The 110,496-nt window shown below is 69.7% G+C and carries 101 protein-coding genes, 2 tRNA genes, 3 pseudogenes and 1 riboswitch (1 of these 107 only partly in view); of the genes and pseudogenes, 50 read left to right on the top strand and 56 right to left on the bottom strand.

Features of this window, described 5'->3' with window-relative positions; genetic code table 11:
• The 3 genes from ACTJKJ_RS17455 to ACTJKJ_RS17445 all read right to left on the bottom strand — a co-directional run.
• Positions 1 to 1,073, bottom strand: partial view of a TonB-dependent receptor gene (locus ACTJKJ_RS17455; protein WP_297388964.1) — the 5' portion only. It extends 1,150 nt beyond the left edge of the window; the window shows 1,073 of its 2,223 coding nt (coding positions 1-1,073); its start codon is at positions 1,071 to 1,073; its stop codon lies off the left edge, out of view.
• Positions 1,074 to 1,153: 80 nt separating this feature from the next.
• Positions 1,154 to 1,336, bottom strand: coding sequence for a hypothetical protein (locus ACTJKJ_RS17450; RefSeq protein ID WP_440821215.1), 183 nt, complete (start codon positions 1,334 to 1,336; stop codon positions 1,154 to 1,156).
• Positions 1,337 to 1,522: 186 nt separating this feature from the next.
• Positions 1,523 to 3,247, bottom strand: a complete 1,725-nt coding sequence (locus tag ACTJKJ_RS17445; RefSeq protein ID WP_440821214.1) for an FAD-dependent oxidoreductase — start codon at positions 3,245 to 3,247, stop codon at positions 1,523 to 1,525.
• Between the two features lie 185 nt (positions 3,248 to 3,432).
• On the opposite strand from ACTJKJ_RS17445, the gene ACTJKJ_RS17440 reads away from it, so the two are divergent.
• Positions 3,433 to 3,924 carry an acyl-CoA thioesterase gene (locus tag ACTJKJ_RS17440; protein WP_091721154.1) on the top strand — a complete coding sequence of 164 codons (492 nt, stop codon included), beginning with the start codon at positions 3,433 to 3,435 and terminating at the stop codon, positions 3,922 to 3,924.
• Between the two features lie 10 nt (positions 3,925 to 3,934).
• On the opposite strand, the gene gshA is transcribed toward ACTJKJ_RS17440, so the two are convergent.
• The 6 genes from gshA to ACTJKJ_RS17410 all read right to left on the bottom strand — a co-directional run bounded on the left by gshA (position 3,935) and on the right by ACTJKJ_RS17410 (position 10,925).
• Positions 3,935 to 5,401 (bottom strand): glutamate--cysteine ligase, encoded by a 1,467-nt coding sequence (gshA, locus tag ACTJKJ_RS17435; protein ID WP_440821254.1) that lies wholly within the window; start codon positions 5,399 to 5,401, stop codon positions 3,935 to 3,937.
• A gap of 232 nt (positions 5,402 to 5,633) precedes the next feature.
• Positions 5,634 to 6,650, bottom strand: coding sequence for a GlxA family transcriptional regulator (locus ACTJKJ_RS17430; RefSeq protein WP_440821213.1), 1,017 nt, complete (start codon positions 6,648 to 6,650; stop codon positions 5,634 to 5,636).
• Positions 6,651 to 6,746: 96 nt separating this feature from the next.
• Complete coding sequence (locus tag ACTJKJ_RS17425; protein ID WP_440821212.1) at positions 6,747 to 7,355, bottom strand: cysteine hydrolase family protein; 609 nt, start codon at positions 7,353 to 7,355, stop codon at positions 6,747 to 6,749.
• A gap of 382 nt (positions 7,356 to 7,737) precedes the next feature.
• The gene (locus ACTJKJ_RS17420) at positions 7,738 to 8,337 is read right to left on the bottom strand and encodes a DUF1415 domain-containing protein (RefSeq protein ID WP_091721170.1); all 600 of its coding nucleotides are present in this window, start codon (positions 8,335 to 8,337) and stop codon (positions 7,738 to 7,740) included.
• Between the two features lie 56 nt (positions 8,338 to 8,393).
• A complete protein-coding gene (locus ACTJKJ_RS17415) occupies positions 8,394 to 9,608 on the bottom strand; it encodes a M20 aminoacylase family protein (protein ID WP_183485060.1) in 1,215 nt (404 codons plus the stop codon).
• Between the two features lie 183 nt (positions 9,609 to 9,791).
• Positions 9,792 to 10,925: an ABC transporter substrate-binding protein gene (locus tag ACTJKJ_RS17410; protein ID WP_091721178.1), complete on the bottom strand. Its 1,134-nt coding sequence runs from the start codon at positions 10,923 to 10,925 to the stop codon at positions 9,792 to 9,794.
• A gap of 206 nt (positions 10,926 to 11,131) precedes the next feature.
• Between ACTJKJ_RS17410 and ACTJKJ_RS17405 the strand changes: the two genes are divergently transcribed.
• Both ACTJKJ_RS17405 and ACTJKJ_RS17400 read left to right on the top strand, forming a co-directional pair.
• The gene (locus tag ACTJKJ_RS17405; RefSeq protein ID WP_440821211.1) at positions 11,132 to 13,210 is read left to right on the top strand and encodes a molybdopterin-containing oxidoreductase family protein; all 2,079 of its coding nucleotides are present in this window, start codon (positions 11,132 to 11,134) and stop codon (positions 13,208 to 13,210) included.
• A 48-nt stretch (positions 13,211 to 13,258) separates the two neighbouring features.
• Positions 13,259 to 14,341 carry an aminopeptidase gene (locus tag ACTJKJ_RS17400; RefSeq protein ID WP_440821210.1) on the top strand — a complete coding sequence of 361 codons (1,083 nt, stop codon included), beginning with the start codon at positions 13,259 to 13,261 and terminating at the stop codon, positions 14,339 to 14,341.
• Between the two features lie 13 nt (positions 14,342 to 14,354).
• On the opposite strand, the gene ACTJKJ_RS17395 is transcribed toward ACTJKJ_RS17400, so the two are convergent.
• Both ACTJKJ_RS17395 and ACTJKJ_RS17390 read right to left on the bottom strand, forming a co-directional pair.
• A complete protein-coding gene (locus ACTJKJ_RS17395; RefSeq protein WP_091721188.1) occupies positions 14,355 to 14,606 on the bottom strand; it encodes an acyl-CoA-binding protein in 252 nt (83 codons plus the stop codon).
• Positions 14,607 to 14,723: 117 nt separating this feature from the next.
• Positions 14,724 to 14,927: a hypothetical protein gene (locus ACTJKJ_RS17390; RefSeq protein WP_440821209.1), complete on the bottom strand. Its 204-nt coding sequence runs from the start codon at positions 14,925 to 14,927 to the stop codon at positions 14,724 to 14,726.
• Here ACTJKJ_RS17390 and ACTJKJ_RS17385 point away from each other — a divergent pair.
• On the top strand, positions 14,920 to 16,362 hold the full coding sequence (locus ACTJKJ_RS17385) for a wax ester/triacylglycerol synthase family O-acyltransferase (protein WP_440821208.1): 1,443 nt from the start codon (positions 14,920 to 14,922) through the stop codon (positions 16,360 to 16,362). The two genes, ACTJKJ_RS17390 and ACTJKJ_RS17385, sit on opposite strands and share 8 nt — an antisense overlap.
• A gap of 70 nt (positions 16,363 to 16,432) precedes the next feature.
• Here ACTJKJ_RS17385 and ACTJKJ_RS17380 read toward each other — a convergent pair whose 3' ends face one another.
• Both ACTJKJ_RS17380 and ACTJKJ_RS17375 read right to left on the bottom strand, forming a co-directional pair.
• A complete protein-coding gene (locus tag ACTJKJ_RS17380; RefSeq protein ID WP_440821207.1) occupies positions 16,433 to 16,765 on the bottom strand; it encodes a hypothetical protein in 333 nt (110 codons plus the stop codon).
• A gap of 171 nt (positions 16,766 to 16,936) precedes the next feature.
• Positions 16,937 to 17,608, bottom strand: coding sequence for a TetR/AcrR family transcriptional regulator (locus tag ACTJKJ_RS17375; RefSeq protein WP_091721202.1), 672 nt, complete (start codon positions 17,606 to 17,608; stop codon positions 16,937 to 16,939).
• Between the two features lie 90 nt (positions 17,609 to 17,698).
• On the opposite strand from ACTJKJ_RS17375, the gene ACTJKJ_RS17370 reads away from it, so the two are divergent.
• From ACTJKJ_RS17370 to ACTJKJ_RS17295, 16 genes are all read left to right on the top strand, one after another.
• Positions 17,699 to 18,655 (top strand): ABC transporter ATP-binding protein, encoded by a 957-nt coding sequence (locus ACTJKJ_RS17370; protein ID WP_255489936.1) that lies wholly within the window; start codon positions 17,699 to 17,701, stop codon positions 18,653 to 18,655.
• Positions 18,652 to 19,434: an ABC transporter permease gene (locus ACTJKJ_RS17365; protein WP_091721209.1), complete on the top strand. Its 783-nt coding sequence runs from the start codon at positions 18,652 to 18,654 to the stop codon at positions 19,432 to 19,434. Before ACTJKJ_RS17370 ends, ACTJKJ_RS17365 begins: the two co-directional genes overlap by 4 nt.
• A gap of 98 nt (positions 19,435 to 19,532) precedes the next feature.
• On the top strand, positions 19,533 to 19,796 hold the full coding sequence (locus ACTJKJ_RS17360; protein ID WP_091721214.1) for a BolA family protein: 264 nt from the start codon (positions 19,533 to 19,535) through the stop codon (positions 19,794 to 19,796).
• A gap of 115 nt (positions 19,797 to 19,911) precedes the next feature.
• Positions 19,912 to 20,553, top strand: coding sequence for an ATP phosphoribosyltransferase (gene hisG, locus ACTJKJ_RS17355; RefSeq protein WP_147240828.1), 642 nt, complete (start codon positions 19,912 to 19,914; stop codon positions 20,551 to 20,553).
• A 58-nt stretch (positions 20,554 to 20,611) separates the two neighbouring features.
• Complete coding sequence (gene hisD, locus ACTJKJ_RS17350; RefSeq protein WP_440821206.1) at positions 20,612 to 21,931, top strand: histidinol dehydrogenase; 1,320 nt, start codon at positions 20,612 to 20,614, stop codon at positions 21,929 to 21,931.
• A gap of 147 nt (positions 21,932 to 22,078) precedes the next feature.
• On the top strand, positions 22,079 to 23,629 hold the full coding sequence (locus ACTJKJ_RS17345; RefSeq protein WP_440821205.1) for a methyl-accepting chemotaxis protein: 1,551 nt from the start codon (positions 22,079 to 22,081) through the stop codon (positions 23,627 to 23,629).
• Between the two features lie 98 nt (positions 23,630 to 23,727).
• Positions 23,728 to 23,946 (top strand): CopG family transcriptional regulator, encoded by a 219-nt coding sequence (locus ACTJKJ_RS17340; protein WP_088408424.1) that lies wholly within the window; start codon positions 23,728 to 23,730, stop codon positions 23,944 to 23,946.
• Positions 23,943 to 24,452: a PIN domain-containing protein gene (locus tag ACTJKJ_RS17335; protein WP_440821204.1), complete on the top strand. Its 510-nt coding sequence runs from the start codon at positions 23,943 to 23,945 to the stop codon at positions 24,450 to 24,452. The genes ACTJKJ_RS17340 and ACTJKJ_RS17335 overlap by 4 nt, the downstream gene beginning before the upstream one ends.
• On the top strand, positions 24,449 to 25,549 hold the full coding sequence (hisC, locus tag ACTJKJ_RS17330) for a histidinol-phosphate transaminase (RefSeq protein ID WP_440821203.1): 1,101 nt from the start codon (positions 24,449 to 24,451) through the stop codon (positions 25,547 to 25,549). Before ACTJKJ_RS17335 ends, hisC begins: the two co-directional genes overlap by 4 nt.
• A 57-nt stretch (positions 25,550 to 25,606) precedes the next feature.
• The gene (gene hisB, locus ACTJKJ_RS17325; RefSeq protein ID WP_091721233.1) at positions 25,607 to 26,203 is read left to right on the top strand and encodes an imidazoleglycerol-phosphate dehydratase HisB; all 597 of its coding nucleotides are present in this window, start codon (positions 25,607 to 25,609) and stop codon (positions 26,201 to 26,203) included.
• Between the two features lie 5 nt (positions 26,204 to 26,208).
• A complete protein-coding gene (hisH, locus tag ACTJKJ_RS17320; protein WP_175538296.1) occupies positions 26,209 to 26,856 on the top strand; it encodes an imidazole glycerol phosphate synthase subunit HisH in 648 nt (215 codons plus the stop codon).
• Positions 26,857 to 26,943: 87 nt separating this feature from the next.
• The gene (hisA, locus tag ACTJKJ_RS17315) at positions 26,944 to 27,687 is read left to right on the top strand and encodes a 1-(5-phosphoribosyl)-5-[(5-phosphoribosylamino)methylideneamino]imidazole-4-carboxamide isomerase (RefSeq protein WP_147241572.1); all 744 of its coding nucleotides are present in this window, start codon (positions 26,944 to 26,946) and stop codon (positions 27,685 to 27,687) included.
• 3 nt (positions 27,688 to 27,690) lie between these two features.
• Complete coding sequence (hisF, locus tag ACTJKJ_RS17310) at positions 27,691 to 28,461, top strand: imidazole glycerol phosphate synthase subunit HisF (protein ID WP_440821202.1); 771 nt, start codon at positions 27,691 to 27,693, stop codon at positions 28,459 to 28,461.
• Positions 28,458 to 29,126 carry a 16S rRNA (guanine(966)-N(2))-methyltransferase RsmD gene (rsmD, locus tag ACTJKJ_RS17305; RefSeq protein ID WP_440821201.1) on the top strand — a complete coding sequence of 223 codons (669 nt, stop codon included), beginning with the start codon at positions 28,458 to 28,460 and terminating at the stop codon, positions 29,124 to 29,126. Before hisF ends, rsmD begins: the two co-directional genes overlap by 4 nt.
• Before the next feature lie 9 nt (positions 29,127 to 29,135).
• Positions 29,136 to 29,645 (top strand): pantetheine-phosphate adenylyltransferase, encoded by a 510-nt coding sequence (gene coaD / locus ACTJKJ_RS17300; protein ID WP_175538158.1) that lies wholly within the window; start codon positions 29,136 to 29,138, stop codon positions 29,643 to 29,645.
• Positions 29,646 to 29,649: 4 nt separating this feature from the next.
• Positions 29,650 to 29,904: a YfhL family 4Fe-4S dicluster ferredoxin gene (locus tag ACTJKJ_RS17295; protein WP_091721249.1), complete on the top strand. Its 255-nt coding sequence runs from the start codon at positions 29,650 to 29,652 to the stop codon at positions 29,902 to 29,904.
• A gap of 25 nt (positions 29,905 to 29,929) precedes the next feature.
• Here ACTJKJ_RS17295 and ACTJKJ_RS17290 read toward each other — a convergent pair whose 3' ends face one another.
• From ACTJKJ_RS17290 to ACTJKJ_RS17275, 4 genes are all read right to left on the bottom strand, one after another.
• The gene (locus ACTJKJ_RS17290) at positions 29,930 to 30,559 is read right to left on the bottom strand and encodes a histidine phosphatase family protein (RefSeq protein ID WP_440821200.1); all 630 of its coding nucleotides are present in this window, start codon (positions 30,557 to 30,559) and stop codon (positions 29,930 to 29,932) included.
• A gap of 2 nt (positions 30,560 to 30,561) precedes the next feature.
• A complete protein-coding gene (locus ACTJKJ_RS17285) occupies positions 30,562 to 31,356 on the bottom strand; it encodes an adenosylcobinamide-GDP ribazoletransferase (protein WP_183489506.1) in 795 nt (264 codons plus the stop codon).
• 58 nt (positions 31,357 to 31,414) lie between these two features.
• Entirely contained in the window at positions 31,415 to 32,365 is a 951-nt protein-coding gene (locus tag ACTJKJ_RS17280) for a DUF3369 domain-containing protein (RefSeq protein ID WP_440821199.1), read from the bottom strand.
• Between the two features lie 147 nt (positions 32,366 to 32,512).
• Positions 32,513 to 33,535, bottom strand: coding sequence for a sensor domain-containing diguanylate cyclase (locus ACTJKJ_RS17275; RefSeq protein WP_091721260.1), 1,023 nt, complete (start codon positions 33,533 to 33,535; stop codon positions 32,513 to 32,515).
• Positions 33,536 to 33,782: 247 nt separating this feature from the next.
• Here ACTJKJ_RS17275 and ACTJKJ_RS17270 point away from each other — a divergent pair, with 247 nt between their 5' ends.
• From ACTJKJ_RS17270 to ACTJKJ_RS17260, 3 genes are all read left to right on the top strand, one after another.
• Positions 33,783 to 35,123, top strand: coding sequence for an MFS transporter (locus ACTJKJ_RS17270; protein WP_343607557.1), 1,341 nt, complete (start codon positions 33,783 to 33,785; stop codon positions 35,121 to 35,123).
• Positions 35,124 to 35,273: 150 nt separating this feature from the next.
• A complete protein-coding gene (locus ACTJKJ_RS17265; RefSeq protein ID WP_147241510.1) occupies positions 35,274 to 36,191 on the top strand; it encodes an amino acid ABC transporter substrate-binding protein in 918 nt (305 codons plus the stop codon).
• 245 nt (positions 36,192 to 36,436) lie between these two features.
• Positions 36,437 to 37,678 carry a hypothetical protein gene (locus ACTJKJ_RS17260; protein WP_440821198.1) on the top strand — a complete coding sequence of 414 codons (1,242 nt, stop codon included), beginning with the start codon at positions 36,437 to 36,439 and terminating at the stop codon, positions 37,676 to 37,678.
• A 90-nt stretch (positions 37,679 to 37,768) separates the two neighbouring features.
• Here the strand turns inward: ACTJKJ_RS17260 and ACTJKJ_RS17255 are convergent, their stop codons facing one another.
• The 27 genes and pseudogenes from ACTJKJ_RS17255 to ACTJKJ_RS17125 all read right to left on the bottom strand — a co-directional run bounded on the left by ACTJKJ_RS17255 (position 37,769) and on the right by ACTJKJ_RS17125 (position 68,086).
• Positions 37,769 to 39,307 carry a PepSY-associated TM helix domain-containing protein gene (locus tag ACTJKJ_RS17255; RefSeq protein WP_440821197.1) on the bottom strand — a complete coding sequence of 513 codons (1,539 nt, stop codon included), beginning with the start codon at positions 39,305 to 39,307 and terminating at the stop codon, positions 37,769 to 37,771.
• Positions 39,304 to 39,573, bottom strand: a complete 270-nt coding sequence (locus tag ACTJKJ_RS17250) for a hypothetical protein (protein ID WP_440821196.1) — start codon at positions 39,571 to 39,573, stop codon at positions 39,304 to 39,306. Before ACTJKJ_RS17250 ends, ACTJKJ_RS17255 begins: the two co-directional genes overlap by 4 nt.
• Entirely contained in the window at positions 39,563 to 39,979 is a 417-nt protein-coding gene (locus tag ACTJKJ_RS17245; RefSeq protein WP_440821195.1) for a hypothetical protein, read from the bottom strand. The genes ACTJKJ_RS17250 and ACTJKJ_RS17245 overlap by 11 nt, the downstream gene beginning before the upstream one ends.
• A 193-nt stretch (positions 39,980 to 40,172) precedes the next feature.
• Positions 40,173 to 40,559, bottom strand: coding sequence for a nuclear transport factor 2 family protein (locus tag ACTJKJ_RS17240; protein ID WP_091721282.1), 387 nt, complete (start codon positions 40,557 to 40,559; stop codon positions 40,173 to 40,175).
• Between the two features lie 60 nt (positions 40,560 to 40,619).
• Complete coding sequence (gene cobT / locus ACTJKJ_RS17235; protein WP_440821194.1) at positions 40,620 to 41,663, bottom strand: nicotinate-nucleotide--dimethylbenzimidazole phosphoribosyltransferase; 1,044 nt, start codon at positions 41,661 to 41,663, stop codon at positions 40,620 to 40,622.
• A gap of 174 nt (positions 41,664 to 41,837) precedes the next feature.
• A pseudogene (locus ACTJKJ_RS17230) lies at positions 41,838 to 43,340 on the bottom strand (cobyric acid synthase); the annotation flags it as partial.
• Entirely contained in the window at positions 43,337 to 44,452 is a 1,116-nt protein-coding gene (locus ACTJKJ_RS17225; protein ID WP_440821193.1) for a pyridoxal phosphate-dependent aminotransferase, read from the bottom strand. The gene ACTJKJ_RS17225 and the pseudogene ACTJKJ_RS17230, both read right to left, overlap by 4 nt.
• Complete coding sequence (gene cbiB, locus ACTJKJ_RS17220) at positions 44,449 to 45,441, bottom strand: adenosylcobinamide-phosphate synthase CbiB (RefSeq protein WP_440821192.1); 993 nt, start codon at positions 45,439 to 45,441, stop codon at positions 44,449 to 44,451. Before cbiB ends, ACTJKJ_RS17225 begins: the two co-directional genes overlap by 4 nt.
• A 40-nt stretch (positions 45,442 to 45,481) precedes the next feature.
• Positions 45,482 to 46,051, bottom strand: coding sequence for a cob(I)yrinic acid a,c-diamide adenosyltransferase (gene cobO, locus ACTJKJ_RS17215; protein ID WP_147242047.1), 570 nt, complete (start codon positions 46,049 to 46,051; stop codon positions 45,482 to 45,484).
• 152 nt (positions 46,052 to 46,203) lie between these two features.
• Entirely contained in the window at positions 46,204 to 48,420 is a 2,217-nt protein-coding gene (locus ACTJKJ_RS17210) for a TonB-dependent receptor (protein ID WP_440821191.1), read from the bottom strand.
• Positions 48,417 to 52,637: a cobaltochelatase subunit CobN gene (gene cobN / locus ACTJKJ_RS17205; protein ID WP_440821190.1), complete on the bottom strand. Its 4,221-nt coding sequence runs from the start codon at positions 52,635 to 52,637 to the stop codon at positions 48,417 to 48,419. Before cobN ends, ACTJKJ_RS17210 begins: the two co-directional genes overlap by 4 nt.
• A complete protein-coding gene (locus ACTJKJ_RS17200) occupies positions 52,634 to 53,083 on the bottom strand; it encodes a DUF2149 domain-containing protein (RefSeq protein ID WP_440821189.1) in 450 nt (149 codons plus the stop codon). Before ACTJKJ_RS17200 ends, cobN begins: the two co-directional genes overlap by 4 nt.
• Entirely contained in the window at positions 53,080 to 53,541 is a 462-nt protein-coding gene (locus ACTJKJ_RS17195; protein WP_091721312.1) for a hypothetical protein, read from the bottom strand. Before ACTJKJ_RS17195 ends, ACTJKJ_RS17200 begins: the two co-directional genes overlap by 4 nt.
• A gap of 139 nt (positions 53,542 to 53,680) precedes the next feature.
• A pseudogene (locus tag ACTJKJ_RS17190) lies at positions 53,681 to 55,147 on the bottom strand (cobyrinate a,c-diamide synthase); the annotation flags it as partial.
• Positions 55,148 to 55,178: 31 nt separating this feature from the next.
• A complete protein-coding gene (locus tag ACTJKJ_RS17185; protein WP_440821188.1) occupies positions 55,179 to 56,132 on the bottom strand; it encodes an ABC transporter ATP-binding protein in 954 nt (317 codons plus the stop codon).
• Positions 56,129 to 57,169: a FecCD family ABC transporter permease gene (locus ACTJKJ_RS17180; RefSeq protein WP_440821187.1), complete on the bottom strand. Its 1,041-nt coding sequence runs from the start codon at positions 57,167 to 57,169 to the stop codon at positions 56,129 to 56,131. Before ACTJKJ_RS17180 ends, ACTJKJ_RS17185 begins: the two co-directional genes overlap by 4 nt.
• On the bottom strand, positions 57,169 to 58,155 hold the full coding sequence (locus ACTJKJ_RS17175; RefSeq protein ID WP_440821253.1) for an ABC transporter substrate-binding protein: 987 nt from the start codon (positions 58,153 to 58,155) through the stop codon (positions 57,169 to 57,171). The genes ACTJKJ_RS17180 and ACTJKJ_RS17175 overlap by 1 nt, the downstream gene beginning before the upstream one ends.
• Before the next feature lie 5 nt (positions 58,156 to 58,160).
• Positions 58,161 to 58,787 (bottom strand): bifunctional adenosylcobinamide kinase/adenosylcobinamide-phosphate guanylyltransferase, encoded by a 627-nt coding sequence (gene cobU / locus ACTJKJ_RS17170; RefSeq protein ID WP_440821186.1) that lies wholly within the window; start codon positions 58,785 to 58,787, stop codon positions 58,161 to 58,163.
• A gap of 83 nt (positions 58,788 to 58,870) precedes the next feature.
• Entirely contained in the window at positions 58,871 to 60,790 is a 1,920-nt protein-coding gene (locus ACTJKJ_RS17165; protein ID WP_440821185.1) for a TonB-dependent receptor plug domain-containing protein, read from the bottom strand.
• Between the two features lie 108 nt (positions 60,791 to 60,898).
• Positions 60,899 to 61,165, bottom strand: a riboswitch (cobalamin riboswitch).
• Entirely contained in the window at positions 61,161 to 61,739 is a 579-nt protein-coding gene (locus ACTJKJ_RS17160) for a hypothetical protein (RefSeq protein ID WP_440821184.1), read from the bottom strand. It overlaps the preceding riboswitch by 5 nt.
• 1 nt (position 61,740) lies before the next feature.
• Complete coding sequence (pth, locus tag ACTJKJ_RS17155; RefSeq protein ID WP_440821183.1) at positions 61,741 to 62,481, bottom strand: aminoacyl-tRNA hydrolase; 741 nt, start codon at positions 62,479 to 62,481, stop codon at positions 61,741 to 61,743.
• Positions 62,482 to 62,593: 112 nt separating this feature from the next.
• The gene (locus ACTJKJ_RS17150; protein WP_297389012.1) at positions 62,594 to 63,211 is read right to left on the bottom strand and encodes a 50S ribosomal protein L25/general stress protein Ctc; all 618 of its coding nucleotides are present in this window, start codon (positions 63,209 to 63,211) and stop codon (positions 62,594 to 62,596) included.
• A gap of 117 nt (positions 63,212 to 63,328) precedes the next feature.
• Complete coding sequence (locus tag ACTJKJ_RS17145) at positions 63,329 to 64,291, bottom strand: ribose-phosphate pyrophosphokinase (RefSeq protein ID WP_091721334.1); 963 nt, start codon at positions 64,289 to 64,291, stop codon at positions 63,329 to 63,331.
• A 67-nt stretch (positions 64,292 to 64,358) separates the two neighbouring features.
• Positions 64,359 to 64,435, bottom strand: a tRNA-Gln gene (locus tag ACTJKJ_RS17140).
• 38 nt (positions 64,436 to 64,473) lie between these two features.
• Complete coding sequence (gene ispE / locus ACTJKJ_RS17135; protein ID WP_440821182.1) at positions 64,474 to 65,577, bottom strand: 4-(cytidine 5'-diphospho)-2-C-methyl-D-erythritol kinase; 1,104 nt, start codon at positions 65,575 to 65,577, stop codon at positions 64,474 to 64,476.
• 110 nt (positions 65,578 to 65,687) lie between these two features.
• Complete coding sequence (locus ACTJKJ_RS17130; RefSeq protein ID WP_440821181.1) at positions 65,688 to 66,272, bottom strand: outer membrane lipoprotein LolB; 585 nt, start codon at positions 66,270 to 66,272, stop codon at positions 65,688 to 65,690.
• Complete coding sequence (locus ACTJKJ_RS17125) at positions 66,272 to 68,086, bottom strand: tetratricopeptide repeat protein (protein ID WP_440821180.1); 1,815 nt, start codon at positions 68,084 to 68,086, stop codon at positions 66,272 to 66,274. Before ACTJKJ_RS17125 ends, ACTJKJ_RS17130 begins: the two co-directional genes overlap by 1 nt.
• A gap of 91 nt (positions 68,087 to 68,177) precedes the next feature.
• On the opposite strand from ACTJKJ_RS17125, the pseudogene mutM reads away from it, so the two are divergent.
• From mutM to ACTJKJ_RS17110, 3 genes and pseudogenes are all read left to right on the top strand, one after another.
• Positions 68,178 to 69,021: pseudogene (gene mutM / locus ACTJKJ_RS17120) on the top strand (bifunctional DNA-formamidopyrimidine glycosylase/DNA-(apurinic or apyrimidinic site) lyase).
• An 11-nt stretch (positions 69,022 to 69,032) separates the two neighbouring features.
• Positions 69,033 to 70,145, top strand: coding sequence for an A/G-specific adenine glycosylase (gene mutY / locus ACTJKJ_RS17115; RefSeq protein WP_440821179.1), 1,113 nt, complete (start codon positions 69,033 to 69,035; stop codon positions 70,143 to 70,145).
• A 148-nt stretch (positions 70,146 to 70,293) separates the two neighbouring features.
• Entirely contained in the window at positions 70,294 to 70,653 is a 360-nt protein-coding gene (locus ACTJKJ_RS17110) for a hypothetical protein (RefSeq protein WP_440821178.1), read from the top strand.
• A gap of 9 nt (positions 70,654 to 70,662) precedes the next feature.
• Here ACTJKJ_RS17110 and rapZ read toward each other — a convergent pair whose 3' ends face one another.
• The 3 genes from rapZ to ACTJKJ_RS17095 are packed head-to-tail and all read right to left on the bottom strand — an operon-like array spanning position 70,663 to position 74,188.
• The gene (rapZ, locus tag ACTJKJ_RS17105) at positions 70,663 to 71,589 is read right to left on the bottom strand and encodes an RNase adapter RapZ (protein WP_091721353.1); all 927 of its coding nucleotides are present in this window, start codon (positions 71,587 to 71,589) and stop codon (positions 70,663 to 70,665) included.
• Entirely contained in the window at positions 71,586 to 73,313 is a 1,728-nt protein-coding gene (gene recN, locus ACTJKJ_RS17100; RefSeq protein WP_440821177.1) for a DNA repair protein RecN, read from the bottom strand. The genes rapZ and recN overlap by 4 nt, the downstream gene beginning before the upstream one ends.
• Complete coding sequence (locus tag ACTJKJ_RS17095; RefSeq protein WP_091721359.1) at positions 73,313 to 74,188, bottom strand: NAD kinase; 876 nt, start codon at positions 74,186 to 74,188, stop codon at positions 73,313 to 73,315. The genes recN and ACTJKJ_RS17095 overlap by 1 nt, the downstream gene beginning before the upstream one ends.
• Positions 74,189 to 74,270: 82 nt before the next feature.
• Here ACTJKJ_RS17095 and hrcA point away from each other — a divergent pair, with 82 nt between their 5' ends.
• The 14 genes from hrcA to ACTJKJ_RS17025 all read left to right on the top strand — a co-directional run bounded on the left by hrcA (position 74,271) and on the right by ACTJKJ_RS17025 (position 89,737).
• On the top strand, positions 74,271 to 75,284 hold the full coding sequence (hrcA, locus tag ACTJKJ_RS17090) for a heat-inducible transcriptional repressor HrcA (protein ID WP_091721362.1): 1,014 nt from the start codon (positions 74,271 to 74,273) through the stop codon (positions 75,282 to 75,284).
• A 110-nt stretch (positions 75,285 to 75,394) separates the two neighbouring features.
• Positions 75,395 to 75,471 (top strand) — tRNA-Ile (locus ACTJKJ_RS17085).
• Between the two features lie 139 nt (positions 75,472 to 75,610).
• Positions 75,611 to 76,390 (top strand): tyrosine-type recombinase/integrase, encoded by a 780-nt coding sequence (locus tag ACTJKJ_RS17080; RefSeq protein ID WP_440821176.1) that lies wholly within the window; start codon positions 75,611 to 75,613, stop codon positions 76,388 to 76,390.
• Positions 76,360 to 76,593 (top strand): helix-turn-helix transcriptional regulator, encoded by a 234-nt coding sequence (locus ACTJKJ_RS17075; RefSeq protein WP_440821175.1) that lies wholly within the window; start codon positions 76,360 to 76,362, stop codon positions 76,591 to 76,593. Before ACTJKJ_RS17080 ends, ACTJKJ_RS17075 begins: the two co-directional genes overlap by 31 nt.
• A 124-nt stretch (positions 76,594 to 76,717) precedes the next feature.
• Entirely contained in the window at positions 76,718 to 78,568 is a 1,851-nt protein-coding gene (locus ACTJKJ_RS17070) for an N-6 DNA methylase (protein WP_440821174.1), read from the top strand.
• The gene (locus ACTJKJ_RS17065) at positions 78,565 to 79,785 is read left to right on the top strand and encodes a restriction endonuclease subunit S (protein WP_440821173.1); all 1,221 of its coding nucleotides are present in this window, start codon (positions 78,565 to 78,567) and stop codon (positions 79,783 to 79,785) included. Before ACTJKJ_RS17070 ends, ACTJKJ_RS17065 begins: the two co-directional genes overlap by 4 nt.
• Before the next feature lie 27 nt (positions 79,786 to 79,812).
• Complete coding sequence (gene dinD, locus ACTJKJ_RS17060; protein ID WP_440821172.1) at positions 79,813 to 80,664, top strand: DNA damage-inducible protein D; 852 nt, start codon at positions 79,813 to 79,815, stop codon at positions 80,662 to 80,664.
• Positions 80,665 to 80,692: 28 nt separating this feature from the next.
• On the top strand, positions 80,693 to 83,635 hold the full coding sequence (locus ACTJKJ_RS17055) for a type I restriction endonuclease subunit R (protein WP_440821171.1): 2,943 nt from the start codon (positions 80,693 to 80,695) through the stop codon (positions 83,633 to 83,635).
• Position 83,636: 1 nt separating this feature from the next.
• On the top strand, positions 83,637 to 84,005 hold the full coding sequence (locus ACTJKJ_RS17050; protein ID WP_341411855.1) for a M48 metallopeptidase family protein: 369 nt from the start codon (positions 83,637 to 83,639) through the stop codon (positions 84,003 to 84,005).
• Between the two features lie 34 nt (positions 84,006 to 84,039).
• Positions 84,040 to 84,570, top strand: coding sequence for an SLATT domain-containing protein (locus ACTJKJ_RS17045; protein ID WP_440821170.1), 531 nt, complete (start codon positions 84,040 to 84,042; stop codon positions 84,568 to 84,570).
• Between the two features lie 3 nt (positions 84,571 to 84,573).
• Complete coding sequence (locus ACTJKJ_RS17040; RefSeq protein WP_440821169.1) at positions 84,574 to 85,350, top strand: SMODS domain-containing nucleotidyltransferase; 777 nt, start codon at positions 84,574 to 84,576, stop codon at positions 85,348 to 85,350.
• Positions 85,351 to 85,354: 4 nt separating this feature from the next.
• Positions 85,355 to 86,059 (top strand): hypothetical protein, encoded by a 705-nt coding sequence (locus ACTJKJ_RS17035; protein WP_440821168.1) that lies wholly within the window; start codon positions 85,355 to 85,357, stop codon positions 86,057 to 86,059.
• A gap of 94 nt (positions 86,060 to 86,153) precedes the next feature.
• On the top strand, positions 86,154 to 88,682 hold the full coding sequence (locus ACTJKJ_RS17030; RefSeq protein ID WP_440821167.1) for a hypothetical protein: 2,529 nt from the start codon (positions 86,154 to 86,156) through the stop codon (positions 88,680 to 88,682).
• 35 nt (positions 88,683 to 88,717) lie between these two features.
• A complete protein-coding gene (locus ACTJKJ_RS17025; protein ID WP_440821166.1) occupies positions 88,718 to 89,737 on the top strand; it encodes a ComEC/Rec2 family competence protein in 1,020 nt (339 codons plus the stop codon).
• Between the two features lie 650 nt (positions 89,738 to 90,387).
• Here the strand turns inward: ACTJKJ_RS17025 and ACTJKJ_RS17020 are convergent.
• From ACTJKJ_RS17020 to ACTJKJ_RS17005, 4 genes are all read right to left on the bottom strand, one after another.
• A complete protein-coding gene (locus ACTJKJ_RS17020) occupies positions 90,388 to 91,341 on the bottom strand; it encodes an HNH endonuclease (RefSeq protein WP_440821165.1) in 954 nt (317 codons plus the stop codon).
• 113 nt (positions 91,342 to 91,454) lie between these two features.
• Positions 91,455 to 92,387, bottom strand: coding sequence for a hypothetical protein (locus tag ACTJKJ_RS17015; protein WP_440821164.1), 933 nt, complete (start codon positions 92,385 to 92,387; stop codon positions 91,455 to 91,457).
• Complete coding sequence (locus tag ACTJKJ_RS17010; RefSeq protein ID WP_440821163.1) at positions 92,384 to 92,746, bottom strand: hypothetical protein; 363 nt, start codon at positions 92,744 to 92,746, stop codon at positions 92,384 to 92,386. The genes ACTJKJ_RS17015 and ACTJKJ_RS17010 overlap by 4 nt, the downstream gene beginning before the upstream one ends.
• A gap of 82 nt (positions 92,747 to 92,828) precedes the next feature.
• On the bottom strand, positions 92,829 to 93,698 hold the full coding sequence (locus tag ACTJKJ_RS17005; protein ID WP_440821162.1) for a restriction endonuclease: 870 nt from the start codon (positions 93,696 to 93,698) through the stop codon (positions 92,829 to 92,831).
• Between the two features lie 190 nt (positions 93,699 to 93,888).
• On the opposite strand from ACTJKJ_RS17005, the gene ACTJKJ_RS17000 reads away from it, so the two are divergent.
• The 4 genes from ACTJKJ_RS17000 to ACTJKJ_RS16985 all read left to right on the top strand — a co-directional run bounded on the left by ACTJKJ_RS17000 (position 93,889) and on the right by ACTJKJ_RS16985 (position 97,270).
• Complete coding sequence (locus tag ACTJKJ_RS17000; protein WP_440821161.1) at positions 93,889 to 94,329, top strand: SH3 domain-containing protein; 441 nt, start codon at positions 93,889 to 93,891, stop codon at positions 94,327 to 94,329.
• Between the two features lie 19 nt (positions 94,330 to 94,348).
• The gene (locus ACTJKJ_RS16995; protein ID WP_440821160.1) at positions 94,349 to 95,443 is read left to right on the top strand and encodes a porin; all 1,095 of its coding nucleotides are present in this window, start codon (positions 94,349 to 94,351) and stop codon (positions 95,441 to 95,443) included.
• A 179-nt stretch (positions 95,444 to 95,622) separates the two neighbouring features.
• Positions 95,623 to 96,369 carry a hypothetical protein gene (locus ACTJKJ_RS16990; protein WP_440821159.1) on the top strand — a complete coding sequence of 249 codons (747 nt, stop codon included), beginning with the start codon at positions 95,623 to 95,625 and terminating at the stop codon, positions 96,367 to 96,369.
• 109 nt (positions 96,370 to 96,478) lie between these two features.
• Complete coding sequence (locus ACTJKJ_RS16985) at positions 96,479 to 97,270, top strand: transporter substrate-binding domain-containing protein (protein ID WP_091721396.1); 792 nt, start codon at positions 96,479 to 96,481, stop codon at positions 97,268 to 97,270.
• A gap of 112 nt (positions 97,271 to 97,382) precedes the next feature.
• On the opposite strand, the gene ACTJKJ_RS16980 is transcribed toward ACTJKJ_RS16985, so the two are convergent.
• The 4 genes from ACTJKJ_RS16980 to ACTJKJ_RS16965 all read right to left on the bottom strand — a co-directional run bounded on the left by ACTJKJ_RS16980 (position 97,383) and on the right by ACTJKJ_RS16965 (position 101,859).
• Positions 97,383 to 99,500: a peptidase domain-containing ABC transporter gene (locus tag ACTJKJ_RS16980; RefSeq protein WP_440821158.1), complete on the bottom strand. Its 2,118-nt coding sequence runs from the start codon at positions 99,498 to 99,500 to the stop codon at positions 97,383 to 97,385.
• Positions 99,497 to 100,240, bottom strand: coding sequence for a hypothetical protein (locus ACTJKJ_RS16975; RefSeq protein ID WP_297386245.1), 744 nt, complete (start codon positions 100,238 to 100,240; stop codon positions 99,497 to 99,499). The genes ACTJKJ_RS16980 and ACTJKJ_RS16975 overlap by 4 nt, the downstream gene beginning before the upstream one ends.
• 107 nt (positions 100,241 to 100,347) lie before the next feature.
• A complete protein-coding gene (locus ACTJKJ_RS16970; protein ID WP_440821157.1) occupies positions 100,348 to 100,497 on the bottom strand; it encodes a hypothetical protein in 150 nt (49 codons plus the stop codon).
• Between the two features lie 87 nt (positions 100,498 to 100,584).
• Positions 100,585 to 101,859, bottom strand: coding sequence for an HlyD family secretion protein (locus tag ACTJKJ_RS16965; RefSeq protein WP_440821156.1), 1,275 nt, complete (start codon positions 101,857 to 101,859; stop codon positions 100,585 to 100,587).
• A 380-nt stretch (positions 101,860 to 102,239) separates the two neighbouring features.
• Here ACTJKJ_RS16965 and ACTJKJ_RS16960 point away from each other — a divergent pair, with 380 nt between their 5' ends.
• Positions 102,240 to 103,163: a class I SAM-dependent methyltransferase gene (locus tag ACTJKJ_RS16960; RefSeq protein WP_440821155.1), complete on the top strand. Its 924-nt coding sequence runs from the start codon at positions 102,240 to 102,242 to the stop codon at positions 103,161 to 103,163.
• 18 nt (positions 103,164 to 103,181) lie between these two features.
• Here ACTJKJ_RS16960 and ACTJKJ_RS16955 read toward each other — a convergent pair whose 3' ends face one another.
• The gene (locus ACTJKJ_RS16955; RefSeq protein ID WP_440821154.1) at positions 103,182 to 104,516 is read right to left on the bottom strand and encodes a PLP-dependent aminotransferase family protein; all 1,335 of its coding nucleotides are present in this window, start codon (positions 104,514 to 104,516) and stop codon (positions 103,182 to 103,184) included.
• 89 nt (positions 104,517 to 104,605) lie between these two features.
• On the opposite strand from ACTJKJ_RS16955, the gene ACTJKJ_RS16950 reads away from it, so the two are divergent.
• The 5 genes from ACTJKJ_RS16950 (at position 104,606) to ACTJKJ_RS16930 (ending at position 110,463) form a co-directional block, all read left to right on the top strand.
• Positions 104,606 to 105,475: a DMT family transporter gene (locus ACTJKJ_RS16950; protein ID WP_440821252.1), complete on the top strand. Its 870-nt coding sequence runs from the start codon at positions 104,606 to 104,608 to the stop codon at positions 105,473 to 105,475.
• A gap of 116 nt (positions 105,476 to 105,591) precedes the next feature.
• Positions 105,592 to 106,416 carry a hypothetical protein gene (locus tag ACTJKJ_RS16945; RefSeq protein WP_440821153.1) on the top strand — a complete coding sequence of 275 codons (825 nt, stop codon included), beginning with the start codon at positions 105,592 to 105,594 and terminating at the stop codon, positions 106,414 to 106,416.
• A complete protein-coding gene (locus ACTJKJ_RS16940) occupies positions 106,413 to 106,871 on the top strand; it encodes a (2Fe-2S)-binding protein (protein WP_091721422.1) in 459 nt (152 codons plus the stop codon). Before ACTJKJ_RS16945 ends, ACTJKJ_RS16940 begins: the two co-directional genes overlap by 4 nt.
• Before the next feature lie 11 nt (positions 106,872 to 106,882).
• A complete protein-coding gene (locus tag ACTJKJ_RS16935) occupies positions 106,883 to 109,144 on the top strand; it encodes a xanthine dehydrogenase family protein molybdopterin-binding subunit (protein WP_297386224.1) in 2,262 nt (753 codons plus the stop codon).
• A 338-nt stretch (positions 109,145 to 109,482) separates the two neighbouring features.
• Complete coding sequence (locus ACTJKJ_RS16930) at positions 109,483 to 110,463, top strand: IS110 family transposase (protein ID WP_440819474.1); 981 nt, start codon at positions 109,483 to 109,485, stop codon at positions 110,461 to 110,463.
• Positions 110,464 to 110,496: the final 33 nt, after the last annotated feature.

Below are 110,496 nucleotides of genomic sequence, written 5' to 3'. Positions count from 1 at the left end.
AAGGTGCCGTCGCCGGTCGCGGCGTCGGTGACCGTGAGGTTGCCCAGCCGGTTCGCTTCCTTGCTGCGGCGCGCGCCGTAGGCGGCCCAGGCGGTGACGGCGTCGTTGAGGTCCCATTCGCCGCGCAGCGTGCCGAAGGTGTCGCGCTCGTTGGAATAGGTCCAGGGCTGGGCGTAGTTGGCCTTGTTGTCCGGCAGCGCCGGCATCGCGCTCAGGCCGTTGACGGTGACGCTGGGGCGCGTGCGGGTGAGCTGGTTGTCCTGCCAGCCCAGGTCGGCGCTCAGGCGGACGTCGCGGCTGCGCCAGTCCACGCCCAGCGCGACGACGCTGGTCCGCGCCTTCTCGTCGTTGACCGCGGTGCCGCCGTCGCGGTAGGCGGCGTTGAAGCGCACGCCGGTGGCCTTGTCCGGGCCGAAGCGCCGCGCCACGTCCAGCGCCGCGCCGCCGGCGCCGCCGCTGCCGGCGTTCACCGTGAGGCGCGTCAGCGGCTCGACCGGCGCGCGCTTGGGCAGCAGGCTGATGTTGCCGCCGATGCCGCTGCCGTTGGGGCTCGCGCCCATCAGGAAGGCGGAGGCGCCGCGCAGCACCTCGACGCGCTCGAACAGCTCCGAGGCGATGTACTGGCGCGGCAGCAGGCTGTAGAGGCCGTTGTAGGCGACGTCGTCCGAATTCAGGATGAAGCCGCGGATGAAGTAGGCCTCCTGGAAGTTGCCGAAGCCGCGCGCGGCACGGATGCCGGGATCGTTCTGCAGCACCTCGGCGACGCTCTTGGCCTGGCGGTCCTGGATCAGCTCGTTGGTGTAGGCGGTGATGGAGAACGGGGTCTCGAGGTTGTCCTTGGTGCCGAGGATCCCGGCGCGCCCGCCGCGTGCCACCTGGCCGCCGGCATAGGCCTTGGACAGGCCTTGCTTGTCCGCGGTGGCGCTGACGGTCACCACCGGCAACTGGGACGGCGCGTCGCCGTCCTTGTCCTTGTCCTTGGGAGCGTCCTGCGCGAAGGCGGCAGGGGCGGCGAGGGCGCACAGGCCCAGGGCGATGGCGAGCGCCAGCGGGCGCTTCGGGAAGTGATTCATGGGACGGGGACCTGGAGGGAGTTCTTCTTCGGGGAGGGACAGCGGCCGGCGCCGGGCCGGCACGGTATGGGTGACGGGCGTCAGGCCGCCTTGCGGGGCCGCCAGGCAAACCAGGCGATCACCGCCACCGGCACGCCCAGGCCGATCCACGACCAGACGTCGCCCCAGGCGTCCGACACCAGCGCCGACAGCAGGCCGGAGGTGCTCAGCACGCCCAGCGCGATCGGCCAGGTCCAGAGACGGCGGGATTCGGGAGACCACATCGGCGGACGCTAAGCTTGCAAATAACAATTATTCGCATTCTAGAGCGAAGCGAGGCCCGGCTGGATGGCGGGATCGCCTGTCTGGGCGCAGGGAAAGCGGAGGCTGAAAGCGCTGCCGCCCCTGTTGGGGGCGGCAAGGGGAGGCGGAGGTCGGGGCGGGCGCCGCCGGCCAGGGACGGGCGGGCGCTAGACGGTCGCGCGGGCCACCGCCGCCGGGCTGGTGCGTTCGGCGCGCTCGGCGTCCTGGCGGGCGAGGTACTGGTGGATGCTGGCCACCACCTGCGCGCCTTCGCCGATCGCGCCGCCGACCCGCTTGACCGAGCCCGAGCGCACGTCGCCGACCGCGAAGACGCCCGGGATGCTCGATTCGAGCAGCTCCGGCTTGTACTGCGACAGCGGGCAGGCGCAGGCGCGGCCGGTGATGATGAAGCCGGCCTGGTCCAGTTCGAGGCCGCACTGCGAGATCAGGCCGGTCTCGGGTTCCGCGCCGATGAACATGAACAGGTGCTGCAGCGCCAGCCGGCGCTGCTGGCCGTTGCGGCGGTCGCGCCAGCAGACGGCCTCCAGCGCGTCGCCGCCTTCGAGCTCGCACAGCTCCTGGTGCGCCAGCAGCTCGATGTTGGCGGTGCCCTGGATGCGGTCGATCAGGTAGCGCGACATCGTTGCCGCCAGCCCCGGGCCGCGGACCAGCATGATCACCTTGGCCGCGTGGTTGGCCAGGAACACCGCCGCCTGGCCCGCCGAGTTGCCGCCGCCGACGATCACGACCGTCTGCCGGCTGCAGATGCGGGCCTCGATCGGCGAGGCCCAGTACCAGACGCCCCGGCCCTCGAAGCGCGCCAGCGCGTCGAGGTCGGGACGGCGGTAGCGCGCGCCGGTGGCGATCACCGCGGTGCGGGCCCGCACCGTGCGGCCGTCCTCCAGCGCCAGGCGCAGCTCGTCGTCCTCGCCGTGGCGCTCGCAGCTCATCTCGGTGACCTTGGCCGGGATCAGCATGTCGGCGCCGAACTTCTGGGCCTGGACGAAGGCCCGGCCCGCCAGCGCCTGGCCCGAGATGCCGGTCGGGAAGCCGAGGTAGTTCTCGATGCGCGAGCTCGCACCGGCCTGGCCGCCGAACGAGCGGCAGTCCATCACCAGCACCGACAGCCCCTCCGACGCCGCGTACACCGCGGCCGACAGGCCCGCCGGGCCGGCGCCGACGATGGCCACGTCGTAGAGCTCGGGGCGCTCGCGCATGTCGACGATGCCCATGCAGCGGGCGACCTCCTCGTCGGTCGGGTCGATCAGCACGTCGCCGCCGGGGCAGATGACCAGCATCTGCACGCCCTCGGTCATGTACTGGTCGGCGAGCGCCTTGGCGTCGTCGTTCTGGTCGGGCTCGAGCTGTTGGTGCGGATAACCGTTGCGGCCCAGGAAGCTGCGCAGCCGCATCACCGGCGCGGCCTTGGCCCGCCCGATCAGCGTCGCGCCGCTGGCGCCGGCCTCGATCAGGCCGACGCGGCGCAGGATGAAGGCGCGGGTGAGACGTTCGCCCAGGTCGGCCTCGGCGATCAGCAGCGCGCGCAGCTGCGGCGGGCTGACCTCGACCGCCTCGACCTCGGTTTCCGCGATCGCGTCGATGAACGAGGGCCGGCCGCTGAGCTGGCCAACCTCGCCCAGGAAACCGCCCGGGCCGTGCCGGTGGATCGGCGTCACGTGGCCGAGGCTGTCACGCTGGGAGACGGTGATCTCGCCGCTGAGGATCAGGGTCATGCCCATGCCGGCATCGCCGGCACGCACGACCCACTCGCCTTGGGAATAGCGCCGGAACCGGCCGAAGCGCGCGACGCGCGCGATGTCGGCGACGCCGAGCGTGGGAAACATCTGGGCACCGCGCGTGTCGGCGATGCTGGGCTGCTGGACCTGGGCCATGGGACCTCCTGGCGCGCACCCTAACCGACGGGCGAGCCAGCGGCAAGCGCCGGACGGGAGAGCGCGGCGCGCGGCGCCGGGCGGGGGACGGACGGCCGCTGCGCCTCCGGGGGAGGGGGGTCGCCGCCGACTCTGGCACCATGGCGGCCGCCCCTTCCTTCACGATCCGTTCCGGAGCCTTCGCCATGGACCTGCCTTCCCACCAACTGACGATGACCGTGCTGATGACGCCGGACATGGCCAACTTCTCCGGCAACGTGCACGGCGGGACCATCCTGAAGCTGCTCGACCAGGTCGCCTACGCCTGCGCCAGCCGCTTTGCCGGTCGCTACACGGTGACGCTGTCGGTGGACCAGGTGATGTTCCGACAGCCGATCCATGTCGGCGAGCTGGTCAGCTTCCTGGCCTCGGTGAACTACACCGGCACCTCGTCGATGGAGATCGGCATCAAGGTCGTCACCGAGAACATCCGCGACCAGGTGGTGCGGCATGCCAACAGCTGCTTCTTCACGATGGTGGCCGTCGGCGAGGACGGCCGGCCGGTGCCGGTGCCGCCGCTGTCGCCGAGTTCCCCCGACGAGAAGCGCCGCTGGGAAGCCGCGATCGAGCGCAAGAAGCTGCGCCAGGAACTGCAGCGCCGGCACGACGAGTTGCGCAGCTCCACCCTGCCGGGCTGAGCCGGCGGCCTCAGCCGCGCAGCTGCGCCGGATCGAGGTACTGCTGGCGGAAGGTCTCGAAGTCGACCGTGTCGGCCGCCTCGATCGCCGCCTGCGTCTCCAGCGAGGCCCGCGCCGACTGCTCGAAGCGGGCCATCAGGCCCTCGGGCATCGGCTGCGCCAGCACATGGGCGCGGGCGGCCTCGGAGCGGGCCGCGACGAAGTCCAGGTGCGAGCACCGGTGTCCGGCGCTCATCGCCGCCAGCACCCGCGCCGACGGCAGCTCGTCCGGCCGGTCCCAGCGCTCGACGGCCTGGGCGAGCGCCTCGCGGTAGAGCGAGCCGCCCAGCGCCTCGTCGATCTTGCGGGCGATCGGCGCGAAGTCGGTCAGCAGCTCGCGGCCCCAGTCGCGCAGCGCGATCTCGCCGCCGCGGCGCTCCAGCTTCAGGCCGGGTTCGCGTCCGGCCGAGGCGGTGCGGTGCTGGTTGCGGGCCAGCGCGCCGAGTTCGTCCGGCGTGTCGTTGGGGCTGTCGGTCAGCCAGCAGTGCAGCAGGAAGATGTCCAGGAAACGCATCGTGCTGGCGGCGATGCCGACCGGCTCGAACGGATCCAGGTCCATGCAGCGGACCTCGATGTATTCGACGCCGCGCTCGCGCAGCGCATGCAGCGGACGCTCGCCCGAGCGAATGGTGCGCTTGGGGCGGATCGTGCCGTAGAACTCGTTCTCGATCTGCAGCAGCGTGGTCGACAGCTGGTTGTATTCGCCGCCCGGATTGACCACGCCGACCTTCTCGTAGGCGGGGTAGGGGCGGGTCAGCGCGTCCTGCAGCGAGGCGGCGTAGCCGTCCAGGCTGTTGTAGCTGACGGCCAGCGAGGCCTGCGCGTCGCTCTGGTAGCCGAGGCGGCCCATGCGCAGCGAGGTGCCGTGGGGCATGTGCAGCGTGCCGTCGGTCAGCGGCTGCAGGCCGTGCTCGCGGCCGGCGACGAAGCTGGCGCACAGCGCCGGTGATGCGCCGAACAGCGTCAGCAGCAGGAAGGAATGGCGGCGGAAGTTGCGGATCAGCGCGAAGTGGTCGGCGTTGTCCAGGCCCGGCATCGACCAGTTGTAGTGGATGCCGGAGATGGTCTGCATGCGCCGCCCGTAGCGGTGGCCCAGGCCCATGCGGTAGACGCTCTTGGCGCGGCCGATGTTGGAGGCGCCGTAGCGGCCGATGGGGATGGTTTCATCCGCGGGCAGCAGGCAGGGCATGCTCGACGCCCACATCAGTTCCTCGCCCAGGCTGCGGTAGACGGCCTGGTGGATCTCGGTCAGCTGCGCCACGCAGGCCTCGGCGGAGGCATGCACGCCGGTGATCAGCTCCAGCTGCGACTCGCTGAAGTCGGTGGTGACCGTCTCATGGGTCAGCGCCGAGCCGAGCGCGGTCGGATGCGGCGTCAGCGCCAGCGAGGCGGCGGTCGGCAGCGCGCGCAGGCTTTCCTTCTCCACGCCGCGGCGCATGCCCGCCAGACGGGCCGGATCCAGGGCCTCCAGTCGCTTCAGCCAATCGCTCAAAACCCGCTCCTCGTTCGATGTGGGCGCGCAAGTTAACAGATGTGCACGAATCCCGCTTGAATTGGCTTTCTCGGGTTTGTGCTAAGCGGGGTGAGGCGATCGACCGGCCTTCAGCGGGTCAACGGCCGTCAACCGCCGGCAAGCTGCGGGCAATCCACGGGCCGGTGCGCGAAGCGGCTCAGGCCGGCGCGCTCAGGCGCCGGCGCGTGCGTCGGAGCTGCTGGTCCGAGCTGAAGCCGGCGGCCAGGGCCGCCTGCGCCGGCCGCTGGCCGCGCGCCAGTTCGCGCCGGGCCAGTTCGAGCCGGATCGCGCGCAGGTAGTCGAGCGGCGTCGTGCCGCCGTGCTGGGTGAAGAGCCGGGTGAGGTGACGCGGCGTGACATGGGCGACCTCGGCCATCCGCGCCAGGCTCCAGTCGGCGCGCGGGTCGCCGCAGATCGCGTCCTGCACCCGGTGCAGCGCGGGATGCAGGTGGTGGCGGTGCGCCAGCATCGGCGACAGCTCCGGATCCTGCGCGCCGCGCCGCAGGTAGACCACCATCACCTGCGCCACCGACGCGGCCAGCGCCTCGCCGCAGTGCTCGGCGATGAGGGCCAGCACCAGGTCGATGCCGGCCGTGATGCCGGCGCTGCTGGCCAGCGGGCCGTCGAGCACGAACACCCGGTTCGCCTGCACGTCCGCGCCGGGCGCGGCGGCGCGCAGCGCGTCGAGCGATTCATGGTGGGTGGTGCAGCGCCGGCCCTCGAGCAGCCCGGCCCGCGCCGCCAGCAGCGCGCCGGCGCAGATGCTCAGCAGCCGGCCTTCGCCGCCAGCCAGCAGCGCCGTGCCCTCGCGATGCAGCCAGCGCTCGATGCGCAGTTCCTCCTCGCGCTCGACGGCGCCCGGCGCCGCGTCGTCCGGATGCGCATGCCGGCGCCCGCTCAGGATCAGCCAGTCGCGCGGCCCCAGCGCCGGCAGCGGCTCCAGCGCGGCCAGCGTCAGGCCGACCGAGCTGGAGGCCGTCGGCGACGCGGCGCAGTAGCGCAGCCGGAAGGCTTCCGGCTCGCGGCGGCGGCGCAAGGCCTGGTTGGCGAGCCGCAGCGCCTCGGCCGCGCCGGCCAGGTCCAGCAGCAGCGTGTGGCGCTCGACCAGGATCCAGACGTCGACCGGGTCGTCGTCCGGTCGGCGCGCGGCCAGGGGAGAGTCAGGAAAGGACATCGCGGCAGTATGCCCCCGGGGCATTCGGGAATAGGGTGCAAGGGAGAGCGGGCTCCCGGCGCGGGCGAGTGCGCCGCGCCGTGGACCCACCGGCCATCAGGCCGCGACGGCGCTGCGCTGGGTGGCGCGATCGAGCGCCGCCTCGACGTCGACGATCTGCGCGAACCGGTCCTGCAGCGCGACCTCGGTGCGCAGCTTGAGCTCGTCCACGCCGACCACCACGCCGCTGGCGTGCCGGATCGGGAAGGTCAGCGTCGCCTCGGTCACGTAGTCGACGGTCCAGCCCTCGTCGCTGGCGTGGCGCGTCGTCGTCTCGCAGCACTGCTCGGTACGGATGCCCGCAACGATCAGGCGGCGGATGCCGTGCTCGGTCAGCCAGATCGACAGGCCGGTGCCGGCCAGCGCGCTGTGGCGGCGCTTGAGGAACTCGGCGGCGATGGGCACGTCGGCCAGCTCGGCCATCGGGCGCACATGGCCGCTGACCAGCGAGAAGGGGTTGTCCGGCGTGGCCGGGCCGTCGGTGTGGAGGATGCGCACGATCGGCAGGCCGCGCGCGGCGGCGCCGGTCAGCAGCGCGTTGGTGCGGGCCATGTAGGGCTCGAAGCCGGCCGGGTCCCAGTAGGGGCGGTGGCGGAAGGATTCCTGGACGTCGATCAGCAGGACGGCGGTGTCGGCGTCGGGACGGAAGGCGGTGGCGGCGGTCATCGGGGCTCCATCGAGCAGTGGGTGATGGATGCCATCGTGCCGACGGACGCGCGCGGCGTCGCGCCGTCGCAGGACCAGTCGCGGTCAAATCAGGACATCGGGTGTGCCACGACCGCAACCCTCACCCCCACCCTCTCCCGCAAGCGGGAGAGGGAGCAAGTCAGAGCGGCGCTTTCCTTGGCAGGCGGGAGAGAGAGCAAGGCGGCGCGGCGCTCTTCGTTGATAGGTGCGGCAGGTCATGCCAAGCGCGGTCTGTGTGACCCCCTCTCCCGCTTGCGGGAGAGGGCAGGGGTGAGGGCCAGCTGCTTCTCGCACGAACCGGCGGGCGGTCGCGGCAGCGAGCATCAAGACGCGGCGGCGCAGCGCTTCGCCACTCGACCGATCAGTCCTCGCGCGTGGTGCGCTGGGCCAGCGGCAGCTTGGCCTCGAGGTCCAGCGCGTCCCAGCCCTTGCGGCCGATGCGGCGCAGCGTGTCGATGTTGGCCTCGTAGATCGCGTCGGTGTCCGGCATGGTCTCGACGGCCCGCTCGATGCTCTCCTCGCGCAGCAGGTGCAGCGTCGGGTAGGGCGAGCGGTTGCTGAAGTTGTCGACGTCGTCCGCGTCGGTGCCCTCGAACTGGTAGTCGGGGTGGAAGCTGGCCACCTGCAGCACGCCGTCCAGGTCCAGGTCCTCGACCAGCGCGTCGGCCGCGCCCAGGAAGTCGTTGAAGTCCAGGAAGTCGTTGAGCACCCACGGATGGACCAGCAGCGTCGTCTCCGTCTCCTCGGGATCGGCGCGGTTGAGCGCCAGCAGCTCGCGCGCCAGGTCCTTGAGCAGTTCCTCCGGCGTGTGCGCCGCGCTGACCACGGTGCGCAGGCGCTGGTTGACCTCCACGCTCTTGGCGAACGGGCACAGGTTCAGGCCGATCACGGCCCGCTGCAGCCAGCGCTGGGTGTCCTCGCGGACGGTCTTCTCTTGGTCGGGCGCGATCGGGGCGGTCATCGGGCGGGGGGCTGGAGTCGAAGAAGAGGGCGGGGCGCGGAGGGCGGCGGCGGCCCTCAGGCCTGGGCCGGGCGCGGCCGCTTGAACCACGCGTCGACCAGCCGGACCCACATCGAGCCGCCCAGCGGGATCAGCTCGTCGTTGAAGTCGTAGCTCGGGTTGTGCAGCATGCAGGGCCCCAGGCCGTGGCCGCCCTCGCGGTGGCTGCCGTCGCCGTTGCCGATCAGGAAGTAGCAGCCCGGCACTTCCTGCAGGTAGTAGCTGAAGTCCTCGGCGCCCATGGTGGGCTCGAACTCCTGCACATTGGCCGCGCCCAGCATCTCGGTCAGCACGCCGCGGGCGAATTCGGTCTCGGCCGGGTGGTTGATCGTCGGCGGGTAGTTGCGGTGGAAGCTGAACTCGCACTCGACCTCGAAGGCGGTGCCCGTGGCCTCGGTCAGTTGCCGCATGCGGCGCTCGATCAGGTCCAGCGTCTCCAGCGTGAAGGTCCGCACCGTGCCCTGCAGCTCGCAGCGCTCGGGGATCACGTTGGTCGCCTCGCCGGCGTGGATCATCGTCACCGAGATCACGCCCGCGTCGATCGGCCGCTTGTTGCGGGTGATGATGGTCTGGAAGGCCTGCACCAGGTGCGCGGCCACGACCACCGGGTCGGTGCCCAGGTGCGGCATCGCGCCGTGCGCGCCCTTGCCCTTGATCACGATCTTGAATTCGTTGCTCGAGGCGAAGACCGGTCCGGTCTTGAGCGCGAACTGCCCGGCGGCCATGCCCGGCCAGTTGTGGACGCCGAACATGGCCTCCATCGGGAACTTGCGGAACAGGCCGTCCTTGATCATTTCGCGGGCGCCGCCGCCGCCCTCCTCGGCGGGCTGGAAGACGACATAGACGGTGCCGTCGAAGTCGCGATGCGCGGCCAGGTGCTTGGCCGCGGCCAGCAGCATCGCGGTGTGGCCGTCATGGCCGCACGCGTGCATCTTGCCGGGGTGCTTGCTGGCGTGCGCGAAGGTGTTGTGCTCGGTGATGGGCAGCGCGTCGATGTCGGCGCGCAGGCCCAGCGTGCGGCCGCTCCTGCCGCCGTCGCGGCCGGGGATGATGCCGACCACGCCGGTCTTGCCCAGGCCGCGGTGGACTTCGATGCCCCAGTCGGTCAGCGCTTTCGCGACCACGTCCGAGGTGCGGTCTTCATGGAAGCAGAGTTCGGGATGCGCGTGCAGGTCGCGTCGCAGCTTGGCGATGGCCGGCGCGTCGGCCAGGATGGGTTCGATCAGCTTCATGGGCGGGCACTCCGATGTCATCGCGACAGCGCGTCGGGCTTGCCGCGAGCCAGAAAGGCCGCGGCGCCGCTCAGGGCGGCGCCGCTGTGTCGGGCCAGTGTACCCGCCGCACCGCGAAGGTGCCCGACGCCGCCGCGCCCGTCCGGGCGATCAGCGCCGCGTCACTGCCGGATCAAGCCCGGATCAGCGCTTCACGCGTCCGTCGCTGGTCAGCAGGGTCATCTCGACGAAGCTCGAGCCGACATGCTTGTTGGGCCGGAAGTTCACGTTGAAGCCGCCGAGGTTGTAGTTCTGCAGGCTGTCCAGCCCGGCGACCAGGCCCTCGCGGGTCGGGCGGGTCGCGCGGCGGATGCCCTCGCTGATGACCTTGGCGCCGATGTAGCCCTCGATGGCGGTGTAGTTGAACTTCTGGCCGGCCTTGGTGGCGGCCTGCTGGTATTCATGGACCACGCCGACCTGGGTGCCGAACGGGTAGGGCATGACCTGGCTGACCACCACGCCCATCGCGTCCTTGCCCAGTTCCTCCAGCAGCGCCTGGGTGCCGACGAAGGAGACGTTGTAGAACACGCCGCCGTAGCCGGCCTTGCGCGCGGCGCGGATGAAGGCGGCGCAGCTCTTGTAGGCGCTGATCATGACGATGGCCTCGGGCGGCGCGCCGTTCTGCACCAGGTCCTTGACCGCCTTGGCGACGTCGACGCTGTTGCGCTCGACGGTGGAGGTGGCCAGCGGCTGGATCGACAGCGGCTTCATCGCGCGCAGCACGCCGTCCAGGCCGGCCTTGCCGTAGGCGTCGTTCTGGTGGAAGACGGAGATCCGCATCAGGCCCAGGTGGGCCAGCTGCTTCACGATCAGGGCGGTCTCGTCGTAATACGAGGCGCGCACGTGATAGACCCAGGGGCTGAAGGGATCGCGCAGCGCCTCGGCGCCGGTGAAGGGCGCCACGAACGGGATCTTGGCCTGGTTGACCAGCGGCAGCGCAGCCAGCGAGGTCGGCGTGCCGACGTAGCCGAACAGCGCGAAGACGTCGTCGGCGATCAGCTTCTCGGTGTTGGCCTTGCAGCGGTCCGGCTCATAGCCGTCGTCCAGCGTGCGCAGCTCGATCAGGGTGCCGTTGATGCCGCCGGCGGCGTTCTGCGCGTCGAAGAAGAGCTTCGCGCCGGCCTGCATCTGCAGGCCCAGCTGCGAGGCCGCGCCCGTCAGCGGCGCCGACTGGCCCAGCACGAGGCGTTTGCCTTGCGCGCGGACGGCCGTCGGGATGGGCAGGGTGGCGAGCGCGCCCAGGGCGCTGGCGGAGGCGAGGAGTTGGCGGCGATCCAAGAGAGGCTCCCAGGGGGTGCGATAGATGTTGTGGCGCCTGCCTGAGCGACTGACGCCAGGAGGCTCGACACGACCTATTTCGGCCCCCAGCAAGCGAGCTTAGCGGTTCGTGCGCCAAGCGTCGTCACCATGTTCGGTAAGAAAGCGAAAGCGTGTGGCGCCTGTGCAATAGTTGACGTTCCTTGCCCGCTCTCCAAGAACCGACCGTGAATCTTCCGCCACCGGCCCATCACCACGACGATCCGGCCCTCGCCCGGACGCCCGCATCGCCGTCGCGGGTGGTGAAGGGCGCCTGCCCGCATGACTGCCCCGACACCTGCGCCCTGCGCATCACCGTCGAGGACGGCAAGGTGGTCAAGGTGCAGGGTCAGCCGGAGCATCCCAGCACCCACGGCGCGCTGTGCACCAAGGTCTCGCGCTACCCGGAGCGGACCTACCACGCGGAGCGCGTGCTGCACCCGCTCAAGCGCGTCAACGCCAAGCACGAGCCGCCGCGCTTCGAGCGCATCGGCTGGGACCAGGCGATCGCCGAGATCGCCGGCCGCCTGAAGGCGATCGCGGCGCGCGACCCGCAGGCCATCCTCCCCTACAGCTATGCCGGCACGATGGGCCTGCTGCAGGGCGAGGCCATGGCGGGCCGCTTCTTCAACCGGCTGGGCGCGTCCTGCCTGGACCGCACGATCTGCGCCTCGGCGGGCGGCGCGGCGCTGACGACCACCTACGGCCACAAGGTCGGCATGCACCTGCCGCACTTCGCCGAATCGAAGCTGATCCTCATCTGGGGCAGCAATTCGATCGCTTCCAACCTGCATTTCTGGACCTTCGCCAACCAGGCCAAGCGCGAGGGCGCGAAGCTGGTCTGCATCGACCCGCGCAAGACCGAGACCGCGGACAAGTGCCACCAGCACCTGGCGCTGCTGCCCGGGACCGACGGCGCGCTGGCGCTGGGCCTGATGCACGAGCTGATCGCCCAGGACTGGCTGGACCACGACTACATCGCCCGGCATGTCGACGGCTGGGAGGAGCTGCGCGCGAAGGCGCTGGCCTGGCCCCCCGAGCGCACGGCCGCCGAATGCGGCCTGAGCGCGGACGAGGTGCGCGGCCTGGCGCGCGACTACGCGACGCTGGCGCCGGCGGCGATCCGGCTGAACTACGGCATGCAGCGCGTGCGCGGCGGCGGCAACGCGGTGCGCCTGATCGCGCTGCTGCCCTGCCTGACCGGCGCCTGGCGCCACCGTGCGGGCGGGCTGCTGCTGTCGAGCTCGGGCTGGTTCGCGCCCTTCAAGAACCCGGCGCTGGAGCGTCCCGAGCTGCGCGCCGGCCGGCCCTCCCGCACGATCAACATGAGCACCATCGGCGACGACCTGCTGCGCGAGGCCTCGCCCGACTTCGGGCCGCGGATCGAGGCGCTGGTCGTCTACAACAGCAACCCGGTGGCGGTGGCGCCGGAGTCGCCCAAGGTGGTGGCGGGCTTCCAGCGGCCCGACCTGTTCACCGTGGTGCTGGAGCACTTCCTGACCGACACCGCCGACCTGGCCGACTACGTGCTGCCGGCGACTACGCAGCTCGAGCACCTGGACATCCACACCAGCTACGGCCACACCGACGTGCTGGTCAACGAGCCGGCGGTCGCGCCGCTGGGCGAGTCGCGGTCCAACACGCGGATCTTCCGCGAGCTCGCCGCGGCGATGGGCTTCGACGAGCCGGCCTTCCACGATGACGACGAGGCGCTGCTGCGCCAGGCCTTCCGCGACGACATCGACCTGGCCCAGCTGCGCGAGCGCGGCTGGTTCAAGCTGCCGCTCAAGGAGGCGCCGTTCGCCGAGGGCGGCTTCCCCTCGGCCAGCGGCAAGGCCGATGCGCGCGGCGCGGACTACGTGGCCAACTACGAGAGCCGGTCCAGCGCGCCGGCGCTGGCGGCGCGGTATCCGCTGGCGATGATCTCGCCGCCGGCGCGCAACCACCTGAACAGCACCTTCGTGAACGTGAAGAGCCTGCGCGACATCGAAGGCGAGCAGGTGCTCGAGATGAGCGCCGGTGACGCCGCCGCGCGCGGCCTGGCCGATGGACAGCTGGTGCGGGTCTTCAACGACCGCGGCAGCTATGCCTGCCGGCTGGACGTCAGCGCCCGCGCCCGCGAGGGCGTCGTGCACGGGCTGGGCATCTGGTGGCGCAAGCTCGGCGCCGACGGCCGCAACGTCAACGAGGTGACGCACCAGCGGCTCACCGACATGGGCCGCGCGCCGTGCTTCTACGACTGCCTGGTCGAGGTCGCCGCGGCCTGAGTGCCGCGCACGGACGGCGACGCCGATGACGCAGCCGATGGGGATGCGATGACGACGCCGCCGATCACGACGGGGATCCCTCGCGGACTGAAGGCGCTGTGCCTCGCGCCGCTGCTGCTGGCGCTGTTCGCGCTGGGCGGTTGCGCGCAGCTGTCCTATTACGGGCAGTCGCTGTCGGGCCACCTGTCGCTGGTGCGCGCGGCCAAGCCGGTCGACGACTGGCTCGCGCAGCCCGACCTGGATCCGGAAATCCGCCAGCAACTGGTGCTGTCGCAGGCGCTGCGCGCCTATGCGTCGTCGGAGCTGAAGCTGCCGGACAACGACAGCTACCGCCGCTACGCCGACCTCAAGCGCGGCGCCGCCGTGTGGAACGTCGTCGCGACGCCGGAGCTGAGCCTGCAGCTGAAGACCTGGTGCTACCCGATCATGGGCTGCGCCGGTTACCGCGGCTACTTCGATCCGCAGGCCGCGCGCGCGCTCGCGCAGCAGCTGCGCCAGGACGGCTACGAGCCCTACGTGTACGGCGTGCCGGCCTATTCCTCGCTGGGCTGGAGCAACTGGCTGGGTGGCGATCCGCTGCTCAACACCTTCATCCGGTATCCGGAGGGGCAGCTCGCGCGGATGATCTTCCACGAGCTGGCGCACCAGGTGGCCTACGCGAATGACGACACCACCTTCAACGAGAGCTTCGCGACCGCGGTCGAGCAGATCGGCGTCGCGCGCTGGCTGAAGGACCGCCCGGACGCCTTGCGGGAGGACGAGCAGTCGCGCCGCCGGCAGGACGAGGTCCAGGCGCTGCTCAAGGCGACGCGCGAGCAGTTGCGCGAGGTCTTCCGCAGCACCGCCAGCGACGACGAGAAGCGCGCCGGCAAGGCCGCGGCCTTCGCGCGGCTGCGCGCCGACTACGAGGCGATGAAGCGGGACCGCTGGGGCGGCGACACGCGCTTCGATCGCTGGGTCTCGGGCCTGAACACGCCGGCGCTGGCGATCCAGGGCAGCTACACGGACCTGGTGCCGGAGTTCCTGCGGCTGTTCGAGCGCTTGGACCGGGACTGGCCGCGCTTCTACGCGGAAGTCCAGCGCCTGGCCAAGCTGCCCAAGGACGAGCGCCGGGCGGCGCTGTCCCGCTGAGGCTGAAGCCGGCTTACTTCAGGCCTTCGACCAGGTCGATGTAGTCCTGCATCGCCTCGTCGCTGGTCTTGCCTTCCAGCGTCTTCCAGGCGTCCCACTTGGCGCGGTTGACGAAGTCCGTCATGCCGGGGCGATCGCCCTCGACATCGCCGGCGGTGGCCTGCTTGAACAGCGCGTACAGCTTCAGCAGGGTCTGGTTGTCCGGCCGCTCGGGCAGGGTCTTGGAATCGGCGACGGCCGCGTCGAACTGGTCCTTGAGGCTCATGTGTGTCTCCCTTGGCGATGAGCAGGGCGTCCCGTTGGCGACAATCGGGACGGACGGCCGCGATGTTACCCAGCCCACCTCCCGGCGCGGACTGGGGCCGCCTCTCTAGATGACGCATCATCGGGAGCGCATCGTCCGCCGCCAGAACCCCTTCCGCCAGGAGACCGCATTGCCCACTTCCGCCGCGTCGCGCCCGTCGCCCTCCCGCCGGAGCGCCAAGTCCACGCCGTCGAAGACGGCCGCACCGCCCGCGCGGTCGGCGTCGTCCGCGAGGGCCGCGAAGCCCGCCGGCCTCCCGCGCGACGCGGAGCCGATGTCCAAGGTCGACACCGCCTGGCTGCGCCTGGATACCGAGGCCAACCGCATGGTCATCCACGGCGTGCTGCTGCTGAAGCCGGCCATCGCGCTGGAGGACCTGCGCCGCCGCGTGGCCGAGCGGCTGCTGCGCTTCCCGCGCTTCCGGCAGCGCGTCGTCGAAACCGGCGACAGCGCCTGGTGGGTGGAGGACGCCGAGGTCGACATCGCCCGCCACGTGGTGCCCGAGACGCTGCCGCGCCGCCGCGGCCGACCGCTGGAAGGCGCGCTGCAGGACCGCCTGGCCGAGCTGGCCGCCGAGCCGCTCGATCCGTCGCGGCCGCTGTGGCAGCTGCACCTGATCGAACATTACGACGGCAGCAGCGCGCTGATCGCGCGCGTGCATCACTGCATCGCCGACGGCATCGCGCTGATCGCGGTGCTGCTGTCGATCACCGATGGCGGCGCGGCGCCGCCGGCGCAGGCCGTGGCGGGACCGAAGAAGGCCCCGGCGGGGAAGACGGCGAAGGCGGCGAAAGCGAAGGCCGGCTCGGTCGCGAGCGCCGACGAGGCCGAGCCCGAATGGCTCGCCGACGCGATGGTCAAGCCGATCCATGCCTGGACGGTGCGCGAGATCCAGGAACGCGCCGGCTTGGACCGCTCGGGCGCCGCGGCCGCCTCGCCGGCGGAGCGGCTCGGCCGCCAGGTGCTGGACGACGCGGCGGCGCTGACCGAGGCGCCCGATGACGCCAAGACCCGCCTCAAGGGCAAGGCCGGCCGCGCCAAGCGGGTGGCCTGGGGTGCGCCGCTGGCGCTGGACGCGGTCAAGGCGGTGGGCAAGTCGATGAACGTGTCGGTGAACGACGTGCTGCTGAGCTGCGTCGCCGGCGCGATCGGGCTCTATCTGCGCGGTCACGGCGACGACACCGAGGGCCAGGAGATCCGCGCGCTGGTGCCGGTCAACCTGCGGCCGCTGGAGACGGCCTGGCAACTGGGCAACCGCTTCGGCATGGTCCCGCTGCCGATGCCGGTGGGCATCACGAATCCGGTCAAGCGGCTCTACGCGGTGCACGCGCAGACGCAGGCGCTCAAGAACAGCCTGCGGCCGGCGCTGTCGCTGGGGCTGATGGCGACCTCCGGCACGGTCGAGAAGGCGGCGCAGCGGGCGATGCTCAAGACCCTGTCGCGCAAGGCGACGGCGCTGATGACCCACGTGCCGGGCCCGGCGCAGACGCTGCGGCTGTGCGACTCGGCGGTCGAGCGCGTCATGTTCTGGGCGCCGCAGGCCGGCGACATGAGCCTGGGCATCAGCATCCTGACCTACGCCGGCCAAGTGCAGTTCGGCCTCATCGCCGACGCCGGCCTGTGCCCCGATCCGCAGGCCATCGTGGCCCACTTCGAGCCCGAGTTCCAGCACCTGCTCACGCTGGCGCTGATGCTCCCGTGGGAGACGAAGGACTGAGCGCCGGCCCGCCGTCCGCGCCATGCAGAACGCCGCCCGGGGGCGGCGTTCGTCGCTGGGGCAGGACGCCTTATTTGGCGGCCTTCTTCGCCGGCTGCGGAAGGCCGGCGGCGGTCGGGTAGGCGGACATCACCTTGACCGGGTCGGCGCTGGCCAGGTACTCGGCGTACTGCGTCTGGGCGCAGGCGACCGGATGACCGGAAGTGGCCTCGCCGCGGTACTCGCCGCGGTTGTAGACGAAGCGGTACTCGTTGGCGGCGGCCGGCTGCTCGAAGCGCACCGCGTGCTGGCTGGCGCACTCGGCGCGCAGGGCCTTGGCGTCGGCGTTCTCGGCAGAGGCGGCGGCATGCGCCATCGGGGCAGCCAGGGCCAGCAGGGCGGCGGAGATCAGGATGCGCGTCATGGAGTCGGTCCCTAGAGGTCGTTGAATGCGATATCCCTAATTTATAGGGTGTCGTTTTTCGACGCCAACCGCGACCAGGGGGGCCGGCTGCGCACGATGCCAGGGTTTCCTCGGAGGACCGCCACGGGACCGGATGCTAGTCCGCCAAAGCGCAAGGGCGCCTCCCGGGGGTCAGGCCGTGCCGTCCGCGGGCGCCTGGTACTTGCCCGCCAGCTGGAACAGATGGTCCCGCGAGGTCGGCTCCAGGTAGGGCAGCAGCAGCCCCAGCACGTGGAAGGCGCCGCGCATCAGCGCCTCGCCGGCGCGGTCGGGCTCCAGCGCGTTGCGCGGATCGCGCACGTATTCGTAGCTCAGCCAGTAGCTCAGCAGCACCACCATCGCGTTGGCGGTGGGCACGGCCTCGCGCACCTGCATGGTCAGCGCGCCGCTGGCCTGCAGCCCGCCCAGCAGGCCCACCATCGCCTGCGTCTTCTGCTCCAGCACATGCTGGAAGTGCGTCTCCAGCTTGCGGTTCTTGGACAGCAGGTCGTTGAGGTCGCGGTACAGGAAGCGGTGCTGCCAGATCAGCTCGAACAGCATGTGGAAGAACAGCCAGGCGTCCTCCACGTTGCGCACGTTGCCCACCGCGCCCAGCAGCTCCGACAGCGACTTGTCGTAGCGGTTGAACAGCGCGTTGATCAACTCGTCCTTGGCCGGGTAGTGGTAGTACAGGTTGCCGGGCGAGATGCCGAGCTCCGCCGAAATCAGCGTGGTCGAGACGTTCGGCTCGCCGAAGCGATTGAAGAGGTCCAGCGTGACTTCGAGGATGCGTTCGGCGGTGCGGCGCGGCTTCTTGGTGGCCATGGGCCCGTGGGCGTGGTGGGGGGAGGTGGGCGCATTCTGTCATGACCCCAGGCGGGCACGGGACGGCCCCGCTCCCTACAATCCGCGCCCATGCCCGCAAGCCCCCAACAACAGCCGGCCGCCATGCCCGCGCCGGCCGGCGGTCCGCCCGCCCTGCGATTCAGCAATGTCAGCAAGACCTACCGGGCCGGCCAGTTCCGCGCGCTGGACGGCGTCAGCTTCGACATCCAGCCCGGCGAGTTCTTCGGCCTGCTCGGCCCCAACGGCGCCGGCAAGACCAGCCTGATCAGCATCCTGGCGGGCCTGTCGCGCGCCAGCGGCGGACAGGTGTCGGTGCTGGGCCATGACGTCGTCGACGACTACGCCGAGGCCCGCAAGAAGCTGGGCATCGTGCCGCAGGAACTGGTCTTCGACCCGTTCTTCAGCGTGCGCGAGACGCTGCGCATCCAGTCCGGCTACTTCGGCGTGCGCCACAACGACGACTGGATCGACGAGCTGCTGCTCAACCTCGGCCTGGCCGACAAGGCCCACAACAACATGCGCCAGCTCTCCGGCGGCATGAAGCGCCGCGTGCTGGTGGCGCAGGCGCTGGTGCACCGGCCGCCGGTCATCGTGCTGGACGAGCCCACCGCCGGCGTCGACGTCGAGCTGCGCCAGACGCTGTGGCAGTTCATCGCGCGCCTGAACCGCGAGGGCCACACCGTCCTGCTCACGACGCATTACCTCGAGGAGGCCGAGGCGCTATGCCACCGCATCGCGATGCTCAAGCAAGGCCGGATCGTGGCGCTCAACCGCACCTCCGAACTGCTCGCCGGCACCGCCTCGACGATGCTGCAGTTCAAGACCGACTCCGCGCTGCCGCTGGCGCTGGCCGAGCGCGCCCGCGTCACCGGCCGCATCGTCCAGCTCACCGCGCACGACGCGGCCGAGGTCGAGCAGATCCTGGCCACCTTGCGCCAGGCCGCCGTGCCCATCGAGGACCTGGAGATCGGCCGCGCCGACCTCGAGGACGTCTTCCTGGAAATCATGCAAGGGGGCCGCGCATGAGCGCCAGCCATTTCCCGATCCGCCTCGAGGGCGCCCGTCCGCTCTTCTATAAAGAGGTGCTGCGCTTCTGGAAGGTCGGCTTCCAGACCGTGGGCGCGCCGGTGCTGACCGCGGTGCTCTACCTGCTGGTCTTCGGCCATGTGCTGGAGGACCACGTCAAGGTCTACGGCACCGTGGGCTACACCAGCTTCCTGATTCCGGGCCTGGTGATGATGAGCGTGCTGCAGAACGCGTTCGCCAACAGCTCCTCGTCGCTGATCCAGAGCAAGATCACCGGCAACCTGGTGTTCCTGCTGGTCACGCCGCTGTCGCACTGGGCCTGGTTCCTGGCTTATGTCGGCGCGTCGGTGATCCGCGGGCTGATGGTCGGCGCGGGCGTGTTCGTCGCCACCGTGTGGTTCGCGCCGCCGGGCATGGCCAAGCCGCTGTGGGTGCTGGCCTTCGCGATCCTGGGCGCGGGGCTGATGGGCTCGCTCGGCCTGATCGCCGGCCTGTGGGCGGAGAAGTTCGACCAGATGGCCGCTTTCCAGAACTTCATCGTGATGCCGATGACCTTCCTGTCGGGCGTGTTCTATTCGGTGCATTCGCTGCCCGCGTTCTGGCAGGGCGTCAGCCACCTGAACCCGTTCTTCTACATGATCGACGGCTTCCGTCACGGCTTCTTCGGCGTCAGCGACGCCTCGCCGTGGGTGAGCCTGGGCGTCGTGGCGATCGCCTTCGCCGCGGTGGCCGCGGTCGCGCTGGAGCTGCTGCGCCGCGGCTACAAGATCCGCCACTGAACCGTCGCGACGACCGCGCCGGCCCGGCCCTCGCAAGCCGGGCCTCTCCAAGCACGAAAGCGCCCGCGCGAGGCGCCCGAGTAGAATCCCGCCCCATCATGGCCGATCCGACCCCCGCAGAAGTCCAGAGCTACATCGCCCAGGGTCTCGCTTGCAGCGAGCTCCAGGTCGAGGGCGATGGACGCCATTTCTTCGCGACGATCGTGTCGGCCGAGTTCGAGGGCCTGAGCCGGATCAAGCGCCACCAGCGCGTGTACCAGGCACTGGGCGATCGCATGCGCGAGCAGATCCACGCGCTGTCGATGAAGACGCTGACCCCCGCCGAGTTCGCGCAGCAAGGCAGCGCGCATCACCATCACTGAAAGCCACCCGGCTGCGAGGCGGGTGGCGGTGTGGCCCGTCCGGTGAACCCGCTGCCGTCCCGCTGAACAGCCCGAAGCGCTTCCGCGTGGAGCGCGCGTTCACCGAGGACACCGCATGATCACCCTGGCACTTTCCAAGGGCCGCATCTTCGAAGAGACCCTGCCGCTGCTGGCGGCCGCGGGCATCTCCGTGCTGGAAGACCCGGACAGCTCCCGCAAGCTGATCCTCCCGACCAACCAGGCCGAGGTGCGCGTGGTGCTCGTGCGCGCGACCGACGTGCCGACCTACGTCGAGTACGGCGGCGCCGACCTGGGCGTGGCCGGCCGCGACGTGCTGATCGAGCATGGCGGGCAGGGCCTGTACCAGCCGCTGGACCTGCGCATCGCGCAGTGCCGCATGAGCGTCGCGGTGCGGGACGACTTCGACTACGAGAACGCCGTGCACCAGGGCTCGCGGCTGCGCGTGGCGACCAAGTACACCTCGATCGCGCGCCAGCACTTCGCCGACAAGGGCGTGCACGTGGACCTCATCAAGCTCTACGGCTCGATGGAGCTGGCGCCGCTGACCGGGCTGGCCGACGCTATCGTCGACCTCGTCTCCACCGGCAGCACGCTCAAGGCGAACCGGCTGGTCGAGGTCGAGCGGATCATGGACATCTCCTCGCGCCTGGTCGTCAACCAGGCGGCGCTCAAGCTCAAGCGCGAGGCGCTCAAGCCGCTGATCGACGCGATCGGATCGGCCATCCCGAACGCCTGATCGACCGCCTGATCGACCGTCCGTCCGACCGCCCCCGACGCCTGCCCGGAGCCCCGCCATGAGCCCAGCCCTTCAACTTCGCACCCTCGTCACCACCGACGCCGACTTCGACGCGCAGTTCCAGCGCGTGCTGCACTGGTCGGCCGAGACCGATGCCGCGATCGAGTCGCGCGTCGCCGAGATCCTGGCCGACGTGCGCGCCCGCGGCGATGCCGCAGTGCTGACGTACACCGCCCGCTTCGACCACCTGGAGGCCGCGACGCTCGGCGCGCTGGAACTGACGCGCGAGGAGCTGCGGGCCGCCTTCGACGGCCTGCCCGCGGAGCAGGCGAAAGCCCTGACCCAGGCCGCCGAGCGGGTGCGCCGCTACCACGAGCGCCAGAAGGAGGCCTGCGGCGAGAGCTGGAGCTACCGCGACGAGGACGGCACGCTGCTGGGCCAGAAGGTCACGCCGCTGGATCGCGTCGGCATCTACGTGCCGGGCGGCAAGGCCGCGTATCCCTCGAGCGTGCTCATGAACGCGATCCCCGCGCAGGTCGCCGGCGTGCCGGAGATCGTGATGGTCGTGCCCACGCCGCGCGGCGAGAAGAACCCGCTGGTGCTGGCCGCGGCCTACGTGGCCGGCGTGCACCGCGCCTTCACCATCGGCGGCGCGCAGGCGGTGGCGGCGCTGGCCTACGGCACGGCCACCGTGCCGCGCGTGGACAAGATCACCGGACCGGGCAACGCCTACGTCGCCAGCGCGAAGAAACACGTCTTCGGCCAGGTCGGCATCGACATGATCGCGGGGCCGAGCGAGATCCTCGTGCTCGCCGACGGCACCACGCCGCCGGACTGGGTCGCGATGGACCTGTTCAGCCAGGCCGAGCACGACGAGCTCGCGCAGAGCATCCTCCTGTGCCCGGACGCCGCCTACATCGCGCAGGTGCGTGAGGCCATCGAGCGCCTGCTGCCCGGCATGCCGCGGCGTGACGTGATCCGCGCGTCGCTGGAAGGGCGGGGCGCGCTGATCCACACGCGCTCGATGGAGGAGGCCTGCGAGATCAGCAACCGCATCGCGCCCGAGCACCTCGAGGTCTCCAGCGCCGACCCGCATCGCTGGGAGCCGCTGCTGCGCCACGCCGGCGCGATCTTCCTGGGCGCCTACACCAGCGAGTCGCTGGGCGACTACTGCGCCGGCCCCAATCACGTGCTGCCGACCTCGGGCACGGCGCGTTTCTCCTCGCCGCTGGGCGTCTACGACTTCCAGAAGCGCTCCAGCCTGATCGAGGTCAGCGAGGCCGGCGCGCAGGTGCTGGGCCCGATCGCCGCGACGCTGGCCTACGGCGAAGGCCTGCAGGCGCATGCGCAGGCGGCGGAGTTCCGGCTCAAGCGCTGAGGCCGCCGCCTGCGCAGATTTCACGCGGCGGCGCCGGGCAAACCCTGGCTCGCGGATAAGCCGCCACTTTTGACGCTGTTTTGAGGTTCGCCCGCCGGGGCGGACGTTCTAGGATTCGCCGACATCTCCACAAGAGGACGGCGAAGCATGAAGGTCTCCGATCTGCGCGTCGGTGTGCGCATCTCCCTGGGGTTTGCAGCGGTGCTGCTGGCCACGGTGCTCGTGGGCATCGTGGCGATCAACCGCATGCAGGCGATTCAGAAGAACGTCGAGGACATGGGCGGGGACTGGATCCCGTCGATCAACGCCATCAACGCGCTGCGCGGGCAGCTCAACGAGCTGCGGCGCGCCGAGATGTCGATGTGCCTGAAGGAAGTGGTCCTCGAGGTCGAGGAGCAGCAGGAGCGCATCAAGACGCTGCGCGAGAAGACGCTGCCCGAGCTGGCCAAGACCTACGAGGCGATGGTCAGCACGCCGCAGGAGTCCGAGCAGTGGAAGGACGCCAAGGCGCAGTACGCCGCCTACCTGGGCGTCCAGGACCGGCTGATCGCGGCGCGCAAGGCCGGCAACCGCGGCGAGTACCTGGCCACCGTCAGCGGCGAATCCAGCAAGGCCTTCGGTGCCGTCATCGGCGCGACGCAGAAGCTGGTGGACATCAACACCCAGGGGGCCGAGGCCGACGTCGAAGCGTCGCGCGCGGTCTACAAGGCCGTGCTCACGACGATGGGCGTGCTGATCGTCGCCGCGCTGGCGGCCGGCGGCGCGCTGGCCTTCTACCTGACGCGCAGCACCGTCCGCCCGCTGACCGACATGGTGGGCGTCGCCAGCCGCGTCGCCGAGGGCGACCTGACCGTCGACATCGACACCTCGCGCCGCGACGAGCTGGGCCAGCTGGCGCAGGCGCTGTCGGCGATGCAGGGCGCGCTCAACCGCTCGCTGTCGACGGTGCGCACCAGCGCTGAGAGCATCGCGATGTCCAGCGGCGAGGTGGCCGCCGGCAGCAGCGACCTGTCGGCGCGGACCGAGCAGATGGCCTCCAGCCTGGAGGAGACCTCGGCCACGATGCAGGCGCTGACCGACACGGTGCGCATGAACGCCGACGCCACGCGCCAGGCCAGCCAACTGGCGCTGAACGCCAGCCAGGTCGCCGACCGCGGCGGCGTGGTGGTGTCCGAGGTGGTCAGCACGATGGACCAGATCAATGCGTCCTCGCGCAAGATCGCCGACATCATTGGCACGATCGACGGCATCGCCTTCCAGACCAACATCCTGGCGCTGAATGCGGCGGTGGAGGCCGCCCGCGCCGGCGAGCAGGGCCGCGGCTTCGCGGTGGTGGCGGGCGAGGTGCGCTCGCTGGCGCAGCGCAGCGCCGAGGCGGCGCGCGAAATCAAGGGCCTGATCGGTTCCTCGGTCGAGCGCGTCGAGGCCGGCGCCCGCTTGGTCAGCGACGCCGGCGAGACCATGCGCGAGATCGTCGCCGCCGTGCAGCGGGTGACCGACATCATCCAGGAGATCTCCTCGGCCACGCAGGAGCAGAGCACCAGCCTGATGGAAGTCGGCCAGGCCGTGCGGCGCCTGGACGAGGTCACCCAGCAGAACGCGGCGCTGGTCGAGGAATCCTCGGCCGCCTCGGAATCGCTGCGCGAGCAGGCGGGCAGCCTGCAGCACGTAGTCGCGCAGTTCCGTCTCCAGGGCTGAAACCCGCCCTTCCTAGTCGGATCCCGGCGCCAAGCCCCGAAGGTCGGCAGGGACACGAAGTTCGTGGAACACGAACTTCGTGTTACCCTGCGGCCTTCATGAAGAACGTCACCGTCACCATGGAAGACAGCGTCGCCGAGTGGGCGAGGCTGGAGGCGGCGCGGCGCAACACCAGCGTCTCGCGGCTGGTCGGCGAGCTGCTCGCCGAGAAGATGCGTCACGACGACGCCTATGAACGCGCCCTGCAGGACTGGCTGCACCGCGAGCGCACCTGGTCCTCCGACGGCCAGCCCTATCCGGGCCGGGAGCTGCTGTGAGCGCGGGCCTGGAACTGACCGCGCCGGTGTTCGTGGACACCTCGGTGCTGATCCTGAGCGAGGACGGCGCCGACCCGGCGCGCCGCGCGCAGGCCATGCGCTGGCTGCGCGTGCTGTGGCAGCAGCGCCTGGGCCGCACCTCCAGCCAGGTGCTCAACGACTTCTACCGCGCCGTCACCACCCGCATCGCGCCCGCCATGCCCAATGGCGACGCCCGGGCCGAGGTGCGCCGCTACCAGCGCTGGGCGCCGTGGTCGACCGACCACGCCACCGTCGAGTCCGCCTGGTCGCTGGAAAGCCGCTTCGCGCTGCCCTATGCCGATGCGCTGATCGTCGCCGCCGCCAAAGCGCAGGGCTGCGAGACGCTGCTCAGCCTGGCGCTGCCGCACGGCCAGCTCTACGACAGCGTCCTGATCGTCGACCCGCTGCGCGCGCTGCCGGCGGGCGCGGCCTTCGATCCCGACCCCCTCTCCGATACCCCACCGCCGCTGGCGGTCGCCCCATGAAAGCTGCCCTCGATCGAGCCCTCGGTGTCCTGCGCGACGACCTGCGCGCCATGCACGCCTACGCGGTGCATCCGTCCGCCGGCCTGATCAAGCTGGACGCGATGGAGAACCCCTTCCGGCTGCCCGCCGAGCTGCAGCGGGCGCTGGGCGAGCGCCTGGGCGCGGTCGCGATCAACCGCTATCCCGGCGAGCGCACGCAGGACCTGGCGCGCGCGCTGGCGGCGCACGCCGGCCTGCCGGAGGGCAAGGCGCTGATGCTGGGCAACGGCTCGGACGAACTGATCTCGCTGCTGGCCATGGCCGTCAGCAAGCCGGGCCAGCGGATCGCCGTGCTGGCGCCGCTGCCCGGTTTCGTCATGTACGGACTGTCCTCGGCCTACCAGCACCTGGACTTCGTCGGCGTGCCGCTGACGGCGGATTTCGAGCTCGACGAGGCGGCGATGCTGGCCGCCATCGCCGAGCACCGGCCCGCCATCGTCTACCTGGCCTATCCGAACAACCCGACCGCCAACCTCTGGGACGAGGCCGTCATCGAGCGCATCGCCCAGGCCGCGCCGGGGCTGGTGGTGATCGACGAGGCCTACCAGCCCTTCGCCGCGCGCGACGCGATGGCGCTGATGGCGCGTCATCCGCAGGTGCTGATCATGCGCACGATGAGCAAGTTCGGCCTGGCCGGCGTGCGCATCGGCTACCTGATGGGCCATGCCGAGTTGATCCATCACATCGACAAGCTGCGCCCGCCCTACAACGTCAGCGTGCTGAACGCGGAAGCCGGCCTGTTCGCGCTCGAGCATGCGCAGGTCTACGAGCGCCAGGCCGCCGCGCTGCGCGACGGGCGCGCCGCGCTGCAGGCCGCGCTGGCCCGGCTGCCGGGCGTGCGGGCCTATCCGAGCGAGGCCAACATGATCCTGGTGCGCGTGCCCGAGGCCGACCGGCTGCATGCCGACATGAAGGCGCGCGGCGTGCTGGTCAAGAATGTCTCGGGCATGCATCCGCTGCTGGCGGGCTGCCTGCGGCTGACGGTCGGCACGGCCGACGAGAACGCGGCGATGCTGGCGGCGCTCGAAGCCTCGCTCGCCGCGCTGGTTTCCGGCTGATGCCAGACTGGCGCCTGCCGGCAGGTCCCCTGTTTTCCTGATCCCTGTGGAATCCCCATGAGCTCCGAACGCATCGCCGAAGTCCGCCGCGACACCAAGGAAACGCAGATCCGCGTGCGCGTGAACCTGGACGGCACCGGCCAGGCCACGCTGAACACCGGCATCGGCTTCTTCGACCACATGCTGGACCAGATCGCCCGCCACGGGCTGATCGACCTGGACATCGAGGCCAAGGGCGACCTGCACATCGACGGCCACCACACCGTCGAGGACGTCGGCATCACGCTGGGCATGGCGGTGGCGCAGGCGATCGGCGACAAGAAGGGCATCACCCGCTACGGCCACAGCTACGTGCCGCTGGACGAGGCGCTGTCGCGCGTGGTGGTGGACTTCTCCGGCCGTCCGGGGCTGGCGATGGACGTCAAGTTCACCGCGGGCTCGGTGGGCGCCTTCGACACGCAGCTGACCTACGAGTTCTTCCAGGGCTTCGTGAATCACGCGCTGGTGTCGCTGCACGTGGACAACCTCAAGGGCCACAACGCGCATCACCAGTGCGAGACGATCTTCAAGGCCTTCGGCCGCGCACTGCGCATGGCGATGACGCCGGACCCGCGCTCGGCCGGCGTGATCCCGTCGACGAAGGGCACGCTGTGAGCGTCATGCCCAGGACGGTCGCCGTCGTCGATTACGGCATGGGCAACCTGCGCTCGGTGTCGCAGGCGGTGATGGCCGCGGCGCAGGACCAGGGCGTGCGCGTGCTCATCACCGCCGAGCCCGACGAGGTCTACGCCGCCGAGCGCATCGTGCTGCCCGGCCAGGGCGCGATGCGCGACTGCATGCGCGAGCTGGAGGGCAGCGGCTTGAAGGAAGCCGTGCTGGACGCCGCCGCGCGCAAGCCGCTGATGGGCGTGTGCGTCGGCATGCAGATGCTGCTGGACCACAGCGAGGAGCAGGACACGCCCGGCCTCGGGCTGATCCCCGGCCGCGTGAAGCGCTTCCGGCTCGAGGGCCGGCTGCAGCCCGACGGCAGCCGCTACAAGGTGCCGCAGATGGGCTGGAACCGCGTGCACCAGACGCGGGCGCATCCGGTCTGGGGCGAGGTGCCGGACGAGAGCTGGTTCTACTTCGTCCACAGCTTCTATGCCGAGACGTCGGACCCGCGCGACAGCGCCGGCCAGAGCGACTACGGCCTGCGCTTTACCTGTGCGGTGGCGCGGGATAACATTTTTGCCACCCAATTCCACCCCGAGAAAAGTGCCGCGTCCGGGCTCGCCCTGTACCGCAATTTCCTGCACTGGACGCCCTGAGGCCTGGCCTCCGGTCCTGCGTCGCACGACACCTTCTCGAGCGTCCCTCCCTCTCTTCCCCTTCCTCCACCCCTAGCTCCCCGGGCCATGCTGCTGATTCCCGCGATCGACCTGAAAGACGGCAAGTGCGTCCGCCTCAAGCAAGGCGACATGAACGACTCCACGACCTTCGGTGAAGACCCGGCGCAGATGGCGCGACGATGGGTCGACGCCGGCGCGCGTCGCCTGCACCTGGTGGACCTGAACGGCGCCTTCGCCGGCAAGCCGGTCAACGAGGCCGCGATCAAGGCCATCCTGCGCGAGGTCGGCGACGACATCCCGGTGCAGCTGGGCGGCGGCATCCGCGACCTGGACACGATCGAGCGCTACCTGGACGACGGTCTCTCGTACGTGATCATCGGCACCGCGGCGGTGAAGAACCCGGGCTTCCTGAAGGATGCGGCCTCGGCCTTCGGCGGCCACATCATCGTGGGCCTGGACGCCAAGGACGGCAAGGTCGCCACCGACGGCTGGAGCAAGCTGACCGGCCACGAGGTCATCGACCTGGCGAAGAAATTCGAGGATTACGGCATCGAAGGCGTGATCTACACCGACATCGGCCGCGACGGCATGCTCACCGGCATCAACATCGACGCGACGGTGAAGCTGGCGCAGGCGCTGTCCATCCCGGTGATCGCCTCGGGCGGGCTGTCCAACATCGCCGACATCGAGGCGCTGTGCGCGGTCGAGTCCGAAGGCGTGGGCGGCGTGATCTGCGGCCGCGCGATCTACACCGGCGACCTCGACTTCGCCGCGGCGCAGCGTCGCGCCGACGAGCTGAACGGGGGCTGAGCGGTGCTGGCCAAGCGGATCATCCCGTGCCTGGACGTGACCGGCGGTCGCGTCGTGAAGGGTGTCAACTTCGTCGAGCTGCGCGATGCGGGCGATCCGGTCGAGATCGCCGCCCGCTACAACGAGCAGGGCGCGGACGAGCTGACCTTCCTGGACATCACCGCCACCAGCGACGGCCGCGACCTGATCCTGCCCATCATCGAGCGCGTGGCCTCGCAGGTCTTCATCCCGCTGACGGTGGGCGGCGGCGTGCGCTCGGTCGCCGATGTGCGGCGGCTGCTGAACGCCGGCGCGGACAAGGTCAGCTTCAACTCCGCCGCGGTGGCCGATCCCGAGCTGATCCGCGCCGCGTCCGACAAGTACGGCGCGCAGTGCATCGTCGTGGCGATCGACGCCAAGCGGCGCCAGAACGCCGACGGCAGCGTCGGCTGGGACGTGTACACGCATGGCGGCCGCAAGAACACCGGCCTGGACGCGATCGAGTGGGCCACGAAGATGGCCGAGCTCGGCGCGGGCGAGATCCTGCTGACCAGCATGGACCGCGACGGCACCCGCAGCGGTTTCGACCTGGCGCTGACGCGCGCGGTGTCGGACGCGGTGAGCGTGCCGGTGATCGCCTCGGGCGGCGTGGGCTCGTTGCAGGACCTGGCCGACGGCATCACGAAGGGCGGCGCCGATGCCGTGCTGGCCGCGAGCATCTTCCATTACGGCGATCACACCGTCGGCGAGGCCAAGGCGCTGATGGCGTCGCAGGGCATCCCGGTGCGGCAATGAGCGCCGCCAAGGCGACTGCGCCCGACGGCCTGCGCCGCGCCGGCCGTCCCGGTCCCCGCGTGACGGTGGGCGAAGGCGCGGTGAAGCCGCGTCCGCCCAAGGCCGCCGGTCCGGGCGAGGTGCGCATCGTCGGCGGCGTCTGGAAGCGCTCCAAGCTGCCGGTGCCCTTCAGCCCGGGGCTGCGGCCCACGCCCGACCGGGTGCGTGAGACGCTGTTCAATTGGCTGGGCCAGGACCTGGCCGGCTGGCGCGTGCTGGATGCCTTCGCCGGCAGCGGGGCGCTGGGCTTCGAGGCCGCCTCGCGCGGCGCGGCGCAGGTCACGCTGCTGGAGCGCGATGCGACGCTGGCCAGCGCGCTGCGCGCCAACCTGAAGCGGCTGGACAAGGACGGCACCGTGCCGATGGCGATCGAGAACGCCGATGCGCTGGCCTGGATGCGGCGCGCGGCGCCGGAGTCGCTGGACCTGGTGTTCCTGGATCCGCCGTTCGCGCAGGACCTGTTCCTCCCCGCGCTGGCCGCCGCGGTGCCGCTGCTGGCGCAGGGCGGGCTGATCTATCTGGAATCGCCGCATCCGGTGGAAGCGCCCGCGGCGCTGGGCTTGTCCGTGTGGAAGGAAGGGCGGGCCGGAGCGGTGCATTACCGTCTGTTGCGACGCGGCGGATAATCCGCGCCCATGACTTCGCAGACCCTGCTGACCGCCGTCTACCCCGGCACCTTCGACCCGATGACCCTCGGCCACGAGGATCTGGTGCGTCGCGCGAGCCGCCTGTTCGAGCGCCTGGTGCTGGCCGTCGCGGCCGGGCACCACAAGAAGACGATGTTCAGTGTCGAGGAACGGCTGGACATGGCCCGCGCGCTGGTGGCGCCGTATCCGAATGTCGAGGTGGTCGCCTTCAAGGGGCTGCTGCGCGACTTCGTGATGGAGAACGGCGGCAAGGTCGTGGTGCGCGGCCTGCGGGCGGTGTCGGACTTCGAATACGAATTCCAGATGGCCGGCATGAACCGGCAGCTGATGCCCGAGGTGGAAACGGTGTTCCTGACGCCGTCGGACCATTACCAGTTCATCTCCTCGACCTTCGTCCGGGAGATCGCCACGCTGGGCGGCGAAGTCTCCAAGTTCGTCTCGCCGCTGGTGCGCGAACGGCTGGAAGACCGCATCGCCAAGAACCGCATGGAGCAGTAAAGCCATGGCGTTGATGATCACGGATGAATGCATCAATTGCGATGTGTGCGAGCCCGAGTGCCCGAACCACGCGATCTCGATGGGCGAGGAGTACTACCAGATCGATCCGGGCAAGTGCACCGAATGCGTCGGCCACTTCGACGAGCCGCAGTGCGCGACGCTGTGCCCGGTCGCCTGCATCCCGGTCGATCCGGCGCACGTCGAATCGCGCGAGACCCTGATGCAGAAGTACATCCGCCTGACCCAGCAGGCCGCCTGAGGCCCGCGTCGACCGGCCGCGGCGCTCAGAGCGCCCAGCGCTCGCCGTAGGCCGGCGGTCGTGGCCATTGATCGGCACGCGGCAGTGCTCCGGGATGCGCCATGGACCAGCGCCGCGCCAGCATCCAGCCACCATGGCTGACAACCAGCGCACCGCCCGACCAGCCCGACGCGCGAGCCAGCAGCGCGACCAGCGTCTCGCCGCCTGCCGGCGCGTAGCGCGCGAAGTCCGCGACCCAGGCGTCGATCTCCGCCTTCGGGATCCCGGCCCACGGCCGGCCATCCCATTCACCGAAGTCGAGTTCCGCGAGCACCGCATCCACCCGATGCCGCCAGCCCCAGCGCTTCAGCCATCGACCGACGTCGGCACAGCGCCGCAGCGGCGAGGTCCACACCTCATGCGGCAACCGGTGTCGCCGCGCATGGGCCTGGATGCGCCGCGCGAGGCGCTTGGCCCGACGCCGCGCCACGGGCAGGTCGCAGCGCGCGCCGACGCACAGGCCGCTCGCGCCTTCCGGACGGGGATGCCGCCAGACAACGACGGCCCCGTCGGCGCGGGCCTGGGCATGGGAATAGGCATCGGAATAGGCATGGGCTTGCGCCTGCGCACGCGCCTGGACGCCAGCACGGGCGTTGGCGTCGACACCGCCGCCCATCGTCAGTCCACCGGGAACAGCGGCGCCAGCGCCAGGAAGGCCAGCAGCGCGCCCAGCTCCACGACCTGCTGCGTCGCGCCCAGCGTGTCGCCGGTGTAGCCGTGCAGGCGGCGCTCGAGCATCGACTGCATGTAGAAGGTCAGCCCCGCCGCCACCACCACCGCGCCCAGCATCAGCGGCACGTTCTCCGGCGTCAGCCAGGCGCCGACGGCCGTCGCCAGCACCACCAGGCCCAGCGCGATGCCCAGGCCCGGGCCGCTGATCTGCGTCGCCAGCGGCTTGGCCTTGGCGTGGTCGGCATCGCCGGCATAGGGCAGCGCATGCAGCAGCCAGACCGGCGCCGCGCGCGACGCCACATGCGCCCACACGATCGCCAGCGCCGCCAGCGCCGGATCGGTGTCCGCCAGGCCCAGCAGCACCGCCGCCTTCAGGCCCAGCACCAGGATCAGCCCCAGCGCGCCATAGCTGCCGATGCGCGAGTCCTTCATGATGGCCAGCGCCTTCTCCCGCGACACCGCGCCGCCGAGCGCGTCGCAGCTGTCGGCGAGCCCGTCCTCATGGAAACCGCCGGTCAGCCAGACGCTGGCGGCCATCGCCAGCCCCACCGACACCGTGGCCGGGAACAGCTGCATCGCGCCCCACAGCACCAGCGCCGAGCAGCCGCCCACCACCGCGCCGACCAGCGGGAAGTAGCGCGCGCACTGCTGCAGCCAGGCCGGCTCGAAGCCGACCCAGCGCGGCACCGGCACGCGGGTGAAGAACTGCAGGGCGATGAAGAAGAGGCGAAGCTGATGCATGGACACGGAACCGCGGACCCCCGGAATGCCGGGAAAGCGGCCGCGATGATAGGCCGCTTCAGCGCGCCCGATCCCGTGCCAGCAGCCCCTCGTAGGCGATCGCGACGTTGGCGCAGAAGATGTCCAGCATCTCGCGCCCTTCGTCGTCGATGGGATCCGACAGCACCATGTACAGCAGGCTCTCGTTGCCCGAGTGCGTCTGGTAGTAGCCGATGAAGCGCCCGTCCTCGAAGCGGCTCTCGCGCGTGACCAGCGCCTGGTCCAGCGCGTCGCGCACGTCGGGCGGCAGGTCGGTGAGGCGGTTGCCGGCCAGCAGGCCCTGGTACTCGGAGGTGGCGGCCAGCACCTGCAGCCGGCCCTCGGCATGCGAGGCCGCGTACATGCGGCTCGCGCACAGGCCCTGCGCCTGGTAACCCAGCATGTGGCCGACCTGTTCCAGCAGCGCCGAGGCGAAGTGGCGCAGGTTGCTCGAGTCGTGGATCTGCGTGATCGCATCGATCGAGCGCCGCAGCGCCGCGCGCGACTGCGACAGGATCACGATGTCCCGGTAGGAACGCAGCGCCGAGTAGAAGACGGTGATCAGCTTGCGCTTGGTCAGCTCCGTCTTCTCCTTGTAGTCGTTGATGTCGTAGGTCTTGATGACATGCTCTTCGGGCGCCTGGCCCGGCTGTCCGGTGCGCAGCACGATGCGCACCTGCGTGTTGCGCAGCTCCTCGCGGATGAAGCGCGCGACGTCCAGCCCGGCGTGCTCCGACTCCATCACCACGTCCAGCAGGATCAGCGCGATGTCGTGGCGGTCGCGCAGCACCTCGCGCGCCTCGCTGCCGCTGTAGGCATTCAGGAACTGGAGCCGGCGCCCGGCGAACTCGAAGTCCGCCATCACCAGCTGCGTGACCTGGTGCACGGCGGGATCGTCGTCGACGATCATCACCACCCACGGATCGAGCACGCGGGTCCGGCTCTCCTCCCCCGGTTCCGGCAGCTCGTCGGCGAACACCATGTCGGTCATCGGTCCCTCCCTGCGGGCTCTTGATGTGCCGGCATTATCAGCAGCGGCCGCGACAAGGGAATGCGGACATGCACGCGGGCGCGGCGCGCCGCGTGACCGCCCGCACGGTTTCGGCGCTCGACGCGGCGCCCCGCCGCCAGCGCGCGGTCAGCAGGGCGGGTCCAGCGGCACGGGCCCGGTGCGGTCGCGGCCCTGGCGGGTGCGCTTGGCCTCGTACATCCGCATGTCGGCGCACTCCATCAGCGCCGTCGCATCGCGCCAGTCCTCCGGGCAGCGCGAGGCCCCCATGCTGGCGCGCAGCCGCAGCACGCGGTCCAGGTAGGCGAAGGGCCCCTCGACGGCCGTCTGGATGCGGTCCAGCGTGGTCGCCAGCGTCGTGGCCGAGCCCGCGTGGGTCAGCAGCACGGCGAACTCGTCGCCGCCCAGCCGCGCGACCGTGTCCGACTCCCGCGTGGCCATGGCCAGACGGCGGCTGAACTCGATCAGCGCGGCGTCGCCGGCGGCATGGCCGAGGCTGTCGTTGATGAGCTTCAGGCCGTCCATGTCCAGCAGCAGCACGGCGATCGGCGGATCGCCGCGCTCGACCTCCGCGGTCGCGTGCCGCAGCCGGTCCATGAACAGGGAGCGGTTGGCCAGGCCGGTCATGTCGTCATGGGTGGCGCGGTGGAAGAGGTCGTCGCGGCCGTAGCGCGTGGCCCAGTACATCGCGGCGCCCAGCACCTTGGACATCAGCGAGAGCACCTCCACCTCGCGGTTGCCGAAGTTGCGGGTGCGGGCGGAGAAGGCCTTGAGTACGCCCACCGGCGTGCCCTGGTGCGACAGCGGCAGCACGACCATCGAGCGCAGGCCGACGCGGCGGCAGGCCTCGAGGTCGACCCGGCTGTCGGATTCGACGTCCTCGCAGATCAGCGGGATGCCCTGGCGCAGGCAGGTGCCGGAGAGGCTGCCGTCGCGCCGCACCCGCACGCCCAGCTGGTGGGAGGCGGCGCCGGCGACGGCGCGGTAGACCAGGTCCTCGCCCTCGGCCAGTTCGATCGCGGCGCCGTCGGCGTCGACGAGCTCCAGCGTGCCGTGGACCGACAGCGACATCACGCCCGCCAGGTCCAGTCCCAGCTGGGCGACCTGGCTGTGGATCTCGATGATGCGGAGAAGCGCTTCCCGGCTCGGCATCGAACGCCCCGAAGAGAACCGCTCCCTGGCCCTGCCGGCCGCCGCGCGCGCACTGTCGTGCGTCGATGCGCGGCACCACCTTGCCGGCGTGGCGCCAGTCTAGACCTCGTGCCACCGCGATTCATCCCCTGTTTCTGGTGAAAAGGGGGTTGACGTCCGCCGGCCCGCGGCAATCTCCGGATGCCGGCGATGTCTTTACGCCATGTCTTTACGCAGTCGGGACAGGCCGTGCGCAGAATCGCGCCCCATGCCCGACCACCAATCCGCTCCCGCCGGCACACCCGCCGCGACACCTGCCGCGACACCCGCCGCGACATCCACGGCGACATCCGCGGCCCCACCCGCCGCGATGCAGCCCTTCACGCCCTACCAGCGCCTGGCCGCCGGCCTGATGGCGCTGCTGCAATTCGCCGTCGTGCTGGACTTCATGATCATGTCCCCGCTGGGCGTGATGATCATGCCGGCACTGCGGATGAGCGCCGGCGAGTTCGGCACGGCCGTCTCGGCCTACGCCTTCAGCGCCGGCATCGCCGGCCTGCTGACCGCCGGCTTCGCCGACCGCTTCGACCGCAAGCGGCTGCTGCTGTTCTTCTTCGGCGGCTTCCTGCTGGGCACGCTGTGGTGCGGGCTGGCCACCAGCTTCGTGTCGCTGCTGGCGGCGCGCATCGTCACCGGCCTGTTCGGCGGCGTCATCGGCTCCATCGTCATGGCCATCACCGCCGACCTGTTCCCGCCCGCGCAGCGCGGCCGCGTGATGGGCCTGCTGCAGGGCGGCTTCGCGGCCAGCCAGGTGCTGGGGCTGCCGTTCTCGATCTTCCTGGCCTCGCGCTTCGACTGGCATGCGCCGTTCATCGCGATCGTGCTGTTCGGGCTGCTCGCCGCGCTGGTGATCGCGACCCGGCTGCAGCCGGTCAATGCGCACCTCGGCGCAGCCGGCACCGGCCGGCACAGCGCCGGGCGGCACCTGCTGCAGACGGTGCGGGTGTCGCGCCAGCAGCTGGCCTTCGCGCTGACCGCGCTGCTGACGACGGGCGGCTTCATGCTGATGCCCTTCGCCAGCGCCTTCGTGGTGCACAACGTCGGCATCCCGCTGGACCACCTGCCGGTGATCTACCTGGTGACCGGCCTGTGCACGCTGGTGTTCTCGCCGCTGATCGGCCGCATGGCCGACCGCGTCGGCACGATGCCGGTGTTCTACGCCGGCTGCGCGATCACCATCGCCACGGTCGCGGTCTACACCCACCTGGGCCCGTCGCCGCTGTGGCTGCTGATCCTGGTGAACGTGGTGATGTTCGTGGGCATCTTCTCGCGCATGATCCCGGCCCAGGCGACCCTCGCCGGCGTGCCCGCGCCGGAGCAGCGCGGCTCGTTCAACGCGATCAATTCGGCGCTGCAGCAGCTCGCCGGCGGGGTGGCCTCGCTGGTGGCGGGCCACATCGTCCACATCGGGCCGGACGGCCACGTCCAGGACTTCGGCCAGGTGGGCTACGTCGTGATCGGATCGACGCTGGTGGCCGCGCTGCTGATGCGCCAGCTGGTGCGCGGCCAGCCGGCAGGCGGCGCGCCCTTGACGGCGCCTTCACGGTGAGTCCGGTTATCGACCCGTGATTGATTTCACGGAAGGGTTCGGCTTGCGCCTGGGCGGTAGGGAACCGGTGGTCGAGCGGCGGTGGCTGGTGACGCTTCGGTGAGGACGCATCCCTAGAATTCAGGGTTTTCACCGACCCGAACTTCGACCATGTCCTCCGCGATCCGGCGCCTGAGCGGCGTCCTTGTCATGTCCGCCGCCGCGCTGACGTCGCTGTCGGCCAGCGCCGCCGGCTCCACCATCGACACGATGGCCCGCATCAAGGAGACCCGCACGATCACGCTGGGCGTGCGCGAGACGTCCCGTCCGTTCTCCTTCGTCAACGAGCAGAAGCAGGGCCAGGGCTACACCGTCGAGCTGTGCCTGGCGGCCGTCGACGAGATCAAGAAGGAACTCAAGCTGCCCGAGCTGAAGGTCGAGTACGTCGTCGTCTCGGGCGCCGACCGCATCCCCAAGCTGCAGAAGGGCGACATCGACCTGGAGTGCGGCTCCACGACCAACACCAAGGCGCGGCAGGAGCAGGTCGACTTCAGCTACACCGTCTTCGTCGCCGGCATGCGGGTGCTGCTGCCCAACGGCACCCGGGTCGAGACGACCAAGGACCTGGACGGCATGACGATCGCGCTGACCAAGGGCACCACGTCGGAGAAGCTGTTCAACCAGCTGAACAAGTCGGGTGAAGCCAAGATGCAGCTGGTGCAGTACGCCAGCAACGGCGACGCCTTCAAGGCGCTGCGCGAGGGCAAGGCCCGCGCGTTCGCGCAGGACGACGCGCTGCTGCTGGGCCTGACCTCGAAGGAGAAGGCGCAGGACAGCCTGAGCCTGGGCGGCATGGCGTTCTCGGTCGAGCCCTACGGGATCATGATGCGCAAGGGCGACACCCGCCTCGGCTCGATCGTGGACCGCGTGCTGAGCCGCATCTACGCCAGCGGCGAGATCGACCAGCTCTACGCCAAGTGGTTCCAGACCTCGTCGCTGTCGATCCCGATGAACCGCCTGACCCGCGACGGCTTCAAGCGTCCCAACAAGGAAGCCGGCGTGGCGATGCTGCTGGGTTACTCCATCTGATCCGCGAGCGTCGCTCGAGGAACTCCGGCGGGCCTCAGGGCCCGCTTTGCATTTCTGGCACTCCCTAGGGCTGGGGAGAGGCGGACGGACGCATCGCCGTGACACTGCGCGCTCCTCATTGCCGCAGGATCGTCATGCGCCTGGATGCCTTCCGCCGTTGCCTGATGTCGTGGATGCCGCGCATACCGCGAGTGCCGCGGGTTCAGTCGATGCCATCGACGCCACCGCTGTCATTGGTGGGGCTGATGTTCCTCGTGCTCGCCTCGCCCGTCCGCGCGTACGACGCCCCGACCGGCTGGACGATGCGCGTGGTCGATGACGGGCTGCTGCTGCAGCCGGCCGACCTGCCGCCGGGCAAGGTGATGCAGTTGTGGGCGGCGCCGCCGCTGGAGGTCGGGCGCGCCCAGGGCCTGGACGCCTTCGCGCGCATCCGTGAGCCGCTGCGCGGGCTGGGCGCGAGCGGCCAGCCCGCCTGCCGCGCGCCCGAGACGCTGACCGCCGGCATCGTGGTGCAGAGCTGCGTGGTGACGGTGGCGGGCGCCGCCGTCGAGACCCAGGTCTACATGCGCCCGCCGCGCGACGGCAAGGTCGAATGGCTGCGCATCGCGTTCTCGCAGGAGGAGGCGCTGCTGCAGCGCTACGGCGACGGCCTGAAGTCCATCACGGGCAAGTCCAACGAGCTGTGGTCGACGCTGCGCGCGCTGGCCGGCGACGACCGCCGCCGGCGCGAGGAGGCGGAGCGCAGCGCCACGCTGGAACGCCGCGCCGCCGCCGAGCGCGCGATCCGGGCCGCGCCGGGCAAGGGCGTCGCGGACAAGGACATCGCCTTCCTGCTCTGGACCTGGTACCAGCCCAGTGGCGAGAGCCTGGTCGAGCACGTGCACCTGCTGCTCAAGGACGGCAGCGGCTACCAGCGGCTGGACCTGCCGCCCGACGAGCTCGACATGGCCGGCGCGCGCCGCTTCCAGCCCGAGCGCGTCATCCAATGGCGCCGCCAGGGCAGCGAGTGGCAGATCCGCGACCACGACGACAAGGACTGGCGCACCGTGCAGGGCCGGCCGGCGCAGCCCGCCGAGGCGGGGCAGCGGGTGGACGGCACCTTCACCCACTCGTGGTACTCGATCCTGGGCGGCAGCAGCTCGCAGAACCGCTTCCACTTCCATGGCGACGGCCAGTTCGAGCAGAGCGGCCGCGCGGTGTTCGGCACCGGCTCGATGGCCGCCGCGGCCGGCGTGACCGGCATGGCGACGACGTCCTACTCGCGCGGCGGCAGCACGGGGACCTCATCGGTGAGCGCCGTCGGCGCCGGCGCCGGCGGCGGGACGACGCAGCGCCGCAACGGGGCCGATTTCACCGGACGCTACCGGCTCGAGCGCTGGGCGATGGTCGTCGAGCGCGACAACGGCGAGCAGCAGCGCGTGCTGTTCGCCTTCAGCGGCCCGGAGCGGCGGTCGGTGTTCATCAAGGACACGGGCTACTCGAAGTAGCCCGGTCGTCGGCTGCCCGAGCCGGCCCCGGCCCCGGCCCGGCCCTCACGCCGATGCCGATGCCGGCCGCGCGCTCAGATGCTCATGCGCTCATGCGCCGAGCGCCCACACGCTGTGCGGCGCGCCGTTGCGGGCGCGATGCCGCGTCGCGCGGGCCAGCAGGAGCAGCAGCGCGGCGCCGAGCAGCGCCGTCAGGTCGACGGTCCACAGCAGCAGATCGCCGTGCAGCAGGCGCGGGCCGAGCATCGCGGCATCCGCCAGCGCGATGCAGCCGGTGAGCGCGGCCGCGGCGACGCACAGCTCGAAGGCTGCCTTCGGCAGCGGGCGAACCAGCGCCCAGAGCACGCACAGGGCCAGCACCGCGAAGTAGACCGGCTGCACCGCGTCGGCGAAACGGTCCGGCCCCAGCACCCGGGTGCCGACGAACAGCGCCGAGATGCCCGCGATGCAGCCCAGCGCCACGCCCAGCGTCAGCCGCGCCATCACGCTGGCGCGGCGCGGCTGGGCCGCCTGCTGGTGCTTGCGGCGCGATTCGACCCACAGCAGGTTGCCGCTGTAGAAGAGGAAGGCGCCGGCGAGCGCCAGCACGAAGTACACCCAGCGCAGCGCCAGTCCGCCGAAGTCGCCGTAATGCAGGGTCTGCAAGCCGCGCAGCAGGGCGGTGCCGCTGCCGTAGCTCGTGGGCCGCTGGACCGGATGCAGCAGCGCGCCAGTAGTGCCGGACAGCTCCACGCGCGTGGCCCCGCTGAGGTGGCGTTCGTGCACGACGCCGTCGGCTTCCACCTGCGCGGCGGCGTCGCCGTGATGGCGGATGTGCAGGCGTTCGACTTCCAGTCCGGGCGCCGCCCGGGTGGCCGCGGCGACCAGTTGCTCCACGTTCAGCGGCGATGCCGGCGTGCCGCTGGCCTGGACCGGCCGCGAGAAGCCGGCCTGCGGGCCGATCAGCGCCAGCAGCTTGCCCTCGAAGACCAGGAACTGGAACGGCGCCAGCAGCAGCGTGCCGATGCACAGCACCGCGCCGCTCCAGGCGAAGACGATGTGGAAAGGCAGGGAGAGCAGCCCGACGGCGTTGTGCGCGTCCTGCCAGAGCCGCTTCAGGTTGCGGCCCCAGCGCAGCGCGAAGAGATCGCGCGCCAGCACCGGCAGGTAGATCACCAGCCCGCTGACCAGCGCCAGGCCGTAGAGCAGCGACACCACGCCCATCGTGTAGGTGCCCCAGGCGCCGGGAATGCCGACGGTGTAGTGCAGGCGGTAGATGAACTCGCCGAGCTCGCCGCGCTCCCGCTGCTCGCGGGGCTGGCCGTCGGCGCCGAGCTCGAACGATCGCCAGGTCTTCGTCGCGGGATCCTGGCCGTAGGCGCGCAGGCCGTGGCCGTCGTGGGGCAGCTGCAGGCGGATGTCGGCGGCCATCTTCGGCGCCTGCGCGAGCACGCCGTCCAGCAGCCGCTGCGCGTCGGCCAGCGTGGGCGGCGGTCCGGCCGGCGGCTCGGCGGCGGCGGACCATTCCTCGATCTCGTGATGGAACAGCGTCAGCGCGCCGGCGTAGAAGGCGATGAACAGCAGCAGGCCGGCGGCGATGCCGATGCCGCTGTGCACCGAGAGCCAGGTCTTGAGGGTCTTGGCGTTCATGCGATGCGCACCCAGCCGATGAACTTGAGTCCGTGGATCGCCGCGAAGCACAGCGCGGTGATCGCGGTCATGACGATCCAGGCGCGCGTCGCGCTGCGCAGCTGGAAGGGCAGGGCCAGCGCGCCGACCCAGACCGGGCAGGCGCAGACCAGCAGCACCAGGGTGTGGTCGCGCAGCGGGCCGGGCCACAGCAGCGCGGCCAGGCCCACCACGCCGACGGTCAGCGGCAGGCCGAGCAGGCCCGCGGCGAGGGATCTAGCCCACATCGCTGCCTCCCTGGACGTGGACGCGCCACGCGTTGACGAAAGGCAGGGCGACCGCGCCCAGCATCGCGGCGCTGAGCGCGACCGAGAACGCGGCGGTGACGCCGAGCGCGGGGACGGCCAGCAGCGTGGCGACCACGAGCAGCGCGAGCGCGGCGCAGCGCCAGCGGCGCGGCCGCGCGCTGCGGGGCCAGAGCCGCTGATGGCTGCTGGCGCGGTAGAGCGCGATCGCGGCGGCCAGGCCGACGACCGAGGCCAGCACGGCGGCCGCACCCGGCGCGGCGAGCAGGGAATGAGGGGGGGAAAGGGGATCGGCGAGCGCGGTGTCGGCGGCGGCCCACGCGGACGTGCCGGCGAACAGGCTCAGCGCCAGCGCCCGCGAGGGGCGCGCCAGGGGCGGTCGGGACATGAGGAGCGGTCCTTGTGACAGGCGACGGCTGGCTCACTCATGTTGGCTGGCGGGGCTGGCGATTATTCCATCGCGTCGGGGGAGGTCCGCAATCTCCCTGCGGCCGGCGTGTCGCGCGCGGAAGTTGGCGTCGTCACGAGCCTTCGGGCTTTGCCGCCTCGGGGTCTCGCGGCCTCGCGGCCAAGTGGCGCCCTTACCAGGGCTGCGCCGCCGGCGTGCCCTGGTGGTAGCGCATCTGCCAGCCGTCGGCGGTCTTCAGCCACAGCGAGGACCGCAGCGTGTGGTGGACCAGCGTCCCGTCCTCCTGGCGATGCGCCGAGCGGTAGGTCAGCAGCGCCGCTTCCGGCGAGATCGGCGCGAGGCGGAAGTCGTCCGGCACGACCTTGGGCGGCTCATGGTCGTCGGCCAGCCACGCGATGATCGTCGGCCGGTCGTACTGGCGACCGGAGCGGCCGACCTCGTGGAAGTCGGGATGCAGCAGCTGGGAGAGCCGCTCGGCGCTGCAGCGCACGCCGGGGTGGTGCAGCTCGACCTCCAGCGCGCGGAGGGTGTCGAGCAGGGAGCGGTCGGTATCGGGCATGGGCGTCGGGCGGGATGCGGAGAGGCGAGGATACCGGCCGCGGCGCTCATGCCCTGTCACTCACGCCCTGTCACTCACCCCCGCCGAGTCGAAGCTCGCCATCTCGCCGAGCAGGCGGCAGGCCGACGCCAGCAGCGGCCAGGCCAGCGCCGCGCCGGAGCCCTCGCCCAGGCGCAGGCCCAGGTCCAGCAGCGGCTCGGCCTGCAGCGTGTCCAGCATCAGCCGATGGCCCTGCTCGTTGGAGCGGTGCGCGAAGACGCAGCGCTCCAGCACCGCCGGCTGCAGCGCCGAGGCCACCAGCACCGCCGCGCCGGTGATGAAGCCGTCCACCACGATCACGCGGCGCTCCTGCGCCGCCTGCAGCACCGCGCCGACCATCATCGCGATCTCCAGGCCGCCCAGCGCGGCCAGCGCCGTCAGCGGCTCGGTCGCGCGCGGATGCTTGTCCAGGGCGCGCGTCAGCACCTCCATCTTGTGGCGTAGCTGCGAGTCGTCCAGGCCCGTGCCGCGACCGACGCAGGCCGCCAGCGCATGCCCGCCCAGCCGCGACAGCAGCAGCGCCGCCGACGAGGTGTTGCCGATGCCCATCTCGCCCAGCAGCAGCACATTGCCTGGGCGCTTCTGCAGCAGCGTCTTGCCCGCCGCGATCGCGGTGGCGCATTCGTCCGTCGTCATCGCCGGGCCGTCCAGCATGTCGCGGCTGCCCATGCCGATCTTCGCGATCAGCAGGCCCGGCCGGGGCTCGAAGACATGGCGCACGCCGGCGTCAACGATGCTCAGCTGCAGCCCGTGCTGGCGCGCCAGCACCGACACCGCCGCGCCGCCCGCCAGGAAGTTCTCCACCATCTGCCAGGTCACGTCCGGCGGATAGGCCGAGATGCCGTGCGCCGCCAACCCGTGGTCGGCCGCGAAGACCATCAGCTGCGGATCGACCAGCCGCGGCTGCTCGGTGCCCAGGATCAGGCCCAGGCGCAGCATCAGCGCCTCCAGCCGGCCCAGCGAGCCCAGCGGCTTGGTCTTGCGGTCGATGCGGTGGCGCAGCGCCGCGGCCAGCGCGTCGTCGTGCAGCGAAGGGATCGTGGGAATCAGGTCTTGCGTGGTCATGCGGACTTCTTGTGACGTCAAGGAAGAGGGGCGCGTCGCTCAGCGTGAAGCCGCGGGCGGCGGCGTCGACGGGAGCGACGAGGGCGACGAGTCGGGCAGCGTGGACGAGGACGGCGACGATGACGCCGCCGGCGTCGATGTGCGCGGGGGTGGCGACGCGGACGATGGCGTCGGCGACAGCAGCCCCGCCAGCGCGCCGGGTTCGAAGTGGCGATCGACGTAGTCGGCCAGCTCGTCGAAGACGCGGTCGAGCGGGCGGACCGGCCGGTCGAACAGCGCGGCCAGGACCCGCTCGTCCTCGAAGAGGCCGTGCAGGTAATGGCCGAGCACCGGCCCGTGCTGCCAGCCGACCGGTTCGCCGAGCTCGTCGAACAGCACCGGCCGCGCCTCGGGCAGGGCCGGGTGTTGCGCGGTGCGGCCGTGATGGATCTCGTAGCCGCGCGCCGGCTGTCCGCCGAGCGCCGACCACGGCGCCGCCAACTCGGGCGCGAAGCGGCAACTGCTCTCGCGCAGCAGCTTGTCGCGCTCGAACAGCGTCACCAGCGGCAGCAGCCCCAGGCCCGGCGCGTTGCCGTCCAGGCCATGCGGGTCGACCAGCGCCTCGCCCAGCATCTGCAGGCCGCCGCAGATGCCCAGCACCGGCCGGCCGGCCGCCGCGTGCGCCGCGATCGCCACGTCCAGCCGCTGCGCGCGCAGCCAGGCCAGGTCCGCCGCCACCGCCTTCGAGCCCGGCAGCACGATCCAGTCCACGCCGTCGAGCTCTGCCGGCGAGCGGGCCCAGCTCAGCCGCACGTCGGCGAGGTTGCGCAGCGGCTGGAACTCGTCCAGGTTGGACAGGCGCGGATAAGCGACCACCGCGATGCGCAGCGCGCGGCCGCCGCCAGTGCCGCCGGTGGCGCGGTCGTCGAAGACGCCGTCCTCCTCCGGCAGCCCGTGGCCGCGCCACATCGGCAGCGTCGCGAGCGTCGGCACGCCGGTCAGCTGCGCCAGCATCTCCGGTCCCGGCGACAGCAGCGAGGCATCGCCGCGGAAGCGGTTCAGCACGAAGCCGCGGATCAGCGCCCGCTCCTCGGCCGGCAGCAGCTGGTGCGTGCCGTACAGGTGCGCGAAGGCGCCGCCGCGGTCGATGTCGGTCACCAGCAGGCAGGCCGCGCCGGCCTCGCGGGCGGTGCGCATGTTGACGTAGTCGCTGCTGTGCAGGTTGATCTCGGCGGGCGAGCCGGCGCCTTCGATGACGACCACGTCGTTCTCGTCCAGCAGCGCGTGCAACGCGCCGCGCGCGCGGAGCCAGAGCGCCTCGCTGCGCTCGCGCCAGGGCGCGCGGCTCAGCGCCTCGTCGACCTCCCCCAGCACCACCACCTGCGAGGCCGTGTCCTTCTCCGGCTTGAGCAGCACCGGATTCATGCGCACCTCCGGCCGCGCGCGGGCGGCCAGCGCCTGGAAGTACTGCGCGGCGCCGATCTCGCCCTGCCGGCCGCCGAGGCCGGGCACGACGCGCGCGTTGTTGCTCATGTTCTGCGCCTTGTACGGCGCGACGCGCAGCCCCTGGCGCGCATACCAGCGGCACAGCGCGGTGGTGAGGAAGCTCTTGCCGGCGCCGCTGGTGGTGCCCAGCACCATCACCGCGCGGCCGCGGCCGGTGGTCGCGCGGGGGCGATCGTTGTCGCTGCTGCTCATTGCGAGGTCTCCACCGGCACGGTCGTGTCGAACGCGCCGTGCACCGAGGGCGCCGCGGGCCGCGCCCGATGTCCGCCGAAGGTCTGCATCGCCGCCGCCAGCGCGTCGACGGCCTCCGGCGCCTGCACCGACACCCGCACCAGGCCCGGCAGGCCGAAGGAGCTGGCGTCGCGGAGCTTGATCCCCAGCGCCCGCAGGCCTTCGAGCAGCGGCTCCGGCGTCGCAAGCCAGGGCGCCGGCAGCGCCGCGAGCCAGAAGTTGGCGACGCCGCCGTCGATCTGGTCGAAGCCCAGCGCCGCCATCCGGTCCCACTGCGCGGCGCGCCACTCGCGCAGCAGCGGCAGCGAGGCCTCGAGCTCGTCGCGGATCGCCGGCGTGGTCCAGGCCTCGAGCAGCGCCTGGCCTTCGGCCGACAGCACCCAGCTGGGCGCCAGCTCCGCGACGCGGTCGACCCAGAGGCCGTCGCGCGGCCCGAGCAGGTAGGCGCCGCGCACGCCGGTCATGCCCAGCGCCTTGTTGGGACAGACCAGGCGCCAGGCGCCGTCGGCGATGGCCTGCGGCAGGGCGCAGCCGTCCCCCAGGCGCAGCGCGCCGTAGGCTTGGTCGACGACGAGTTGCGAGCCGCTGTGGCCGAGCGCGAGCGCGACCGCGGTCCATTCGGCCGCGCCGAAGCTGGCGCCGGTGGGGTTGTTGGGATCGCAGACCCAGACCAGCGACGGCAGGGTCAGCGTGTCGGCAAGCTGGAAGGCGTCCTCGTAGCCGCACACCTGCAGGCCCAGCGCGTGCGCGGCGGCGGCGTAGTCGCCGAAGCCGGGCTGCGGCACGCACACGCGGGTCACGCCGGACAGCATCGCGGCCAGCGTCAGGCGGCGGATCGCTTCCGAGCCGCCGGAGGCCGGCAGCACGCGGTCGGCGTCGACGCCGTGCCAGTCGCCCAGGCGCGCGCGTAGCGCCGTGTAGGCGGGATCGGGATAACGCAGCCGGTCCGCGCGCAGCACCACGTCGAGCGCGGCCGGCGGCGGGCCGAGCGGATGGGCGTTGGTGGAGAAATCGTGGCGCACGGGCGGGCCGGCGTCGGTGCCGCCGTGCAGCGGCAGGGGGAAGCGGCTCATCGCGGGCCTCCGAGGATCAGGACCAGGCCGAGGCCCGGCGCGAACGCGCCGCGCAGCGCCGCGGCGCCGAGCGCCAGCAGCGCCGCCAGGCCCAGCAGCGCGCCGGCCGCGAGGCGCTGGGCGGCGCCGATGTCGCCGGCGACCACCGGCGTGCCGGACGGGTTCAGGGTGTAGTGGCCGGGTTTGCTCAGCAGCCGGTCGAGCCGCAAGGCCATCGCGCCCATGGGCCAGCCGCCGTTGGGCGAGGGCGTGCGGGCGGCTTCGCGCCGCAGGGACGCGAGCAGCGCCGGCCGCAGCGCGATGAGGGCCAGGCCGGTCAGCCGCGCGGGGATCCAGGACAGCAGGTCGTCGGCGCGCGCGGCCCATTTGCCGGCCCATTCCCAGCGACCGCGATAACCCCACATCGCATCGGCGGTGTTGGCGAAGCGGTAGGCGGCCGCGCCGGGCAGTCCAGCGACCATGAACCAGAACAGCGGCGCCACGACCGAATCGTTGAGGTTCTCGGCCAGCGTCTCGATGGCGGTCTCGCGCACCTGCACCGGCGAGAGCGCACGCGTGTCGCGGCTGACGAGGCGGGACAGACGGGTGCGGCCGTCGTCGAGCGAGCGCGCCAGCGCGGTCTCGACGGCGCCGACTTCGTCGCGCAGCATGCGCCAGGCCAGCATCGGCTTGAGCGCGAGTCCCAGCAGCAGCGCCGCGGCGCCCAGGCGCCAGCCGCCGAGCCACGGTTCCAGGCCCGCGATGATGGTGTGCTCGATGGCCCAGGCGGTGAGGGCGGCGAGGACGAGGCCGATCGTCCAGGCGAGCGCGCCGCCGAGGAAGGCGGCCTTGGGCGACATCGCGCACAGCCGGTCGCCGAAGAGCGCCAGGAAGCGGCCCATGCCGACCACGGGATGCACGGCGGCCGGTGGCTCGCCGAACCAGCGGTCGACCAGCAGGGCGATCGGGATCGCGAGAGCGAGCAGCCAGGGCATGGGAAGCGTGGACATCTTGGCGCGGGCGGGCGAAATCAGGCGCGCAGCTTAGCGGTCAATCCTCGATGCCCCGCTGCGCGGGGACACCGGCCTTGAAGTGGTGCTTGACCATCGTCATCTCGGTGACGGTGTCGGCCAGGTCGATCAGCTCCTGCGGTGCGCCGCGGCCGGTCAGGCAGACATGCACGTGGGGCGGCCGCTCGCGCAGCGCCTGCAGCACCGGCTCCAGCGGCAGCCAGCCGTAGCGCAGCGGATACATGATCTCGTCCAGCACGACCAGGAAGTGCTCACCGCCCAGGATGGTCGCCTTCGCGCGCTCCCAGCCGTCGCGCGCCAACTGCGCCGAGTGATCCAGGTCCTTGCTCTTCCACGAGAAGCCGTCGCCGAGCCCCTCGATCGGCACGCCGATCTGCTCGAACAGCCGGTGCTCGCCGAAGCGCGCGCTCGGCACCTTCATGAACTGGTAGATGTGGACCCGCTTGCCGCGGCCATGCGCCCGCAGCGCCAGGCCGAAGGCGGCCGTGCTCTTGCCCTTGCCGTTGCCGGTGTGGACCAGCACCAGCCCGCGGCGCTCGCCGCTGGGGATGATGCGTTCGCGGTCGACGGGCGGTTGTTCGATTTCCATGTCGTGCTCCGAAAGAGAGAGACCGTCACCCCAACTCCGCTTGCCGGAAACGAGGTCGTCGACGATTCACTCGGTGAACCCCCTCTCCCGCTTGCGGGAGAGGGAGGGGTGAGGGCCAGCGGTGGTGGCAGTGCCGAGGACTCCTGAAGCGATCAGATCCGCGCCCGCAAGCTGAGGCGGAAGGTGCGCGGCTCCATCGGATGGACGAGCCGGCCATCGATGCCCGCGCCGCCATTGCAACCCGCGCCTTCAGCCCGCGTGCAGGCCGCGCCCCAGTACTCGATGTCATTGGCCTTCGTATCGAAGACGTTCAGCACATCCAGCCCCACCTGCCAGCGCTCGCTGACCTGGTACCCGAGCCGCCAGTTGGCGGTGAACACCGCCTTGGACTGCTGCGTGCCGGTCTCCTCGAGCGCATAGGCGCCCAGGTAGCGCAGCTTGACGCCGCTGGACCATCGCCCCGCCGGCGCCCAGTTGGCCGACAGCGAGGCCGAGACCGGCACCGCGTTGGGCACGCGCCGGCCGCTGCCGAATTCATTCGAGGTCGCCTCGACGAAGCGCGCCCGCGACCAGGCGAGGTCCGCGTCGATCAGCCAGTCGCGGCCGACCTGCACGTCGTTGGACCACTCCAGGCCGAGGCGCCGCGACGCACCGCGCGCCTCGGTCACGCCCTCGTCGCCGACGAAGACCAGCTCCGACGCCAGCCGGGCCTGCCACAGCGCCAGGCTGGTGGTCCAGCCGGCCGCCGGCCGGGTGCGCAGGCCCAGCTCGGTGCTTTGCGTGCGGGCCAGCAGCGGCAGCGTGTCGGCCGGGCTGCCGTCGGCGGGATTGGTCGTCATCGTCGCGCCGCGCGCGTCGTTGGAGCGGAAGGCGCGGGCCCAGTGCAGGTAGAGCTCGGTGTCCGAGGCGACCCGCGCGATCAGGCCCAGCTTCGGGCTGAACTGCGACTGGCTCGCCTTGCCGCCATTGCCGAGGTTGAACTCGCCGCCGGTGGGCGTGACCGTCGCCCGCATCGTGTCCCAGCGCGCGCCGACGGTGCTGCGCAGCCAGCCGGTCCAGCGGCTGCCCCATTCGACGAAGGCGCCGGTGCTGTCCTGCGTGACGCGGTCCTCGCGCACGGTGTGCGTGCGGACCCGGCCGACGGTGTCGTACAGGCCGAGCGTGCCGATCCGGTCATGGCGCCATTGCAGGCCCCAGGTCAGGCTCTGGTCGGCGGGCAGCCAGGCGGCCGGCAACTGGTGCTTGAGCGATCCGCCCCAGAGCCGGCGGTGGTCCGCCTGCTCGTGCTGGTCGCCGTCCGGGCCGTTGATGAAGCCCGACGGCGCGGAGAACAGGTTGAGCGCGTAATCGATCACCCAGGCCTGCGCGGTCCACTGGCCGCCGCCCTGGTTGTAGGCGAGCGCGCCGCTCAGGCTGTGGCGGTGGGTGCGGCCGCCGTCGTCGGGCGAGAGCGTGCCGTAGCGGCCGATCTCGCCGCTGTCGATGGCGCGCTCGGGCACGTGCTCGCTGGCGCGCCAGCCGGCGCTGTAGCTCAGCAGGTCGACCTGCGCGCCGTTGCGCTCGTCGCCGCGCGTCAGCCGCAGCACCGCGTTGCGGCGGTGCAGGTCCTCGGGCTGGTCCCAGGGGCCGTCGTACCGGCTGCCCTCGACGGCGCCCAGCAGCGTCCAGCCGCCGCCCACCCGCGTGCTGCCGGCCGCCAGCGCGCGCTGGTAGCCGTAGGGGCCGGCGGTGAGCTGCGCATAGGGGCGCTCGATCTCGCCCAGGTAGCCGATGCGCGAGGCGCCGGTGGTGGCGAAGTCGCCGTCCTCGGCGGCGAACGCGCCCTTGCGGTAGCGCAGGCTCTCGACCAGCTCGGGGATCAGGAAGTTCAGGTCCATGTAGCCCTGGCCGTGCGCGTGGCTGGCCATGTTCACCGGCATGCCCAGGACGAAGGTGGCGAAGTCGCTGCCGTGGTCGAGGTTGTAGCCGCGCAGGAAGTACTGGTTGGCCTTGCCGTCGCCGCTGTGCTGGGTGACGGTCATGCCGGGCATCGCCTCCAGCAGCTCGGCCGGGCGCAGCAGCGGGCGCAGCGCCAGGCGCTCGACGCCGACCTCGCCCTCGGAGGCGCTGCCCGCTTCGCCGAGCTGCGCGCGGCTGCTGATGCGGACGGTGTCCAGCGTGCCCGATGGCGATGAGCCGGCGGCGGGCGTCTCGGCTGAAGTCGATACCGATGCAGACGCCTGTGCCGATGCCGACGCGCCGATCGGCGCGGCCTGAGGGCCGGAGGCGCCCTGCGCGATGGCGCCCGTCGCCGTTGTTGCCATCGCGATGGCGATGGCCACGGCGGTCGGGCGATGTGCCCGCAGTGTGTGGGAGTCGTTGGCGTTCATGCAGTCCCCTGTGGGCTCAAGTTGTTGTCGTTGTTCGTCGCCCGTCGCGCCTGCCACATCGCGCCGGCGCTCATCAGCAGCGCCATCGCGACCCACGCGAGCGCCTGCTCGAGCGAGCGCTGCGTCGCCGCGCGCGGCTCGGGCTTCGGCGCGTCGGGCACGCGCTGCAGCGCGAGGCCGCGCACGGTCGGCACTGGCGGCACGGCCGCGGGGGCACGGTCGGGTGCCTTCGCCGCGGGGCGAGGCGCGGCCGCCGGCACGACCGGTAGCGCGGGCACCGCCTGCGGCAGTTGATCCGCCGTCCAGCGCCGCACGGCCGCCAGCTCGTTGCTCAGCGGCGCGTCCTTCGTCAGCTCCCGGTACAGCGCGGCGAGCCCCTGCTTCGTCTGCGCGTCCGGCTGCCAGTAGCCCATGCGCTCGGCCTGCACCAGCCGCTCCAGCGCCTGCGCGTAGGCCTGCGGGTTCTGCTTGAGCCACGCGGGCACGCCGAGCTGGTGCTTGTCCTTCACCAGCACGTCGTAGAAGCTCTGCCAGTGGTCGGCGCGTACCGTGCCCGGCGCGATGCTCTGCCAGCCGAAGCTGTACTGCACCGCCTTGAGCACCTGCAGCGCGCCCGCCCAGCCCTCGGCCTGCTGTGCCTTCAGCCAGCCGGGATGCAGGTAGCGGCTCTGCATCTCCAGCGCGATCGCCTGTGTGGCGGTCTCGGTGTGCGCCTCGGCGGCGTCCTGCAGCTGGCTCACGTGCAGGGCCAGGCCCTTCGTGTTGCCGGCGACCCGCGCGGCCGCGGCCAGCCCGCCGAGGTACTGGAACGGATCGTCGCTGCTGACCATCGCGTAGAGGTGGCTGCTGCGCGACATCAACGCCGCGTCGGTGTGGCGCAGGTGCGCGCCCAGCGCCTGGCGCGCCTGCCCCGCGGGCACGGCGAGCGGCTCGCCGTCGACATAGGGCTGGCTCATCGTCGAGAGGAACAGCTGGCCCAGTCGCGGATCGGGTCGGCCGTCGCCGCCCTGCAGGCCGTTGTCCTGCACCGCGTCGGCGATGCCGGTGCCGTAGTCGCCGGCCGGATTGCCGAAGACGCGGGCCTGCGCCAGCGTCCGGGCCTGCGCCGCCGGCAGGCCAGCCTGGCGCAGCTCGGCCGCGATGACGCGGTTGTTGGCGGCGATGGCGTTGTCCGCCTCGGCCTCGCCGGCCGCGGCGACCGCCTGGTCCACCAGCTTCATCAGCGCCGGGAACTGGTCGCGGTAGGAGCCGGTGATCGACAGCAGCACGTCCACCCGAGGCCGGCCCAGCTCGGCGAGGCTCAGCAGCCGGATCGAGGTCGGACGGCCGGTGGCGTCCCACACCGGCGTCGCGCCCAGCGCCACCAGTGCCTGCGCCTCCATCACGCCCTGATGGCGCAAGGTCTCGCCGGCCCACAGCGACAGCGCCAGCCGCGTCGGCGCCGCGCCGGCCCGGGCCTGCTCCTCGTACCAGCGCTTGAACAGCGCCTGCGCCGCCTCGAAGGCCTGGCGCGTGGGCAGCCGCGCGGGGTCGAGGCCGGTGAGGTTGCGGCCGGTCGGCAGGCTTTCCGGATTGCGCAGCAGGTCGCCGCCGTAGGCCGCGGGGATGAAGCGCCCATCGAGCGCGCGCAGCAGGCCGGGCATCTCGCCTTCGGTCGACAGCCGCGTGGCCATCTCCTGCGCCCGCAGCGCGAGCTGGTACAGCGCCGCCTGGTCGATCGGCTTGCGCGCCGCGCGGTTGGGCACGAAGCCGTCGCCGCAGGTTACCGGCAGGGCGTGCGCGGCGCTGGCGCTGCCCGCCGGCGTCGACGCCGCGGACGTCGCACCCGCAGACGCGGACGCCGACGCAGCTGCCGCGTGTTTCGCCTCGGCCGCCACGGCCGATGCCGCCGACGCCGCCGCCGGTGTGCCCACGGCCACGCAGGCGGAAGGCCGCAGGTCGAGCTGGCTCGCCGCCTGCGCGTCCTTCAGCGCGACATCGAGCCAGCGGGCCGGCCGCGCCTGCGCGACGCCCTCGTGGTTGATCAGGAAGGCCTCGTCGATGTCCTCGCCCAGCGCCTCGATCAAGGGCACGCGCAGCAGCTGCAGGATCGAGCCGCGGCGCTGGTCCTCGTCGGGGACCACGCCGAAGACCGCCAGCCCCTTGGGCTGCGAGCTCTGCGCCAGGCGGTCCAGGTAGGGATGCAGCAGCTCCAGGAAACCGCTGAAGTCGGCCGCGATCCGCTCGGCGCTCCAGCCCAGGTCGCGGTGCAGGTTGTGCTCGACGAACTGCTGCAGCATGCGGCGCTCCAGCCCTTGGCGCGTCGGGCCGGGATCGACCGTCTCCCACTCGTGCATCAGCTCATGCATGTGGGCCATGCCCGCGTTGAAGCCCGCCGGCGCGAAGCTCGGCGTGCGGTGGCTCACCATCAGCGCGCGGCCGCGGCGCTTGGCGGTGAGCGCCTCGCCGAGGTTGTCGACGATGTAGGGATAGATCACCGGCGTGTCGCCCAGCGGCAGCCAGACCGGGTCCCACACGTCGGGACCGCGCAGCTTGCCCGGCGCCCACTCCTGCGTGCCGTGCGTGCCGAAATGGAGGATCGCGTCGGCCTGCCGCGCCCACAGGTAGGTGGCGAGGTAGTGATGCGACAGCGGCGTGCGGCTGCGATGCATGAAAGGATCCTGGCCGTTGCGCAGGGTCTCCTCGCGCGGCGGCTGCGGCAGCACGGTCAGCGCGCCGAGCGTCAGGCGCGGGATGACGAAGACCGGCTCGCCGCGCTGCCGCACGACATAGCGGCTGCTCGCGGGCGGGCCCCACTTCGCGACGATGGGCTCGCGCACCGCGGCGGGCAGCGCGTCGAACCAGGCGGTGTAGCGCGCGAGCGGCAAGGCCTCGGCCTGGTCGGCGTCGAGCAGGGCCTGCAGGTCGGTGCCGGGGTAGTAGGCCGAGAGCAGCGGCTTGAGGCCGGCGATCCAGTCCGCCTCTGCCTTCGGCGTGACGGCGTAGCCGGCGTCCTTCAGCCCCTCGCTGACGCGCGCGAGGCTGCGCGGCACGTTGAGGAAGGAGGCGCCGAAGTTGCTGCCGCCGGGCGGATAGTTGTAGACGAAGGCCACCAGCCGCTTGTCGGCGTTGGCCCGGGTCTGCAGCGCGATCCAGCGCGCCGCCTTGCCGGCGACGCTGGCGGCCTGGCGGTCGATGAGTTCGGGCTCGCCCCGTTTCGGATGGGCGACGACGACGACCGGATCGATCAGGCCCGCCGCCTCCGGCTGCGCGAAGTAGAACGGAATGTCGGCTTGCGAGAGGCCGGTCTCGCTGCCTTCCCAGGCTGCGGCCTGGTCCTGCCGGTAGGGCTGCGTCTGCAGCACCGGCACGCCCCAGCGCTCGAAGGTGGGCTGCAGGCTGGCGCCCTGCGGCAGCAGGCTGTGGTTGACGATCACGCGGGCCTGGACCTGGCCGTCGCGCTCCAGCAGCGCCGACAGCGGCTGGTCGCTGAGCTGGCCGCTGAAGGCGGCGTAGGCGAGCAGGCCGCGCTCGCGGAACATCGCGAGCCAGCGGTCCAGCCAGGCGGTGTTGCCTTGGACGAAGTGGTAGCGGTGCAGCAGCAGCGCCACGGGCTCGCCGCGCAGGCCCTGCTGCGCGGCCCAGGCGCGGAACTCGGCGGCGTCGGCGAAGAGCCGCGGCGCGCCGGGGTAGTGGATGCCGCGCTGCGGGATCAGTTGCGGCGGGCCGAGCTCGGGTGCGGGCGCGCCCGCGAGCTGCGCCCGCGCGAGCGCGAAGGCGATGCGCGTGTTGGTCGGTCCGCCGGCCTGCAGGTAGGCGCGCAGGCTGCGGTCGCTAGGGGTGGGCTCGCCGGCGGGGATCCACAGCACTTGTGTCTCCGGCCTGCCGACGCGCCGCAGCGCGGCGTCGACGATCGGGCGCAGCCGCGCCTCGGCGGTCGCATGCGGGATGTCGACCCAGACCAGCGCGGCCTCGCGCAGCGCGCGGTCGAGCGCGGGATCCTGCTCGATGGGCGCGCCGCGCAGCGGGTATTCGATCTGCCGGACTGCGAAGCCGGCGGCCTTTCCCTCGCGCTCGAGCAGCGCGTGCTTGGCCGCTGGCGTGATGTCGACGCTGAGGAAGAGCACCGGAGTGCCGGCGGCCGCGCCTCCGGCGCCCGCCGACGCGCATGACGCCGCCGCGCAGAAGCTCAGGGCCGCGGCCGCGAGGCAGCGGGCCAGCAGGGCGCGGACGCTCATGGTTGTGGCGTTCCGGCCGTCGTCGGCGCGGGGGCCGCCGCGGCGCCGCGACCGCCGCCCGCAGCAGGGCTCGTGGGACCGGCCGGCGTGGCCGCGGGCGAGCCGCCCGGCGTTCCGGCCGCGCCAGCCTCACCGGCTTCGGGCACGTAGATGATGGAGCCGTCCTTCATCTTGTAGACGACGCCGGCGCGCTCCCCCTGACCTTCGGCGCTGCCGCCGTTGCCGCGGTACTTGATCTCCTGCCCGTCCTTGCGGACGACGATCTCCATGCCCGGTTGACCGGGGTTGCGGATCACCGTTTCGTTCGCATGCGATTGCTGCTGCAGCGCGACCGCCGTCAGCAGCGCGACGACCAGCACCAGGAACACGTCCACCAGGTTCACCGCGGACAGCATCGGGTCGTCGTCCTCCTCGGCGAGGATGGACAGGCGGCGGCCGGTGCTCATGCCCAGCCCTGTTCGGTCTTGATCGCCAGCAGCTCGGCCAGCAGCCAGCGGCGGCGGATCGAGTAGACGACCAGCGCGATCGCCGCCGCGGCCAGCGCGAGCACGACGCCCGAGAAGGCCGAGCTGAACACCGCCAGCGCCTGCTGGCCCTGGCCGGCCGCGACGCTCTGCAGCGCCGGGCCCAGCGGGACCATGGTCGCGATCAGGCCCAGCAGCGGGGCGACGCGGCCCAGCAGGCGCGGTGCCTCCAGGCGGCGCACGACTTGCAGCTCCAGCGTCTCGAGCGAGCTGCCGGCCGGCACCTGCAGCAGCCGGTAGCCGGGACGGCGCCGCTGCACGGCTTCCATCAGCGTGGCGCCGGCGCTCCACAGCGCATAGACGAAGCCCAGGGCGACGAGGATCAGCACCGGCCACAGCAGGGCCTGCGCGATGTGGGCGAATCCGGATTCGAGCAGCATGGGGAACTCAGTTCGTGGCAGTGGAATGGGGGTGGGCGGGGGCCGCTTCGGCGGTGGCGGCGGTCGCGGTGACGGCAGCGGTTGCGATGGCCGCGTGGGCGTCAGCGGTGGCGGTGGTTTTGGCGGCGGTCGCGGTGGCGCCGCCGAAGAACGCGGCGACGGCGGCCGGGTTCGAAGGGAAGTAGTGATGCACGTAGCTCGCCCGCAGCGAGCCCGCGATGTAGAGCGCCTCGGCCGCGCGGCCGGCGNCGTTGGGATTGCGCGCGGTGGCCACCGGCGACCACGGCGTCGCCATCGTCGAGTAATGGAAGGTGTGGCCCCGCAACTCGCCCTCCGGCCAGTCGAGCGACTGCAAGCCCAGCGCAGCCAACCGCTTCTGCATCGAGGCACGACCCGGCATCAGGCCCGCCATCGGATGGGCCACGCCGTCGGCATCGGCCAGCTCATCCAGCAACACCAGCATCCCGCCGCACTCGGCGAGCAGCGGCTTGCCCGCCGCCAGGTGCGCGGCCAGGTCGCTGAAGAAGCCAGCATGCGCACGCAGCGCCGCGGCGTGCAGCTCGGGGTAACCGCCCGGCAGCCACACGGCCTCGCACGCGGGCAAGGGCTCGCCGGCGATCGGGCTGAACGTCAGGACCTCCGCGCCAAGCGCGCGAAGGAGGTCGAGATTGGCGGGGTAGATGAAGGAAAAACACGCGTCGCTCGCCACGGCGATCCGCCGTCCGGTGAGCGGCAGTCCGGCCTGCACGGGACCGAGCGCCGGACGGACGACCGGGGGCCCCTTTTCTCCATCTCCTACCTTTGCTTGCCTACCGGCAAGCAAATTCCTCCCTTGAGTTCCGAAAAGGGGCCCCCGGTCGCCCGTCCCACCACCATCGAGGTCTTCGCCGGTCAACGTGGCAGGTGCGTGGGGCGGTGCGGCTTCGGGCAGGGATGTCGATGTGCGGGCGGCAGCCGCGGGGGCGGCCAGGACGGTGCCTGCGTCCCAGGCATCGGCCCAGGCGTCCAGTTGCGCGTCGATGTCGGGGAGCTCCAGCGCCTGCACCAGGCCCAGGTGGCGCTCGGGGAGCGAGAGCGAGGCGTCGCGCTTGAGCGCGGCAATCAGCGGCAGGTCGACAGGCAGGGACTCGCCGACCATGCGCGCATGCGCGTCGCTGCCCACCCGGTTGGCGATCACGCCCACGACCTGGATGTCGTCGCGGAAGCGCGCCAGGCCCGTGGCCAGCGCGCCGAAGGTCTGCGCCATCGCGGAGGCATCCATCACCGCGATCACCGGCAAGCCGAAGGTCGCCGCCAGGTCCGCGCTGCTGGGCTTGCCGTCGAACAGGCCCATCACGCCCTCGACCAGTACCAGGTCCGATTCGCGCGACGCCTGCGCCAGCAACTCGCGGCAGTGCGCCTCGCCGCCCATGAAGAGGTCGAGCTGGTAGACGGTGTGGCCGCTGGCGCGGGCGAGCACCATCGGGTCCAGGTAGTCCGGGCCGGTCTTGAAGACGCGCACGCGCAGGCCGCGCCGGCGCGCCGAGCGCGCAATGGCCGCGGTGACGCTGGTCTTGCCCTGGCCAGAAGCCGGCGCGCTGATCAGGAAGGCGGGGCAGTCGGTCATCGCGGCATCGGCTCCGTCGTTGTCGCGTCGTTCATGCATTGAGCGCCACCCATCGGCCTTGCACCTGCAGGATCAGCAGGCGGTGGTGGAAGACGCGCTGCAGCGCGTCGTGCGTGGCGGGGTCGTGGGGCGGGCCCTGGTGGACGATGCGGCCGCCATCCATGACGACCAGCGTGTCCGCCTGCAGCGCGACATTGAGTTCATGCAGCACGCTGACCACCGCGCCGCCCGCCGCGACGCGGCCGCGCACGATGCGCGCCCAGTCGCTCTGGTGCGGCGGATCCAGGTGGGCCAGCGGCTCGTCCATCAGCAGCACGCCGGAATGCACCGCCAGCGCCCGCGCCAGCAGCACCCGCTGGCGCTCGCCGCCGGAGAGGCTGCCCAGCGCGCGGTCCCGCCAGTCCCAGCTCTGCGTCTGGCGCATCGCATGCTCGACCGCGGCATGGTCGGCCGCGCTCGCCGGCGCCAGCCAGGGCTGGTGGGGCAGGCGGCCGAGCATCGCGATGTCGTAGGCGGTCAGGTCCTCGGACGCGGTCTCGTTCTGGCCCAGCCACGCGACCTGGCGCGCACGCGCCTTCGCCGGCCAGGTCGACCACGGCTTGCCGTCCAGCGTCAGCGTGCCGTCGAAGGGCAGCAGGCCCGCGATCGCGCGCAGCAGGGTGGACTTGCCGGCGCCGTTCGGGCCGATGATGGCCGTCCACGCGCGCGGCGCGGGCGCCAGCGACAGCGGATGCAGCACCTGGCGGTGGCCCAGCGACAGCGCGAGCAGCTCGATGCGCAGCGCGGGCACGTGGCCGAGCGTCACGGCGTCGGCTGCCGTCGCGGCACCGCCGTTGACGCCAGCATCCATGGCGAGGGCGGCGGACGCGACATCGGCCGCGGCCGCGGACGTGCCGGCGTCCCCGGTCGCGAAGGATGCGCCAGAGCTTGTGGGCACGCCGCCAGCGCCTGGCCGGTTGCCGTCGTCGAATCGGGCGGCGCTCATTGGCTGCCTCCCGCGCCGCCGAAATGCGCCTTGCGTCTGTGCATCAGCCACAGCAGGTAGCTGCCGCCCAGCAGCGCGGTGATGATGCCCACCGGCAGCTCCTGCGGCGCGATGACCCAGCGGGCGGCGATGTCGGCCGCCAGCAGCAGCGCACCGCCGGTCAGCGCGGACAGCAGCAGCAGCGCGCCATGCGTCGTCGGTCCCCAGCTGCGCACCAGGTGCGGCGCGACCAGGCCGACGAAGGCGATCAGCCCGCATTGCGCGACCGCCGCGCCCGTCGCCAGCGAGAGCGTCGCGATCAGCAGCAGCCGGATGAGCGTGAGGCGCTGGCCCAGCGAGCGGGCGGTGTCCTCGCCCAGCGTCAGCGCGTCCAGCGTGCGGCTGCAGCCGAGCGCCGTCAGCAGGCACAGGCCCAGGGCGACGGCCATGACCTGCACCGCGCTCCAGCCGACATAACCGGTGCTGCCCAGCATGAAGGCCTGCATCGCGCGCAGGATGTCGGGGTTCATCAGCGTCAGCAGCGCGGCGCCCGAGCCCAGCACCACGCCGACGACGACCCCGGCCAGCAGCAGCCGCAGGCTCTGCGTGACGCCGCGCGCCAGCACCAGCGTGAGCAGCACCGCGCCGATGGCGCCGACGAAGGCCGCGCCGGTCATGCCGACGCGCAGCGCCAGCGCCGCCGCCGCCGGCGAGATGCCCATGACGAAGAGCAGCGCGGCCACGCCCAGCGACGCGCCGGCGGAGCAGCCGAGCAGGTAGGGATCGGCCAGCGGGTTGCGGAACAGGCCCTGCGCGACCGCGCCGGCCAGCGCCAGCAGCGCGCCCGCCAACCAGGCGCCGAGGGAACGCGGCGCGCGGATGTCCCAGAGGATCAGCCGCATCGTGTCGCCGGCCTCGGTCCAGGGACTCCAGCCCAGGCTGCCGATCGCCAGGCCCAGCGCGAGCAGCACCGCGCCCAGCAGCAGCAGCGCGACGAACTGCGCGGCGATCCTGGCGGACGCGGCCGATGCGGCCGACGAAGCGGACTTGGCGCGCATCAGCGCATGCCTCCGGGCGGTGCGTTGAAGGGCGTGGTCGGCCAGGCCACCTGCCCCTGCGCCGCCTCGCGCAGGCAGCGCGCCATCAGCGCCGCCGCTTCCGACATGCGCGGGCCGGGGCGCACCAGCACGTCGGACTCGGCCGGCACCCAGACGCAGATGCGCTGCTGCTTGACGGCGCGGATCGCGGACCAGCCCGGTCGCTGCGGCAGGCCCGCGGCGTTGCGCTGGCCGACCATGATCACCTGCGGGTCGGCGCGGACGATGAACTCGGGATTGAGCTTGGGGAAGGGCCCGAGCTCGGCCGGGATGATGTTCTTCGCGCCGAGCCGGGCCAGGATCTCGCCCATGAAGGACGCGGTGCCGGCGCCATAGGGCCCGGCGTCGACCTCGTAATAGACGCTCAGCCCGCGCGCGGCCGGCGGCAGCGTGGCGGCGCTCTGCGCGATGTGGCCGTCGACCCGGTTCCACAGGCGGCGCGCATCGTCCTCCTTGCCCAGGAGACGGCCCATCTTGCCCAGCACCCGCTGGACGTCGTTCATGCTCTTGGGTTCCAGCGCCACGACGCGCAGCCCCAGGCCTTCCAGGCGATCAATGACGCGCGCCGAAACGCCGGCCACGACGACGTCGGGCTTGAGCGCGACCAGGGCCTCGATGCTGGTGTCGTCCAGACCGCCGAGCCGGGGGAGCTTCTGCACGCTGGCGGGGAAGTTGGAGAAGCGGTCGACGCCCACGACCTTGGCGCAATCGCCCAGCTCGCAGATGGTCTCGGTCAGCGAAGGCAGCAGGCTGACGATGCGCCGCGGCACGTCCGGCAAGGTCACCGTGTGACCGCGGTCGTCCTGGATCGTGATCGGCGCGGCGACCGCCGCGGCCGTGGCCAGCACCAGCGTGGCCAGCGACAACGCGGCCCGGGCCAGCGCCCGCAACGGCCGCGCGTTGCGGCGCAGCGCCGGCGCGTCCTCGGCGCGGCTCAGGGGTCCCATCGACTTCATCGCTTGTTCTCCTCGTTGTCCGTGGCGTCGACGCGCCCGCGGGCGGCCGCCTCGTTGTCGTCCTGGTCCTCGTCGAGCGGCGCGACCGGACGCGTCCACGGTTGACCGGCCACCATCAGCGTCAGCTCGCCGCACTGCCGCGCGACCTGCTGGTTGAGCCGGCCGAGTTCGTCCACGTAGGCGCGCACCTCGCGGCCCATCGGCATCACGCCCCATCCGACCTCGTTGGACACGAAGATCACCGGCGAGGCCAGCGTCGGCAGCAGGCCCCGCAGCCCGGCGCATTCGGCGCGCCAGTCGTCCAGGCGCGGCGCGCCGGCCATCGGCATCAGCCAGTTGGTGAGCCACAGCGTCAGGCAGTCGACGACCAGCAGCCGCTGGGGCGATGCCGCCGCCCGCAGCGCCTCGCACAGTTGCAGCGGCGCCTCGACGGTGTCGAAGCCGGCCGGCCGGTCGGCGCGGTGGCGGGCGATGCGCTCGCGCATCTCGTCGTCATGGGCCTCGGCGGTCGCGACCACCGTGACCCGATGGCCCGGCGTGCGCGCCCAGCGCAGCGCGAGGCGCTCCGCATGGCGCGACTTGCCGCTGCGCTGGCCGCCGACGATCAGGTGATGAGCAGGCATCCGGGGCTCCGGGGCGAAGGGGAAGAGCGGACCTTACCGCGAGGGTCCGCGCGGCGGGGAACGGGGGGCGAGGCGGGCAGCGCTCACAGCGTCGGCGCGTAGCGCAGCATCACGAACCAGGTCCGGCCCGCCTGGTTGTAGAAGTTCGCCGTCTGGTACTGGCGGTTGAACGCGTTGTCGACGTTCAACTGCAGGCGCCAGTCCTTGGCGAACGCGAACTGCGCGTCCAGGTTGAGCAGGCCGTAGCCGCCGAGCCGGGTCTTGTTGGCGGCGTCGTCGAAGCGCTCGCCGGAGCCGACCAGGTTCGCGCCCAGCGTCCAGGCGCGCAGCGTCGTTTCGGCGCGCAGCGTGCCGAAGCGCTTGGCGCGGCGCTGCAGCTGGCGGCCGGTGTTGGCGTCGGTCGGGTCGAGGAAGTCGGCGGTGGCGCTGAGCTTGACCGCGCCCAGGGTCGCGCCGCCCTTCAGGCTGGTGCCCTTGAGCATCGCGCGCGCGACGTTGGTGTAGCAGCCGGTCGTGGAGCGGCAGCTGCCCGCGGCGCCGAAGGCGATCAGGTCGCTGACGCGGTTGCGGAAGGTGGTGATGGCGAAGTCCAGGTCGCCCTGGGCCCAGGCCAGGCCGGCCTCGCGGTTGTGGCCGCGCTCCGGCCGCAGTTCCGGGAAGCCTAGGCTGATGTCCGGGCCGTAGACGCTGCCGCGGTGGAACAGCGTCGGCGCGCGGAAGGCGTTGCCGGCCGAGGCCGTCACCCGCCAGCCGCCACCGAGCCGGTAGCCGGCCGCCAGGCTGCCGGTGTCGATGCCGCCGAACTCGCTGTCGTCGTCGTGACGGCCGTGCGCCTGCAGGCTCAGCGCGCCCAGCGTGCCGAGGTAGCTCAGGCCGACCGCGTTCTGGCTGCGCGTGCCGGCCCCGCCGCCGACCAGGTCGGCGTTGACGAGGCGGTCCTCGCGCCGCTCCAGCACCCCATTGATCTGGTGCGCGGCATTGATCCGGTAGAAGCCCAGCAGTGAGGCGCTGCGGATGCGGGTTCTGGTCAGGTAGGGGGCGCTGGGGCGCGTCTCGTAGTTCTCTTCGGACTGGCCGACGGAGAGCTGCGTCGACAGCGCCTGCGACCAGATCGACTTCAGGCTGAGCTTGGCGGCGATGGATTCGGTGATGCCGCGGTCGTCGGCGTTCTTGCCGGCGTCGTAGCCGACGTCGCTGCGGCTCTTCAGGCCGAGCAGCTCCAGGCGCTGGCCTTCGGCGATGTGGCCGCCCAGGCGCAGGCTGCCGTTGTAGTTGCGCCAGCCGTCCTTGTCGGCATTGAAGCTCTTGCTGGTCGTGAGGCCGTAGGCGTTGAAGCCGGTGCCGCGGTCGACGGCCAGGGAGCCGGCGTAGTCGAAGTCCGCGGTGCCGCCCAGCAGCGCGACGTCGGCCTTGACCTGGCCGAGGTTGCCGCCGCCGACGCCAAGGTCCAGCTGCGGCCGGCCGCTGCCCTGGCGCGTGAAGATCTGCACCACGCCGCCGATGGCGTCGGAGCCGTACAGCGCGCTGGCCGGGCCCTTGAGCACCTCGACGCGATCGATCAGCGAGACCGGCAGGTTCTCCCAGCGCGCGCCGCCGGTGGACTGGCCGTCGATGCGCACGCCGTCGATCAGGACGACGGTGTGGCGGGTCTCGGCGCCGCGGATGAAGACGGAGGTGGTGTTGCCCGGCCCGCCGTTGTTGGTCATCTGCAGGCCGGCGACGTTGCGCAGCAGCGCGGCGACGTTGCCGAAGCCCTGGCGCTCGATGGTGTCGCGGTGGATGACGGTGAGGTCGGCGGCGATGTCGCCCAGCCGCATCGGGCTGCGCGAGCCGGTGACGGTGACCTCGTCGAGCCGGCTCGCGGAAGCGGTGGCGTCGGCCGAGGAAACGTCCGGGGTGGAGGAGGGCGCGGACTGCGCGAAGGCTGTGGCGGCGAGCGCCAGCGGCGTGAAGGCGAGCAGCGAGCGGGCACCGGCGCGCGCGCGCGAAACGAACGGAAGCATGAGAACGGACCAACGACGGGTTCAGGGCCCTGCTCACCCGCAGGACGTCTGAGGAACGATGCCGCCGGCTGCGTCGTCGATCCGCCAGCGGGCGGGTCGGGATCGGCTGGCGGGCACCACCTGTTGGCCGGTATCCGGGCTGGTGGCCGCTGCCTGTGTCCTTCCCAGCGCGGACGCGCCAGTGGACATGGGGACAGGCAGTGCCGGCGGCGTGCCGGGTCCTTCGTCAGGATCCGGGGCGCGCGGCCGGCGGCCACTTACCGTTGCGGGGACAGCTCAGGTTGGCTCGCGCATCGGCGATGCGCCCGCTTCCTGATTCCCGTTTAACTGCACGGACGCAATGTCCGCGCGAGCACCAACGGCGCGCATTCTAGCGAGGTGTTTCCGCCTCGCCGCGTCTGGGCAGTGGCTGGAGGGCGCCATCGCCGACCATCGCGGGCGCCTTCTTGCCGGGCTTGGTCGTCGGCTTGGGCGGCAGCGACGGGTCGGGCGACTTCGGCAGCTTGGGCTTCTTCTTGGGCGGCTGCTTCGGATCCTTGGGCTTGGGCTTCTTCGGATCGGCGGGCTTGGAGGGGCGCGTCGACGCCATCGGCGGCCGGGGCTCGATCGAGCCATCGATGCCGGCGGCGGCGGGTGCGGGCGATTGCGCCGCGAGGCGTTCGCGTTCGCGCTGCCGCGTTGCGAGCTCGCGGGACTCGTCGGCGGCGCGCTTGCGCGCGGCGGCGGCCTCCTTCGGATCGACGCGGTCCTGCGGCAGGTCCAGCGCCTGCGACGGGCCGTCGGGGCAGGGGCTGTCGCGCAGGTCCAGGCCCTGCGGGCCGCAGCGGTAGTAGCCGAAGGTGCGTTCCTGCGCGGGCTTGGGCTTGGCGCTCTCGGGCTGCGCGCGCGCCGCGCCGAACATGAGGACCAGCACAACAGTCATCAGGATCGAGGGGGCGCGCGTCGGCATGTCAGGCTCCGGAGGTCGGGGGAACGGGATCGGGCACGGGGGGAGCGGACGTCGCCGGCGTGGCGGCGTCCGACGCCCCCACCGGTGGGGCGCCCGCCGGGACGCCGGTCGGGGCGCCCGGTTTCGGTGGCAGGTGGGCGGGGCGGGGCGGCTTGGGTCTGGGCGGCTTGGCATGCAGCAGCGCCACGGCCTTGGCCATGTCGCCGGCGGTCATCAGCTTGAAGGCTTCGAAGGACTTGGCGATGCTGTCCTCCACCGCCTGGCGCTCCGCCAGCGGCGGCTTGCGCAGCACGTAGCCGGCGACCTCGCCCTTGTGGCCCGGATGGCCGATGCCCAGCCGCAGGCGCCAGAAGTTCGCGCTGCCCAGCTGGGCCTGCATGTCCTTCAGGCCGTTGTGGCCGGCGTTGCCGCCGCCCTGCTTGAGCTTGAGCTCGCCCGGCGCGATCTCGAGCTCGTCGTGGATCGCCAGGATCTCCTCCGGCGCGATCTTGAAGAAACGCGCCAGCGCCGCCACCGACTTGCCGGAGAGATTCATGTAGGTCATCGGCTGCAGCAGCCAGATCGGACCGGCGGCGCCCGGCGCATCGTTGACGCGCGCCACCAGGCCGAAGTACTTGGTGTCCAGCTGAGGCGTGACCTTGAGGCCGCGCGCCAGCGCGTCGACCCACCAGAACCCGGCGTTGTGCCGGGTGTCCTCATATTCCGGGCCGGGATTGCCCAGGCCGACAAAGAGACGAATCATGGGGAGGAATTATCAGCGTCGAGCCCAAATGCAGAAGGCCCCGCAAGCGGGGCCTTCTTCGGGGCGATGGACACGCGCCTCGTCAGCTGCGTATCCGTCGCAGAGGAAGAAATTACTTCTTCTTCTTTTTCTTGTCGTCCGCGGCCGGAGCGGCGGCCACCACGATCTCTTCCACGACCGGGGGCACCGGGGTGGCGACGACCGGGTTCGGCTTGCCGTGGGTGACGATCTTGATGTGATCGGCCAGCTTCAGGTCGTTCACATGGATCGAGTGACCCATCGTCAGGTTGCTCAGGTCCACTTCGATGAACTCGGGCAGCTGTTGCGCCAGGCAGGTGATTTCCAGCTGGGTCAGCACGTGGTTCACGGTGCCCTTGTCGGTCTTGACGGCCGGCGACTCGGCTTCACCGACGAAGTGCAGCGGCACCTTCTTGGTGATGCGGGTCGTGGCGTCGACGCGCTGGAAGTCCACGTGCAGCACTTGCTGCTTGTACGGGTGCATCTGGAAGTCACGCAGCAGCACTTGCGTGGTCTTGCCGTCCACTTCCATGTCGAGGATGGAGCTGTGGAAAGCTTCCTTCTTCATGGCGTGGTACAGCGCGTTGTGGTCCAGCTCGACCAGGGCCGGCTCGCCAGCACCGTAGACGATGCCGGGCACCTTGCCGGCGAAACGCAGGCGGCGGCTCGCTCCGGTCCCCTGCAGCTTGCGCTCGAAAGCGACGAATTTCATATCTGACTCCAAATTGACGGAGCACCCCCATGGCGCTCCGGTTGAAGGCCCCGCGACCAGGCGCCTTCACGAAACGGCCGCTGTCCTCGCGAACAGCGGCCGGAACTGGCAACGCGATCAGAAGTTGTTGTTCTGCTCGCTGAAGAGGGAGGTCACCGATTCACCGTCCGAAATGCGGCGGATGGTCTCGGCGAACAGGAAGGCAACGGACAGCTGGCGGATCTTGCCGCAGGCCTTGGCGGCTTCCGACAGCGGGATCGTGTTGCTGATGACGACTTCGTCCAGGTGGGAGCCGGCGATGCGCTCGATCGCCGGACCCGACAGGATGGGATGGGTGCAGTAGGCGAAGACGCTCTTGGCGCCGCGGTCCTTCAGCACTTCCGCGGCCTTCACCAGCGTGCCGGCGGTGTCGATCATGTCGTCCATGATCACGCAGTTGCGGCCGTCGATCTCGCCGATGACATGCATCACTTCCGAGACGTTGGCCGCCGGACGGCGCTTGTCGATGATCGCCAGGTCGCAGCCCAGCTGCTTGGCCAGCGCGCGGGCGCGCACCACGCCGCCGACGTCGGGGCTGACCACCACCAGGTCGCTGTAGTTGCGGGCCTTCAGGTCCGACAGCAGCACCGGCGAGGCGTAGATGTTGTCGACCGGGATGTCGAAGAAGCCCTGGATCTGGTCCGCGTGCAGGTCCATGGTCAGGACGCGCTCGACGCCGACGGTCTCCAGCAGGTTGGCCACGACCTTGGCCGAGATCGGCACGCGCGTCGAACGCGGACGGCGGTCCTGGCGGGCATAACCGAAGTAGGGGATCACGGCGGTGATGCGGCGCGCGCTGGCGCGCTTCAACGCATCGACCATGATCAGCAGCTCCATCAGGTTCTCGTTCGTGGGCGCGCAGGTGGGCTGGATCACGAACACGTCGCGGGCGCGGACGTTCTGCTGGATCTCGACCGTCACTTCACCGTCGGAAAAACGACCGACCACGGCCTTGCCGAGCTCGAGGCCCAGATGCGAGGCGATTTCCTTGGAGAGGGACGGGTTAGCGTTACCCGTGAAGAGGACGGTATTGAGCAGCACGACGGGCCATCCTTAGATTTATGGCCCGGTGGCCAACCCAGCGGGTCCCGGATTGAAACTGAGAATTTGGCAGGGGAGGAAGGACTCGAACCCTCGCATGTCGGAATCAAAATCCGATGCCTTAACCAACTTGGCGACTCCCCTACACAGGACATTGTTCGAGGAACAACACCCTACAACCTTCAGTCTTCCGCCCAGCCCCGCAAAGGGTGGACTGACAGACTGCGACACATCCTTCCGACCCAACCGTCCGGGAGTTCCTGGAACTCACCTTCCGGTGTCGCCTTGAGATTGCTCTCCAGGCCGGTGACCGTGTCCTTTTCCTGCATCGCGTTTTGCGCCGCTGTTTGCGTTGCAATTCGCGAGGGCCGAACTATAGCAAAAACCGCACTGCCTGAACCCGTCATCCGAGAATTTTCGTAGCGGGTCTGCAACCATTCAAGCGCTGTCGATACATCGTGACTGGCAGCTTCCGCGGGCGGTTGCAGATCATTTCTGCCCCAACCTTCGTACAACTGCTGCACGGGTATTTCTTGCGTTTGGTGATCGCGGCAGATATTGCCTTTGCGTTCACCCGAGCTATTGGCTTCGTCGCTTGGAAAATCCGCTACCGGGGTAACCAGACTATCTTCGCTGCGTCTGCCGTTCGCTGCAGGAAAGCCCGCTACTATAGCCACGCTTTCCGACCTTTGCAACAGCGGGCTCGAAAAAATTTCCTTGGTGCCGATGCTGACCGCGGGTTTGACCACCGCCAGGCGCAACTCGGGCACCGCCACCGGGGTCAGGACCTCGCCAATGCCTTCGACGAAGGCATTGCGCCCGCCGACGAAGAACGGCACGTCCGCACCCAGCTGGAGCGCGATCGGCAACAGCTGCCGACGCGACCAGTTCAGCCCCCACAGCCGGTTCAGCGCCAGCAGCGTGCTGGCGGCATCCGAGGATCCGCCGCCCATGCCCGCGCCCGAGGGCAGGCGCTTCTCGATGTGGATGTCGGCGCCGAAGGCGCAGCCGCTGGCCTGCTGCAGCGCACGCGCGGCGCGCAGGCAGAGGTCGTCCGCCGGCAGCGCGTCGCCGCGGTCGTGGCGGCGCAGCGCCCCGTCCTCGCGGCGCTCGAAGTGCAGTGTGTCGGCCCAGTCGACCAGCACGAACAGCGACTGCAGCAGGTGATAGCCGTCCGCCCGCTTGCCCACCACATGCAGGAACAGGTTGAGCTTGGCCGGCGCCGGCACGTCGTAGAGCGCCTTCAAGGGCGCAGCGGTGGAAATCGGCATCATGGGCGTCGACATGGCGGCGCAGTATGCCGCCGAGTATTCAGGGGCCGCGCGTGCGATTAACGAGCCGCGCGCGATTCCCTCGTGAAAAGTGCTCAAAAATACCCTGGCGCGACGCCGGGATATCAAGGACTGACGGGCGCGTCGAGTTTCAGGCGCAGCGTCGCCAGCGGTTCGGATCCATTCGGGTTGAGCCGCTGGGCGGAGATCAGCTGGTCGCCGAAGCGGCGCAGGTCCACCTGCCAGCCCAGCTGCTGGAAGCCGGTGCCGTCCGCCGCCCGCGACGGCGCCTGCGGCCACGGCCGGCCGCGCAGCCAGTCGAACAGGGCCTGCACCGGCAGCGCCTCGCCGAGCAGCTCCTGCGTCAGCGTGTCGATGTCGTCGTAGGCGCGGTTGCCGTCGGGCGTCTTGACCCAGGCGGAGCCGGGCTGCCACGACACCCGCGCGACCAGGCTGCCCATCGGCGTGCTCATTTCGAGCTGGCCGCGGCGGGGGTCGCCGAGCAGCTCGAAGCTGGCGTTGACGTTCTGCCCGCGCGGCTGGCCACCGGGGCCGGCCGGCACGATCAGCCCGAACTTGCCGGTCAGGCGGGGCGCCTGCGCCAGCGCGGCGGCGTCCGCGCTCGAGGCCCGGGGCACCGAACTGCAACCGGCGAGCGCCGTCGCCCCGAGGACCGCCAGCGCGCGGACGTGGAATTGCCGCCGCCGCATCAGGGACGGACCTGCAGGCGCTGCATCACCGACTGCAGCGCCTCGTTGCGCGGGTCGCGTCTGGCGGCATCGGCGAGGACGCGGCGCGCCTCGTCCTGCTGGCCGGCGGCCCAGAGCACCTCGCCGAGGTGGGCGGCGATCTCCGCGTCTGGGCGCGAGCCGTAGGCCTGGCGCAGCAGCCGCTCGGCCTCGCCCAGCCGGCCGAGGCGGAATTCCACCCAGCCCATGCTGTCGACGATGAAGGGCTCGCCCGGCGCGAAGCTCAGCGCCTTGGAGATCAGGTCGCGCGCCTCCTCCAGCCGCTCGTTGCGATCGGCCAGCGAGTAACCCAGGGCGTTGTACGCGTGGTAGTGCTGGGGCTTGAGCTGGATGACCTTCTGCAGCAGCGCTTCCATCTCCTGCGCCCGGCCGAGCTTCTCGGCCATCATCGACTGCTCGTAAATGAGGTCAGCATCCTCGGGCGACTGCTTGATCGCCTGGCCCAGCAGGTCGTAGGCGGCCTGCCACTGCTTGTTCTCGCGCAGCAGCTGGGATTCGGCCAGCACGCGGGCGCGGCGGTCCTGGTCGCGGTCGGCGGGCAGTTGCCGCAGCAGCTCGCGGCCCTCGTCGAGCCGGCCCTGGCGCGCCAGCAGCGAGGCGCGGCGGTAGGCGATGTCCAGGTTGCCCGGCGCGGCCTCGATGCCGGCCAGGCGCTTCTCGGCGGTCTTGAAGTCGCCGCGCATCTCCGCGGCCTGTGCCAGCAGCAACTGGCCCTGCAGGCGGGCTTCCTTGTCGGCCTTGTCCAGGCCGGCCGCCGCGATCGCGCGCTCCGCCAGCGAGGACGAGTCGCCACCGGGCTTGTCCACCAGCTTCAGGTAGCGCTGCAGCGCGGTCTCGGCCGCGTCGGGATGCTGCAGGTCCAGCTCCAGCGCACCCAGCGCCAGCCAGTGGGACGCCTCCTCGGGCGACTCCTGCGTCAGCACGCGGAACTCCCGCGCGGCGTCGCCGGGCCGCTGCGCCCGCGCCAGCGCGCGGGCGTAGGCCAGGCGCAGCGCCTGCTTGTCGGGTTTGGCCTGCAGCTCGGCGGTGACCAGCGCCTCGGCTTCGGGGCGGCGCGGCAGCAGCTCCAGCGCCATCAGCAGCGGTTCCTCGCGCTCGGGGAAGTCCTTGGCAGCGGCGCGGACGTGGATCAGCGCGGTCTCGTAGCGGTCCGCGTTCTTGGCGAGCTGGGCCAGCACCAGCAGCGAGGCGAAACGTGTCTCCGGCTTCGCGGCGGTCTCGCGCAGCAGCGGCTCGAAGGCCTCCAGCACGCGCGCCGGTTCAGGGCTGCGCTGGAACAGCGCCGGCAGCGCCGCGATCAGCGCGCCGCGGCCGTCGGCCGGCGTCAGCGCCAGCAGCGAGCGCAGCACCGGCGGGATCTCGGCCGGCCGGTTCAGCAGCGCCAGCAGCTGGATCTGCGTGCGGTGCGCCTCCAGCGAAGTCGGCAGTGCCTCGCGCCAGGCGCGGGCGGCGATGGCGGCCTGGTCGCCGGCGCGCGACTGCAGCGCGATCTGGACCACGCGGCGGAACAGCTCCTCGTCGTTGCTGCGGCGGGCGGCGTCGAGCAGCACCTGGTAGGCGACGCCGGCCTGGCCGCCCTGGAGTTCGAGCTCGCCGATCAGCAGCTGGTAGAACATCGGCGCGTCGAGGTCGGAATTGACGACGGGCGCCGAGGCGGCGGAGGCGGGCGCGTCGGCCGCGGCCGGCGCTTCCGGGGGCTGGGTCTGGGCGTGGGCGGCGCAGCTCAGGGCGAGGGCGGCTGGGAGCCACCAGCGGTGGCGCACGAGGGCGGGCATGAGGAACTCCTGAACTGGGCGGGAAGGCCTGACGGGCAAGCCGCGGACCATTCTAGGGAAGCGGCGCGGGCGCCGCGCCTATGATTCCGGGATGCCCGAGTTACCGGAAGTTGAAGTTACACGACGANCCGGCCATCGCCGGCGCGCGCGTGCTGGACGTGCGGCTGGGAAAACCGCTGCGCTGGCCGCTGGGCGTGGCGGCGGAACGGCTGGTGGGGCGTCGGGTCGGCGAGGCCCAGCGCCGCGGCAAGTACATCTGGCTGCCGCTGGTGGCGACGGCCGAGCAGCCCGGCCATCCGGACGAGACCGGCGGCGGCCTGCTGCTGCACCTGGGCATGTCGGGCTCGCTGGCCTTCCGCGAGCAGCCGCCGGCGGCCGGACCGCACGACCACTTCGAGCTGGTCACCGACCGCGGCGTGCTGCGCCTGACTGATCCGCGGCGCTTCGGCGCGGTGGTCTGGTCGGATGGACTGGCCGTCGAGCCGGCGGCCAAGCTGCTGGCCCGGATCGGGCTGGAGCCCTTCGACATCGAATTCCACGGCCCCTACCTGCATGACGGTTTCCGCGGCCGGCGCGTCGCGGTGAAGCAGGCGATCCTGGCCGGCGACGTGGTCGTCGGCGCGGGCAACATCTATGCGTGCGAGGCGCTGTTCCTGGCCGGCGTCGATCCGCGCCTGGCGGCGGGCAAGCTGAGCCGGCCGCGCGCCGCGAAGCTGGCGGCGGCACTGCGGCAGGTGCTGGGCGAGGCGCTCGAGGCCGGCGGCAGCACGCTGCGGGACTTCAAGGATGCGCACGGCGTGGCGGGCAGCTTCCAGATGCAGGCGCGCGTCTATGGCCGCGAGGGCGAACCCTGCCGCGCCTGCGGCACGCCGATCCGGCGCATCGTGCAGGGGCAGCGCTCGACCTTCTTCTGCCCGGTCTGCCAGAAGCGATGAACGCCAGAGCGATGAGCGCCAGAACGCCAGCCAAGAAGCAAGCCTTGAGAACAACGCCCGACTCCCCGATCCCCGATGCCGACCTGGACGCCCGCGTGGCGGCGCTGCGCGGCGACTTCGCCCCGCGGCTGCTCGCGTGGCAGCGCCGCGAGGGGCGGCACGACCTGCCGTGGCAGAACACGCGCGACCCGTACCGGGTCTGGCTGTCGGAAATCATGCTGCAGCAGACGCAGGTGACGACGGTGCTGGGCTACTACAAGCGCTTCCTGGAGCGCTTCCCCGACGTGGCCGCGCTGGCCGCGGCGCCCAGTGACGAGGTCATGGCCGCGTGGGCCGGGCTGGGCTACTACAGCCGGGCGCGCAACCTGCACAAGTGCGCGCAGGCGGTGGTCGAGCGCCATGGCGGCGCCTTCCCGCGCAGCGCCGCCGAACTGGCGGAGCTGCCGGGCATCGGGCGCTCGACGGCGGCGGCGATCGCGTCCTTCTGCTTCGGCGAGCGCGTGGCCATCCTGGATGGCAACGTCAAGCGCGTGCTGGGCCGGCTGCTGGCCTTCGACGGCGACCTGTCCTCCGCCGCGCAGGAGAAGCGCCTGTGGCGCCAGGCCGAGGCGCTGCTGCCGCCGTCGCCCGAGGACATGCCCGCGTACACGCAGGGCCTGATGGACCTCGGCGCCAGCCTGTGCGCGACGCGCAGCCCGCAGTGCCTGCTGTGCCCGGTGGCGGCGCTGTGCACCGGGCTGGCGCAGGGCGAGCCCACCCGCTATCCGGTCAAGACCAAGAAGCTCAAGCGCGGCCAGCGGGAGAGCTGGTGGCTGTGGCTGGAGCACGAGGGCCGCGTCTGGCTGCAGCAGCGGCCGGCCGAGGGCGTCTGGGGCGGGCTCTGGACGCTGCCGCTGTTCGACGACGAGGCCACGCTGACGGCGCAGAGCGCCGCGCTGGGCGTGGCGGCGCCCGAGCCGCTGCCGCGCGTCAAGCATGTGCTGACGCATTTCGACTGGCTGCTGCATCCGCGCCGGGCGCTGCTGCCGCGCGAGACGCGACCGGCGGGCGAAGGCGTGTGGGTCGCGCGCGAGCGGCTGGGCGAGTACGCGTTGCCGGCGCCGCTGAAGAAGCTGCTGGACTAAGGTCGCCGCGCTGGCCGTCGACCCCCGGTTTCCGGGTCGGGCGCGGGGTTCCGCCGGTTCCCGGCGGGCGCCGCTCCGTTATGCTCCCGCGATTGCCAGAACGGGCCACGACAGGCCCGCGCACGCCACCACCGCATTCAGGGACACCATGTCGAACGACGTCAAGCCGGGCCGGGCCGCGGCCCTCAAGAGCGCACTGGAATCGGCTTTCATCGCCGTGCTCGCCAGCGGCGTTTGCCTGTGGTTCCTGATCAGCGAGACGCAGGTGCCCGGGGAGGGCGATCCCGCCAAGCTGACCATGTTCGGCCTGGGCCTGTTCGCCGGCCTGTGCGCGCATTTCGCCTACATGGGCATCGCGCTCAAGCGCGCCGGGCGCAACGTGGTGCTGTGGCTGCTGCTGATGCTGGTGCTGATGCCCTTCGCCTCGGTGGTGCTGGGCATCCTGCTGTTCAACCAGGTGCAGGAGATGGAGCAGGCACCCGAGGAAGGCGGCGCGAGCGCCGTGTGAGCGGACGGCTCAGCGGGCGTCCAGCTCGCGGTGCCGCTTCAGCACCTGGCCGTGATACGCGAACTGCTTGGCCAGCGTCTCGACGAGATAGACCGAGCGGTGCTGGCCGCCGGTGCAGCCGATGGCCACGGTCAAGTAGCTGCGCTGGTCCTGCGCGAAGTTGGGCAGCCACTGCGCGATGAAGGCGCCGATCTGGCTGAGCATCAGGCGCACCTCCGGCTGGCCTTCCAGGTAGGCGGCGACCGGCTCGTCGCGGCCGGTGAAGGGCCGCAGTTCGCGGTCGTAATACGGGTTGGGCAGCACGCGCACGTCGAAGACGAAGTCGGCGTCGCTGGGCACGCCGTGCTTGAACGCGAAGGACTCGAACACCAGCGTCAGCGAGGCGCCGCTGACATGCACCAGGTCGCGCAACCAGCCGCGCAGCTGCGCCGGGCGGAGTTGGCTGCTGTCGATGACGGTGGATTCCATCCGCAGCGGCGTCAGCAGCTCGCGCTCGAGCGCGATCGCCTCCTGCAGCGCGCGGTGGGTGTCGCTGTCCTCGTTGCCGACGCGCAGCGGATGCGGGCGGCGCGTCTCGGAGAAGCGGCGCAGCAGCGTGTCGTCGTCGGCGTCCAGGAAGATCGAGCGCAGCGACACGCCTTCCTGGCGCATCGTCTTGATGTGGCCCAGCAGCTGCGGCAGCGAGCCGGCGCTGCGCACGTCCACCGCGATGGCGACGCGCCGCCAGCCGCGCTGGCGCTCCAGGTCGAGGAACTGCGGCAGCAGCTCGGGCGGCAGGTTGTCGACGCAGAAGAAGCCGGCGTCCTCGAGCGCATGCATCGCGATCGACTTGCCGCCGCCGGACATGCCGGTGACGAGCACCACCTCGCCGCGCGGCGAGTTGGCATTGGGCGTCGCCTGAGGCGCCGGCACCGGCGCGGTGTGGGGCGCGCTCATGGCTTGACCTTCCTGCCGGCGGCCGTGGGCGCGGCGGGCGTGGCGGCCGCGGCAGGCGTGGATTTGGCGGACAGGTCCAGCATCTCCTGCGCATGGGCCAGCGAGGTCGACGACAGGCGCTCGCCGCCCAGCATGCGGGCGATCTCGGCGGTGCGGGCCTCGCCGGCGATGGGGCGGACCTCGGAGTTGGTCTTGCCGTCCTTGAGCGCCTTGGCGACGAGGAAGTGGTGATCGGCGCAGGCGGCGACCTGCGGCAGGTGGGTGACCGCGAGCACCTGGACCCGCTGGCCGAGCTGCTTCATCAGTCGGCCGACGGTCTCGGCGACCGCGCCGCCGACGCCGGCATCGATCTCATCGAAGATCAGCGTGCCGGCGCCGCTGTTCTGCTGGCTGGTGGTGACGGCGATGGCCAGCGCGATGCGCGAGAGCTCGCCGCCCGAGGCGACCTTGGCCAGCGGGCGCGGCGTGCTGCCGGCGTGGCCGGCGACGAGGAACTCGGCCGATTCCATCCCGAAGCCCTGCGGCTCGTCCTGCGCCAGCAGCGCGACCTCGAAGCGGCCGCCGGCCATGCCGAGCTGCTGCATCGCCTGCGACACCGCATTCGACAGCGCCGGCGCCGCCTTGGCGCGCGCGGTGCTGACGGCCTTGGCTTCCTTCTGGTAGCGCTTGAGCGCGTCGGCCTGGCGGGCCTGCAGCGCGTCGAGGTCGGAGGCGGCGTCGAGCTGCGCGAGCTCGGCCTTCCATTCGGCCAGCAGCGCCGGCAGCTCGGCCGGCTGGCGGCGATAGCGGCGGGCGAGCGTGACCCAGGCGGACAGGCGGTCGTCGAGCTGCCGCAGCCGGTCCGGATCGAGGTCGGCGGCATGCAGGTAGGCGCCGAGGCTGTGCGCGGCGTCCTGCAGCTGGGCCTGCACGCCCAGCAGCGCGTTGACGGTGTCCTGCAGGCCGGCGTCGTAGCCGAGCACGTCCTGCAGCGCGGACAGCGCTTCGTCGGTCAGCGACTCGGCGTTGATCTCGGCCTCGGCGATGCGCTCGAGCGCGCCGCGCGCGGCGTCCATCAGCGACTGCGCATGCGACAGGCGCTGGTGCTCCGCGTTGAGTTCGTCCCACTCGTCGGCGCCGGGCGCGAGGCGGTCGACCTCGCCGATCTGCCAGCTCAGGCGCTCATGCTCGCGCGCCAAGTCGGCCTGTTTGGATTGCGCGGCGCCCAGCGCCTCGCTGGCCTGGCGCCACTCGCTGAAGGCGGCGGCCATCGGCCGGGTCTCGATCTGGGCGAAGCTGTCCAGCAGCTCGCGCACGCTGGCCGGGCGGGTCAGGCCTTGCCAGGCGTGCTGGCCGTGGATGTCGAGCAGGTGCTCGGCCAGCTCGCGCAGCTGGGCGACGGTGGCGGTGCCGCCGTTGATCCACGCGCGGCTCTTGCCCTGGGCATCGATGACGCGGCGCAGCAGCAGCGTGTCCTCGGCGCCGTCGGTGGTGTCGAAGCCGGCTTCCTCCAGCCAGGCGGCGAGGGCGGCGGGGCGGTCGAACTCGGCGGAGATCTCGGCGCGGGTGGCGCCCTCGCGCACGACGGCGGCGTCGCCGCGCGAGCCCAGGGCCAGCTGCAGCGCGTCGATCAGGATGGACTTGCCGGCGCCGGTCTCGCCGGTGAGGGCGGAGAAACCGGCGGCGAAGTCCAGCTCCAGCGCCGGGACGATCACGAAGTCCTTGAGGCTCAGGCGGCGCAGCATCAGGTGTTTCCTTCGTTCCAGCGGAGCTTGCGGCGCAGCGTGGCGTAGTAGGACCAGCCGCGCGGATGCAGGAAGGGCGCGCGGTGCTGGGAGCGGCGCACGGTGATGCAGTCGCCGTGCAGCAGCGAGGCCAGGGATTGCATATCGAAGTTCACCGAGGCGTCGCGGCCGGCGACGATGGTCAGGCGCACCTCGCCGCTGTCGGGCAGGACGATGGGGCGGTTGGAGAGCGCGTGGGACGCGATCGGCAGCAGCACCCAGCCGGCGATGCCGGGGTGGAGGATGGGGCCGCCGGCGGACAGCGCGTAGGCGGTGGAGCCGGTGGGGGTGCCGACGATGACGCCGTCGGCGCGCATGTTGGCGACGAACTCGTCGCCGACGTCCACGCGCAGCTCGACCATGGCGGCGGTGGCGCCGCGGGAGACGACGACGTCGTTCAGGGCCACGCCGGAGAAGATCTGCTCGCCGTCGCGGAAGACGGCGCCTTCGAGCAGGGAGCGGTGCTCGATCTCGAAGTCGCCGGCGAGGATGGGGGCGAGGGCGTCGCGGAACTGGTCGGCGGAGATGTCGGTGATGAAGCCCAGGCGGCCCTGGTTGATGCCGACGAGGGGGAGGCCGTAGCGGGCGACCTGGCGGGCGAAGCCGAGCATGGTGCCGTCGCCGCCGACGACGATGGCCAGGTCGCACTGGGTGCCGAGTTCGGCGTGGGTCAATGCGGGGAAGGCGGTGATGCCGGTGCTGTCGGCGGTTTCCTGTTCGAGGGAAACATCCAATCCCTGGGAGGCGACAAAATCGGCAATCTCTTCCAGGATGGGCCGGATGCCCCGGGACTGGGGTTTTCCGACGATGGCCACGTGACGGAAGCGCTTGGACATAGCGCGGAATTACACCACAGCGAGGTGGCGGGGCCGGGGGCTGGGAAGGGGTGCCGCTGGTGGCTTCACTAGAATGAAAAACATGCTCGACGACCGCGCGAAAACACTGCTGAAGGCTCTGGTGGAGCGGTACATCGCCGACGGCCAGCCGGTGGGCTCCCGCACGCTGTCGAAGGCGTCGGGGCTGGAGCTGAGCCCGGCGACGATCCGCAACGTGATGGCCGACCTGGAGGAGCTGGGCCTGATTGCCAGCCCGCACACCAGCGCGGGGCGGATTCCGACGGCGCGGGGTTACCGGCTGTTCGTGGACACGCTGCTGACGGCCAAGCCGGGGATGCCGCGCGAGGCGGGGTCCTTCGAAAGCCAGCTGCTGCCGGATCAACCGCAACGGGTGATCGCGAACGCGGCGCAGCTGCTGAGCAGCCTGTCGAGTTTCGTGGGGGTGGTGACGTCGCCGCGCAAGACGGCGGTGTTCCACCACATCGAGTTCCTGCGGCTGGGCGAGCGCCGGGTGCTGGTGATCATGGTGTCGCCGGACGGGGACGTGCAGAACCGGCTGGTGTTCACGGCGCAGGACCTGTCGCAGTCGGACCTGACGGAGGCGAGCAACCGGCTGAACGCGCATTACGCGGGGCTGAGCCTGGACGTGGTGCGGGACCGCCTGCGGCTGGAGGTGGATCAACTGCGCGGGGAGATCGCCAAGCTGATGAGCGCGGCGGTGGACGTGGGCCAGCAGGGGCTGCAGGAGCACGAGCCGATGATCATTTCCGGCGAGCGCAACTTGCTGACGGTGCAGGACTTCAGCCACGACATGGGCAGCCTGCGCAGGATGTTCGACCTCTTCGAGCAGAAGACGCAGCTGATGCGGCTGCTGGATGTGTCCTCGCGCGCGGAGGGGGTGCGGATCTACATCGGCGGCGAGAGCCAGGTGGTGCCGGTGGAGGAGCTGTCCATCGTGTCGGCGCCGTATGAGGTCGATGGGGAGGTGGTCGGGACGCTGGGGGTCATCGGCCCGACGCGGATGGCCTACGACCGGATGATCGAGATCGTCGACATCACGTCGAGGATGGTGAGCAATGCGTTGTCGCAGAAGTAGCGGCGATGGCTCGGCGGGAGTGCGCTAGCGCACCGTTAGAATCCGCCGCTCCGGTGCAAGGCCGGAGCACGCGAATCCGCCAGGGTTCGTATATGCGCATTACCCCCAGGGGGCCGTTAGCTCAGTTGGTTAGAGCAGAGGACTCATAATCCTTTGGTCACAGGTTCAAGTCCTGTACGGCCTACCAAGAATTTCCAAGTCTAATCAACGACTTGCGTGATGCGCGTCGTGCCGATTCAGGCCGGAAACTGGCGCAAAAACGGACTTTGGCACAAAAGTGGCACAGTCCAAGACTTGCGATCCAAAGGATGTCCTCTGGATTCGCAATGGCCAGCATCACCAAACGCGGCAAGTACTGGCGGGCTCAGATCCGCCGCCGTGGCTACCCCACACAGTTCCGTACCTTCGACACGAAGGCCCTGGCAGAAGCCTGGGCTCGCCAGTTGGAGTCCGAGATGTGCCGTGGCGTCTTCAAGTCGCGCGAAGAGGCGGAGCGCACCACCTTTGCCGAGGCGCTGGAGCGCTACTGGAGCGAGGTGGCGAGCAAGAAGCGCTTCCCCAAGCTGGAGCGGTACCGCATCAACCGATGGCTTCGACATTCGCTGTCGAGCTACTTCCTGGCCAATCTGCGAGGGGCTGACTTCGCCAGGTTCCGGGATGAGCGTCGCGCGGCCGGCAAGGCCGAGAACACCATACGGCTGGACCTTGCTCTGGTGTCTCACCTGTTCGAGGTCGCGCGCAAGGAGTGGGGCATGGAGGGACTTACCAACCCGCTGAAGAACATCCGCAAGCCGAGTGGATCGAAGGAGCGCGACCGGCGGCTGCGAGCCGACGAATACGAGCGCATCGCCGAGGAATTGGCGTTCTCCGGCAACCCGTGGATACGGCCGATGTTCGACATAGCGATTGAGACCTTGTTGCGGCAGGGCATGCTCTGCAAGCTGCAGTGGGCCTGGGTGGATCTGCCGGCGCGCGTGATCCGGATTCCCGTCGAGTATCGTATGACGGGCAACAAGGTGGTGCCGCCCGCGTTGCCGCTATCGCGTTGGACCTTGCGATCACATTCGGACGTGTCTTGCGCGACCTGCGCAAGCAGGCCGGATTGACGCAGGAGCAGCTCGGCTTCGAGGCGGAGCTGGAGCGGAACTACATCAGCATGCTGGAGCGCGGCGAGCGGCAGCCCACCCTGACCACCCTGGTCAAACTCGCTCGGCCGTTGCAAAGCAAGGCCTCTCATATCGGTCGCGCTCGTCGAAACATCGGCAGACGCCACCGCAGAGCGCGAACGGCCAGCGGCGCCACCACCTGACGCCTGACACGCTCCATGCCTTTCGACGCACAACAGCCCCGCCCTCGCGGGGCTGTTGTCATTCCGGCTCCCGTTTTTAGGCAACGGGTTGACAAACTGTTGAAATATCACAAACATAACAAACATGACACTTGAGAACGATCTGCCCGCCACCCTGCGCACACTGCGCGCCACCCTCAACCTGACCCAGGAGCAACTGGGCGAGCGGCTGGGGGTGTCCTTCGCCACCGTCAACCGGTGGGAGGGCGGGCTCTCCAAGCCGCAAAAGGCCGCCGCCGCCGCCATCCAGGCGCTGGCCGTGGAGGCTGGCGTCGCTCCGGAAGAGCTCAGTTCCCAGGCTGCCGCAGTCGAGGTCAGCCGCCGCCGGGCGCGGGCGCCGAAGTCGGGTGACCAGACGCTGACCACCAAGCCCATGGAACAGATGCTGTGGGACGCCGCCTGCTCGATCCGGGGCGAGAAGGACGCCGCGAAGTTCAAGGACTACCTGCTGCCGCTGGTCTTCTTGAAGCGGCTGTCCGACGTGTTCGATGACGAGGTGAACCGCCTGGCCGAGGACTATGGCGACAAGGCCACCGCGCTGGAGATCGCCGAGGCCGACCACTCGCTGCTGCGCTTCTACCTGCCACCCGAGGCCCGCTGGGGCGTGATCAGCGGGCGCGAAGCCTTCGACTGGCCGCTGGACGACAAGGGCCGCAGCACTGCGCCCAAGGACGCCGGCGAGCACCTCACCCGCGCACTGCGCGGCGTGGTCAAGCACAACCCCAGCCTGTCCGGCGTGATCGACGTGGTGGACTTCGCCGCCGAGCGCAACGGCGAGCGCGACATCAACCCCGCCAAGCTGCGCGAGGTGATCGAGACCTTCTCAGACCCTCGCTACCGCCTGGGCCTGGCTGATGTGCAACCCGACTTCCTGGGCCGAGCCTACGAGTACCTGCTGCGCAAGTTCGCCGAGGGCTCGGGCCAGAGCGCCGGCGAGTTCTTCACCCCGACCGAAGCCGGCTTCCTGATGGCGCACCTGCTGCGCCCCCGTCCTGGCGAAACGTGCCACGACTTCGCCTGCGGCTCTGGCGGGCTGCTGATCAAGCTGCAGCTCGTCTCGCGCGAGCTGGACCCGATGGCCAAGGTGCCGCTCAAGCTCTATGGGCAGGAGCTGGAAGGCGCCAGCTACGCCGTGGCCCACATGAACGCCAAGATCCACGACATGGACATCGAGCTGGCCCGGGGCAACAGCATGCTGAACCCCAAGTTCCGCACGCCCGACGGCCGCATTCAGGCCTTCGATATCGTGATCGCCAACCCGATGTGGAACCAGCCGTTCGATGCGGACACCACCTTCGCCAACGACCCCTATGACCGCTTCCGCACGGCCGGCGGCATCACCAGCGGCAAGGGCGACTGGGCCTGGCTGCAGCACACGCTGGCTTGCCTGAACGACCACGGCCGCGCGGCCGTGGTGCTGGACACCGGTGCGGTGACGCGCGGCAGCGGCTCCAAGAACGAGGATAAGGAGCGCAACATCCGCAAGTGGTTCGTCGAGCAGGACCTGATTGACGGCGTGATCCTGCTGCCCGACAACCTGTTCTACAACACCACAGCGGCCGGCATCATCGTGCTGCTGAACAAGCGCAAGCCCGCCTCGCGCCAGGGGCGCATCGTGCTGCTGAACGCCAGCAAGCGATTCAAGAAGGGCAAGCCCAAGAACTACCTGCCTGAAGATGCGATCCGGCCGCTGGCAGCCATGTACCTGAAGGGCGAAGTCGTTGAAGGTGAGTTGACTGTCATCACGCAGGCCCAGGCGGCGGAGGCGGACTACAACTTGAGTCCAAGCCGGTGGGTGGGCCAAGCCAGCACAGCGGAAGCGAGCTCGCTGCAAGCCTTGCTGGAAGAGTACAAGGCTCTGTGCGATGCCGAGGCTGCGTCATCCGCTGAGCTGCTGAAGTTGCTCAGTACCTTCAGCAAGGAGACCCAGGCATGAGCGATCAAGCGACCTGGACGCAACGCACTGTCGCCGATTGTCTGGTGCCGACCTCCTTTCGTAGCAAGCGTCAGATCCAGACGCGCGAGTACCAGACGCGCGGTCGCTTTCCGATCATCGACCAAGGACAGGCAGCGATCGCGGGCTGGACCGATGACGAGTCCGCAGTCATTGATTCACCTTTGCCCGTTGTGGTGTTCGGAGACCACAGCCGGACCTTGAAGTTCATTGACAGGCCGTTTGCGCGCGGCGCTGATGGAACGCAGGTCATGGTTCCGACCGCTGGTATCGAGCCTCTGTTCTTCTATTACGCCTGCAAGTTCATCGATGTTCCCGCACGCGGGTACAACCGTCACTTTGGGCAATTGAAAGAGAGCAGCTTCAATTACCCAGAAGACCCGGCCGTGCAGCGCAAGATCGCCAAGTGCCTTTCCCTCGTGGAAAGCGCCATTTCGGCTGAGGAGATTCGACTCAAAAAAATTGCAGAGTTGCGGCTAGCAGTGATGGCGGAGTTATTTGCGCAGGGGCTGCGGGGCGAAGCACAGAAGGAAACCGAGATCGGTTCAGTACCCCAGAGTTGGGATGTGGTGCCCTTCAGCACCGTACGTGAGTGGCTGCAATACGGAACATCAACCCGCTGCTCCACAGAGACCGCAAGCTACGCCGTGTTGCGCATCCCAAACATCGGCTCTGGCGCAGTGATTCCTGACGATTTGAAGTACTGCGACATGCCGGCGTCAGAGGCCGCCAAGTACCGACTGGAGCTGGGCGATCTCATCTTCATCCGGACCAACGGTGTCCTAGAACGCCTCGGTTCATGCGCCGTCTATCGAGGCGCTCCGCAACAAGCCCTGTTTGCTTCGTATCTGATCCGCGCTCGGCTCGACCTGACGCGCGTGGAGCCCCGGTTCGTTGCCCACTTCTACGGTTCCAAGCTCGGAACGTCACTGGTGGCCGGGCGCGCGACGCCAGCTTCAGACGGCAAGTACAACTTGAACACCGGGACGATCGATGCACTGCCGCTGCCCGTGCCGCCAACGCCGGACGAACAGGTGGAAATCGCGGACATCCTCGACGCCATCGACGCCAAGATCGCCCTGCATCAGCAGAAGCGGGCCGTGCTGGAAGAGCTGTTCAAGGCCCTCCTGCACAAGATGATGACCGGGGAGATCGATGTCAACGATCTGAACCTCAGCGCCCTGCAATCCGCCACCTGAACCGACGCACCGAAGGGAGAGAAGAAGATGAAGAAGGAACTCATCACCAAGTTGCACAAGAGCTTCGAGGACTGCGCCCACCAGAACGACGGTGTGGAGTTCTGGCTGGCGCGCGAGCTTCAGGAGCTGCTGTGCTACAAGGAGTGGCGCAACTTCGGGCAAGTCATCGACAAGGCCAAGATCGCCTGCCAGAACGCGGGGCAGCCGGTGGCAGACCATTTTGTTGACGTCAACAAAATGGTCGAGATCGGCTCCCAGGCCGAGCGCCCGGTGGAGGACATCGCCCTCACGCGCTACGCCTGCTACCTGATCGCGCAGAACGGCGATCCGCGCAAGGATGCCATCGCCTTCGCGATGACCTACTTCGCGGTGCAGACGCGCAAGCAAGAGCTGATCGAGACCCGCATCGCCGAGTGGGAACGGCTGCAGGCGCGCGAGAAGCTCACGCTGTCGCAGAAGGAGCTGTCCGGCGTGCTGTACGAGCGCGGCATCGACAGCCAGGGCTTTGGCCGCATCCTCAGCAAGGGCGACGCGGCCCTGTTCGGTGGCCTTAGCACCCAGACCATGAAGGACCGGCTGGCCGTGCCGGACGGCCGGCCGCTGGCCGACTTCCTGCCCACCATCACGATCAAGGCGAAGGACTTCGCCAACGAGATCACCAACACCCAGGTGAAGCAGCGCGACCTGCGCGGCGAGACCAGCATCACCCACGAGCACGTCAAGAACAACCGCGACGTGCGCAAGCTGCTGACCGACCGCGACATCGTGCCGGAGCAACTGCCGGCAGCCGAGGACGTGAAGAAGCTGGAGCGCCGGCTGAAGTCCGAGGCGAAGAAGCTGCCGAAGCAGACCTCCAAGCTGGCCAGCCCCAAGAAGTGACCGCCCGGAACCTGAAAGCCCCCGCCCCATGAGCGAACTCAAGATCAGCGAAGCCGGCAGCGTCCAGTTTCCGATGGTGGACCACGCGGTCGAGATCGGCTGGACGCCGCTGACGCCGCAGGAAGCGCTGTACCGGCGCGGCGGGGAGGCTGGCAGCTTCCTGCGTGGCACGCTGGCCCACAAGCTGAACGAGTTCAACCCGTGGCTCAGTGACGAGGGCGTGCGCGGCGTGATCGACGCGCTGGAGGCATTGCCGCCCACCATCGAGGGCAACCGCCAGCTCATGGCCTGGCTGCGTGGCGAGCATGGCTGGTACGACGAGGCCGAGAAGCGCCACCGTCGCGTCACGCTGATCGACTTCGGCACGCCGGGCGCCAACGACTTCCATGTCACCTGGGAGTGGCGGATCAAGCCGCCTGCACGCAAGGGCAACCGGGCGGATGTGATGTTCGTCATCAACGGCGTGCCGGTGTGCATCGTCGAGCACAAGAACCCGAAGGACGGCGACGCCATCGAACGCGGCATCAAGCAACTGCGCCGCTACGAGCTGGAGACGCCCGAGCTGCTGGCCAGCACCCAGCTCTTCAACGTGACGCACCTGCTGGACTACTGGTACGGCGTGACCTGGAACGTCACCCGCCGGGACATGGCGCGGTGGAAGCAGGTGCCTGAAGAGACTTACCGATTCGCGGTGCAGTCGTTCTTCGAGCCCACTGACTTCCTGCGCACGCTGCAGCACTGGATCCTGTTCTACGTGCAGGACGGCGAGACGCGCAAGTCGGTGCTGCGGCAGCACCAGCAGCGCGCTATCCAGGCCGTGCTGGACCGCTGCGCCGACCCGTCGAAGACGCGCGGTCTGATCTGGCACACGCAGGGCTCCGGCAAGACCTTCACACTGCTGACGGCGGCCAAGCGCATCCTGGAGGACAAGGCCCGATTCCAGAACGCCACCGTCATCCTGGTGGTGGACCGCACCGAGCTGGAAGGTCAGCTCAAGGGCTGGGTCGAGCGGCTGCTGGGTGAGATGCAGAAGCAGGACATCGCGACCAAGCGGGCAAACTCCAAGGCAGAGCTGCAGTCACTGCTGGATGCCGACTTCCGGGGGCTGATCGTCTCGATGATCCACAAGTTCGAGGGCATCGCCAAGGCGAGCTGCACCCGCGACAACGTGTACGTGTTCATCGACGAGGCGCACCGCTCGGTGGCCAAGGATCTGGGCACCTTCCTGATGGCGGCGGTGCCCAACGCCACCATCCTGGGCTTCACCGGGACCCCCATCGCCAACAACGCGCAGGGCGAAGGCACGTTCAAGATTTTTGGTGCGCAGGATGACCTGGGCTACCTGGATAAGTATTCGATCAAGGAGTCGATCGAGGACGAGACCACACTGCCGATCAAGCATGTGATGGCGCCGTCCGAGATGACCGTTCCTGCGGAACGGCTGGACAAGGAGTTCTTCGAGCTGGCCGAAGCCGAGGGCATCACCGACATCGACGAACTCAACAAAGTGCTGGACCGCTCGGTCGGGCTGCGTACCTTCCTTTGCGCTGACGAGCGCATCGAGAACGTGGCCGCCTTCGTGGCGCAACACTTCCAGGAAAACGTGATGCCGCTGGGCTACAAGGCCTTTGTCGTCGCGGTGAACCGCGAGGCCTGCGCCAAGTACAAGCGCGCCCTGGACAAGCTGCTGCCGCCCGAGTGGACCGTGCCGGTCTACACCGACAACGCGGCCGACATCGTGGACCGGCCGCTGGTGGCAGAGCTGCAGATCAGCCCCGAGCGCGAGGAGGACGTGCGCCTGCTGTTCAAGAAGGCCGACCGCGAGCCCAAGATCCTGATCGTCACCGACAAGCTGCTCACGGGTTACGACGCTCCGCCGCTGTACTGCCTGTACCTGGACAAGCCCATGCGCGACCATGTGCTGCTGCAGAGCATTGCACGGGTCAACCGCCCCTATGTGGACGCCCAGGGCGTCAGCAAGAAGGTCGGCCTGGTGGTGGACTTCGTGGGCGTGTTGCGCGAGCTGAAGAAGGCCCTGAAGTTCGACTCCGACGACGTGAGCGGCGTCATCGAGGACCTGGACGTGCTGATGGCCGACTTCCAGCAGAAGATCGTGCTGGTCAAGGCGGATTACCTGGGCGACGTGGGGGATGGCGGCGCCGAGGAGAAGCTGGAGAAGGTGGTCTACGGCCGCTTCCTCGCCACTGACGTGCGCAAGACCTTCTTCGAGCGCTACAAGGAGATCGAGGCGCTGTGGGAAATCTTGTCCCCGTCCCCCGAGCTGCGTGACCACATCGCCACGTACAAGCAGCTCTCGGTGCTGTACGCCGCCGTGCGCAATGCTTACGCCGACAAGGTGGGTTTCGTCGCAGACCTGGCCTACAAGACCCGCCGGCTGATCGAGGAGAACGCCACCCAGCAGGGCCTGGGCCGGCTGACCAAGAGCATCACGTTCGACACCAAGACTCTGCAGTCGCTGCGCGGCGACACGGGAACCGACGAGGGCAAGGTGTTCAACCTGGTGCGCGGCCTGCAGAAGGAGATCGACGACGACGCCAATGCAGCCCCGGTGCTGCAGCCGCTGAAGGACCGCGCCGAGCGCATCCTGAAGGACATGGAGGAGCGGCGCACCACGGGCCTGGCCGCCATGGACCAGCTCGCCGCGCTGGCCGCAGAGAAGGAGGCCGCGATGCAGGCCGCAGCGGACAGCGGGCTGTCCGGCCGGGCCTTCAACGTCTACTGGACGCTGCGGGCGGATGCCGACCTGAAGGAGGCCAGCATCGACCCCATGGCGCTGGCGCGCGAGGCCGAGACCCAACTGAGCAAGTTCCCCAATGCGGCGGTGAACTCCGACGAGAAGCGACGGCTGCGAGCAGCGCTGTACCACCCGCTGCTCAAGCTGTCGGCCACGGCGCGTGCGCGCGTGGTGGACGCCATGATCGCCGTGCTGCTGAAGGACTCGGACGGCTGACATGGCGACGGCACACCATCGACAGCAACCGGCCCAGCGTCGTCGCAAGGGCTCGGGCTACCCCGTCCAGGACCTGCGGCAGCGCGCCCTGGCCTGGGCCGTGAAGCTGCGTGTCAATCCGCGTGTCATTCGAGTCCAGGACATGCGGCACAAGTGGGGCTCCTGCACCTCGCAAGGCACCGTCACGCTGGCGCACGACCTTTTGGACCGCTCCGACGAGTTCCAGGACTACGTGATCGTGCATGAGCTGCTGCACATGCGGTATGCCAACCACGGGCGCGTCTTCAAGGCGCTGATGAGCGCCTATGTGCCGACCTGGCGCCGACTGGAATCCGAGGCCGACAGCCCACCCGCGAAGACGGGACGCTGAGGCAACAGATCAACAACACATCAGGGAAGATGAAATGACGGACACCAAAGGCGGCAACGAAACCGCCCCCGCGACCATCGAAGCGCTTCGGCGTGAAGCGGAACGGCTTGAAGAAGACGCCACCTACTCCAGCAAGGGGCACTTCAACGCGGAAGACACGTGGGTCAGGCGCAACTACTGGCTGGGCGTGCCGGCCACTGTACTGGGCGCGATCGCGGGCGCATCGCTGATCAAGAGCTATCCCGAGTGGGCCACGGCGATGACCTTGTTCGCCTCCCTGTTGACCGGCCTGATGACCTTCCTGAAGCCCAATGAGCGGGCGGCATTGCATCGTGCCGCAGCGGGCCAGTTCCTGGCCCTCCGCAACGAGGCGCGCTTCTTCCGGGAGATCGACTTGCTGCAGCTCGATCGCTTGGCCGAGCTGCCCGACAAGCTCAGGGCACTCTCGGCAGCCAGGAACGAGCTGAACCAGAAGAGCCCCAGCATCCCTCTGCGTGCGTTCGTCGCTGCCCGCAAGGGCATTGAGGAGGGCGAGGCCACGCACAAAGTCGATCAGGGGGCTTGAGCGATGTCTGTCCTGAGCTTTCTGACCGACCTGGCCAGCAATGCGGTGCTGTCCGGCACCGAGCAACAGTCCATCAATACGTCCGTGAGCACGCTGCAGAGCCGACTCGGCCTGCACTTCGAAGCCGGCGCCATCAAGCAGCACTTCCGGTTCGGGTCGTCCATGCGCGGCACCATCCTGCCGAGGTCGATGGATGAGCGGTCCGACATCGACTACATGATCGTGTTCAGCGACGCCAGCGCCACGCCACAGACGTACTTGAACCGCCTCCGATCCTTCGTCGAGCGGCGCTATGGCACCTCCGAGATTTACCAGTCGCAGCCGACCATCGTCCTGGAGCTGAACCACATCAAGTTCGATCTGGTGCCGGCCACCACAAACTGGTTCGGCGAATTGCAGATCCCGAACGGCGCGGGCGGCTGGCAAACCACCAATCCGAACGACTTTAACGCGACGCTGGAAGCCAGGAACAAGGAGCACCGCTTGCTGATCAAGCCGACGATCCGCCTGTTCAAGTTCTGGAGCGCGGCCAGCGGCTACGTCTTCCCTTCCTTCGAGATGGAGAAGTGGGTCTGCCGTCGGTCCTTCGGGTCCCTATCAAACCAGCGGGACTACTTCTTCGCGGTGATCGCTGCCCTGAGCACCGATTTCACGTACACCCAGTGGGTCAACAACGAGATCACCCGAGCCAAGGTCATCGTCCAGAACACCAAGCGATACGAGGCCGAGGGCATGCCGATCAAGGCCGAAGCCGAGATCAAGAAGCTCTTCCGCCTCTGAAGCCATGCCAGTCATCAACCATTTGAACAACGTCGCGCGTTTGCAGCGCGCCTTCGTGCTCGGCATCTCGGCCGTGGTCGTCGCTCTGATCGGCATGCACGGAACGGCCTTCGCCGACGACAGCAACGCAGCGAAGCCGGAGTCTCTCGCCTCGTTTGTCCAGCAAGCCTGGAAGATCGATGGCTTCCAGCTCGATCGCGATGCCGTCAACTCCACCGTGCCCATGCGCGTGTCCACCTACATGTCGCCCGCCTTCATCCACCGGGGCCAGATGGAGGGACTCAGCCTCAAGGCGAAGGAGCTTTCCGAGCTGTGCAGCCGCCAAGGCGGCGAGTGGACCTATCTGGGTTTGCCACCGGCGCGCAGCGAACGGGGGCAGCCCCTGGCGTCCGGAAGTTCGCTGGCTGGCGCCGCAGCCAGCGCCCCGCCCACGGAAGCCGGTATGCGTGACTTCGTGAAGGCCGGCGAGCAGAGCGTCGCGGCCGATGCCGCGAAGGCCTTCATCGCGCCGCTGCAGCAAGCGCCCGATGCGTTGGTCGCGGACGCCCTTGAGAACGCGGTTCGATGGAAATGGCTGGGGCGCTACGAGTGCCGCCGCGATGCTGAGCCCTGGACTGCCACGATCAGTTTCTCGAAGTGGGCAGCACGGACCGAGAAGAGCTACGTCTACCGGGATGTCACGCTAAAGATCGAGTTGGCACAGCGCTGACCAACAGTCCGGATCGCCTTCACCTACATTTCCAGCTAGGTGCGCTTGTCTGACGGAGGGATAGCGCGCTTTCTAAGAACTCAGGGAGAACAATATGGGGGTTAGCCAACAAGACATCGAATGGCTCGGCGAAGAAGATGCTCATCTAGGGTCTGCGGCGCGGACTGCGCTCGGAATATTGGTCGCAGCTGACGAATGGACTTGGTGGAGAGACCCGTCGAGCGCAGCATATTCGCTTGGTGAAGCGATACCTAGGAGCGGGAACGTCAAATGGGGCGGCGATCCCAACGTCCTGAAAGCGCGAGACTGGCTTGAGCGGACGCGAGCCGTTGCGATCGGCCAGGCGTTTCTTGAACTGAGCGGCAAGCTCAAACTCAGAGTTCGAGTTCTGCGCGAAGTATGGAAGTGGGTGCGCGACGCGGAATCCATGGGTCTCATCTGTGCGGACATCGCTCAGGCAGTCGGTGAGGGTCGTGTGTATCCGGAATGGCCATCCGGGAGACGACCGAGCCGCCATAGCCTCGCCGTCGCAGCCGTCGAGCGCACGGTACTCAGCCCAAGCCTCGCGCTTGACGAAGTACCGTTCGATCAGATCGTCTATGCAAAATGGACACCGGACGCCAAAGCCGCCGACCTGGTGCTGGTGAATTCCGTGAACTCACTCCGCAGCGTCGATGCCGCCGAGATCGTGATCTTTTACGGGCCAGAAGAACAGTACTCTCTCGAGTCTTTGGAAGTCCTACGCTCGCATCTTCGGGTTCAGTGCGCGATCCACGTGGGCATCGAGGCAGACGCAGTGCCTGCTTGGATCTCGGATGTTTTGCTATTGCTAAGTCAGCAGGGTTGGTCACTAGCGACTGCTATTGAGGCCGTGTCCGAGCAATTCGCCGTCAAGGTAAGCATCATCGCGGCGACTCAAACGACGCTTGTCAGCAAGAGCTGGTTTTCGGCAGGATTTCGGGAACGCATCTATGGACAGAGAGACGATATTTCGAGGTACTCGGCCGGGTCAAGCAGCTTCCCTGTTAAGGACACCCTCGAAGCAGCGAGGCCATCAGCGCCAACAACGAGAGTCCTGGATGCGTCAGTCAGTCAGGGCAACGCATCGAAGCTTGGGCGCTGGCCGCTAAAAGGGGACGCAACGATCTCGGTCTCCATTCAGACCAAATCACTCCTTCAAAAACTGCGCCAACCATTCCCTGATGATCAGGTTGAGTGGGAAGGACCTTCAAAAGTTCTGGCTGTACACCTGTTTGAGGTTGACAGACAGCCGGCATCCGCAAAGCTTAGGCTTCCGAGGACGGGCGACTCCTCCATTGCCACCTTCACGCATGTCGTACGCTCTGGCGAGGTCGACATCAGGATCGTTGTAACTGACGGAGCTCGAATACTCCAAACGGCGCGATTGCAGGCTGCAGCGCCTGGGGCTGAGATTCGCTTCTTCGTCGAAAATCGAGTCACTGACGTCGACAAGCAAACTTCCGGTTTCGCCGTTTCGCTCTTGGTCAATGAAGGCCTGGGGCACCAGCCAAGCATGGCTGCGATCACACCAGCCGGCGGGGCCGTATTTTCACTATTGTCAGGCAATCAGATCGACGACGCCCGAAAGGACCTCCTGGCTGTTCTTCAAAAAGCAGTCTCGAACCCGTCTCTTCCTCTGGCACCACTGATGATGGAACTGGCGAGTCTGGGATCTAGCCTGTTCCAAACGCTGCGAGAGTACGTACCGAATTGGCCTGGCGCAGGCAGTCGATTTCAGCTTGTAACCCAGAGTGATGCATTTTTTCCAATGGAGTACGCATACGACGGCGTGCTGCCAGAGACAAGCGACGCCCCTCTCTGTCCCAACAGTGGCGCTTGCCTCAAAGCCGGAGCCGAGATTCCCAATTGCTCGATTCGAGCGGCCCAAGAAGCACTGTGTCCGATGGGGTTCATCGGTGTATCGGGGATCATAGAGCGTCACACTTGGCGCCCCGGCGATATTGTCCGGTTGTGGGCAAATCCCGCCGATGAGTGGCCTAGTAGGCTGTCGATCCGAGATTTGTCCGAGATTGCCTTTGCTGCGAGCAATGTCGCAGACCAGTTCACTGCAGACCAAGTTGCGCCTCACGCACCAGTGAAGATCGCGGATATTGCCGCAGCGCTAGGAGTCCAACGGATTCCAACCTGGGGAGACTGGAAGGAGCGGTTGACGGGCAACAGGCCGCCATCGATGCTGGTGATGCTCGTTCACATGAAGGGCAGCGCCATGTGCATCGATGGAGACGCAGGCGTCCCTATAGGCAGCCTGTCGTCCAAGTACATCGGTAACGCTCCCGTCACGGTCGCAATTGGATGTAGCACGGGGTACGCCAAGAGTCCTGGCTCTGATTTGCCTGCAGCCCTTCGCCGCCATGGCGCGCGTGTCGTAATCGCTGCGATGACTGAGGTCCTCGGTCGTCACGCAAATCGAGCGACGCGAGACTTGGCGCTGCGACTACGTGACGCCGCAACCTCCAAAGTGTCTTCCTCAGTTGGTGAGATCGTAGGGGCCCTGCGTCGCGAATTATTGAGCGACGGGCTTGCTCTTGGTCTGTCAATAGTTGCGTTTGGAGACGCTGATGCCGTCCTCGGCGGTTCTTGAAGGTGAGCTCTATGTTTCGAGTACGAGCAATTCAAGTGGAACATGGCGATGCATTGTTGGTGAGTTATGGCAGTGAGCAAAGTCTCAAGCACATGTTGATCGACGGAGGGCCATCCGGCTCGCTTCCGAACCTCGTAGAGGTGCTCGATATCGAACGCGGAACCAACGACGAGCTTTGTCTCCAAACTCTGGTCATCACGCACTACGACCTCGATCACATTCAAGGGGTCATTGAGCTTCTGTCGAACAAGCCGTCATGGCTGAAGATTGATGACATCTGGTTCAACGGCCGGGATCAACTCCATCGTAGCGATGGCCTAGGTCCGGCTGCAGGTGATAAGTTGGTAAGCCTCATTGCTGGTAAGCATCCTTGGAACGAAGCATTCCGAAAGCAAGACCCGTACGGCCCGAGAACCATCCAGCAATCTTGCTCAGCGATCGAATACGGCGATGGCTTGACGATCCACGTTCTCTCACCGAACGAAGAGACGCTTGAAAAGCTCGCCATGGATTGGTTGGCGATGCCGTGGGAAGAAGGCAGCGCGAGCGCACCAAACACGGACAGCCTGGGCAGAAGCGATCCGGACACTCCTGGCTCCTACTCCGAGATGGTGGCTGACTTTGAGCCAGATGATTCCGTTCCCAACGGAAGCAGCATCGCGCTGCTGCTGTCGTTCGATGGGAAACGCGCGCTGTTGGCAGCAGACGCGCACGAGCGCGTCGTACTGCAGGGACTTGAGCGGCACCTGCCTGCAGGCGAATCGGTTGAACTTTTGAAGGTTTCCCATCATGGCAGCAAGGCAAACACGTACCTGCCGCAACTCCAGCGAATCAACTGCAGGCGGTTTTTGATCAGTACTAGCGGTAAGCAGCACAAGCACCCCGATCATGCGCTGATCGCGCGCCTTGTCGCCCGGCACGACTCGCCAGAGATCATCTTTAACTATGGCGCAGACCGATGGCCTTCCATCTGGAAGAGCGTACCCCACGACTGGCCTTCATTTCAGCCGACCTATCCGAAGCCAGGCGATCACTTCGTTGACGTCCTTCTGTAGCTGCCAACTTTGCTGATCGATTCCAGAGCTGAAATCCAGCCGACGCGTCAAGCTGTTCCGGTTGAAATCAACCCGTCGGTGCCGATGCAAATTTGAAGAGCTTGAACGGATTGATGCCCTGGAGAATCAGGGCTGTGAAGCCATGATCGAGTTGGCTCGCTCACGTCTGAGGGACTGCCATGAAGTCTTCAACACGAGCATTTAGGCGCCATCACCGAGCGCGCCTTCAGGATCTCCGCCGGCGCTACTTCGGCGGCAAGCTCGCATCCGATGCTCGACGCCTCGGTATGGCTGCGGCGACCGCCAAGCCTTGCAGTTGTTGGGCCTGTAGCAATCAGCGCCGCTACTTCGGGCCTACCCGGCAGGAGGCCGTCTCTTCGTCCGGCAGTGGGATTCGGATTGAGGCTGGGAGCCCGACCCGCGGCCCTCCGACTGGCACAAAACTGGCAAAACTTGCCACACCAAATGAGTCAGACCCAGAAATCGCCAGTCAGGAAAAGTCCAGCAAAGACAAGTACTTACGAGTAAGATTGAGTCGCCTCGCAGGGCTTTTTCTCAGCTCATAATCCTTTGGTCACAGGTTCAAGTCCTATACGGCCTACCAATATTTATTAGGAAGACTTGGCGTTGCGACGAATGCGATGTTGATCCTAAGGAATGAATATTTTGATCCTGTGATACTCAACGTATCTAGAATGCGGGGTAAGTGATATTCTGGCATTGCTATGCTGAAAGATCCCCAATGCATTCACATCCTGCGCATCCAGCGTTGAGGACACCATTAACGAGCCATCGTCGCTGAACGAAATCAAGCCCTTATCGAAGAGCTGATCGAGATTGGGCGCAAGCAGTAATCCGTTGAGGGGGTCGAGGCGCTCTATCGATGTCGCGCACAAGCGCCAGGGTTTGATATGGCTCGCGCGGAGAAGGCGAAGGTCTTTGACGCCGGTCACCACGCATTTCGCATGCTGACGGATCACTTGATCCCGGAAGGCCCCTTGACCTTTCCGAGCGAGGATGAGCGTCTCCCGCTCTGATTGCGATAGCGCGGAGTCGCGCTGAATCTCCTCGCATTCCTTCTCTTCGAGCTGGTCCAGGATCACCCCGCTTTCGCACGGGGGACGTACCTGGCCGCTGACGCCTTGTGTCCACTCCAGGGCTAATGCCATGAGGCGCGGACTGATCTCCGACAAATAGGCGTTTTGATTTCCCTTGCCCGTTGCAGTATTCAACGGCGAGTACTTTTGAGGAAGAGCCGGCAAGAGGCGCACGAGATCATCGGTGGGCCGTGCTTCAACTCGAACGGATTGCCACTGGACAGGCAGAAGCCATCCCCATTCCGACCAATTTGATCCGACAGATCGGAAGGTCGCCGGTTTGGGCGCCGTGGTGGCGGTGTCCGTGACTACTCCTAGAGCCCGAATACGACCGTCGGCATATGAAACAACGTCATCGCCTGGCTTGGCGCGCCGCATGTTGTTGTAGAACTGGTTCGTCGCGCCGGACGCTGAGGTCTTTGGGCTCCACAGGTAGCCGCCCTCAAACTCCTGCTCGAAGGTCTGCTTGTGATTGACCCACCAATGCGCCTTTGATCGCTCTGACATTCTTTTGCTCCCTTGGGAGTCGAATGTAGCGTCCAACTAGCATCAATGGGTCAACGAAATGGCCTTTGGCCTGCACAAGCAAGTGCAGATGGTCTCTTCGAGCCCTCCCGCCTTCAGCATCCCGGCGGAAGCCGCTTTTCAGGCGCGCTCTTCTTCTCAGCCCGACATTCGCCTTGCTGATATCGATAGCCGAAGGGCACCGTGTCGTCGGGTATGCCTTCTAAGCATGTGGTTGGTGTCTCCGCGATCTTGAAGTCGGGGAAATACAGCGCCTTCAGCTTCAGGTAGCAGCCAAGAAATGCGTCATAGGAGATGAGGGGCTCGAAGACGTAGCGGCCTCCCTTGTCGGCCCGCTCCCCGTCGTAGAAGAAGGACGCAGTCTTTCCAAGGGGAATCTTGAAGGACTGCACGAGTTGGTAGTCCTCCGTGAAGAGGGAGGCTCGAAGGAACGCGTTCTTGCCGTAGTTCGCTGCAATCAAGTTCGCGAGCTGCTCCGTGAACTCGTCGCCATTGCTTCGCGGTGGCGTCAACTCGTCTATCACCATGACCTTCGATGTATCGATCGATGTCTCGATCTTCTCGATCAGGCCTGGAAACGTGATGGTGTCGCCGAACGCGATCTCCGCGGTCTTTCCCGCTGCGATGCGGATCGGACTCCTGTCCCCGATGCTGCGTTGAAGGACACCTCCGCCGTACTGGCTCCCCCGCATGTACGCGCCCTTGGCGCCGATGAGCTCGAGCCGGGCTGCGTTCAGGAGGACATCTCTGTCTGACAAATTCCTGAGAACCACAGTGAGGACAACCATCTCATTCAATTGAGGAAGGCTTGGCCTCATGAATCCGAGCGCTGGGCGCAGCCACGCATTCTTGATGACCACCTTGGCCCGCTTCGAGGCGGGTGCCTCGAAGGTGCAACGCACTTCCGCGGAGCCGCCGGAGGCGCCGATCGGCGAGCACGGCCCAGAGGTACTGACTTGCGGTTCCGCGAATGCCAGCAGCGGCGCGAGCGAGGCGAGCGCGATCGCTCGAAGGGGCAAGGCCCTCATTTGGTTTTGAGTGTTGCGCTGGCGTGGCTCTCGGGGCCGACCGCGATGGGCGATGCGTCGCCATGCGTGACGAACTTGGCCGAGCTGCTGGCCACTGGGGCGCGGGACGGGGCAGCGCTTTCGGAAGTCATCGACGCCTCGACGGATGCGCCTTTCTCGCCCGCGATGGGCGACGCCTTGCCGAACGTCTCGGCGACAGGCTGGCTCTCCGCCGCCTGTTTCGACTCCACCTTGATTTCGCCTGTCTTGGTGTTCATCGAGAGGCCGCGTCCGAGAAACACGGCCAGCACGAGCACGATGACCGCGCCGATCGCAAACACCATGCTGGCGCCTAGCCAGCTAAAAGGCTTCTTCTTCATGTCACTCCCTGTCGGATGAACTGTTTCGGCGATTCTTCCTCAATCGCCTGAGGCACTTGGCCTTAATCGCCGAGGGCCAGCCTCACGCCGCCCTCGTCCCCCTGCAAACCGGATACGTCGAGCACCCATAAAACTGCTCGCCGGCATTGGGCCCACGTTTCGCGACTCGCCTGACCATCGCGCTTGAGCACAGCGGGCAGACGACGATCGTCATCTCTGCGTTCGCCCGCTCATCGCGCACAGTGACCACCTTCCCAGGCCCACCCGTCCTCGCGACTTCCAGCAGCTCCTTCAACCTCGCCCCATCCACGAGCCTGACATTCCGCCCCTGCGCGAACGCCATCGCCTCGGTGGTGAACCTCCCCGACGTCACCACGAACCCGCCCGCCGCGCCTCTGGCCGCCATCACGCCGTAGAGCTCCCGCACCACGTCGACGCCGACCTTCTGGGCCTTCCAGTGCTTGCACTGCACGACGTAGGTCTCGTTGCCGTTCGTGACCGGCTTGCGGAGCACCAGGTCGATGCCGCCATCCGGGCCGCCGCCGCCCGTCTCCACCACGGCATACCCCTTGCGCCGGAACGCCTCGCCGATCAGCAGCTCGAACTCGTGCCAGGTCATGCCGTCCACTGCCGCGGCGTCCTGCGATCGCACCGCCTCCTCCAGCAGCTTCCCGCGCCGGTATCGACGCACCGCCGACACCACCGCCGCCGCGAGCAGCAAAACCGGTACGAGGTACTGCCCGAAGGTCGCGAGACCCCGAAGCGCCGCGCCGACGAGGAGCTTGTCCATCTGATTCAGCGCCTGCGCCGGATCCACCGTCGCCGGCGCCTTCGATGCCAACGCATGCAGCGCCACGTACGCCACCGCCGCCAGAGCCACGCAGGCCCACCACGGCATCAACGCGAAGAGGTCGATGACCGTCTCCGCGTCGCTCTTCTTCTTTCTGGCCATTCGGCTCTCTCCCTGAAGATCTCGGGCGAGCATAGCGAGCGCCGTGGTCTTGAAGCCGTCCCGGCGCGTGGAGGAGGCGAATGGACCGTTATGGAGTTCTCGTTTCGCGGAGGGCGGTGCTCTTCATCACGATTCACCCGCCTGAAAACGTCGTGATTGCCTTGCCCGGTGCGTTGCCCCAAGTTCTTCCATGTCCTGGTCGACTGCCGCTGAATCTTCACTGCGCGTCCTCACGACGCTCGCGCTCGCTGCATTCGCCGGTGCTGCTCACGCCGACGCACCGCCGCCCGCCACGCCGTGCTCGATCGTCGCCTTCGTCGAGGAAACCGACCCCGCCGGTCTGAACGTCCGCGCGGCGCCGAATGCGAAAGCCCGCGTGCTGGGCACGCTGCCGCCCGTGTGGGTCGACAAGGCCTCAGGCACCTGGATCCGCGTCCGTGTCGAGATCACCGCGAGCGATTCCGGTTGGTTCCGAATCCGCAATGCGCGGGATGACGAGGATCTCACCGGCCAGCCACCGCGGCCCACGTTCGCGGGCGAGTGCTGGCATCGCCGCGCAAGCCGACGCGCCACCCTCGCTCCCCCGAACGAGAGAGCCGCAATCGCCGCCGCCGAATCAACATCGGGATGACCTCACCTCCCTCGTTCCGATGCAGTACCGCTTCCTCCCTTCGCTCGTGCACGCGGGTCTCGCGCTCATCGCGGCTGGCGCCCAGGCCCAATCCAGCGTCACGATCTACGGCCGCCTGAACGTCTCCCTCGAGCACGCCGATGCCGCCCGCGCGCCACGCGATCGCGCGGTCAACCGCGAGTCCAACAACCGCTCCGTCATCGGCTTTCGCGGCGCCGAGGACCTGGGCGACGGCTACCAGGCGGTGTTCCAGATCGAAGGCTCGCTGGCGCTCGACACCGGCGCCGGGACATCGCTCGCCAACCGCGACACGCGCGTCGGCCTGCAGACGCCTTACGGGCTGGTCTTCGCCGGTCATTGGGGAACGCCGTACCTGCTGGCCACCAGCACCCTCGACCCCTGGTACCCGACTACCGCCGGCTACATGGCGTTGATGGCCAACGGCTCCGCGCCCACCACCAACCACCTCGGCAACATCGCGTCCTTCGACCGGCGCCAGCAGAACATCGTCCAGTACTGGAGCCCGACCTGGCGAGGACTCACCGGACGCGTCGCCTACGCCCTCAACGACGGCGAGATCGGCCCCGGTGGCTCGAAGCCCGACCTGTGGTCCGCCTCGCTCAGCTGGGACGACGGCCCCTGGAACCTCTCCCTCGCGCACGAGCAGCACCGCGGCTACCAGGGCCCTGGTCGCACGGACACGGCGACCAAGCTCGGCGCCGCGTATCGCGTCGGTCCGGCGCGCCTGGCCGGCGCGATCGAGCGCCTCCGGTACGAAACGCCACTCGGTCCGTTGACCCGCACGGCGCTCTTCATGGCGGCCACCTGGCAGGTCGACCGCTTCAACCTGCGCGCGAGCTTCACCGACGCCGCCGACGGCAAGGGGCCGGCGGGCGAGCGGATCGGTTTCGTCTCGGCGGGCGACGCCACGGGCGCGCGGCAATGGACGCTGGGCGCGGACTACACGCTCTCGCCGCGCACTGGCCTCTATGCGTATGTCTCGCGCATCGACAACCAGGCCCGCGCGGCCTACGACTTCGCCATCAACCCGCTGGGCGTGGGCGCGGGGGAGAAGCCGACGGTGGTCGCGCTCGGACTGCGGCACGCGTTCTGATTCGCTGATCCCGGATCGGGCGCACCCCACCGGCTCCGCGGCACCGGATCGACGCAGGGCGTCGACCCTTCCGAGGGGCGTGAAAACTTGCCGGCATTCGGCCGCGTGAGGGTTTGCGGGCGGAGCGAGCCTCGGGCCGACGTGGACACTGGCCGCCCCGCATTGCCGACACGCAACCCATGGCCCTGGTAGACACCGTCGTTTCGTTGATCCCCCTACTCGGGAAAGCCCCGCCGCCGATCGCCTACACCTTCGTCGAGCCCCGATATCAATGGGTCCCCGACGTGGCCTTGAAGAAGATCCACAGTCAGAAGGGCTTCCTGCTGGCCTGGCTCAGCCTCACCAATCTGTCTTCCGTCGTCCTCAGGAACGTGCGGATCAAACTGCCGTTCGCGCCCGAGTACGAGCCCAACGTCGAAGGCTCGAGCCGCTCCGTGGCCATGGCCGTGGCCTACGACCGCCCGGTCAGCGAGTTCCGGCTGGACAAGCTCGATCCGGACGAGCAGCTGTTCATCGCGATCCATCTGCTCCCCGACGAAGCCCATCGATTCACGGAGCCGCAGGTCATCATCGGAGACCGGCTGTTGTCTCGGGGCATGCGTACTGCGGGCTTCGTCAAGCGATCGCCCGGAGAGGCGCTCCTGATGACGGCCGCCATCGGGAGCGTGGTGGCTGCAGCCGGCATGGCGGGCTTCCTGCTCTACCGGACCCTTCATCCCGACGCCGGCACCTTGGCGATCGAGGCCGCCGTGGCGACGCTCCAGCACCGAGGCTGCGTGTTCAAGTCCTTTCCCGCGACCATGGTCAACGACACCCTGCTGGCGAAGCACGAGCGGGACGAGGCCTTTCTGTTGCACATCAACCAGGTGGTGACGCGCAAGGACCTGCTTGCGAAGGAGCAGGTCGTGCTCTGCGTGAGCCAGTGAGCGCCTCGGGCGGCCCCTGTCCCTCATTGCGGCCAGGCATATCCATATGCGGGGGAATGCCGGCGACTGGTGGCAACATCGGCCCCTCCTACGAACAACGAGGGGCCTCATGAAAGCCTTCCGCACTTCCCTGATCGCCGCCGCGCTGCTCGCCGGCGCTTCCCTCGCGGCCCAGGCCGCCGACCTGCTCGACGACGTGAAGTCGCGCGGCACGCTGCGGGTGGCCGTCGAGGGCACCTATCCGCCGTTCAACTTCAAGGACGCCAAGGGCCAGCTCGACGGCTTCGACGTCGACATCGCCAAGGCGATCGCCGCCAAGCTGGGCGTGAAGCCGGAATTCACCACCACCGAATGGAGCGGCATCCTCGCCGGCCTGCAGGCGGGCAAGTACGACGTCATCGTCAACCAGGTCGCCGCCACCGACGAGCGCCGCAAGACCTTCGACTTCAGCGCGCCCTACGTCACCTCCTATCCGCAGCTGATCGTGCGCGCCAACGAGACGCGGCCGCTGCAGTCGCCGGCCGACCTCAAGGGCAAGAAGATCGGCGTCGGCCAGGGCAGCAACTTCGCCGACCTGGCCAAGACCTGGGACGGCGCCGAGGTGCGCACCTATCCCGGCGCCACCGAATACCTGCAGGACCTGGCCACCGGCCGCATCGACGCCGCCCTCAACGACAGCCTGCTCATCCCCTACCTGAAGGAGAAGACCAAGCTGCCGATCAAGGCCGGCGCCGCCATCGGCAAGCCCGCCACCAACGCGATCCCGTTCCGCAAGGGCAGCCCGAAGTTCCAGGCCGCCATCGACAAGGCGATCGCCGATCTCCAGGCCGACGGCACCTACGCCCGGATCTCGACCAAGTGGTTCGAGCGCGACGTGAGCAAGCCCATCGACAACAAGTGATCACTGGCCGGCGCGCGGTCCAGGCCGCGTGCCGGCGGGCGCCGGCCGTCGCCCAGGTGGCCGTCGCTCCGATCACGCCTGCTCAGGTGACCATCGCTGGCACGGTCATCGCTCAGGTGGCCAGCGTGTCTCTCCCCGCCGCGCGCGGCAGTTCGTCGACTGCGCCGCCCTCCAGCACGATCACCCGCTCCGCGCCCGCGATGGTGTCCGGCCGGTGCGCGATCATCAATCGCGTCAGCGGCAACCGGGCCAGGTTGGCGGTCACCGCCCGCTCCCGTGTGACGTCGAGGTGGCTGGTCGCCTCGTCGAGCGCCAGGATCCTCGGCCGCCGATAGATCGCCCGCGCCAGCAGCACCCGCTGCTTCTGCCCCCCCGACAGGCCGCTGCCCAGGTCCCCGACCAGGGTCTGGTAGCCCATCGGCATCCGGCAGATGTCCTCGTGGATCTGCGCGAGCATCGCGGCGGCCTGCACCCGCTCCGGATCGGGCTGCGTGTCGAAGCAGGCGATGTTGTCCGCGAGCGAGCCCGTCAGCAGCACGTCCTCCTGCATCACCGTGCCGATCTGCCGGCGCACGTTCCTCAGCCCGAGCTGCCGCATCGGCATGCCGCCGTAGCGCACCTCGCCCTCCTCGGGCGCCAGCAGCCCCAGCAGCACCTTCAGCAGCGTCGTCTTGCCCGAGCCGCTCGGGCCGGTGATCGCGATGCTCTGGCCGGCGGGCACCGTCAGGTTCACGTGGCGCAGGATCCAGGGCTCGCGCTCGCCGTAGCGGAAGCTGACGTCGCGCAGCTCCAGGCTGGCCTCCAGGTGCGCGAGGTCATGGTCCGGCACCTCGTCGGGTTCGGGCGGCTCGAGCGCGATGTCGGCCAGGCGTTCGGCATGCAGGCCCAGCATCCGCAGTTCCACCGCGTAGTTGATCAGCGCCGACACGCGGCCGGTGAACTGGCCCTTGTAGCTGAGGAACGCGAACAGCATGCCCACCGTCATCGTGACCGTGCCGGCCTGTTGCCCGTCCAGGATGAGCCCGGCGCCGAGGAAGAGCACCAGCAGGTTCTCCACGCCGAAGAGGAAGGTGTTGGCGGTGCTCATCGCCATCGACAGCTTGGCGGTGCGGACATCGCGGTTCTGGACCTCGACGATCAGGTTCTGCCACTGCGCGCGTCGCTCCTGCTCGCGGCCGAACAGCTTCAGGGGCGTCATCGCCCGCAGGGTCTCGAGGAAGTGCGTGCTTTCCCGCGCGGCGACGACCAGCCGTTCGGCGGCCGCGTCGCGCAGCGGCCGGTAGGCGGCCCAGCGCAGCAGGCCGTACAGCAGCACGGCGGCGATCACGACCAGCGCCAGGGGCCAGGCATAGATCAGCATCATGACCAGCGCGGCCACGCCCATCAGGCCGTCGAGGAGGGCCTCGATCGCGGCGGTGGTCAGCGTCTTCTGGATCGCGTCGACCGCGCCGAAGCGCGAGGTGATGTCGCCGAGGTGGCGCCGCTCGAAGAATCCGACCGGCAGCCGCAGCAGGTGGGCGAAGGTGTTGCCTCGCCATTGCAGCGACAGCGTCTGCGTCAGCAGGACCAGCATCCACGAGCGTGCCAGGCCGAGCGCCGTCTGGGTCACCAGCAGCAGGCCGAAGCCGATCAGGAGCACCTTGAGCAGGTCGCGGTCGCCCGAGGTGAGGACGTCGTCGATGATGAGCTGGTTGCACAACGGTGCGACGATCGCGAACAGCTCCAGCACCAGCGCGACGAGCAGGATCTGCACCAGCGATCGACGCAGGCCGAGCACCTTGCCGGTGAGCGCGGCGAGCGACACCCGCGGTGGCGGCGCGGCGGGCTTGAAGTCGGCGTTGGGCGTCAGTTCGACGGCGACGCCGGTGAAATGGGCGGAGACCTCGTCCAGGCTCAGCCGGCGCTCGCCGACGGCCGGATCGAGCACGGTCACGCTGCCGCGGCGGACCCGGGCCAGCACCACGAAGTGGTTCATGTCCCAGTGCAGGATGCAGGGCAGCGACAGCTTGGCGAGGAAGGGCAGGTCCAGCTTCAGCGGCCGGCCGGAGAAACCAATGCCCGCAGCCACCTCCAGCAGGTCGCGCAGCTTCATGCCCTTGAGCGCGACCGGGAAGCGCCGGCGCAGGTCCTGCAGTGTCGTCGCTTGGCCATGCGCCGTCGCGATCATCGCCAGGCAGGCCAGGCCGCATTCGGCCACCTCGGATTGAAGGATCGGGGTGGGCCGGGTCATGAATCCTCCTGCCGCACGACGATGACGTACGGGCCGCCGCCCGGCGTCACCGTGACCTCATGGACCTGTTCCTCCAGAGGCACGACCACCGCGGGGCCGCGAGCCGTCCGCCGGACCTCGAGGTTCACGGGCGCGCCGCTGGCATCGTGTCCGGTCACGGTCAGCGCGTCATCGAGCGGCAGGAAGGTCACATCGGCGCATTGCAGGTCTCGCGCTTGCAGCGCCTGCAGCCAGCCCTGGGCCTTGAACATGGCCACCGCCTGGGCGCAGGCCTCGCGGAGACCGTCGACCGGGTAGCGGTCATCGGCGCGCGGGGCGATCGCGATCCAGTATTCGAGCGACACGCTGCCTTTCGGCCGATTGACGACGAATCGGGCCTTCGCGGCATCGACCGCGAACGCGGCGGGCAAGGGGGCCCATCCTTTTCTTGTCGGGATGGGAAGGAGGGTGTCGGCGTCCTCGACCGCGAGCGCAAGCTGCTCGAAGGAGAAGTTGGCGGGATCCGATGGCAGCAGGCGCAAGTACCACTGCACCCGGTCCTGCGGACCCGGGTAGGACTTGACGAAGGCCATGGCCTGGCCCGCCCGGCGGAAGGGAATGTGATGCCGATGGACGGACTGTCCGGAGATCTCGGACCGCGGGAGCGGGATCGGATCGCGGAGCTCGGACTCGGCCGAAGCGCCGCCGAGGACCGCGAAGCCGATCAACCCGAGCAGGCCGGTGAACAGGGTGCGTTTCATTGCTGGAGGCTGTCATGCGCCGTCGCGGCGCGACGCGGTGAGCGGCCAGCCACGGTGGTGGCCGGCCGCGGGTGAGGTCGAGTCAACGCAAGGTCTGGGCAGGCGCATCAGCTGATGCGCGCCGCCGCCGGGCCGACCAGCCCGAAGTGCGCGCCGAGGTAGGACGCGGCGCAGCGGACCATGAACTTGGCGAACTTGGACAGGAATCCGCCGCCGCCATGCACTTGTTCGATCTCGTCTTGAGTCAGTTCCGTCATTTCAATCTCCGTCAGTTGAATGGCCGAGAACGGTCGGCCGCCGTTTCCCCGGCGTCGATCACTCGCCGCCGGAAGATCGATGTCCCGCTAGATCCGCCTGGCCGTCGCCAGCAGCGGTTCCAGCAGCCACTCCCAGATGCGCCGGTGCTCCAGCGTCACGTCGGCGTCGAGCGCCATGCCGGCGCGCAGCGGCAGATCGCGGCCATACGCGGCGATCGCCTGGCGCTCCAGGCGCACGTCGATGCGGTACAGCGGCTCGTTGGCCTGGGCCGCGCTGACCAGCGCCTGCGCCTGTCCGGACGGCAGGTCCTGCGGCGCGATCGGCGTCGGGCTGACGTGGGCCACCTGGCCCAGCGCCATGCCGAACTTCTGGTACGGGTAGGCCGCGTAGCGCAGCCAGACCTGCTGTCCGGGCTGGATGAAGCCGACCGTGCGGCTCGGGGCATAGAGCTGCGCCACCAGCACGTCGGCGCCCGTCGTCGCGGCGCTGACCGGCGTCAGCGTCACCAGGGTCTGGCCGGCCTGCACCGCCTGGCCCGCATGCAGGGGCAGCGCGCTGACGCGGCCATCGCGCGGCGCCGTCACCTCCAGCCCGGCCCGGGCCTCGAGCTCCGCGCGCTCCTGCTCGAGTTGCGCCGCGGCCCGGTCCAACTGCGCCAGCGAGGTCGCCAGCGTCGTCGGGATCGCGGCGAGTTCCGCCTCAAGGGCGCGCGCCTCGCGGCTCAGGTTCTCGACCGACCGCTGCGCGCCGCGTTCCCGCGCCCGCAGGTCGAGCAGTTCCTCGTCCCGTTGCTGCACCTGGGTGTCGGGCACGAAGCCGTTCTCGGCCAGGGCGGCGTAACGCGACCGGCTGCGCTGCGCCAGCGTGACGCGGGCGCGCACCATGTCCAGCTCCTCGCCGGCCTGCGTCGCCTCCAGGCGCAGGCTGCGCAGGCGGTCGCTCAGCGTGTCCTGCCTGTCCCCGGCCTGGCGACGCTGCAGCTGGCGCTCGGTCTCCAGGCTGCCGGCGCGCGTCTGGATCGCGCGCAGGTTGAGCGCGGTCATGTCGCTGCCGTCCACCCGGCGCTCGCTGCGCACCCGCAGCAGCGGCTGGCCCTGGCGCACCTCGTCGTCCTCGCCGACGAGCACGGCCTCGACCTGCCCCGCCAGCGGCGAGGACACCTGCAGCAGTCCGCCCGCCGGCATCAGCAGCCCCGGCACGCGGGCCTTGCGCGAGACCTGGCCGATCAGCGCGAATGCGATCAGCGCCGTCGCCAGCAGCACCGCCACCGCGGCCACCACCTGGAAGGCCGGCCGCTGCGCGACGCGGATGGTGCCCATCCATGGCGCTTGCTGGAACTCCTGGACCGCCGCTCGAAACATGTGCCGCTCCTTCGCCGATGACGCCGCCGGTGCGGCCATGGGAAGGATTCTTTGGTTGCCGCGGGCCTCGGCCGTGACGGTGACGGGGTGGCTCCGAATGAGGATTGATTTCGCCGCGGCGGCATGCACGGCGAACAGGACGGGCCTTCGGCTGACTCGCGTTGATCAGCCCACTGCCGGATGCAGGTGTATCGATGCTTCGATCTGTCGGTCGGCCCTGGCGAAGTGCTCCCGCATTTGCAGCAGTCTCCACAAGCTGTGGAAGGGAGGCCGGGTGGATGCCGCTGGCTCGGTGCGATCGAAATCCCCACGCGATGTGGCGTGCGGCCCACGATGGCGGGGGCAGCTGTCTACACTGGCGCCCCGTTCCCGGACTCCCCATGCAAGCGCTCCTCGACGTCATCGCCACGCTGCCCCGGCCCAGCGGCCCCGGCCGCTTCTTCCACGGTCGAGGCGGCCTGTTTCCCGGCTGCGAGCAGTGGGTCCTCGATGCCTATCCGCCGGTCTGGCTGCTGACCAGCTTCGCGCCGGTGAGCGACGAGGACTTGGCCCGCATCGGCGCGGCGCTGGCCGCGCGCTGGGCCGAGGTCGCGCCGGGCGAGCCGCTGAACTGGATGTTCCAGCACCGCGACGAGCACCGTCCCACCAACCGCCTGATGGCCGGCGCCATCCCCGACGAGCATGTGGTCGAGGAGGACGGCGCGCGCTTCGTGGTCCACCTGGCGCAAGGACAGAACCACGGCTTCTTCCTCGACATGGCCGAAGGCCGCCGCTGGGTGCGGCGCTGGGCGGCGGCGCATCCGGGCGGGCGGGTGCTCAACCTGTTCGCCTACACCTGCGCCTTCTCGGTCGTCGCGCTGCAGGCCGGCGCCGCGGCCGTGGCGAACTACGACATGGCCCGCGGCGCGCTCTCCACCGGTCGCCGCAACCACCAGCTCAATGGCGTGCAGGAGCGCGCCGCCTTCCATGCGCACGACATCTTCAGCTCGTGGGGGAAGATCCGCCGCGGCGGTCCCTACGACCTGGTCGTGCTGGACCCGCCGAGCTACCAGAAGGGCAGCTTCGTCGCGACCAAGGACTACGCCCGCCTGGTGCGGCGGCTGCCGGAACTGCTGGCGCCGGGCGGCCATGCGCTCGTGTGCCTGAACACCCCCAAGCTGGATACCGCGTTCCTGCGCGACCTCGTCGCCACCGAGGCGCCCGGGCTCGCCTTCATCGAACGCGTCGCCAACCCGCCGGCCTTCGCGGACGAGTCGGAGGAGCGGTCGTTGAAGGTGCTCGTCTACCGCCAGCCGGCGGCCTGACGGGCGGGGCGGCCGAGGTCAGAAGGTCCTGGCCTCGATCGCCGCCCTGACGCGGTCCAGCGCCGCGGCCAGGCGCACCAGGTCCACCGACCCCAGCGCCAGCCGGATCGCATGCGGCGCCTGCGGCGTGGTGGCGAAGGGCTCGGCCGTCGACACCGACACCCGCTCGCGCTGCAGCGCCATCGCCACCTGGTCGGCGCGCACGGCCTCGCCCAGCGGCAACCAGACGAAGTAGGACGACGGATGCGTGATGCGCTTCATCGTCCCGAGGCGTTCCGCCACCAGGCGCTGGCGGCGTCGCGCGTCTTCGCGCTTGTGCGCCTCGAGCCGGGCCACGGTGCCGTCCTCCAGCCAGCCGGTGGTGATGGCCGTCATCACGCCGGGCGTGTTCCAGGTCGTCGCGCGGATCGCCCGTTCCAGCGCGTGGACCCGCTCGGTCGGCGCGACGGCGAACCCCACCCGCAGCCCGGCCGCGACGCTCTTGGAGAAGCCCGACACGTAGACGGTCCGCTCGGGCGCCAGCATCGCCAGGGGCGGCGGCGGATGGTCGGCGAGGTAGGCGTAGGCGCCGTCCTCGATGATCAGCAGGTCGTGGCGCCGCGCCAGCGCCACCAGCTCGCGCCGGCGCGTGGCCGCCATCACCCAGCCGAGCGGGTTGTTCAGCGTCGGCATCGTGTAGATCGCCTTGACGCGGCGGCGCCGGCACAGCGTCTCCAGCGCATCGAGGTCGGGCCCCGCGCCGGCCGCCGGCACCGGCGCCAGTTCCAGCCGCTGCATCCCGGCCACGAGGCGGAAGCCGGGATAGGTGAGCGCATCCACGGCGACCACGTCGCCCGGCTCCAGCAGCGCCATCAGCGTCACGGCCAGGCCGTGCTGCGCGCCGTCCACGACCAGCACCCGGTCGCCTTCGACCTCGAGGCCCCGTCGCCGCAGGTGGCGCGCGATCGCGGCGCGGTCGGCGGGCCGGCCGCCATGCGGCTGGTAGCGCAGCAGCGCCTCCAGGTCGCCCGCGCCGGCCAGCTGGCGCAAGGCGCCGCGCAGCAGTTCGGCCTGACCGGGCAGCGACGGGTAGTTGAAGCTCAGGTCGACCATGTCCGCCGCCACCGCGTCCAGGTCCACGCCCTGGCCGGGCGCGAGCGCGGTCTCCTTGACGAAGGTGCCACGGCCGGTCTCGCCGCTGATCAGTCCCATCGCCCGCAGCTCGGAGTAGACGCGGGTCGCGGTGACCAGCGCGAAGCCCTCGCGGGTCGCGAGGTCCCGATGGGTCGGCAGCCGCGCGCCCGCGGGCAGGGCGCCCGAGCGGATCTCCGCCGCCAGCCGGTCCACCACCGCCTTGTACCTGGGCTCCGCCATGCGCCACCGCCTGTATCCATGACAATTTTTTGATTGTATTGATGAGCCCGCTTACCCTGCGGACCTTCTTCCATCGAGGCACCGGGGACATGGACACCGCATCGCGAGGCTGGCTGAACGGATTCATCGGCGTGCTGATCTTCAGCGGCTCGCTGCCGGCGACGCGGGTCGCGGTGGCCGACTTCGACCCGGTGTTCCTGACCGCCGCGCGCGCCACCATCGCCGGGCTGATCGCGCTGGCGGCGCTGCGCCTGCTGCGCGCGCCGCGGCCCACGCGCGCGCAGGCCTGGCCGCTCGCGATCGTCGCGGCCGGCGTGGTGATCGGTTTCCCGCTGCTGACGGCGCTGGCGCTGCGGCATGTCACCTCGGCCCACTCGATCGTGTTCATCGCGCTGCTGCCGCTGTCGACGGCCGCCTTCGGCGTGCTGCGTGGTGGCGAGCGCCCGCGCGCGGCCTTCTGGATCTTCTCGATGCTGGGCAGCCTGTGCGTCATCGGCTTCGCGGCGGGGCAGGGCCTGCGCGCCGCGCCGCTGGGCGACCTGCTGATGCTGGGCGCCATCCTCGTCTGCGGCCTGGGCTACGCGGAGGGCGCCCGGCTTTCTCGCACGCTGGGTGGCTGGCAGGTGATCTGCTGGGCGCTGGTGCTGGCGCTGCCGCCGATGCTCGTCCTGGCCGCGTGGCGCGTGCCGGCCAGCTTCGCGCCGGTTGGCGCCGCGGCCTGGGCGGGGCTGGGGTATGTGTCGCTGTTCAGCATGCTGATCGGCTTCGTCTTCTGGTACCGCGGGCTCGCGCAGGGCGGCATCGCCGCGGTGGGACAGCTGCAGCTGCTGCAGCCGCTGTTCGGCCTGGCGCTGGCCGCGGGCCTGTTGCGGGAAGCGGTGAGTCCGGCGATGCTCGCGGTCACCGTCGCCGTGATCGGATGCGTGGCGGGCGCGCGCCGCTTCTCGCGCCCCCGCTGAACGCCCGTGGACCGCGCCGTCGAAATGGGCAAGTCTTCCGTCGGATCAGGCAAGCCGCGTCGCCCGTCGCCTTTCTAGACTGCGGGGCAACCCGACGCAGCCATCAGGAGGTCGACATGGGTGATCGCTTCGCAGCGGATTTCTCGATGCCCGCGTCATGCAGGCTGGCGTGCTCGGCGGTGCTGGGCGCGGTGGGTGCGGTGGTCGTGGCGGGCCTCATGGCCGCGGCGGCGCCGGCAAGCGCGGCCGACGGCGCCGCCTTCCAGCCGACGCCGATCTCGGCCACGCCGAACCGGCAGGAAGGCCTGGCCGCCTTCGCGCAGCTCGAGCGCGTGCTGCTCCATCCCCGATGTCTGAACTGTCATGTGCCCAATGCGCCGCTGCAGGGCGACTTCAGCCGGGTCCACTATCCGCCGGTGCAGCGCGGCGCGGACGGCAAGGGCGTCGCGCCGCTGCAGTGCGCGACCTGCCATTCGACGCGCAACAGCCCGCTCCAGCATGCGCCGCCGGGGCTGGAGACCGACGGCAAGCCGGGCTGGCACATGCCGCCCGAGACCATGAAGATGTCCTGGCTCGGCCTGAAGGGCGCGGCGCTGTGCAAGGTCTTCCGCGAGCCCGCGACCAACGGCCACCGCTCGCTGGCGATGATCGAGCAGCACCTGGTCACCGACCACCTCGTCGCCTGGGGCTGGCAGCCGGGGCCGGGCCGCGCGCTGCCGCCGCTGGACAAGGCGGCCTTCGACACGCAGGTGCGTGCCTGGATCCGCAACGGCGCCCCTTGCGACGCCACCGAGCCGCTGCGCAAGTCCATCGGATCGACGAAGGCCGCATCGACGCGCGAGGTCGTCGAGCACCTGCGCGCGATGGCCGGCGCCGCCGCCCCGGCCGACCCCCTCATCCCCATCAGCGCCACCGCCACGGTGAGCAGGAGCCAGCCATGATCTCGTTCCGCCTGAACGGCCAAGCGCAGCAAGTCGACGTGCCGGGCGATACGCCGGTGCTCTGGGTCCTGCGCGACACGCTGGGCATGACCGGCACCAAGTTCGGCTGCGGCGTCGCGGTCTGCGGCGCCTGCACGGTGCATGTGGACGGCGAGCAGCGGCGCGCCTGCGTCACGCCGATCGAGTCCGTCGCCGGCCAGCAGATCACCACGATCGAGGCCATCGGCGGCGACCGCATCGGGCAGGCGGTGCAGGAGGCCTGGGTCAAGCACGACGTCGTGCAATGCGGCTACTGCCAGAGCGGCCAGATCATGGCCGCGGTCGCGCTGCTGCGGCACCGGCCCCAGCCCAGCGACGCCGACATCGACGCCGCGATGAGCGCCAACCTCTGCCGCTGCGGCACCTACGTGCGGATCCATGCCGCCGTCAAGGACGCCGCCCGCTCGCTCGCCTGAAGGAGCCTCCCATGCGCCCCATGTTCCAGTACCTCAGCGGTGAACTGCCCGCGGCCTTGGCCGAGGCGCCCGAGTCCCCGGCCGCGCCGGGCGAGGGCGGCCTCGGTCGCCGCGTCTTCCTCAAGCTGGGCCTGGCCGCCGGCTTCGCGCTGTACGCGGCGCCCGGCGGCGCGCAGGACGCGTCGGTGGGCGGCTCCGCGCCGGGCGCGCCGGAGCCGCTCAAGCCCTTCCAGCAGCCGTCGGCCTTCGTCGCGATCGACGCGGACGGCATCGTCACGGTCACCATCGGCAAGATCGACTTCGGCCAGGGCGTGCAGACCGCGCTGCCGATGCTGGTGGCCGAGGAGATGGACGCGGACTGGAGCAAGGTCCGCTGCGAGCTCGCGCCGGCGGGCGAGGCCTACAAGGATCCGTTCTTCCACATCCAGATGGTGGGGGGATCGACCAGCATCAAGGCGTCCTGGCAGCAGTACCGCGAGATCGGCGCCCGCATGCGCGCGATGCTGGTCGCGGCCGCGGCGAAGCAGCTCAACACGCCGGCCGCGCAGCTGCGCACCGAGTCGGGCAGCGTCGTCACACCGGACGGCCGTCGCCTGGGGTATGGCGCGCTGGCGCAGGCGGCCTTCGCCGAGCCGGTGCCGGCCTCGGTGGCGCTCAAGGATCCGTCGCAGTTCAAGCTGATCGGCAAGCCGGTCAACCGGCTCGACGCGCGCGCCAAGTCCAGCGGCCGCCAGGACTTCGGCATCGACCTGCAGCTGCCGGGGCAGCGCACCGTCGTCATGGTCCATCCGCCGGTCTTCGGCGGCCGCGTCGCGCGCTTCGACGCGGCGCCGGCGCTCGCGGTGCCGGGCGTCGAGGAGGTGCTGCAGGTGCCGCTCAGCGGCGGCGCGACCGGCCTGGCCATCGTGGCCAACGGCTTCTGGCCGGCGCGCAAGGCGCGCGAGCTGGTCAAGGTCGAGTGGGACCTGAGCGGGGTCGAGCGCGTCGACAGCGCGGCGCAGCTGGCGCAGTTCCGCGCGCTGGCCAGGCAGCCGGGCGTCGCGGTCCAGCGGGCCGACACCGCGGCGCTGACGGCGAAGCCCGCGCCGGCGCTCATCACCGCGGAGTTCACCTTCCCCTACCTGGCGCACACGCCGATGGAGCCGCTGAACTGCACCATCGACTTCCGGGGCGATCGCTGCACGGTGTGGGTCGGCTCGCAGTTCCAGACGGTGGACCAGGCGCAGGTCGCCGGCGTGCTGGGGCTCAAGCCCGAGCAGGTCACGCTGCACACGATGACCGCGGGCGGCGGCTTCGGACGGCGGGCGACGCCGACTTCGGACTATGTCGTCGAGGCCGCGCAGGTGGCCAAGGCGCGCCATGCCGCAGGCAAGGCCGGGCCGGTGAAGATGATCTGGACGCGCGAGGACGACGTGCGCGGCGGCTACTACCGCCCGACGCACCTGCACCGCGTCGAGATCGCGCATGACCGGCAGGGCGGGGTGCTGGCCTGGAAGCATGTGATCGTGGGCCAGTCCATCACCATGGGCACGCCCTTCGCGGATTTCATGGTGAAGAACGGCGCGGACGCCACGATGACCGAGGGCGTGGCCGAGAGCGCCTATCCCTTCCCGATCGCGCTGGAGGTCCATCACCCCAAGGCCAACGTGCCGGTGCTGTGGTGGCGCTCGGTGGGGCACACGCACACCGCCTTCGTGATGGAGACGCTGGTGGACGAGCTGGCGCGTGCCGGCAAGCTGGATCCGGTGGCCTACCGGCGGCAGCTGCTGGCCAAGCATGCGCGCCATCTGGCGGCGCTGGACCTGGCGGTGGCGAAGTCGGGCTACGGCAAGGCCACGCTCGCCAAGGGACGGGCCTGGGGCGTGGCGGTGCATGAGTCCTTCAACACGGTGGTGGCCTATGTCGTCGAGGTCTCGATGAAGGGCGGCCGGCCGGTGCTGCACCGGGTCACGGCGGGGGTGCACTGCAACCTCGCGGTGAACCCGCGCACGATCGAGGCGCAGGTGCAGGGCGCGCTGGTGATGGGCATCGGCATGACCTTGCCCGGCGCGGCGATCACGCTGAAGAACGGCGAGGTCGAGCAGAGTAACTGGCATGACTACCGGGTGCCCATCCATGTGGACGCGCCGCCGGTGGACCTGCACATCGTGCCTTCCGCGGACCCCCCGACCGGCATGGGCGAATGCGGCGTGCCGCCGATCGCGCCCGCGATCGCCAACGCCGTGGCGGCGCTCACCGGCAAGCGCTGGCGCAGCCTGCCGTTCCCGGCTTGACGGGCGCTGGCGGCGGCCCGACTCCGACTCCCTCTCCCACTTGTGGGAGAGGGCAGGGGTGAGGGCTAGCAGCCTCACGCATGAACGGACGGGCTCTTTCCGCTGATGGTTCACTGCCGGGGCTGCTGGCCCTCACCCCCGCCCTTGTATCTTTCGTTTTGAGAGTACACACAGGTTTGTTTTGGCAGTTGTCCACAGCCCGTCTGCCCTCTGGGATACCTAGCCCGTGGGAGAGCATTTGGCGTGGACGACTGGCCGTCTGTTGAGCAAGCCCGAACAGTTGCTGGACGGCCGACATGCACTGGCGTGCTCGGACCTCGAATTTGCAAGGATGGGAAATGGCAGGCGCACCTGAACTGATTTTTGTTGGTATCGATGTTTCCAAAGCCACGCTTGAGGTGGCCTTGAATGACAGGGACAAGACGCAGACCTTCAGCAACGATGAGCCCGGTTTGAAGTCGCTGTTGGCGATGCTCACTGAGATGCGCGAGCGCGTGGGAGTCGTTCTGCTGGAAGCCACCGGTGGGCTGGAGCAGCCGGCGGCGGCGATGCTGTGCGCGCATGGTTTGGCCGTCATGGTGATCAATCCGCGCCAGGCGCATGACTTCGCCAAAGCGATGGGCTACCTGGCCAAGACGGACCGCACGGACGCGAAGATGCTGTCGCAGTTTGCGCGCACGCTGCATGCCAGCGACCGGCGCGAGCGACTGCTCTACAAACTGCCCACGGACGCGCAGGAGACACTGCTAGCCATGGTGACGCGGCGCAGTCAGCTCGTGGCCATGCGGGTGGCTGAGCACAACCGATTGGCGAGCATGCACGCGTCGCAGCGCAAGAGCATTCGCACCATTCTGAAGATGCTGGACCACCAAATCGGAAAGATCGATGACGATGCGGGCGGCTTCCTGAAGGAGCACTTCAAGGACAAGCTGGAGTTGCTCAAAGGGCTCAAGGGAGTGGGGCCAGGCACACAAGCGATGCTGATGGCTGCGCTGCCCGAACTCGGCCAACTCAAGCGACGCGAGATCGCCAAACTCGTGGGTGTGGCGCCGTTGAACAACGACAGCGGCACATTCAAGGGTCGGCGCTCCACCTGGGGTGGACGGGCCAATGTCCGTTCGGCGCTGTACATGGCTTCGCTCAGCGCTGTGCGTTATGACCCTGTCCTCAGGAGCTTCTACGAACGACTGGTGCAAGCGGGCAAGCCTAAGAAGGTGGCGCTGACCGCCTGCATGCACAAGCTGCTCACCATCATCAACGCCGTCATCAAGTCCGGCACCGCTTGGCAGCCCTCTTATCCACAGCCCGCGCTAGCCTGATTAGCGCTTGACTTGGAACACAGTTGCTCTCCC

Origin of the sequence: Roseateles sp. 22389, from assembly GCF_052044995.1 — a bacterium.
Lineage (GTDB): Bacteria > Pseudomonadota > Gammaproteobacteria > Burkholderiales > Burkholderiaceae_C > Roseateles.
The sequence above is the reverse complement of the archived record's forward strand: the minus strand, read 5'-3'. Positions and strand labels throughout refer to the sequence as shown.

Bases quoted from the DNA above. Each gene is read 5' to 3' on its own strand.
- ACTJKJ_RS17295 (WP_091721249.1), top strand. From the start codon at position 29,650: ATGGCGTTGATGATCACGGATGAATGCATCAATTGCGATGTGTGCGAG.
- ACTJKJ_RS16940 (WP_091721422.1), top strand. From the start codon at position 106,413: ATGATCTCGTTCCGCCTGAACGGCCAAGCGCAGCAAGTCGACGTGCCG.
- ACTJKJ_RS17445 (WP_440821214.1), bottom strand. From the start codon at position 3,247: ATGGCCCAGGTCCAGCAGCCCAGCATCGCCGACACGCGCGGTGCCCAG.
- ACTJKJ_RS17400 (WP_440821210.1), top strand. From the start codon at position 13,259: ATGACGACGCCGCCGATCACGACGGGGATCCCTCGCGGACTGAAGGCG.
- ACTJKJ_RS17345 (WP_440821205.1), top strand. From the start codon at position 22,079: ATGAAGGTCTCCGATCTGCGCGTCGGTGTGCGCATCTCCCTGGGGTTT.
- ACTJKJ_RS16935 (WP_297386224.1), top strand. From the start codon at position 106,883: ATGCGCCCCATGTTCCAGTACCTCAGCGGTGAACTGCCCGCGGCCTTG.
- ACTJKJ_RS17005 (WP_440821162.1), bottom strand. From the start codon at position 93,698: ATGGCCAGAAAGAAGAAGAGCGACGCGGAGACGGTCATCGACCTCTTC.
- rapZ (WP_091721353.1), bottom strand. From the start codon at position 71,589: ATGAGCGCGCCCCACACCGCGCCGGTGCCGGCGCCTCAGGCGACGCCC.
- cbiB (WP_440821192.1), bottom strand. From the start codon at position 45,441: ATGTCCACGCTTCCCATGCCCTGGCTGCTCGCTCTCGCGATCCCGATC.
- ACTJKJ_RS17055 (WP_440821171.1), top strand. From the start codon at position 80,693: ATGAGCGAACTCAAGATCAGCGAAGCCGGCAGCGTCCAGTTTCCGATG.
- ACTJKJ_RS17185 (WP_440821188.1), bottom strand. From the start codon at position 56,132: ATGAGCGCCGCCCGATTCGACGACGGCAACCGGCCAGGCGCTGGCGGC.
- ACTJKJ_RS17440 (WP_091721154.1), top strand. From the start codon at position 3,433: ATGGACCTGCCTTCCCACCAACTGACGATGACCGTGCTGATGACGCCG.
- ACTJKJ_RS17065 (WP_440821173.1), top strand. From the start codon at position 78,565: ATGAGCGATCAAGCGACCTGGACGCAACGCACTGTCGCCGATTGTCTG.
- ACTJKJ_RS17180 (WP_440821187.1), bottom strand. From the start codon at position 57,169: ATGCGCGCCAAGTCCGCTTCGTCGGCCGCATCGGCCGCGTCCGCCAGG.
- mutY (WP_440821179.1), top strand. From the start codon at position 69,033: ATGAGCGCCAGAACGCCAGCCAAGAAGCAAGCCTTGAGAACAACGCCC.
- ACTJKJ_RS16995 (WP_440821160.1), top strand. From the start codon at position 94,349: ATGCAGTACCGCTTCCTCCCTTCGCTCGTGCACGCGGGTCTCGCGCTC.
- ACTJKJ_RS17380 (WP_440821207.1), bottom strand. From the start codon at position 16,765: ATGACGCGCATCCTGATCTCCGCCGCCCTGCTGGCCCTGGCTGCCCCG.
- ACTJKJ_RS16960 (WP_440821155.1), top strand. From the start codon at position 102,240: ATGCAAGCGCTCCTCGACGTCATCGCCACGCTGCCCCGGCCCAGCGGC.
- ACTJKJ_RS17165 (WP_440821185.1), bottom strand. From the start codon at position 60,790: ATGCTTCCGTTCGTTTCGCGCGCGCGCGCCGGTGCCCGCTCGCTGCTC.
- ACTJKJ_RS17370 (WP_255489936.1), top strand. From the start codon at position 17,699: ATGCCCGCAAGCCCCCAACAACAGCCGGCCGCCATGCCCGCGCCGGCC.
- ACTJKJ_RS17000 (WP_440821161.1), top strand. From the start codon at position 93,889: ATGTCCTGGTCGACTGCCGCTGAATCTTCACTGCGCGTCCTCACGACG.
- ACTJKJ_RS17450 (WP_440821215.1), bottom strand. From the start codon at position 1,336: ATGTGGTCTCCCGAATCCCGCCGTCTCTGGACCTGGCCGATCGCGCTG.
- ACTJKJ_RS17430 (WP_440821213.1), bottom strand. From the start codon at position 6,650: ATGTCCTTTCCTGACTCTCCCCTGGCCGCGCGCCGACCGGACGACGAC.
- ACTJKJ_RS17260 (WP_440821198.1), top strand. From the start codon at position 36,437: ATGTTCCTCGTGCTCGCCTCGCCCGTCCGCGCGTACGACGCCCCGACC.
- ACTJKJ_RS17110 (WP_440821178.1), top strand. From the start codon at position 70,294: ATGTCGAACGACGTCAAGCCGGGCCGGGCCGCGGCCCTCAAGAGCGCA.
- ACTJKJ_RS17245 (WP_440821195.1), bottom strand. From the start codon at position 39,979: ATGTCCCGACCGCCCCTGGCGCGCCCCTCGCGGGCGCTGGCGCTGAGC.
- ACTJKJ_RS16950 (WP_440821252.1), top strand. From the start codon at position 104,606: ATGGACACCGCATCGCGAGGCTGGCTGAACGGATTCATCGGCGTGCTG.
- ACTJKJ_RS16970 (WP_440821157.1), bottom strand. From the start codon at position 100,497: ATGACGGAACTGACTCAAGACGAGATCGAACAAGTGCATGGCGGCGGC.
- ACTJKJ_RS16965 (WP_440821156.1), bottom strand. From the start codon at position 101,859: ATGTTTCGAGCGGCGGTCCAGGAGTTCCAGCAAGCGCCATGGATGGGC.
- hisG (WP_147240828.1), top strand. From the start codon at position 19,912: ATGATCACCCTGGCACTTTCCAAGGGCCGCATCTTCGAAGAGACCCTG.
- ACTJKJ_RS17030 (WP_440821167.1), top strand. From the start codon at position 86,154: ATGGGGGTTAGCCAACAAGACATCGAATGGCTCGGCGAAGAAGATGCT.
- hrcA (WP_091721362.1), top strand. From the start codon at position 74,271: ATGCTCGACGACCGCGCGAAAACACTGCTGAAGGCTCTGGTGGAGCGG.
- rsmD (WP_440821201.1), top strand. From the start codon at position 28,458: ATGAGCGCCGCCAAGGCGACTGCGCCCGACGGCCTGCGCCGCGCCGGC.
- ACTJKJ_RS17285 (WP_183489506.1), bottom strand. From the start codon at position 31,356: ATGCATCAGCTTCGCCTCTTCTTCATCGCCCTGCAGTTCTTCACCCGC.
- ACTJKJ_RS17265 (WP_147241510.1), top strand. From the start codon at position 35,274: ATGTCCTCCGCGATCCGGCGCCTGAGCGGCGTCCTTGTCATGTCCGCC.
- ACTJKJ_RS16955 (WP_440821154.1), bottom strand. From the start codon at position 104,516: ATGGCGGAGCCCAGGTACAAGGCGGTGGTGGACCGGCTGGCGGCGGAG.
- ACTJKJ_RS17195 (WP_091721312.1), bottom strand. From the start codon at position 53,541: ATGCTGCTCGAATCCGGATTCGCCCACATCGCGCAGGCCCTGCTGTGG.
- coaD (WP_175538158.1), top strand. From the start codon at position 29,136: ATGACTTCGCAGACCCTGCTGACCGCCGTCTACCCCGGCACCTTCGAC.
- pth (WP_440821183.1), bottom strand. From the start codon at position 62,481: ATGATTCGTCTCTTTGTCGGCCTGGGCAATCCCGGCCCGGAATATGAG.
- ACTJKJ_RS17385 (WP_440821208.1), top strand. From the start codon at position 14,920: ATGTCCAAGGTCGACACCGCCTGGCTGCGCCTGGATACCGAGGCCAAC.
- cobN (WP_440821190.1), bottom strand. From the start codon at position 52,637: ATGAGCGTCCGCGCCCTGCTGGCCCGCTGCCTCGCGGCCGCGGCCCTG.
- ACTJKJ_RS17210 (WP_440821191.1), bottom strand. From the start codon at position 48,420: ATGAACGCCAACGACTCCCACACACTGCGGGCACATCGCCCGACCGCC.
- recN (WP_440821177.1), bottom strand. From the start codon at position 73,313: ATGCTGCGCCGCCTGAGCCTCAAGGACTTCGTGATCGTCCCGGCGCTG.
- ACTJKJ_RS17225 (WP_440821193.1), bottom strand. From the start codon at position 44,452: ATGAGCCGCTTCCCCCTGCCGCTGCACGGCGGCACCGACGCCGGCCCG.
- ACTJKJ_RS17420 (WP_091721170.1), bottom strand. From the start codon at position 8,337: ATGACCGCCCCGATCGCGCCCGACCAAGAGAAGACCGTCCGCGAGGAC.
- ACTJKJ_RS17150 (WP_297389012.1), bottom strand. From the start codon at position 63,211: ATGAAATTCGTCGCTTTCGAGCGCAAGCTGCAGGGGACCGGAGCGAGC.
- ACTJKJ_RS17130 (WP_440821181.1), bottom strand. From the start codon at position 66,272: ATGCGGCGGCGGCAATTCCACGTCCGCGCGCTGGCGGTCCTCGGGGCG.
- ACTJKJ_RS16985 (WP_091721396.1), top strand. From the start codon at position 96,479: ATGAAAGCCTTCCGCACTTCCCTGATCGCCGCCGCGCTGCTCGCCGGC.
- ACTJKJ_RS17250 (WP_440821196.1), bottom strand. From the start codon at position 39,573: ATGTGGGCTAGATCCCTCGCCGCGGGCCTGCTCGGCCTGCCGCTGACC.
- gshA (WP_440821254.1), bottom strand. From the start codon at position 5,401: ATGCGCCGCGGCGTGGAGAAGGAAAGCCTGCGCGCGCTGCCGACCGCC.
- ACTJKJ_RS17360 (WP_091721214.1), top strand. From the start codon at position 19,533: ATGGCCGATCCGACCCCCGCAGAAGTCCAGAGCTACATCGCCCAGGGT.
- cobO (WP_147242047.1), bottom strand. From the start codon at position 46,051: ATGGAAATCGAACAACCGCCCGTCGACCGCGAACGCATCATCCCCAGC.
- ACTJKJ_RS17240 (WP_091721282.1), bottom strand. From the start codon at position 40,559: ATGCCCGATACCGACCGCTCCCTGCTCGACACCCTCCGCGCGCTGGAG.
- ACTJKJ_RS17010 (WP_440821163.1), bottom strand. From the start codon at position 92,746: ATGAAGAAGAAGCCTTTTAGCTGGCTAGGCGCCAGCATGGTGTTTGCG.
- dinD (WP_440821172.1), top strand. From the start codon at position 79,813: ATGAAGAAGGAACTCATCACCAAGTTGCACAAGAGCTTCGAGGACTGC.
- ispE (WP_440821182.1), bottom strand. From the start codon at position 65,577: ATGTCGACGCCCATGATGCCGATTTCCACCGCTGCGCCCTTGAAGGCG.
- ACTJKJ_RS17050 (WP_341411855.1), top strand. From the start codon at position 83,637: ATGGCGACGGCACACCATCGACAGCAACCGGCCCAGCGTCGTCGCAAG.
- ACTJKJ_RS17375 (WP_091721202.1), bottom strand. From the start codon at position 17,608: ATGGCCACCAAGAAGCCGCGCCGCACCGCCGAACGCATCCTCGAAGTC.
- hisC (WP_440821203.1), top strand. From the start codon at position 24,449: ATGAAAGCTGCCCTCGATCGAGCCCTCGGTGTCCTGCGCGACGACCTG.
- ACTJKJ_RS17040 (WP_440821169.1), top strand. From the start codon at position 84,574: ATGTCTGTCCTGAGCTTTCTGACCGACCTGGCCAGCAATGCGGTGCTG.
- ACTJKJ_RS16975 (WP_297386245.1), bottom strand. From the start codon at position 100,240: ATGAAACGCACCCTGTTCACCGGCCTGCTCGGGTTGATCGGCTTCGCG.
- hisB (WP_091721233.1), top strand. From the start codon at position 25,607: ATGAGCTCCGAACGCATCGCCGAAGTCCGCCGCGACACCAAGGAAACG.
- hisA (WP_147241572.1), top strand. From the start codon at position 26,944: ATGCTGCTGATTCCCGCGATCGACCTGAAAGACGGCAAGTGCGTCCGC.
- ACTJKJ_RS17365 (WP_091721209.1), top strand. From the start codon at position 18,652: ATGAGCGCCAGCCATTTCCCGATCCGCCTCGAGGGCGCCCGTCCGCTC.
- ACTJKJ_RS17035 (WP_440821168.1), top strand. From the start codon at position 85,355: ATGCCAGTCATCAACCATTTGAACAACGTCGCGCGTTTGCAGCGCGCC.
- ACTJKJ_RS16990 (WP_440821159.1), top strand. From the start codon at position 95,623: ATGGCCCTGGTAGACACCGTCGTTTCGTTGATCCCCCTACTCGGGAAA.
- ACTJKJ_RS17270 (WP_343607557.1), top strand. From the start codon at position 33,783: ATGCCCGACCACCAATCCGCTCCCGCCGGCACACCCGCCGCGACACCT.
- ACTJKJ_RS16980 (WP_440821158.1), bottom strand. From the start codon at position 99,500: ATGACCCGGCCCACCCCGATCCTTCAATCCGAGGTGGCCGAATGCGGC.
- ACTJKJ_RS17200 (WP_440821189.1), bottom strand. From the start codon at position 53,083: ATGAGCACCGGCCGCCGCCTGTCCATCCTCGCCGAGGAGGACGACGAC.
- ACTJKJ_RS17070 (WP_440821174.1), top strand. From the start codon at position 76,718: ATGACACTTGAGAACGATCTGCCCGCCACCCTGCGCACACTGCGCGCC.
- ACTJKJ_RS17175 (WP_440821253.1), bottom strand. From the start codon at position 58,155: ATGGGACCCCTGAGCCGCGCCGAGGACGCGCCGGCGCTGCGCCGCAAC.
- ACTJKJ_RS17255 (WP_440821197.1), bottom strand. From the start codon at position 39,307: ATGAACGCCAAGACCCTCAAGACCTGGCTCTCGGTGCACAGCGGCATC.
- hisD (WP_440821206.1), top strand. From the start codon at position 20,612: ATGAGCCCAGCCCTTCAACTTCGCACCCTCGTCACCACCGACGCCGAC.
- ACTJKJ_RS17280 (WP_440821199.1), bottom strand. From the start codon at position 32,365: ATGACCGACATGGTGTTCGCCGACGAGCTGCCGGAACCGGGGGAGGAG.
- ACTJKJ_RS17015 (WP_440821164.1), bottom strand. From the start codon at position 92,387: ATGAGGGCCTTGCCCCTTCGAGCGATCGCGCTCGCCTCGCTCGCGCCG.
- ACTJKJ_RS17160 (WP_440821184.1), bottom strand. From the start codon at position 61,739: ATGCCGACGCGCGCCCCCTCGATCCTGATGACTGTTGTGCTGGTCCTC.
- ACTJKJ_RS17020 (WP_440821165.1), bottom strand. From the start codon at position 91,341: ATGTCAGAGCGATCAAAGGCGCATTGGTGGGTCAATCACAAGCAGACC.
- ACTJKJ_RS17395 (WP_091721188.1), bottom strand. From the start codon at position 14,606: ATGAGCCTCAAGGACCAGTTCGACGCGGCCGTCGCCGATTCCAAGACC.
- ACTJKJ_RS17080 (WP_440821176.1), top strand. From the start codon at position 75,611: ATGGCCAGCATCACCAAACGCGGCAAGTACTGGCGGGCTCAGATCCGC.
- ACTJKJ_RS16945 (WP_440821153.1), top strand. From the start codon at position 105,592: ATGGGTGATCGCTTCGCAGCGGATTTCTCGATGCCCGCGTCATGCAGG.
- ACTJKJ_RS17290 (WP_440821200.1), bottom strand. From the start codon at position 30,559: ATGGGCGGCGGTGTCGACGCCAACGCCCGTGCTGGCGTCCAGGCGCGT.
- ACTJKJ_RS16930 (WP_440819474.1), top strand. From the start codon at position 109,483: ATGGCAGGCGCACCTGAACTGATTTTTGTTGGTATCGATGTTTCCAAA.
- ACTJKJ_RS17415 (WP_183485060.1), bottom strand. From the start codon at position 9,608: ATGAAGCTGATCGAACCCATCCTGGCCGACGCGCCGGCCATCGCCAAG.
- ACTJKJ_RS17125 (WP_440821180.1), bottom strand. From the start codon at position 68,086: ATGCCCGCCCTCGTGCGCCACCGCTGGTGGCTCCCAGCCGCCCTCGCC.
- ACTJKJ_RS17425 (WP_440821212.1), bottom strand. From the start codon at position 7,355: ATGACCGCCGCCACCGCCTTCCGTCCCGACGCCGACACCGCCGTCCTG.
- cobT (WP_440821194.1), bottom strand. From the start codon at position 41,663: ATGACCACGCAAGACCTGATTCCCACGATCCCTTCGCTGCACGACGAC.
- ACTJKJ_RS17095 (WP_091721359.1), bottom strand. From the start codon at position 74,188: ATGTCCAAGCGCTTCCGTCACGTGGCCATCGTCGGAAAACCCCAGTCC.
- ACTJKJ_RS17340 (WP_088408424.1), top strand. From the start codon at position 23,728: ATGAAGAACGTCACCGTCACCATGGAAGACAGCGTCGCCGAGTGGGCG.
- ACTJKJ_RS17045 (WP_440821170.1), top strand. From the start codon at position 84,040: ATGACGGACACCAAAGGCGGCAACGAAACCGCCCCCGCGACCATCGAA.
- hisH (WP_175538296.1), top strand. From the start codon at position 26,209: ATGCCCAGGACGGTCGCCGTCGTCGATTACGGCATGGGCAACCTGCGC.
- ACTJKJ_RS17275 (WP_091721260.1), bottom strand. From the start codon at position 33,535: ATGCCGAGCCGGGAAGCGCTTCTCCGCATCATCGAGATCCACAGCCAG.
- cobU (WP_440821186.1), bottom strand. From the start codon at position 58,787: ATGCCTGCTCATCACCTGATCGTCGGCGGCCAGCGCAGCGGCAAGTCG.